Genomic DNA, 115,343 nt, shown 5'->3' with positions numbered 1-115,343 from the left:
CAGGTAATCGCGAATTTTTTCAGCTTGCTCTGCACTGTAACCAAGGCAAAGAGCCACTTCATGAAGCATCATTTTTTTACGCGTTGTATTAGAATTCGTCATAACCCAATATTCACTATCAGTTATGTTTTTAGGATTCATGCTACTGCCGCTATTAACTAAGTCTTCTTTGCTGGTAGCAAAGTAAACACGGTCGCGGCCTTTTATATCTAATACAGCCGAAAAGTCAGTTTTATGTGTACGGTAAAATGCACTTAAAATAAACAAAAAACGTCCAACAACGCCCTTTTGCATTGCCAGCTCTTCTTTATTTAGTACATTAAAAATATTATCACTTTTTTGCTGCACAGGTGCGTGAGCTACAGGTGTTTGTTTTTTTGTAGTCTCAGCAGCCGTTGGGTCTGAGCTTTTTAATGTAGCAGTGGACGTAGTCGCAGTTTGATTGTTTTGAGTTAGTTCTACGTTTGCGGTTAGAATTTTTTCGCCGCTCAGATTTAATAAACGACGTAAAATAGTGGATGCACTTTCACCAATACTTTGCGTATTGCTTGCAATATATTGATATAATTCGTCGTCTATGTCGATTTGTTTCATGTTATTCCTGTCATTACGGGTCACATTTCTTTCTCCCGTGTGATTATACCCAAACCAATCAGAAATGCGAGTTACAACAAGCACTCCCGTAAACATATTAATATTTACTTGATTGTTGTTGATTTAACAAACAAAAGCCCAATTGAATAAATAGTCGCTGTATTTTTTGCTTTTTAGAGCAATGCTCGGCAAACTATGGCCAAATTTTCAGGAGGCTAGTATGCAGTTAAATTACAAGCAACAAGGGCAAGGTCCTAACGTTATTTTGATCCACGGGCTTTTTGGATCATTAGAAAACTTAAATGTTATTGCAAAGCCATTAAGTGAACACTTTAATGTTATAAACGTTGATTTGCGTAACCATGGTCTGTCACCTCATAGCGATGAAATGAATTACCCAGCAATGGCACAAGATATTGTTGAGTTATTAGCCCGTTTAAACATAGACAAGGCCCATTTAGTTGGCCACTCTATGGGTGGTAAAGTGGCAATGGAATTAGCACTTACCCATCCTGAGCTGGTAAATAAATTGGTTGTACTTGATATTGCACCTGTTAGTTACCCCGCTCGCCACACAAAAATACTGCAAGCATTAAAAGCAGTTTCAGCACAATCAATCGACGATCGAAAACAAGCTGATGCAATTATGCAGCCTTTTATCGAAGAGCTTGGAGTTCGACAATTTTTACTTAAAAGCCTCGCTAAAAATGAAGAAGGTCGTTTTGCGTGGCGATTTAACTTAAATGTGCTCAATGAAAAATATTCGACAATCACATCCAATGTTAATGAAAACAATTCTTGTTTATGCGATACTATTTTCATTAAAGGCAACGATTCTGACTATATTTTGCCCGAACATCGTACTGCAATTACAACACGCTTTAAAAACACCAAGGCTAAAATTATTCATGGAGCAGGTCATTGGCTTCATGCTCAAAAGCCCCTTGCTGTTAATAAAGCGATAAATGACTTTTTAACTGCGATTTAAAGTAATTTTAATCGCGTGTTTTTGATTCTGCGCACTAAATATATCAATATTTATATGCTATAGTACGCGCCGTTTAATTTAAAGGTTATACGTTGATGGTCAGTCAGTTAATTAACGAATTTGATACCCTAGGGTTGTATTTTGGCTTAGCCGGTATTTTCATATTCATCGGCATGGCAATTAAAGACGTACTAAAAAGTGGTAATGTACCAAAGTTCGGACAATACATTGTCTGGGGCGTGCTCTTTTTAGGTTGTTCAGGCTTTATTGCTAAAGGGCTTATTCAAGTATTTTGGCAAGGCGCAGGTGTAGGTTAAGCATGGCGAAGTCAGAAACAGATAGAACTACACTCGATTTATTTGAATACGAAAAACGCCCAGGCAGGCCTAAAACCAATCCCCTTTCACGGGATATGCAGTTAAAGGTAAATAAACGTAATCAAATAAAAAGAGATAAAGCACGTGGTTTAAAACGTGTTGAATTTAAAGTTTCATCACAGTTATATCAAGCATTAAGTGATATGGCAGATGCACAAAATATTAGCCGCAGTGCGCTGATTGAAACGATTTTACAAGAAAGATTGGCTATTGATACATAAAAGGTTTTAAATCCATGGCAAGTGTAGGCATTTTTTTCGGAAGTGACACAGGTAACACAGAACACGTAGCAAAAATGATCCAAAAAGAATTGGGTAAAAAGCTAGTGGCTGTTCATGATATTGCAAAAAGCTCTAAAGAAGAGATAGCTGAATTTGATTTAATCTTATTCGGTATTCCGACTTGGTACTACGGCGAAGCGCAATGTGACTGGGACGACTTTTTCCCTGAGCTTGAGGAAGTGGACTTCGAAGGTAAGCTTGTGGCTATTTTTGGTTGTGGAGACCAAGAAGATTACGCAGAGTACTTTTTAGATGCAATGGGCATGATCAACGATATCGTTACTGAGCGTGGCGCTATTGTTGTGGGCCATTGGCCAAGCGAAAGCTATGACTTTGAAGCGTCTAAAGGCATGGCTGATGAGAAGCACTTTGTAGGCCTGGGTATCGACGAAGACCGTCAACCAGAGCTAACTGAGCAACGTGTTAAAGCATGGTCGGCTCAAGTGTATGAAGAAATGTGTTTAAGTGAATTAGCTGACTAATTTTCTACATATATCGCGAGCTGTTTAAATAACTATCAAACAGTTAGCGATTTAAGCTTTAATAGCAATATAAATCAATTGTTCTTTGCACTTAACGCTTAGGCACGTTATCCTGTTTATTGCTAATGTGTCGTGTACATCTTTGCAAGATGTCTAGTATAACCAAATAAAATTGAGACAGATTTAATGACTGATCATAACTTGGAACTTAAAAAAGCCGGTTTAAAAGTAACTTTACCGCGTATTAAAATATTAGAGATTTTACAATCTCCAGATAACCAACACATCAGTGCTGAAGATGTTTACAAAATTCTTTTGGATCTAGGTGAAGAAATTGGTCTTGCGACTGTATACCGCGTACTTAACCAATTTGATGATGCAGGTATTGTAAGCCGTCATCACTTTGAAGGTGGAAAATCAGTATTTGAACTCTCAGGAAGCACGCACCACGATCATTTAGTATGTCTGAAATGTGGTAAAGTTGTAGAGTTTGAAGATGATATGATTGAACGTCGTCAACTTGAGATTGCTGAAGAAAATGGGATTACCCTTACAAATCATTCTTTGTATTTATACGGTGAGTGTAATGATAAAGCAGCGTGTAAAGAGTTTAGCGACGCAAACAGCTAATAGCGCTTTTTAAAGCAATAAAAAACCTGCTAATTGCAGGTTTTTTTGTGTCTAAAATAAATACTTAGTAAATATACCCAGTAAATACTGGGGATACTAAACCTGAACTCTGGTTAAGAGATTTACCAACGTATTGAATCATGGTGATATTCAAATTTATTTTCTCTAGCCAGAGATTTTAAGTGAAAACAAGGCGAATTCACGCGTCAATAGCTGGCCTATTGCAAGTAAATTCAACGCAGTTAGCGCTGAAAATAGCTGCTCGAGATAGATTTATTATCCAGAGTTCAGGTTTTTTAGATATTACTTATTGAGTTTTAGACCATGAATCACGAAGACCGACTGTTTGGTTAAATACAACGTTCTCTGATTTCGAATCACGAGAGAAATAACCCGTACGCTCAAACTGAAAGCCCTGCTCTGCTTGAGAATCAGCAAGCGATGGCTCTAATTTAGCGTTTGGCAAAACAACCAATGACTCTGGGTTTAGTGTTGTTTCGAACTCATCAGCAGCTGCTGGGTTTGGTACGCTAAACAAACGGTCGTATAAACGCACTTCTGCAGTGATAGACTCTGGTGCTGAAACCCAGTGAATAACGCCTTTTACTTTACGTCCATCACTTGGGTTTTTACCAAGTGTTTCGCTGTCGTAAGTACAGAAGATAGTTGTGATTTCGCCATTTTCGTCTTTTTCAACACGCTGCGCTTTAATAACATAAGCACCACGTAAGCGTACTTCTTTATCAAGTACTAAACGTTTGAATTTGTTATTTGCTTCTTCTTTGAAGTCTTCACGTTCGATATAAATTTCACGCGTAAACGGTACATCACGACGACCCATTTCTTCTTTATTTGGGTGATTAGCCACAGATAAAATTTCAACCTTGTCTGCATCGTAGTTTTCAATAACTATTTTAACAGGATCGAGTACACCCATTGCACGTGGTGCATTTTCGTTTAAGTCTTCACGGATACAGGCTTCAAGCATGCCCATTTCAACCATATTCTCTTGTTTTGTTACACCAATACGCAAACAAAATTCACGAATTGAACCTGGTGTATAGCCACGACGACGTAAACCTGCAATTGTAGGCATACGTGGGTCGTCCCACCCTTCTACATGCTTATTAACCACTAAATCACTAAGCTTACGCTTAGACATAATTGTATATTCAAGATTTAAACGTGAGAACTCAATTTGCTGCGGGTGACATTCTAAACTGATGTTATCAAGTACCCAGTCGTATAAACGGCGGTTATCTTGAAACTCTAATGTACATAATGAATGTGTAATACCTTCAAGCGCATCAGAAATACAGTGCGTGAAGTCATACATAGGGTAAATGCACCACTTATCAGCTGTTTGATGATGGTGAGCAAAACGCACACGGTAAATAATTGGATCGCGAAGCACCATAAATGAGCTTGCCATATCAATTTTAGCACGCAGAACACATTCACCCTCTTTGAATTCACCAGCACGCATTTTTTCAAATAACGCTAGGTTTTCTTCAACTGACGTGTCTCTATATGGACTGTTTTTACCTGGCTCTTTTAATGTACCACGGTACTGTCGCGCTTCGTCTGCAGTTAAAAAACAAACGTACGCTAAGCCTTTATTTATTAGCTCAACTGCGTAACCATATAAAGTATCAAAATAGTTAGAAGAATACTTTATGTCGCCATCCCAATTAAAGCCTAACCACTGTACATCCTCTTTAATAGAGTTAACGTAGTTAATGTCTTCTTTTTCAGGGTTTGTATCGTCAAAACGTAGGTTACATAAACCGTTGTAGTCTTTTGCGATACCAAAATTTAAGCAAATTGATTTTGCATGACCAATATGTAAAAAACCATTTGGTTCAGGTGGAAAACGTGTATGCGTTGTAGCATGTTTCCCGCTTGCTAAGTCTTCATCAATTCGGGTTCTAATAAAGTTACTTGGGCGATTCTCAATTTCCGCCATAGGAGTGTGATCCTCTAATATTACGTAATAACAAAACTAATGCATTATTACAAAAACATACACTAACATACAGCAATAGATTAAGGTTTATTTTAGATATTGATTAACTTTAATCCACAGGTTCCATTGTTTATGAATAAAATTTGTTTTAACGCAATATTTAAGTCATCAAAACCGATTATAGTAATCGAATAACCTACTTTATAAGGATCCGAAGATGGCTACACTTAATCAACACCGCGTATATATTCCAACAAACGCACGCGCTAATCACTATTTATTGGCTGAAATAACACCTAGTGAAGCGTTTTACAGTAGTTTTACCACTATAGATTGTTGCTATGAGCGCATTGCGCGTCAATTATTTGCATGTTGTGATGAATATGAGCTTCATAATGTACATTTACTTGCCAACGATAAGCTACCGGTTGTACGATTTCATGATGAGTCATACCAGTTAGAAACGGATAAGCAGATGCTGTTTTTTTATAATCCTCGCTATCACGAAGCGCATAAACTTTATTACACACCAAACACGAAAAGTAAAAAAATACGTTTACTTTTTTTAGCCACCGGTGAGGACTTACGTGCGAATTCAGCTTTGTTTCACAATAAAGTACAAAAAGTATTGACCCTTTTACAAGAGCAATTATTTCTAAATCAACCTCAATTTAAACTTCGCGATCACCAGCATCTTACTTACGATTTGTTTGCTAAAGACAAAGGCAATAAAGAAAGTTATGGTTATAAGCTAAGAAGCCTCTACCCTCGTTATCAGTCGAGGCAATGCAATATACCGGGTGACTATGCTGAAATGACTTACACGACTTTTACTATTCCAATTTCTCGTGCAATCAAAACACAGTTTCAAACAATGGTATACGATCAGGATTTTAAAAAGTTTTATGACTACTTTGCTGATAGCTTTAAACGAGCATGTGAAATTAATAAACTAACGCATGGCGCAATGGTTGCCAATGGTGCAATACCAATTATCCGTAACAGTAAAATAGATAAAAATGAAGGCAATGTAGAATTGCAGAAATTAAGTTTTGATGTTGAATCAAATGAAAGTCAGATTAAATATTTTTATGATGAAACTAAACTAGTAGAAACCATCCATTTCGTTGTCGTTGCGACAAACCAAGATAAGCATGAGATTGGGTATGGGCGCTTCATGAACCAAGTAGAAAAAACGGTTCACGCTTTATGTGAAGAGCTTGCTATAAATAAACAACGACAAGATTTGTCTGTGCGCTTCTTTCAGCACATTAGTTATCCATTCTAAATTTAACCCAATAACAAAAAGGCCCGCATAAGCGGGCCTTTTCAGAGGGAACAAGCAATTACCAGCCTGTTTTCTCTTTAAGTGCTTTACCGATTTCAGCAAGTGAACGTACAGTTTTTACGCCCGCAGCTTCTAATGCAGCAAATTTCTCATCAGCAGTACCTTTACCGCCTGCGATGATTGCGCCAGCGTGACCCATACGCTTACCTTCTGGTGCAGTAACACCAGCAATGTAAGATACTACAGGTTTAGTTACGTTAGCTTTGATGTACTCTGCAGCTTCTTCTTCTGCAGTACCACCAATTTCACCAATCATTACGATTGCTTCAGTTTGTGGATCTTTTTCGAACATTTCTAAAACGTCGATAAAGTTAGTACCTGGAATTGGATCACCACCAATACCAACACACGTAGACTGACCAAAACCAGCATCAGTAGTTTGCTTAACCGCTTCGTACGTTAAAGTACCAGAGCGAGAAACAATACCTACTTTACCAGGTTTGTGGATGTGACCAGGCATGATACCAATCTTAGTTTCACCAGGAGTAATAACACCTGGACAGTTAGGACCGATCATGCGAGTACCTGTTTGATCTAGTTTAACTTTAACGTCAACCATATCAAGTGTAGGGATACCTTCAGTGATACAAACAATCAGCTCGATGCCAGCATCGATAGCTTCTAAAATTGCATCTTTACAAAAAGGAGCTGGTACATAGATAACTGAAGCAGTTGCGCCAGTTTCTTGAACAGCATCACGAACTGTGTTGAATACAGGAAGACCAAGGTGCGTTTGACCGCCTTTACCAGGGCTTACACCACCAACCATTTGTGTACCGTACTCAAGCGCTTGCTCAGAGTGGAAAGTACCTTGGCCACCAGTGAAACCTTGACAGATAACTTTTGTATCTTTATTGATTAATACAGACATTATTTGCCCTCCGCAGCAGCAACAACTTTCTCAGCAGCGTCTGTTAGTGATTCAGCAGCGATGATGTTAAGGTCAGACTTAGCTAGAACTTCACGACCTAGTTCAGCATTAGTACCTTCTAAACGTACAACTACAGGTACGTTTACGCCAACTTCTTTAACTGCGCCAATGATGCCTTCAGCAATCATGTCACAACGAACGATACCGCCAAAGATGTTAACTAAAACAGCTTTAACATTGTCGTCAGAAAGAATGATTTTGAATGCTTCAGAAACACGTTCTTTAGTCGCGCCGCCGCCAACATCTAGGAAGTTAGCCGGTTTGCCGCCGTGTAGGTTTACGATGTCCATAGTACCCATTGCTAGGCCTGCACCGTTAACCATACAACCAACATTGCCATCTAGAGCAACGTAGTTAAGCTCGAAGCTTGCTGCGTGTGCTTCACGTGCATCTTCTTGAGATGGATCGTGGAACTCACGGATTTTAGGTTGACGGTAAAGTGCATTACCATCAATACCGATTTTTCCGTCAAGACAGTGAAGGTTACCTTCGTCTGTAATTACTAACGGGTTGATTTCAAGTAGTGCGAAATCAAAATCAGTAAACATTTTACCAAGACCCATAAAGATCTTAACAAACTGCTTCATTTGTACTGGGTTAAGACCCAATTTGAAGCCTAGTTCACGTGCTTGGTAAGCTTGAGGACCTACTAACGGGTCGATTTCAGCTTTGTGGATAAGCTCTGGTGTTTCTTCTGCAACAGTTTCAATTTCAACGCCGCCTTCAGTAGACGCCATGAAAACTACTTTGCGAGATGCACGGTCAACTACTGCACCTAGGTACAATTCGTTAGCAATGTCAGTACAGCTTTCAACTAAAATTTTAGCTACTGGCTGGCCTTTCTCGTCTGTTTGGTAAGTAACTAGGTTTTTACCCAACCAGTTAGCTGCAAACGCTTTTACTTCGTCGATAGTTTTTACTAGCTTTACACCGCCAGCTTTACCACGTCCACCTGCGTGAACCTGAGTTTTAACAACCCACATATCACCGCCGATTTTTTCAGCAGCTGCTGCAGCTTCTTCAGGTGTATCGCAAGCGAAACCTTGAGAAACTGGTAAACCATATTCGGCAAAAAGTTGTTTTGCCTGATACTCATGCAAATTCATGATGCTTTATCCAATTTTTTATACTAAAAGAGCTGAATATTTTTGAAAATAAACAACTATCCCAAATTGCGCACCTAGTATAGATCCCAAGGCTTAACATGAAAACCCCAGTACGACCAAAGGCGCAAAAAAAAAGCTGTGAATGTTCATTCACAGCTTACATTTCATACAACTAGATTAAACATCTAGCAATAAGCGTGTTGGATCTTCAAGTAACTCTTTAATAGTTACTAAGAAACCAACAGATTCTTTACCATCAATGATGCGATGATCATAAGAAAGTGCTAAATACATCATAGGTAGTATTTCAACTTTACCATTTACAGCCATTGGACGGTCTTGAATTTTATGCATACCCAAGATTGAAGACTGTGGCAAGTTAATGATAGGTGTAGATAGTAATGAACCAAATACGCCACCATTAGTGATAGTGAAATTACCGCCAGTCATATCTGCAAGCGTTAGCTTACCATCACGACCTTTAAGTGCTAATTCACGAATACCCTTTTCGATTTCAGCAACAGATAGTTTGTCACAATCTTTAAGTACCGGAGTAACTAGTCCACGTGGAGTAGATACTGCAATGCTGATATCAAAATAGTTATGGTAAACAATATCGTCACCATCAATTGATGCATTAACATCAGGGAAGCGTTTAAGTGCTTCAGTTACCGCTTTCACGTAGAAAGACATGAAACCTAAACGAATACCATGGCGCTTTTCAAATACTTCTTGGTACTGCTTACGAAGGCTCATGATTGGTTCCATGTTCACTTCGTTGAATGTTGTTAACATTGCAGTTGAATTTTTAGCTTCAAGAAGGCGTGTAGCAATCGTTTTACGTAAACGAGTCATAGGAACACGTTTTTGAGTGCGGTCGCCCATCGGTGCTGCAGGAGCTGAAGCTTCTGCTTTTTTAGCCGCTGGTGCTGGTGCTTTTAAGAATGTATCAACGTCTTCTTTAGTTACACGGCCATTTTTACCCGTGCCGTTAATTTTAGAAGCGTCTAGGCCTTTCTCAGCAATTAAACGACGAACTGATGGTGTTAACACATCAGAGCTTTCGCTTGAATCTGCTGCTGGCGCTGCGTCTGCTTTTGCAGCTGGAGCCGCTGGTGCACCGCCTGCTTTAACCGAACCAATTACTTGCTCGCCTAGTACAGTATCGCCTTCGTTGTGAATGATATCACCCATGATGCCATCTTCTTGAGCTACTACTTCAAGAACAACTTTATCTGTTTCAATATCTACCAAGTTTTGGTCGCGTGTTACTGCGTCACCTGGTTGTACATGCCATGTAGCAATTGTTGCGTCTGCAACTGATTCTGGAAGTACAGGTACTTTAATGTCCACTTCTTTACCTTCTGGTGCTGGTGCTGATTGCGCCGCTGGCGCGTCTTCTGATTTAGCGGGTGCTGATTCTTCTTTAGATGAACCTTCACTTGCTGGCGCTGCATCAGCATCACCAAGTAAACCCATAACTTGATCGCCAAGTACGGTTGCACCTTCTTCTTGTGATATTTCTGTAATTACACCGTCATGCTGTGCAACAACTTCTAAAACCACTTTATCTGTTTCAATGTCTACTAAGTTTTGATCGCGAGTTACTTTGTCGCCAACACTTACATGCCATGTAGCAACGGTAGCATCTGCAACCGACTCAGGAAGAACAGGAACTTTAATTTCTGTGCTCATTGCTTATCCTTTATTTTCTATAGTAAGCGCGTCGGCAACGAGCGCTTGTTGTTCTTTAGTATGTACTGACATGTAACCACACGCTGGTGATGCAGACGCTTTACGCCCTGCATATTTTAATTTAGCACCTTGTGGGATTGCATCAATAAAGTGATGTTGTGAACAGTACCATGCACCTTGGTTTTGTGGCTCTTCTTGACACCATACAAAATCAGTTACGTGTTGGTAACGCTCCATAATTGTTTGCATTTCGTCGTGTGGGAACGGATATAACTGCTCAACACGAACAATAGCAACATTATCTTGTTCAAGTTTGCGACGCTCTTGTAATAGCTCGTAGTAAACTTTACCACTACAAAATACAACACGTTCTACTTTCTCAGGGTTAATATCATCAACTTCGTCGATCATATTATGGAAAACACCGTGCGAAAGCTCTTCAAGCGATGAAGTAGCAAGAGGGTGACGCAGTAACGACTTAGGCGTCATAACAATCAGTGGACGACGAAGTGGTCGAACTGATTGACGACGAAGCATAGCGTAAACTTGTGCCGGAGTAGACGGAACACAGACTTGCATGTTGTGATCAGCACATAGTTGCAGAAAACGCTCTAAGCGTGCTGAACTATGCTCTGGACCTTGACCTTCGTAGCCATGTGGTAACAAAATTGTCAGACCACATAAACGGCCCCACTTTTGCTCACCAGAACTTAAAAATTGGTCAAATACAACTTGTGCACCGTTGGCAAAGTCACCAAATTGCGCTTCCCAAAGTACTAATGACGTAGGCTCAGCTGTTGCATAACCATATTCAAAAGCAACGACAGCTTCTTCAGATAAAACAGAGTCGAATACTTGGAAAGTACCTTGATCTTCACTTAAGTGCTGTAGAGGTATATAAGTAGCACCATCTGATTGACTGTGAACAACAGCATGACGATGAAAGAATGTTCCACGACCTGAATCTTGACCCGTCAAACGGATGTCAGTACCTTCAGTTGCAATTGTTGCATAAGCAAGTGTTTCTGCCATACCCCAATCAAGAGGCTTCTCACCAGAAGCCATTAACTTACGATCATCGTAAATCTTTTTAACGCGTGACTGTGCTTTATATTGCTCAGGATAAGAAGCAATTTTCTCACCAAGTGCCTTAAGCTCTTCAACAGGTACGCTGGCATCGTAATCAACATCCCATTCATGGCCAACATACTTTGCCCAATCTGAAGAATGTGATGTCTCTGGCTGAATTTCTGAAACAACACAATTTCCTTCATCTAATGCGTTACGATACTCATCGGCTAAGGCTTTTATTTCTTGTTCAGAAAAAGAACCTTCAGCAATAAGTTGATCGGCATAGATTAAACGTGGAACTGGATGCTTTTTAATTTTTTGGTACATTAAAGGCTGCGTAGCATTAGGCTCATCAGCTTCGTTGTGACCATGGCGACGGTAACACACTAAATCGATTACTACGTCACGCTTAAACTGGTTTCTAAAATCAAGTGCAAGTTGAGTAACAAATGCAACTGCTTCAGGGTCATCAGAATTAACGTGGAAGATAGGTGACTGAACCATTTTAGCAATATCAGTACAGTAATCAGTAGAGCGAACGTCGTCTTGTTTTGATGTAGTAAAACCAACTTGGTTATTTACAACAATACGAATACTACCACCACAACTAAACGCGTTAGTTTGTGATAAATTAAATGTTTCTTGTACAACACCTTGACCTGTAACCGCAGAATCACCATGAATTGTGATTGGTAGCGCTTTAATACCAGAGCTATCACCTAAGCGATCTAAACGAGCACGAACTGAGCCCATAACTACTGGATTTACAATTTCAAGATGAGACGGGTTAAACGCAAGCGCCATATGAACATTGCCACCTTTAGTAGCAAAGTCAGATGAATAACCCATGTGGTATTTAACATCACCAGAACTTAATGTTTCTTTGTGTTTACCAGCAAACTCATCAAACAACTCTGATGGATTTTTACCTAGTACGTTCACAAGCACATTTAAACGACCACGGTGAGCCATACCAATAACAGCTTCTTGTTGGCCGCTTTCACCAGCGCGGTGAATAAGCTCTTTTAACATTGGAACTAATGCATCGCCACCTTCAAGTGAGAAACGCTTAGCACCTGGGAACTTAGCCCCTAAATATTTTTCAAGACCATCAGCTGCCGTTAATCCTTTTAGGATACGCAGCTTTTCTTCTTTTTCGAATTTAGGCCTAGACTGAACAGATTCTAAACGCTGTTGTAACCAACGTTTTTCTTCTGTCGATGTGATGTGCATATACTCGGCGCCAATCGAACCACAATATGTAGTTTTTAGTGCTTGGTATAGTTCACCTAAAGGCATAGTATCGCGGCCAACGGCAAACGATCCTACATTAAATTCGCGGTCAAAATCAGCTGCTGATAAGTCGTGGTAATCTAGCTCTAAATCTCGTACACGTTCTCGTTCCCAAATACCTAATGGATCTAGGTTTGCATTTTGGTGTCCACGAAAACGGAAAGCATTAATAAGTTGTAGAACTTTGACCTGTTTAAGGTCACCGCCACTACCCTCTGCTACCACTACTTCTCTATGCTTGTTTTTGGCAAGCTGTGCAAACTGCGCTCGAACTTCTGAATGTTTTACTTCAACATCCACACCATCAACTTTAGGTAATTGTTCGAACACTTCTCGCCATTCTTCTGGCACAGAAGTCGCATCGTCTAAATACGCTTCATAAAGCTCTTCTACATAAGCAACGTTACCGCCGTTTAAATGTGAAGATTCTAGCCATGCCTTCATCACACCTTCGTGCATTTATAAGCCCTTTTCTTTAGCGCAGAAATTAATAGTTATCATAACAAGATGGCTAATAATCTGTATTAGCCATCTTACGTTTACTAAGTAATCAAACCGCTCGGTTTAATAACATAGATTTGATTTGCCCAATTGCTTTAGTCGGGTTAAGACCCTTAGGACAAACGCTAACACAGTTCATGATACTGTGGCAACGGAACACACTGAACGCATCGTCTAAATCCGCTAAACGTTCTTCAGTTGCTGTATCTCGGCTATCAGCCAAGAAACGGTAAGCGTGAAGAAGCCCTGCTGGACCAATGAACTTGTCTGGATTCCACCAGAACGAAGGACACGATGTCGAACAACATGCACACAAAATACACTCATAAAGCCCATCTAATTTATCACGCTCTTCGATGGTTTGAAGACGTTCGCCTGCAGCAGGCTGATCATTAATTAAATAAGGTTTTACTTTTTCGTATTGAGTGTAGAACTGACTCATGTCAATAACAAGGTCACGAACCACAGGTAAACCTGGTAATGGGCGTACTACGATTTTACCTTTGCCATTTTTTTGTAGCGTAGATAAAGGAGTAATACATGCTAAACCATTTTTACCATTCATGTTAACACCATCAGATCCACACACACCTTCACGGCATGAACGACGGAAAGATAATGTAGGATCTTGTTCTTTTAAAAGAATAAGTGCATCCAACACCATCATGTCGTGACCTTCCTCAGTTTGCAAGGTGTATTCTTGCATACGAGGAGCGTTGTCAACATCTGGATTATAACGATAAACTGAAAATTGTACTTGTGCCATCGTCTATCTCCTAGTAAACACGTGCTTTAGGTGGGAAAGCTTCACGCGTTTTAGGCGCATAGTTTACATCACGCTTGCTCATTTCATCCGTTACAGGATTAAATACTGAGTGACATAACCAGTTTTCGTCATCACGATCTGGGTAGTCAAAGCGAGAATGTGCGCCACGGCTTTCTGTACGGAAGTTTGCAGCTACTGCAGTTGAGTAAGCTGTTTCCATTAAGTTATCTAGTTCAAGACATTCGATACGCTGCGTATTGAAGTCTGATGATTTATCATCAAGACGAGCATGTTGCAGGCGTTCACGAATTTCTTTAAGTTCTTGAAGACCTGCAGCCATTGAGTCACCTTCACGGAATACCGAGAAGTTAAGCTGCATACATTGTTGTAGGTCTTTTTTGATTTGAACTGGATCTTCACCTTGGCCAGCCGTTGAATTTTCCCAACGATTGTAACGTGCAAGAGACGCTTCTAAGTCTGATTCTGAAGCAGCTTTAGATATTTCAACGTCATTTAGGTACTTACCTAAGAAGTTACCCGCAGCACGACCAAACACAACTAAATCAAGTAATGAGTTACCACCTAAGCGGTTTGCACCGTGTACAGATACACATGCAATCTCACCTACTGCAAATAAACCTTGAACTACTGTTTCGTTGCCTTGAGCATCGATTTGTAGCGCTTGTCCATTTACATTAGTAGGAACACCACCCATCATATAATGACACGTTGGAATTACTGGAATTGGCTCTTTTGCAGGGTCAACGTGAGCAAATGTTTTAGCAAGGTCACATACGCCAGGAAGACGTAAGTTAAGTGTTTCTTCACCTAAGTGGTCAAGTTTTAACTTAAGATGTGGACCCCAAGGACCATCACAACCACGACCTTCACGGATTTCAGTCATCATTGAACGTGCAACAACGTCGCGAGACGCTAAGTCTTTTGCGTTTGGTGCGTAACGTTCCATGAAGCGTTCGCCATCTTTATTTAAAAGATAACCGCCTTCACCACGACAACCTTCAGTTACTAGCGTACCAGCACCTGCGATACCCGTTGGGTGGAACTGCCACATTTCCATGTCTTGCATAGAAATACCAGCACGTGTTGCCATACCAACACCGTCACCAGTGTTAATGTGAGCATTAGTGGTTGATGCGAATATACGACCTGCACCACCAGTAGCTAATACAACAGCTTTAGATTTGAAGAAGGTAACTTCACCTGTCTCAATCTCAATTGCAGTACACCCTACCACATCACCATTATCGTTTTTAACTAAATCAAGTGCATACCATTCAGAGAATACATTTGTTTTGTTTTTAACGTTTTGTTGATATAGAAGGTGTAATAGCGCGTGACCAGTACGGTCAGCAGCTGCTGCAGTACGTGCGGCTTGTTCACCACCAAAGTTTTTCGATTGACCACCGAAAGGACGTTGGTAAACACGGCCATTTTCAAAACGAGAAAATGGTAAACCCATGTTTTCTAATTCGGTAATCGCTTCTGGGCCAGTTTGACACATGTATTCAATAGCGTCTTGGTCACCGATAAAATCGGAACCTTTAACGGTATCGTACATATGCCATTCCCAGTTGTCTTCGTGTGAATTACCAAGCGCTACTGTAATACCACCTTGTGCAGATACAGTGTGTGAGCGAGTTGGAAATACTTTAGAAATTAATGCACACGTTTTGCCAGATTCAGTAATTGCTAAAGCAGCGCGCATACCTGCACCACCTGCACCAATTACTACGGCGTCAAATTCACGAACAGAATATTTCACTTAAACACCCCATAATACAATTAGACCAATAGCTACGTACGCAACGGCCATTAGGTTTAATATAAAACCTAAAACAGCACGTAACTTCGCACACTTAACATAGTCTGTAAGAACTTGCCAAAGGCCAATGCGGGTATGAACCATAACGCACACAAGGGTAATTAATGTAAACCCTTTCATTGCTAGGTTAGAGAAGAGGCCTGTCCAGGCTTCGAAAGTGACTTCTGGCGTCGCTAAAAAATAGCCGATAATAAAAATCGCATACGCGCTGATTATTAATGCCGTGGTACGTAAAGATACGAAATCTTGTACACCATCACGTTTAAGAGTTGCTTGATTTAAAACCATATCCACACCCCTGCCAATACGGCAAACACAACACCAAGAGCCATTGAAACTTTAGCGCTGAGGTTACCTGATTCAAGTTCTTCCCAATGTCCCATATCCATAATCATATGACGGATACCACCAATAAGGTGATAACCTAATACAGAAACAGTGCCCCAAGCTATAAATTTGGCAATGAATCCGTTAAACAGACCCTTGACGAATTCAAAACTTTCAGCTGAAGAGAGAGACTCAGACCAAGCCCAAATGACAAACGTTAAAGCAAAAAACAATGCAACACCGGTGACGCGGTGGAATATTGACGCTTTAGCCGTTGCCGGCATAGATATAGTTGTTAGATCTAGATTTACAGGTCTTTGCTTTTTCACAGTTACTTGCCCATCTTGCTCGCAGTGGAGCTCATCTACTTGCTTTTCTAAAAACCCACCAAATATTACTGGTGGAACTATCAAAGTAAACGTATTAAAACAGTTAAAGTTCACATTTAAGCAAAAGTTAAGCTGTAAAAAAATGTTTACCCAAATACAATGCGGTTTAAAACCACTGTTAGTATATATACCCACAGGGCTTTTTACAATTCTTGTTTATTTATAGATGTTTGCGAATTAGCCAATGGTATTATATTTAATTAATACAGAATATTTATTATACATATATGCATAATGTTTATAAAAATTGACTTTACACCCCTCTTTCACGTTAAAATGCGAAGATGTGCTTAAAACAGATTTCAGAACTTTAAAAATCTAAAAATCAGAATAGATATCTTAATAGGAGATACATAACGATGGCAGATAAAAAAGCCACAGTCCAAATTGATGGGCTAGATCCAATCGAACTTCCAATTTATCAAGGCACTGCTGGCCAAGATGTAATCGACGTACGTACGTTAGGTTCACATGGTCACTTTACTTATGACCCAGGTTTCATGTCGACTGGTTCTTGTGAATCTGCAATCACCTACATTGATGGTGGTAAAGGCATTTTACTTCACCGCGGTTACCCAATCGAACAATTAGCTGACGACTCAAACTACATTGAGTTATGTTATTTACTGTTAAATGGTGAATTACCTTCTAAAGAGCAATACGAAGTTTTTAAGAATGAAATCACTACAAGCACTATGCTTGACGAGAAGATTGCTAACTTTTTCCAAGGTTTCCGCTTTGACGCTCACCCAATGGCAATGCTTTGTGGTGTAGTGGGTGCGTTATCATCTTTTTATCATGAAGACCTTGATATTACTGATGCAGAACAACGTAAAACAAGCGCAGTTAAGCTAGTTGCTAAGTTACCAACTATTGCTGCAATGGCTTATAAAACAAACATCGGCCAACCGTTTGTATACCCACGTAATGATTTAAGTTATGCAGAAAATTTCTTACATATGATGTTCTCTGTACCTGCTGAAGAATACAAAGTTAACCCTATAACAGCTAAAGCAATGGATAAAATATTCATGCTTCATGCTGACCATGAACAAAATGCATCAACGTCTACAGTACGTCTTGCAGGTTCGTCTGGTGCTAACCCATACGCTTGTATTGCTGCTGGTATTGCTTCTCTTTGGGGCCCTGCTCACGGCGGCGCTAATGAAGCATGTTTAAACATGTTAGAAGAAATCGGTTCTGTTGACCGTATCGATGAATATGTAGCAAAAGCTAAAGATAAAGCTGACCCGTTCCGCCTTATGGGCTTTGGCCACCGTGTTTACAAAAACTTTGACCCACGCGCTACAGTAATGCGTCAAACGTGTCATGAAGTTTTAGCTGAGCTTAATATCCAAGATCCATTGCTTGATATTGCAATGAAACTTGAGAAAATCGCGCTAGAAGACCCGTACTTCGTAGAGAAGAAATTGTACCCTAACGTTGATTTCTACTCAGGTATTATCTTAAAAGCGATTGGTATTCCAACAAGCATGTTCACTGTTATTTTTGCAATGGCACGTACTGTTGGTTGGATCACTCACTGGGACGAGATGTTATCTCAACCTGGTCATAAGATAAGCCGCCCTCGTCAGCTTTATACTGGTTACACTGCACGTGACTACGTATCAACTGATAAGCGCTAATCCGCTTTAGTATTGTTTGAATTTTTTAAAAGGCCGCTTTGCGGCCTTTTTTATTATTTGTTACTTGAGAATAATAAAAAAGTGTCTACAATTCTCGCCTTAAAATGACTACATTGATGAAGCTAATGACTGTTTTAGAGTTTGACATAAATAAAATTCGAAGTGACTTCCCTACCTTAAATCAAACTATAAACGGCTGCCCGCTTGTTTATTTAGACTCAGCTGCAACCTCGCAAAAGCCTCAATCAGTTATTAATGCAATTACTGAGTTTTATACTTCTCAAAACGCAAATGTACACCGTGGCCGTCACTCGCTCAGCGAACAAGCTACTAATTTATACGAGCAAGCACGAGATAAAATGGCTCAGTATTTTAATGTGTTCAGCAACGAGATTGTTTGGACAAAAGGCGCTACAGAGGCAATAAACTTGGTCGCTAACGGCTTAAAAAAGCGTTTAGATAAAAGTCATACCATAATGATATCTCCACTTGAGCATCACGCAAACATAGTGCCTTGGCAAATAGTGAGTCAACAAACAGGAGCTAAGTTAGTATCGCTGCCGCTTAATAAAAATGGCACATTAAACACGCAAGAATGCTGTGAATTTATAAAACAAATAAGGCCTACCCTATTAGCTATTACACAAGTATCTAACACACTTGGTAATATCACTGACTTATCGCCATTGATTAGAGTAGCAAAAGAGGTAAATTCACTTGTTTTAGTCGATGGTGCGCAAGGTGCACTGCATTTAAAGCCTGATTTACGGAAATTAAACTGTGATTTTTATGTCTGCTCAAGCCATAAAATGCTTGGTCCAACAGGCTTAGGTGTACTTTATGGTCGATATGAGGAATTAAACGCCTTAGATATATATCAATCAGGCGGTGAAATGATCGATAAAGTATATTTAACCCACAGTACTTATCGCCCAGCACCTGCAAAATTTGAAACCGGCACACCGAATATTTCCGGCGTTTTAGGCTTTAGTGCTGCATTAGACTATTTAAATGAATTAGACCACGGTAAAATTCAGCGCTACGAGCAAAAATTATTTAATTATGCAGCAAAAAAATTGGTAATGATTGAGGGTATTACAATATATAGCAACCTATCTGACAATATTGGTACGCTCTGCTTTAACTTTAATAATGAACATCCTTACGATTTGGCAACTTTACTTGACGGATATGGGGTTGCGGTAAGGAGCGGACACCATTGTACACAACCTTTAATGGCACATTTAGGCGTTAATGGAACAGTTAGAGCTAGTTTAACCTTTTACAATACCTTTGAAGATGTAGATATATTTATCCATTCGCTTAAAAAATGTATCGCTTTATTGGATTAAACGTCACTTTAATAGAATTAATTAGGATAACTCATGACAAATACGTTTAAAAAAGTCACTGAATCTATAAAAAATGCACCCGCTTGGCAGCAAAAATATCGTGAAATAATGCTGTTGGGTAAAACATTACCTATATTACCAGAATCGCTGAAAATTGATGATGCCCTTGTACCAGGCTGCGAAAGTAAAGTGTGGATGTTTGTAGAGTTTGATTTAACAGAGAGCTCTTTAGTCGTTATAGGTGACTCAGATACACGTATTGTAAAAGGCTTACTAGCCTTAATATTAGCGCTGTATAACGGTTTAACACCAGAGCAGGTAATTAAAATTGATGCGTATGAAGAGTTTGAAAAATTAGGCTTAATTAGTCACTTAAGCCCTTCTCGTGGCAATGGAATTAAAGCCATGATTGAAAAAATAAAAACCATGGCACAACAAAAAGTGCTCTAAGCTCTATCACAATCAAGCGTTGTAAGTAGACGCTGCTTTTTATCCAAATATTTTCGAACAGCTTTTGCCGCAACAAAAAAGCCGAAGCTTCCTGTGATCATAGTCACAGATCCAAAACCGTTATTACAGTCCATATTCATCGAGCCATCAGCACTTTGCTTAGCATGACATACACTGCCATCGCTTCCTGGGTAAACCAATTGCTCTGTTGAGTAAACACAATCAATATTGAACTTACGCTTAGGGTTATTACTAAAATTATACTGCTTGCGCAAAATATAGCGCACTTTTGCAAGTAATGGGTCTTGCGTAGTTTTAGCTACATCACCAAAAGTTATTTGGCTAGGATCAGTTTGCCCGCCAGCACCACCGGTTGTAATTATAGGGAGTTTATTACGTTTACAATGCGCTATTAATGCCGCCTTTTCTTTAACTGCATCAATACAATCAATCACATAATCAAAACCTTGAATATGTTCTTGAATATTATCAAGTGTAATAAAATCATCTATTACATTAATTTGGCATTCTGGGTTAATAAGCTCGCAGCGCGCTTTCATTGCATCGACTTTAGCTTGACCAATAGTGCCCGTTAACGCATGAATTTGCCTATTTACGTTAGTGGCGCAAATATCATCCAAATCAATCAATGTTATTTTACCAACACCAGTACGCGCGAGCGCTTCAGCCGCCCAGCTTCCTACACCACCAATACCTACTACACAAAAGTGTGCTTCTTGAAGCCAATCAAACTGTTGATGACCATATAAACGTTTAATACCACCAAAACGTATATCTGTAACTTTTTCGCTCATTTACCAATCCAGTTGCCATGGCGATTGCCATGCTTGAAAATCTTGATGTTTAATTAACGCCAAATACTCATCACCACTATCGGGTAATAAAGTTAGCTGTATTTGTTCACCTTGCCATAGAAAGCTTAACGCATATGCATGTAAATAGGTACGATTAGAAGGTGTGCCTGAATACATTGCATCGCCAAAAATAGCTGCGCCCACACTTTTTAGTGCCACTCTTAATTGATGCGTCTTTCCTGAATAAGGTTTTAAAATATACCCTCTAAATCCTGGCTTATAACTCAGAGAATAGAATCGGGTGATTGCAGGGTTAAGTGTACTCGTTAGTAACTTAAATGAGCCACGGCGAGATTTAGCCATATCGCCTTTTATCCACCCTTGCTTCTTTTTAGGTTTAGCATCACTAATCGCTAAATAAAATTTATTAATCGCATGCTCAGTAAACATAACAGTAAAGGCGGCTGCAGAGGCTTTGTTTCTTGCTAAAATAATAAGCCCTGATGTCACTTTATCTAAACGATGAACACCATAAAGTTTTTGCGATAATTGTTGTTCGGCTAACACAACAAAACCAGGCCCCTCCTCTGAATGAAAATTAAGACCTGCTGGCTTTTCTAAAATATAAAAATCGTTATGTGTATAAACAACGTTTAATATCTTACTTACTTGCTCACTCACACGTTTTTACTTTTAATATGCGCTATCACTTTAGCTAAGTCATCGGGCGTATCGACACCTGCATGGGGAGCTATTTGAGCTTGTTCTATTTTGATTTTATAACCATGATACAAAACACGTAACTGCTCAAGCGATTCAAGCAATTCAAGTGGTGATACACTCAGTTCTATATATTGTTTAATAAAACCCGCTCTGTACGCATAAATACCTACATGGCGTTGGAACGGTGATAAATTAAGAGCCGTGCTACCATCCATCATTGTATTTCTATCAAACGGTATACTTGCACGAGAGAAATACAGGGCATTTTTATTTATATCACTCACCACTTTAACGGCATTAGGATTAAATACTTCATCACGCTCTTCAATAGCAACACTTAACGTTGCCATTGGTGCTGTTGAATCACTTAATAGCGCAGCAACTTGAGATACGTTTTCTGGTGCAAGTAATGGCTCATCGCCTTGTACGTTAACCACAATTGTATCGTTATCAAGTTTAAGTAAATCAACTACTTCTGCTAACCGTTCAGTACCAGACTGGTGATCTTCGCGAGTCATTACTACGTCGCTAGTAAATAAACTTACTGCATCAAATACTTTTTGATGATCGGTTGCTACAATAACTTTGCTAGCACCTGATAAACATGCTTTTTCGTAAACATGTTGAACCATTGGCTTACCGCATATATCGGCAAGTGGTTTTCCTGGTAGTCGGGTTGATGCAAAACGCGCAGGTATAACAACTACGAATTCCACTTTTCAACCTCTTCTAAAGATAACTCACGCGCTTCATTTTCAAGCAATACTGGAATATCATCTTTTACAGGATAAGCAAGTTTAGCTGCCGTGCTAATTAGTTCGTTATTTTCTCTATCAAAACGTAATTTACCCTTGCCTACTGGGCAAGCAATTATCTCGAGTAGTTTTGTATCAAAGGCCATTGAGTATTCCTTTTTCTTTTAATAATGAATTTAGTTTATTTATAACGCTATCGGTAGGTTGTGCATCTACTGGTAAATAATACCAATTAAGTTTGGCAAAGGGCTGACATTTAACGGCGTCTTTTTCGGTCATTATAATGTAATCATCGCCAAACTGGGCAAAATCATCGGCTGTATAAGCATAGTGATCTTTAAAATGATGAGTCGATAATAACGTAATGCCTTGTGCTTCAAGTGAGTTTTCAAACCGTTTAGGATTACCAATTGCACTTATTGCATGTGCATGAGTCACTGTGTGTTTTACATCATCACTTGAATTAACTAATCGTAAGTTACTTACTTTTAGCGTGTAGCTATTATTAGCCTCACCACCATTTTCAATTACTATATCCACATTTTGTAAGCGTTTAGTTGTTTCGCGAAGTGGCCCTGCTGGCATAACAAAGCCATTACCAAAACGGCGTTCACTATCAACAATACAACACTCAATGCTACGTGGCATTTTATAATGCTGCATTCCGTCATCAGAAATAATGACATCTAGCGTATAGTTATTTTCTAATAAATCGATATTGTGTTGTCTATTAGGACCAACCGCTATTGGGCATTTTAAACGGTGATATAAAAGTACAGGCTCATCTCCAGCCTGTTGGGCGTTAACAACTGAAGTGACTAACAGCGGGTAATTATCTGATTGCCCACCGTAGCCTCTACTAATAATACCCACTGATAGACCTTGCTCGGTCAAATACTCATACAACCACAAAACAAAAGGTGTTTTACCATTGCCGCCTACACTTATATTGCCGACTACAATAACAGGCGTTTTACACTCAAACGCTTTAATTATTTTAGCGCTGTACAAGCATTTTCGAAATGTCGATACAATCCAAAACAGAGCACTCAATGGTAATAACAATAAAGTAATTAGACCAAATGGTTTATACCAACTTTGTTCTATTTTGCTCACGCCTGATCACCAAACTGCATTTTGCAAAGGGCTGAATACGTACCATCATTTGCTAATAAGCTATTGTGATCGCCACTTTCTATTACACGACCGTTATCAATAACATAAATTCGGTCACTGTTTTCAATAGTAGATAAGCGATGCGCAATAACAATTGAGGTTTTGTCTTTCATTAGCGTTTCTAACGCTTGCTGAATAAGCTTTTCAGACTCTGTATCAAGTGCTGATGTTGCTTCATCTAAAATCAAAATAGGTGCATCTTTTAATATTGCACGCGCTATAGCTATTCGCTGGCGTTGACCACCAGAAAGCATTACGCCATTTTCACCTACCATGGTGTTTAATTGTTCTGGAAGATCTTTAACAAACTCCCAAACATGCGCTTGTTTTGCTACTTGTACTAATTCGTCATTAGTTACATCATGCTTTATGCCATAACAAATATTGTTGGCAATCGTATCGTTAAATAACACGACTTGCTGAGAAACCAAAGCAAATTGGCGACGCAAATCTGTTAATTTATAATCCTGCAGGGCTATGCCATCAAGTAATATTTCACTCGGCAGATCTAAATCATAGTAACGTGGCAATAAATTAGAAATAGTTGATTTACCCGAGCCTGAGCGCCCTACTAAGGCAATACTTTCACCCGCTTTAATCGTTAGCGACAAATCGTTTAATACGGCTTCATCTTTAGTTGGGTACTTAAAGGTTACATTTTTTACTTCAATTAACCCTTTAACTTTATCAACAGCGACTGTGCCAGTATCTTTCTCTACATTTTCATCAAGTATTAAAAATATACTTTGAGATGCAGAAATGCCACGTTGCATATCGCTATTAACATTAGCCAATTGTTTAAGTGGGCGCAGCAACATCATCATTGATGATATCAAAACAACAAAATCCCCAGAGCTTATAGTATCAATCATAGAAGGCATCGATACCACCCATAAAATAACAGCCATAGCACTTGCGGCGAGTATTTGAATAATGGATACACTTAAGGCTTTTGTCGCATCCATTTTAATGCGCTGCTGACGGTTATGATTATTAATTTTAGAAAATTTATTTATTTCTTGCTCTTGTCCACCAAACCCGTGAATTACTTTATGTCCGCTAAGCATTTGTTCAGAGCTACGTGTAACCTGCCCCATAGCTGATTGGATACTTTTAGAAATATGACGAAAACGTTTCGATACAACCGCTACAATAATAGCGACGAGAGGGATGATGACTAGAAATATAAGTGAGAGCTTCCAACTGGTATAAAACATTACACCAAGTAAAAAGACGACAAAGGCCCCTTCACGTACAACAATAAGTAGCGCTTTAGTTATTGCTTGTTGAACTTGCTCTGTGTCAAAAGTGATTTTTGAAATTAAATCGCCCGTGGAGTTTTTGTCATGAAAAGAAACGGGTAAATGCAATATGTGCTCAAATAACTCTTGGCGTAAAGATCGTACAACTTGTGAACCTACATAGCTCAAACAATACGATGACATAAAATTAAAAATACCACGCCCAATCACCAGTGCAATAACAACAAATGGAGCATACTTTAATACATCGCTATTTCGTTGGTTCAAACCTTCATCAATAAATGGTTTCATTAATTGAATAAATAGCGCGTCCATTCCTGAATAGCCAATCATTCCTATAATAGCGACGAAGGCTACACTCTTATATGCACCGACGTAAGAAATTAACCGTTTATAAATTTGTGTAGTACTTTGATCCATAACACTCTCTTCATACAATTACAGACTCTATTGTATCCTTAGGCACACTAAAACAAAACGTCAATTTTTGATAAACCAGTAACTTTCATCCTCGCGAGCCGCTTTTACTCGAACATTATCATTGTAAAATTCAATACTTATTTGTCCTTGTTGACCTGTCACATATTGAGTTGCCTTTATTTTGTCGTAACGATCAACAACCTCCTCCTTCGGGAAGTGCCATTGTCCTTTGTAAGCACTAGAATGAATAACAATTTTAGGATTTACATCACTTATAAACTCATTACTAGACGATGTATCACTCCCATGATGTGGGCTTAGCATAACGGTACTTTTTAAAAAATAGTTCTCTTGCAATAATTGCAACTCTCGTTGTTTAGATATATCACCCGTTAATAAGACACTGTGGGTTTTATCAGCAACACGAATAACGCATGAATCATCATTCTCATTTTTGAAGTTTAACGTTTTAAAGCTTTCAATTTGAAGGCCAAAAATATCTATTTTGGTTACTTTGCAAATGTCTTGTAAGTTATTGGGATGAAATGTGGTAAAACGAGTTTCGTAGCCTGCTTTTATAAAATGATCTACACCGCCCGCATGATCGTTATCTTCATGACTTAAAATAGCTGTTGATACAGTAAGATTGTTTGACTCAATAAAGGGCAGTAAAATACTACGGGTACGACTAAAACGATTAAAATAACTAGGCCCAAAATCATAAATTAGTGCATGTTTATCTTTTTCTATTAGCACCATTAATCCATGTCCTACATCAAAAACATGTAATTGCCATTTTGGCTTATCCACTATTAAGTAGTTAAACAATATGACACTTAATGGGATACCTGCTAGCCATTTATATGGGACTAAATAAAAAATCGAAATAGTAATGTATGAAAAAACAACAACAATAGCGTCAATATTACCTATATTTAACCAACGAATATAACTAGGTATTTTCAATAGCCATTCGAATAAATAACTTAATCTTTCATCAAAAACACTAATAATTATGCCTATATCAAGTAAGCTGCTAATAAATGTGATAATAATTAGACAAGGCATAACGACTAAAGAAAGTAATGGGATAGCAATTAAGTTCAGTACTAAACCAACTAAGCTCACGCCATTAAAGAAGTATAATGAAAGTGGTAATAAACCAATAAATAAAGCAATTTGAACGACAGTTAATGCAACGACCTTATTTAGAAATGATGTATTAAAAATCGGTATTTGCTTAACAACTAGAAATATAATAACCACAGCAATAAACGAGAAATACAGCCCAGCGTTTAATACATTAAAAGGATTAATTATAAGCAGAATAACAAGTGCATATAAAATACTTCGCCAACGTAATGGTTGTTTTGCCAAAAAGTAGAGTGCTAAATAACACCCAAGCATGATTAAGGCGCGTGTAGCTGAAACTAAAAAATCACTCAAATATACATAGATAAACGATCCAATAAAGCCAACTAGACTATAAATAACAGACAGGTTTTTAGTCTGCTTACCAGCGTATTTTATTTGTTTAAATAAAAATCGCGTAATTATATAGCAAAAACCAAATATTAACCCGATGTGTAATCCGGATATTGCCAGTAAATGGCTCAACCCCAATGATTGCATTAATTGCTTATCTGTAAAGCTCATTAACGACTTATCACCCGTTAATAGTGCATAATATAGCCATTTAAGTTTTGTATTACTGTAAGTCCTTTTTATATATTCCCTATAATTTATAAGGTGGCTGTGTTTTTTATTACGCGCAACAATAAGTTCTTTATTGAGTATTTTTCCTTTAAAAAATATTCGTTGTGTAAAAGCATATCTCTCGTTATCAAATACATTAAAATTTTTAGTACTTCGAAAGTTTTTTATAGCTATTGTTGCTTTAAAAGTATCACCAACAAAAAGTATTTGTTCAGAATTCACACTCAGCATTGCACTCGGTGCCCTAAAATATGCGTATTGAGCAGTATCAAATTCTATTATTTTTACTCTTATGTATTGAGGTTGCTTATTTGAAATTATATCTTCGACAATTAGCTCAGCTGCATATGCATACTTTTCATCCTGTTTTGGGCTTTCAAAATTATAAAAAGTATAATAATGCAGTGATACACAGCAAATAGCGCAAATAAAGCCTAACAATACATTTAAAAACGGCTTAAAATACAAACTCACAATAAGGACTGATATTGTGAATATTATAAATTCGAGAGTTTGATAATAAAATACGGTTGCGATACAGCCAATTACAAACCCAAGACTTATCCACACTGATGTAAATGGTTGCTTTAAATGGCTAAAAAAACGATCCAAAGATTTTTACCTGATCCAAATAAAATTAGACATCATAAATATCTAAGAATTTTTGGGCACCTTTTGCAAGATGCAAATCTTTGGCACTTAAATAGACGGTCCGCTCGAGGAGCATTTGCTGTTGGGCTATTTTTTGCTTTCATCCCTGTTCCCTTTCAAATGGTCTTAGCCGCAGCTGGAGCTATTGTATTTAGAGTTAACTTACCTATTTCGGTTGCTTTAGTTTGGCTTACAAATCCATTAACTATGCCCCCTATATTCTACGGGTCGTATTTAGTTGGTACATTAATTTTAAACCAGCCAGAGCAACACTTTGCCTTCGAACCTAGCTGGGCTTGGTTTCTAGAAAGTATAGAAACCATTGGACCCGCTTTTTTAATTGGCTCATTGGTATGCGCCTCTATCGCGAGCATAATTGCTTACTTTAGTATAGATATTATTTGGCGACGTTCAGTAGTCAAAGCGTGGGCAACACGCAACAAATAACCAAATATTTATAAGCTCTAATTACTATAGACGAAAAAAATCCCAACTTAATGAAGTTGGGATTTTTTATGCAAATCACTTTAGTTAATTAAAAACGGAATATACGTCTTATGCCAACTAAGGGTAGTAATAATAATGTGAACCAAGGAAAGCTCGCAGAGTTACGTTCATAAACTTCTGCTTCAGGTGGTGCACAGTTTTCAACTTCACCATTAGCAATAGGAGTTAACTTTACTGCAACTGCGACACTTTCAAATTCAATATTGCCTTCAATATCAGTAACAATTCCACCTAACGAATCACGTTTTTCAACTGTTTTGGTTGCTACACCAAAAATCTCATTATTTTCGTTAATTACTTTAGCTTCAGCCATTGTATAAGCATAATTTGTCTCACCATCAGTTTCATAGCATGGTAATAAGTCATTTAGGTTGGTTATTTTATCTTCGCCAATCTTGTATACAAATGCCTCTTTACGACGTGAGCTATCTGAAACACCTACCTCACCTTCCCCAACAATATAACCTTGGCTATTTATATCATTACCATAAGAACTTGAACTAGAAAAATAGTCATTAGGAAATACCGTATTGCCTGTTGCTATATCATGATAAAAAAACTTATTTCGAAGTGTTCCTTCAATTCGTTTAATAGCATAACCCGTAACAACATCATTATTACTTATTGCTAATGCTTTACCGCCTTGCCAATCATCTTCTTGATTTATAAAATCAACTACCGCACCATCTTTATAATAAACGGGCATGGTTAATATAATGTCATCATCTTTGTAGTATCGCGTATGCGATGAACCTACAGCAACACCATTACTATTAACCGCAAGTGCAGTACTTATAAATGCATCATCTTCAGTTTCACCTTCATCAGGTGTCAGTGCTAAACCAAGTTCTTCGACAGAAGTAATATTTAACGATTCATCAAGTTCCCATTTAACAGCACGCTTATTAAATAAGCCTCGTGAAATATTAGAATTTAATAAATTAACACATACAGATATAGGTTCATCTTCATTATCACAACTATCTTCAATATTTTCTAACCTATCTGCTGGAATATCTATTGATATATTTCCAACAACCGTGTATCCGCTGTTTGTCTTTATAATATCGTTAGCACGACTTGTACCGCCATGTTCATTAAACTCAGGGACTAACGGAACTTGTAAACCATCTGCGCCAATTACGATGCCTCGTTCAATAAATTCATGAGTGAACCATGTTTCAGCTTCGTCATCTCCATCAGGAGTGAATAAAACTTTATCGTAGGGAGCACTGCCCCAACCAACTGAAACACCATCTTCGCTAACAGCATTGTACAAATTCGTAGTAGAGCGCGTTAATCCATCGTAATCAACTGAAGCTATATCAAATAAAGGCTGCTCTGTTAAAGTAGAATCATTAAAATTAACGCCTATTAATGAACTTATTTTCTGATACTCAAAATTTGTAGAAATCGATGATAAAAAGCTAATCATAAAACTATGAGCGTCAGAGTTAGTCGCTACAGCATCATTGTTTTCGATATCATCAAGCGTAAAGGTAATTACTTTATCGCTTAACTCAAATGCATCTTCTGTATTACTGTAACTATTCTTGATAATACTTTCTGAAAAATCTATATAGCTTGTATCAATTGGTAAATTATATAAACCATTAGCGACACCAATAATATGGCCGCTTTCACTAACATCGGTAACGTAAGAGTGTTTAGCGTTTTCAGAAGACCCTAACTCAGTTAATTGATATGTCGCACTTATTGCTGAAGTGCTTAATGTCGCTAAAATACTGGCAGCGAGTAATTTATATTTCATTTTAGTCCTTACTACTGATTCTGTAATTCTTCAAGTTCTTCCCAGCGCTCAAGGGCAGCTTCAAGGTCAGACTCAAGTTGTGCTAAATGGTTCAATGCTTTAGTTGTTACATCACTCTCTTGTTTAAAAAAGTCTGCGTCACTCACTACAGCTTGTTGAGCTTCAATTTCAGCTTCTAGTTTTTCCATTTTATTCGGTAGTTGCTCTAATTCAAGTTTTAATTTGTAAGAGAGTTTATTTGTCTTAGCTGCAGGTTTGGCAGCTGGAGTTACTACTTTTTCAACTTTTTTTACTGGTTGTTGCTGAATTTTTTTTTCTTGTTCAGCTAAGTAACTAACATAAGCTTCATAGTCGCTATAACCACCAACGATATCTGTTACTTTACCATTGCCTTCAAATGCCCATACACTAGAACATGTATTATCAATAAATTCTCGGTCATGGCTTACAATCAGCACTGTACCTTGATATTGATTAATAATGTCCTCTAGTAACTCTAACGTTTCAATATCCAAGTCATTCGTTGGCTCATCGAGAACAAGTATATTAGATGGTTTTAAAAACAGTTTAGCTAATAGCAGTCTATTTTTTTCACCACCAGAGAGTGCTTTAACCGGTGTACGAGCGCGTGCTGGCGGGAATAAAAAGTCTTGCAGATAACCTAAAACATGACGTGAACGACCGCCCATCATCACTTCTTGTTTACCTTCGGCAACGTTATCTTGAACTGTTGCTTCTTCGTCAAGTTTTTCACGGTACTGATCAAAGTAAGCAAATTCTAAATTAACACCTTGCTTAGTTATGCCGCTATCTGGTTCTAAATCACCAAACATTAGTTTTAATAGTGTTGTTTTACCAATACCATTTGGACCTACTAAGCCGATTCTGTCACCACGCATAACAAGTGTCGAAAAATCATCAGCAATAACTTTGTCTTTAAATGCATGGCAAAGGTGCTGAGCTTCAAATACTAATTTACCAGAGCGATCTGCTGTTTCAATATTAAAGTCAGTTTTACCAACTTGATCAACACGTTGTTTGCGCTCATTACGTAGCTGCTTTAACTCTCTAACACGCCCTTCGTTACGTGTTCTACGCGCTTTAACACCTTGGCGAATCCACGTTTCTTCTTCTGCTAAGCGCTTATCAAATAATGCATTTTGCGCTTCTTCTACTTTTAAATCATGCGCTTTTTGCTCTAGATAAGTCGAGTAATCACCTGGGTACGAAATAAGTTTACCGCGATCTAAATCTAAAATACGCGTAGCAACAGCACGAATAAACGCACGGTCATGTGATATAAATACAATGCCGCCTTTAAATTCTTTTAAAAACTGTTCAAGCCACATGACACTTGCCATGTCTAAATGGTTTGTCGGCTCATCCAGTAGCAATAAATCAGGCTCACTTACAAGTGCACGCGCAAGTGCCACTTTGCGTAACCAACCACCAGAAAGGGACTCAAGTTTAGCCTCTGGCGTTAGCTCTAATTGTGTTAAGACTAATTGAATTCGGCTATCAAAGCGCCAGCCATCAGCGGCTTCAAGTTGGTTTGATAAACGTTCAAGCTTGTTTAATAACTTATCAGTACACTGTGTTTGCAATTCGTTACTAACATGATGAAAATCAATGAGTAAGTTAGCAATTTCTGGCATACCTTGCGCAACGTAATCAAATACAGTGCCACTTGCACCTTTTGGTGGATCTTGCTCTAAGCGAGAAATTCGAATGCCACCGAGTTGATTTATTTCGCCATCATCTAAAACAACTTGTCCATCAAGTACTTTTAGCAGCGTTGACTTGCCCGCGCCATTTCGACCAACAACACACACTCTTTCGCCACTTTCTATAACCGCATCTGCTTTGTTAAGCAAAGCATGTGTACCAAAAGCAAGTTGTGCTTTTAAAATTCTTATTAAATCCATAGTTCTTATTTGCTCTTATTCTGCTTGTGCTAAAAATTCGCGCACAGAGTGTAAGGTAAAAGGCCAATATAATTTCTCGCCTTTTTCACTTTTTAATACAGGAATAGTAATTTGATACTCAGCAATAAGCTGCTCATCAGTCATAATATCGATTAGTAATAACTCACTGTTGTCATTTAGTACATCAGTGATAAGTTGCTCAGCTTGCTCGCACAAGTGGCAACCATCAGTATGATATAAAATCCATTTAGCCATGCGTAATTAGCCAGCTATTATGGATTTTTTTATTACGTTTGAAGTCTGGTGATAGTGTTTTATCTGAGATATTAACGGCTTTTAAACCTAAACCAATCAGGCCAACTTCATCCATTACAAAACCACGTTTGTTATTAGAGAAAATCAAAGTACCTGATGGACTTAAAATCTTTTTAACCCACGTTAATAATTTAATGTGATCGCTTTGCACATCAAACGCGTCTTTCATACGTTTTGAGTTTGAGAACGTTGGAGGGTCTAAAAATATCAAATCATATTGTGCTGTCGCATGCTCTAACCACTTTAAACAATCTGCTTGTTCAAAACGGTAACGTGTATTACTGATATTGTTTAAATCGAAGTTATCTTGGCCCCATTTTAAATAGGTTTTAGATAAATCAACTGTTGTAATTGCTTTAGCGCCACCAAGTGCAGCATGCACAGAGGCAGTACCTGTGTATGCAAACAAGTTTAAAAAGCGTTTATCTTTTGCATTTTCTTGAATATAACGACGCATTAAACGGTGATCTAAAAATAAACCTGTGTCTAAGTAGTCAAATAAATTAACTTTAAACTTAGCACCAAACTCTTCAACTACCATAGTTCGGTTTTGTTTAGACATGGCCGTATACTGGTCTTCACCCTTTTGCTTTTTACGCACTTTTACAGCAATATTTTCAGGCGAGATATCAAGTTGTTGCGAAGTCAATGTTATTACGTCTTGCAGGCGTTTTTCTGATGTTTTTTCATCAATTTCTTTAGGCGCTGCATATTCAAAAATAACCGCTGAATCACCGTAAATATCTACAGCAACATTGTACTCAGGGATATCCGCTTCATAAACACGATAAGCGTCTACTTTATTTTGTTTAAGCCAGTTTTTTAAGCCTTGCTTATTCTTTTTCAATCTATTTGCGAATGACGTAGAGCCTTCAAAATTAAGCGCTTTTTTATCATCGGTGGTCAAACTTACTTGCTTATCATCTAATTGATATAAGTTGAGTTCAACATCAAGTGGGCCATTTTTAAACTTATAACGCTTAAGACGCACAAGTTTTAAAAGTTTAAATAAGCTCTCGTCCATACCCAATAAGGCAAGTTTCCAATGATTAAAGTGCTTTTTAAAGCCAACACCTAAATTACGGTGTAAATCAACAAGCTCAGCCATAGAACCAATACGCTCACCATAAGGTAAGTTTGAAATTACCACACCAGGTAACTTAGCAACGGCTGTAAGCTTAGTGGCATCACTTTGCTTAAACTTAATAACATCATCAAGCTCAGCCCGTTTGGCATTATCAATCGCTTTACTTAAAACTTGTTCATCGTAATCGTGGCCAATTAACCACAATTTAGGGTCGGTAATGTTAGCAAGTAACTCTTCTTTAAGTTCTTTAAACTTAGCGGCTCTAAAACTGGGTAAACGTTCAAAAGCAAAGCCTTCACGGAATAATCCCGGCGCTTCGTTTCGTGCCATGCCGGCCGCTTCGATTAAAATAGTACCCGCACCACAACATGGATCGAATAAAGGCTGTTTTACATTATCAAGCCAACCACTTCGCTTAATTAGTGCAGCCGCTAAATGCTCTTTAATTGGCGCTTTACCTTGGCCTTGACGGTAACCACGTTCAGACAAACGAGGGCCAGAATAGTCAATATACATAGAAACGCCGTAACGATTTAGTCGTGCAACAACACGTACGTTAGCGTCTTGCTTATCAACGTTGGGACGCTGCTCGTATAAATCATTAAAATAATCAACAATCGCATCTTTTATTACAAGACCAGAAAATTGTGTGTTTTTTAATGAGTCATTGGTACCGTTGAAGTCGACAGCGAATGTTTGAGTAGGTCCAAACCACTCTTGCCAAGGTTGCGATCGCGCAAAATTATACAGGCTATTTTTGTCATCTACGCCTTCTTTTTCTTCAATAAGCATAAGCACACGCGTTGCAAAACGACTTGATAAACAAACCTTTTGCGCCAGTAATGAGTCAGCCTCAAAACGAACAGAACCAACAGTTTGCTTAGACACAGTTGCGCCAAGTTCTGTTAATTCATCAACCAATAAATTTTCGATTCCGATAGAAGTAAGTGCGATAAATTGCAAAGTAATAACCCTTAATAGCTAATTGCGCAGGATTATAACATAGGTTGAGTGACATACACGCCATAAAGACACGCTTAAAAACTTAAATTTGATGAGGGTCTGTTGAACTTTCAAGGTTAAATTTGCAGCAGTCTGTTTGGTATTTAGGCAAGGCAGAGCCTATGCAGTGTGGTCATTCCCCATAAATGGGCGATAACGTAGCATTAATGCCAAACAGGCGCTGCCCAAACGGTTCTTCCTAGGGGCTATTTACTCTTTGTTGCCTAAGTGGATGTAGGTAAGGGGCGTGAGCAGGACGCGGAAGCTTTGCTCGGTTTTACTTATTCTTACATGGATGTAAGCCAGTATGGTAACGAAGGAGCAGTTACCGAGCCCACTAGGTTACAAATCTCGCGCCGCGATTAAATAGCCCCTAGTTTGAACAAATTTCAATCCGCAAAGATCAGCAGACCTTAGGCGGTTTGACTTTGGTATTGCTGATTTAGGATGGGGTGGACTCGATTATTCAAAATACGGATTACTTCAAATTGTGCTAAAGATAAGTTTTCGTCCAATTTAAATGTTTCACTTAGATTCAAACAAATAGATGCATCAGAGCAGTGCTCTACAATTAAGAAATCACCCGATTGCGCTTTAGATGTTAATTTTACTATTGCCTCTACGCTTGGCTCTGTCCCGGTGTATTCTTCAAAAAACCAACTTTTTGCTAAAACGGGCTTTAAGTGATACTTAACAGCGGTCGCATTTAGCGATATTTGACAAACTTGAGCCGCAGTCCACAATTCAAATCCATCAAGGTAATTATAAACTTGCTCGTAAAATGCCGCATCTTCGAGGCTAAAGCGTGGATTCTTAAAAACAGAATCCGTTAACTGTCTTAACTTATAAGGCGTACATAATTGCATATCGTCATTTAAATCAAGTAATAAACGGTTTTTATCAGGACAAGCAATCCACTGCCATTGCTTTGATGCTTGTAACATTTACTCCTCCTTGGGTTTATTAAAATAATTAGACGTTGCTTAGAGTATAACGGCTTCTGACCATTTTTTAAATATTTGTTTAGAACATTTATCGAACGATCAAAAGCTTAGATAACTGATCCTTATAAGCCGTTAACGATCGTCTTTACCAATTGTGGACCTTTGTAGATGAACCCAGTATAAACTTGAACTAAATTTGCGCCTGCATCTAACTTTTCTTTTGCAGATGTAGCATCGTCAATACCGCCTACTCCGATGATTGGCAACTTACCTTGTGTTAAACGCTTTAATTCGCTTACGACCTCTGTAGAGCGCATTCTAACAGGGTGACCTGACAAACCGCCGGCCTCTTCTGCATATTGCTGCCCCATAACTGCAGCTCGTTCAAGTGTAGTGTTAGTTGCAATCACACCATCAATTTTATTATTTAAAAGTGACTCACTTACTTGCTTTATTTGTATTTGATCCAGATCCGGCGCAATTTTTATCAGCATCGGAACTTGCTTATTGTGTTTAGCTGCTAGATCAAGTTGCTCGCTTTTAAGGCTTTGCAGTAAATCATCAAGCGCTGCACCATATTGTAAATCACGAAGTCCAGGGGTATTTGGTGATGAAATATTTACCGTAATGTATGAGGCATGCTCAAATACTTTACGCATACAATAAATGTAGTCATCTTTACCTTGCTCATTAGGTGTATCTTTATTTTTACCAATATTGATACCGAGTATCCCACTGTACTTTGCCGCTTTTACGTTAGCGATTAAGTTATCAACGCCTTTATTATTAAACCCCATGCGATTAATAATTGCATTTGACTCTGGCAACCTAAAAATACGAGGTTTATCATTACCCACTTGAGGGCGCGGTGTAACCGTACCGACTTCGATAAAACCAAAGCCCATTTGGCTAAATGCATCTATACATTCAGCATTTTTATCAAGCCCTGCAGCAAGCCCAACTGGGTTTTTGAATTCAAGGCCTAAAAAATTAACTGGTTTGTCTGCAATACTTTGCGACCAAGCGGCACTTAACGGTGTGTTAGCGAAGCGACGTAGGTTACTTAGAGCAAACTCATGCGCCCACTCCGCATCACGGGTAAACATAAAACGGCGAGCTAAATCGTAAAACATGAATATAATCCTCTATTAAAATACAGACAAAAAAATACCTCAGACAAGGCTGAGGTATTGTATAACAAAATAATCAATTCATTTATTTTTTGTGGAATAAAAACAAATGAAAGGCTAAATTATTTTCCTGAAGTATTACAATTATGGCTCAATAACATTAATTCACGAAGTGCTACAGAGAACTTAGCAAAATCATGACTTTGTGAAGTTTTAAATTCAGCCAACATCTGTTTCCAACGAAGTAATAATAACTCTTGGTTATCCATCCATTCATCTATTTGACTATCAACATCTTTTTCATCAGCTTCAAAGCTATTTAATACTACTTCAGCTAACGTACGTTGTTGCCAATCTAGCTCTTCACGGTAAGAAGAACGAGCAAGCGCTTGCCAATGGTTTGCAACCGGTTGATGGGTAATTTGATCTAAGAACCAATGCAGACCCATTCGCGCACCAAGTTTAAAGTACGTATTAGATACCATTGAGATACCTCGGCCCGAACTATTCGCAATTTCCGCTAAGTCCATTACCGAGAACAAACTTGATAATGCCACAATTCGCTTAGCAATAGCTTCCGGTACACCACTTTCAATTAGCTTATTAGCTTCTTGTACTATGCGATCATTTTCTTTCTCAACGATATAAGTATTTAAGTTTTCACTTAAATCTTTGAATGTTGGTGCAAAATACTCAATTCCTTGCTCAATCGTTTGCGCCTTATTACGATGACGTAAGAACCAACGTGTAGTTCGACGCACAGTACGACGAAGTTGGTAAAGCATCTCAGTTTGTACAGCTGCTGGAATCTTATTATCTAATGCGCTTATAGAAGACCATGTATCGCGCATTTCAAAAATTTCACTGGCAATTGAATAACACATAGCTATTTCAGCTTCGCTTGCGCCAGTTTCTTCATGCATACGTACCATGAAGTTTAAACCCATATCATTAACGATATTGTTAGCAAGTTTAGTTGCAATAATTTCTTTACGTAGTGGATGGTTGTTCATCGCATCGTTAAACTTCTCACGTAATGGCCGTGGAAACGATTTAACAAGCAGCTGACGGTAATATGGGTTTTCAGTAATTTCATCACTTACTAAAGACTCTTTTAATACCATTTTAGCGTAAGACACGAGCACTGAAAGCTCAGGGCGAGTTAAGTCTTTACCTGCGGCTGCACGTTCTGCCAATTCTTCATCACTAGGAATGAACTCGATAGCACGGTTTAGCTTGCCGTCTTTTTCAAGCGCATGAATAAAACGTATTTTTTCTTTAAGAGTAGACGTGCCCTTCGATTGCGTAATTGAAATCGTATGCGTTTGGCGATAACAATCTTTAAGCACTAATTCAGAGACTTCATCAGTCATTGAATAAAGTAGCTCATCACGTTGTTTACGGGTTAAATCACCTTCCGCAACTAAGCCATTAAGTAAAATTTTAATGTTAACTTCGTTATCAGAACACGCAACACCCCCTACGTTATCGATAAAGTCAGTGTTGACACGCCCGCCTTTTGCTGCAAACTCTATACGGCCAAGTTGAGTTGCGCCTAAGTTACCGCCCTCACCTATAATTTTTGCACCCAACTCATTACCATTAATGCGAAGTGCATCGTTTGCACGATCTCCAACATCTGCATCAGTTTCTTTAGAGTTTTTAATGTACGTTCCGATACCGCCATTCCACAGTAAATCGAAGTTCATCATTAATGATGCTTTCATTAATTCGTTTGGTGTCATACTTGCTTTTTTAGTGCCAAGCATTTTTTTCATTTCAGGGCTTAATGTTATTGATTTAGCCGCGCGAGAAAAAATACCTCCACCTGCAGAAATAAGGTCTTTGTTATAATCTTCCCAAGATGAGCGTGGCATATTAAATAGACGTTCGCGCTCTGGGTAAGATGTCGCTGCATCTGGGTTAGGATCAATAAAAATGTGCATATGATTAAATGCAACTTGTAAACGAATATGTTTAGACAACAACATACCATTACCAAACACATCCCCTGCCATATCGCCTATGGCGACCACTGTAAAGTCGGTAGTTTGACAATCGATATCCATTTCACGGAAATGACGCTTAACTGATTCCCATGCACCTTTAGCAGTGATACCCATTTTCTTGTGGTCATAACCAACTGAACCACCTGAAGCAAACGCATCACCTAGCCAGAAGTTATATTCATTCGCAATACCATTTGCAATGTCTGAGAAGGTGGCTGTCCCTTTATCAGCCGCAACTACTAAGTAAGCATCATCTTCGTCATGACGAACAACATCTCGAGCTGGCACTATTTCACCACGTTCAATGTTATCTGTAATATCTAATAAGCCGCGAATAAATATTTTATAACATTCTTGGCCTTCTTTTATAAACGCTTCGCGTTCAGTCGGTAGCTGTTTACATACAAAACCACCTTTAGAGCCAACAGGTACAATTACTGTATTTTTAACTTGTTGCGCTTTTACCAGACCAAGGACTTCTGTACGGAAATCTTCACGACGATCAGACCAACGAAGTCCACCACGAGCCACCTTACCATAACGTAAATGCACGCCTTCAACACGTGGGGAGTAAACAAAAATCTCAAATGCAGGAAGTGGCAATGGTACATCAGGAATTAGACTAGGTTGAATCTTAAATGAGACATAAGATTTAAACTGACCTTGTGCATCTTTTTGATAATAATTAGTACGAAGCGTTGCAACAATCATATCAACGTATAAACGTATAATTCGGTCATCATCAAGGTTGGCAACATTTTCAAGTTCTAGGTAAATTTGTGCTATTAATTTCTCAAGTGTTTTAGCACTAGCCGGGGCTTTAATTGAGAACTTTTTAGCGAACAAATTAACTATTTGCGCAGCAATATTTGGGTAATTAGCAAAAGTACTTTCAATATACGTTTGCGAGAACGTAACACCAATTTGACGCATATATTTAGCATAAGCACGTAAAATAGAAGCTTCACGACCTGCTAGGCCACCCATTAAAACTAAACGGTTAAAACCATCGTTTTCTAGACGGTTGCCCCAAACATTTGTTAATGCAGCGCGAAAACGTGCTGAAATTTTATCAAAGTCAGCCATTCCTTTGCTGTCTATTAGCATAGAAAAATCCATGATCCAATTAATACGACCATCACTGGTTTTAACTGAATATGGCGTTTCGCCAACAACACGTAGACCAAAGTTTTCAAGCATTGGCATAACATCAGATAAATGAATTGGCTCATCTTTATGGAATAAGCTTAATCGTACAATATTGCTATTAGCTTCTTCTTGTGGACGATAAAACAACATTTCTAGTTTATTTTCGTCGGTCAATAATTCTAGTTTTTCAATATCTACAACTGCGGCACTGGGAAGCACTTCATCCTTATATGAACGTGCAAACGCATTACAGTATTTACGGTTTAAATCGTTACCGCGTGCTTCACCAGCTGATTCTAAAAGCGCAGACTGCAACTTGTCTTCCCAAGTACGCGCAGCTTCTATTAAATTATTTTCGATGTCTTTCACGTTATATTCAATATTGTTATCGGTCACACGAACAGTGTAATGGGTACGCGCCAGTGTTGACTCAGAAAAGTAAGTAGTAAATTCGACTTTGTTGTCAGAATTAAATGCGTTGCCTAAAATATCTTGCGTTTCACGACGAAGCGCTGTGTTGTAACGTTCTCGAGGAACATAAACCATACATGAGAAAAATCGGCCGTAAGCATCTTTACGAACGAATAAGCGACACATGTCACGCTCTTGTACTTGTAAAACCCCCATGGCAACTTCAAGTAGTTCGTTTTCACGCGCTTGAACTAGCTCATCGCGGGGATAGGTTTCTAAAATATTTAAAACCGCTTTGTAAGCATGCGTACCTTTAGCAAAGTCACATATCTCCATGATGCGGTTAATCTTACTCTTTAATACAGGGACATCCGCAGCGCTATTATTATAAAAGCTTGAAGAAAACAACCCAATAAAACGGTCTTCGCCAATTACATTCCCTTCATCGTCAAAACGTTTTATACCAACATAGTCAATATAAGCGGGGCGATGTACACGAGAAAGTGAATTGGTTTTTGTTAAAATTAATAAATTACTGCTACGCGCTTCTTGGCGTGCTACTTCTGGTAATTCTGATAATAATCGTGTGTGTTCTTCAGTTGAATTTTTCATCAAGCCAAGGCTAGTGTCCATTTTGCCTTTTAATTGGTAGTCACCTTGCACAGGGCTCAATTCATATTCGCGATAACCCATTAGTGTGAAATTATCTTTAACTAACCAATCTAAAAACTCTACCGTTTCGGCAACTTCGTTTTCATTTTTATTGTGGCGACGCTTAGGTAGCCCTTTGGTGACCGCAATTAATTTTTTACGAATAGGCTGCCAATCTTCAACTGCAACAGATACATCAACGAGTACTGATTCTAATTCTTTTTTGAAAGACTCAATTACAGAAGAGTCTGTTTGACGATCAATTTCAATAAAGAAAACCGTTTTAGTCGACGTCGATTCTTGCTCTGCTTTTAAATTAGATAAACCCGATATTTTTGTGTTTTTGTCACGTTGAATTTTAAGTGGGCTATGAAGTAATAAGTGAGAGGCGATATTTTCACGAGTCATGGCCATACGCACTGAATCTACTAGAAAAGGCATATCTTTAGCAATAATTTCAACAATTGTATGCGATGACTGCCAGCCATCTTTAGCCACTTCGGGATTGAAAACGCGGATAACCGCATTATCAGTTGTATTCTTTTCTAGCGAATTCCAAAGGCTTAGTGCAGCGCCATATAAGTCACTATCGTTACGATTAGCCAAATCCTCTTTAGACATGTTGCTGTACAAGGCTTTGGCAAATTTTTCAACGAGTAACACATTATCAGCGTGAACTTTTTTTTGGATCAGCTTACAAACATTATCTAGGATAACCGAGGCTTGGCCTTCATTTCGTGTCATTGTATGTTCCTTAATCTATTACTGCCTAGTGGCAGAATATTTGTACAGCCATTTATTAGCGTGGAGTCAGTTAAATTCTAACCCTTTTACAGCTAATAAACAGCCTTTTCGATGAAAACATTTTAAGCTTTTCAGCTATTTGGTCATCTATTCACAAATTATAGATATAAATGGCCATTACTGGCCATTAAGGAGCAAAATTATTCACTTTATTTCTTCTGGTCAGTCCAGAGTAAGCTTCCAATCGCAGGTAATAACAGTACTGCACCTAACATATTTACTAAAAACATGAAGGTAAGCAGTATTCCCATGTCTACTTGAAATTTCAAATCAGAGAAAATCCATGTGCTAACACCAATTGCAAGCGTAATACCCGTAAATAACACGGCACTACCACGTTCAACCAATGCATTGCGATAAGCAACACTCAGTGGCACGTTTTGTTTAAGCTGCCCCATCATTGATGACAGGATATAAATGCCATAATCAACACCAATACCGACTCCTAAAGCAATCACCGGCAATGTAGAAACCGTTAAGCCTATTTCTAGTTGAACCATAAGTGCTTGTGCAAGTGTTGATACAATATAAAGTGGTAATACCACGGCTATTGTTGCTTTTAGGCTTCTGAAACTTAGTAAACATAAAATAATTACTGCACCATAAACGTATATCATCATTGGTATTTGTGCTTCAGATACTGACTCATTTGTTGCAGCCATTACCCCAACTGGCCCAGATGCTAATTTAAAGGCTAATTTATCAGTGCCCTCTTCTATTGAAAATTGTTTAACGTTTTCAATTACGCGGTCAATCGTTTGTGCTTTGTGGTCATCTAAAAAGATAATAACAGGCATAACAGAGCAATCACCATTGAGTAAACCCGTACTCGTTTCTACTCTTGAAGTGGATTGCACTAAACTAGCAGAATTTCGTGGAAGACTTTGCCACTTAAGGTTACCTTCGTTATAGCCTGCATTCACTGACTGCGCAACGGAACTCAAACTAACAACTGATTGCACGCCGGCTACATTTTCAACTTTATATTGAAAGCGACTAATACGCTCCATAACATCATGTTCAGTACACGCTGCAGGATAGGCCTCAACAATGACCTTTAAAATGTCAGATGAAATTGTATATTTATCTGATATTAAGAAAGTATCTTGATTATAGCGAGCATCTTGATGAAGGGAAGGCGCTCCGGCATGTAAATCACCTATGCGCATTTTATCTGCTTGCCAATAGCCCAAAGCAAATAACACCAAAGTAAAGCCTATAATCATTTTAGCAATTTTAGGATCGGTTGCTTTAACGAGTATGTCACGAATCGCATCAAGCAGATTTGGTTTATCCGCATCACCTGATTGAATATGCACACTGCCTTCAAATTTCATGTAAGAAGCCCAAACAGGCAATAAAATTAAATTAGTAAATATAATAACCGCAACACCTAAACTGGCTGTTATTGCCAGCTCACGGATAATACCAATATCAATGGTCAATAATGTTAAAAAGCCAACAGTGTCTGATAAAAGTGCAATACCACCTGGAATAAGTAACGTTCTAAAACTTGATTGACAGCAAATCCTAGTACTTTTCCCTTCACCTACTTTTTTGCCTATTGCATTGATCATCTGCACACCATGACTTACGCCAATAGCGAAGACTAAAAATGGCACCAAAATAGACATAGGATCAAGGCCAAAGCCTAAACTCGAAAGTAAACCTAGCTGCCAAATAACAGCAATGATGGAACACGCAATAGGCAAAATAGTTAGCTTTAAACTACCACAAAACAGCCAAACCATAATAAAAGTAAAGGCGATAGCAATGGCAAAAAATACAACCACTCCCTTTGCGCCTTCAGCTATATCCCCGGCCATTTTTGCAAAGCCAATAATATGAATACTTACTTTGTCTGTACTTAAAGGCTCTCTTAAATCACTTTCTAGCTTTTGTGCAAAAGCTAATGTGTCTAATTTTTGTTGTGTTTGAGGATCTGTTTCTAAAAGTTGAGCCGTGACCATCGCGCACGAATAATCGCTGGCAATCATACGCCCTACAACTTTTGCTTTTTCAATGTTTTCCTTTACTACACCTAAACCACGCGTATCTGCTTTAAAGTTTGCCGGAATAATTGGACCACCTGCAAAGCCATCTTCGACTACTTCAACAAAACGAGCGCTGGGGGAGAATATAGAATTTACTAATGGACGGTTTACTCCAGGTATAAAATAAAGCTGATCATGAACCGCTTTTAGCTGAGTAAAAAATTCTGGATTAAATATATTACCACTGTCGTCACAGACTGAAATAAGAATACTGTTTGCACCACCAAACTGCTTTTCATGCTTGGTATACACTTTCATATAATCGTGGTTTAACGGGATATTTTTATTAAACGATGCATCAAGTTGAATTTGCGTTGCTTTAAATACAAGTAAGCACGTTATAAGTGCAAAGCTTATAAGCATGATTAAGCGATGTCTAAAAATCGCTTTTTCTATTAAATCTAAAATCTTATGCATTAAGGGGTCAACTCCTTCACTTTAATGCCATCTTCTGTAGCCATGATTAGGTTATTATTTATAATCACACCATCAAGTATTGCTTTACCATCAGCGAGTTGCTCGTGAGTAAGTAACCCATCTTGTAAATGAAAAATAACTCCACTGTTGGCCAGCATTAACCATTGTTCATTGTTATAATTAATGATGCTGTTAACGGTTGCAGCTTTTACATTTTCTAAATGCTGCCACTCTTGCTCCTCTCGTTGTTTCGTAAATACGTTACCGCGTAGACCTGCAACAACTTCTTGTTGTTCATCTGAATTAAACGCAAAAAAGGAACCAGGGTAAATTTCTTCTAAACGTTCCCAAGTAACACCATTGTCAGAACTTCTGGCCATTAACCCCATTTCACCAACGATTATTAATCCGTTAGTCGTTTTTTCTATACGATTAAAATGCGGTAAAATTGAAGCTGTTTCAGCCTCATAACCTTCAGGATCATTTTCTTTTAAATCATTTAAATAATCGCGATCATCACTAAATAACAAAGAGTCTAAAAAACGCTTTTGCCAATGCTTTCCACCATCTGTGGTGTGGTAAAACATACCATATGCGCCAACGGCAAAGCCTTGTAAATCGTTTTCAAATAAAATATCTAAACACGGTTTATCTAATTCAGGTTTTACTTGTTGTAATTGCCAATTAAGACCACCATCAGTGGTATTAATAATTGTTGCATCGTGGCCACACGCCCATCCATTATTTTCGTTACTAAAATCAACGGCAGTTAAGAGCACTTGAGTTGGAACTAGTTCAGCTTGTTGCCATGAATCACCCGATGTACTTTTAATAACAGTACCGTGTTTACCAACAGCAATTAAGCCATTACCCGTGTTAGTTATATCGGTGAGTAAGGTTTTAGCTGCATTTGTTGCACTGATTGCATAGTTAGGGGCTTCTTGTGCAACACTCGCACCGCTTATTATCAGGCTGGCATATACCAAATACTTCATAAATTTTAATCGCCTTGTACGAGAGAGTTGTTTGTCTTTTTACTAGGGAGTGCGTTGCGCGCTGTAAGACAAACGCGATGAGAAAGGAAAAAGCACTTAACATATTGTTAAGTGCTTAGTTTAATACTATCTACCTGCGCGACGTAAAGCACTTGAAGTAAATTCGTTATCGTTAAATGACTGTGAAAAATCGTACATTTTTTCTTGGTTATCTAAACCAATTGCTAAATAACGACGAGAGTTCAAATCATGGTAAACCTCAAGCGTACTCCACTGTGTAGGTACTTCGTAATAGTTAAGGCCATAAGCCATTGCTACACGATAAAGTTGGTCGCGGTTATCATAAATATCAGTGACCTGTACCTGCCAGCTATCTTCATCAATGTAAAATACACGTTTTTTATAAATATGGCGTGTATCATCTTTCAAGTTAGCTTCAACAACCCATACACGGTGCTTTTCGTAACGCGTATGTTCTGGATTAATATGACCTGGTTTTAAAATGTCATCATATTCAAGTTTGTCACTATGTAGCTTATAGCTATTATACGGCACATATAATTCTTGCTTACCTTTTAACGTCCAATTGTAACGATTAGGCGAGCCATTAAACATATCAAAGTCATCGGTAGTACGTAAGCTATCCGCTGCAGTACCTGGTGCATCATATGCCACGTTAGGTGCGCGACGAACACGTCGTTGACCTGAGTTATAGGTCCAAGCTTGGCGTGGTGTTAATATTTGGTCCATCGTTTCATGAACTAATAACGCTGTACCCGCTAAACGAGCAGGCTCTGTTACTTTTTGTTTAAACTTAAACAAAATGTTTGAGTCTTGTAGCTCAGCTGGTGTTGCGCTTGGGTCTGAATATTTAACTAATAATTGCTCATCAAAGCCAACATAATTGTAAGAACCTGATGCGGTTGGTGCAGCTTGTCCACCAAAACGCTCAATAGATTGGCCACGATAGCGCAATAAGTGATTCCAAATTGCCTCTAAACCAGTTTTAGGGATAGGGAAAGGGATACCAATTGCAGTATTTTTAATCCCGTTACCACCTTCAACTAGCTCTGCCGTTGCTGCAAACTTTTTCGTTGCATCATAAACAAATTGAGGATACGAAGCAGAACGACGTGTTTCGTATACTGGCATTTTGAACGTGTCTGGATACGCTTCAAATAAAGCAATTTGCCCGGGGCTTAAATTTGCTTTGTATTTTTCAATATTACTTTTATCAATAGTGAAAAGCACTTTATCTGTTGAAAACGGGTCAAGATGATGCATACCAGGTTCATAACCTGCTGGCGCAGATGTAATCCCGTTATTCCATGCAGGAATAGAACCATCAGCATTGGCTGATTTTTCTGCACCCATTGGCGTTAAATCTTGGCCTAAGTGAGCAACTTCATCAGCACTTAATTTGGCTAATGCCGCGCTGCTTGCAAACAAGCTACAAAAAGCAGTAGCAATGAGGGTAGGTTTTTTAATCATAGTAATGTTACCCCTAAATAGAATATTTTAAATTGAAAGAAACGTAATCGCGGTCTGAGAATGTATTAACACCACCGCCGCCCCAAAATGAGTTATAGCTCACATCAAGTGACCATGCATTTTGGTAATTAAAGTTCATGGTAGCACCTAAAGATTTACGGTCTTCAATAAACAAGAACATAGGATCTGGTGTATTACCATTTACGTCATGAGAGAAAACAAAACGTGGTGAAAAGTTAATACCATTGTAGAGATTAAAATAATCACCTTTAGCAATTAAGCGGTAACCCCAAGAAGAAGCGGTTGCAAAAGACTTTTCTTCAGCACCATTTGATAAACCAAGCTGTAGCGTTGAATAATCGGTAGTACCTGGACCCGTAATTGTTCCACTTCGGCCAGTACCAGATACATTTAAGCGCATTTCATCGTATTCAGGCATATTGTGAATTTTTACAGCGCCCACTTCACCAACAACAGCCCAGCTATCAGCACCTAACGAAGGGCCAAATAAATGGGTCGCAGTGAACTGAATCTGTGATGTATCACGTTCAATATAACCTTGGGCAACTTCACCTGAGCCAACTGAGCTTATAGCATCACCAAAACTCATTTGCGAAATACCCGCAAAATCAGGACGAATACCCGCAACAGCTAACTGTTCAGGCATTGCTGTGTAGAGTAATTCTACGTCATCAATTTGCAGTGGTTCATCTTGACGAAAAGCAAATTCACCGGCAAAGGCTGTTTCGCCTATCGTGGTATTAAAACTTAAACCGTATAATTTGATATCTTCAGGGTAATCGTTTTCCGCTTTAGAGAAAGCAGTTAAATCAGCAACATTATCAGACGTAATTTCTGTTGTCATAATCATTGCTAAATCTTGTGCAATAGCTGCTTGAGTAAAGTTTGATACACGACCAGATATAAGCGGACGACGACTATGATAATTCACATGATACAGTGCAATTTCAGTATCATTAAATTCAGGCAAAAATACACCTAAACGTAAACCGTATTGGCCGCCATCTTCAGGTTCTGTTTTACCGTTACCGCCTTTACCTTTAAGTGCAACTTTAGTGGGGTAAGCAAGGTACATTTGAGCAAGTAAAGCACTGCCTTCAGCACTAGATGGATCAATCCCCTGTGCAGCTGCCGCTAAAGCAAAGTCAGATGTTAGGTTGTTTAGACTATCAGTTAAAAATGCAACATCAATATCAGGGTTAGATGTAAAACCTAACTGAACATTTTGCTGATAACCATTTTCTGCCGCAAAGTCATTAGTAGAAAAGTACGTACCTGCTGCAGGCAAACGCGTTTCTTGCCATTGATACTGATAAAAACCTTCAAGCGTAATATTGTCTGTTATACCCAATGAAGCCCATAACATGCCCACCGGAATAAATGCCTCTTTAAGCTCAGCACCAGGTGCTTTTAAACGATCTATATCTACAGGGTTTACATTAATACCATGAGATATAAGCGTACTTTCGCCCCAGTTAACAACTTGCTGACCTAAACGCACTGACAATGGGTTGTTACCGTCATTTAAATCAAAATCAGCCCAAACAAACGCATCTAATAAACGAATGTCGGCGCAGCTTTGTGCTTTAGTATCTTTATCGTCACATGGGTCAACACCTTGACCTGATGTAGGATTAGCATATGCATGATTGCCATCCATTAAGGCAAAATCATAAAAATACATAAAACGTGTAAACAAACCGTAGTTGTCTTTATTTATTGAAAGGTCGTGTGTACCTTTTAATAATTTAGAAAATGAATCACCACTATCGAAATTCAAATTACCCGCGTCACCATTATTTGAGTAAGAGCCTGGTTGAGCCCACACATCTTGAGATGAATAAACGGTATTACTTAACGCAGGATTGTAACCTGCCCAGTTAAACGCCGGGTTATTACTTTTACCAATTAAGCTAAAGTCTCGGTCTTCTACACGGACACTTTGCCCATATGAAAAGGTTGAATCGAAGGTAATATCAAACCCTCCGGCTTCAAATGTTGCAGCTTGTACATTAGCTGTTGATAAACCAAGGCTAGCGACTGCTAAACCTATAGCGATTTTATTTTTAACAAAAAGCGATCTTCTTATCATTTTTGGTTCCCCCCTGTCGCGGGTCATTTTGTGTGATCAAGTTATTGTTTTTAGTGTAATCGTAACGATAGAAGCGAAATGGATAAATTACAAATAGTCGCATTCAATCTGTTATATATTTTCATTCTGGTTGACGTTTACGTATTGGTAAGACGTCGTACCAGATAATTTATACACGTAATTTAACAATAGAACAAATTGAAATTAACAAAAAGACAATATTTTATGATTTTATAACATAAAAACAGCGTACTAAGCCACTCGTTCAATACGAATAAATTTATTTTCAAGGGTTAGTAACATTCTGAAACGCCCTCTTATACCTAAGCTAGTAATAAATGGCCTTAAGTGATTAGCAGAAAAACGCACTGTTTTCCCGCCATCTTCGACAACCTGCAATGAGCTAAAACGACCATGGTAGTAATCCATGCATTCGCTGTAGCTCAATCTTAAATTAAAATAATATTCGATCATTTACTTAAGTGCTTTTTCAACCTTTTCAAATAAATCGGCGCTTAACCCATCTAAATTAGCTAAACGTTCTAGTTGCAGTCTCATTGCTGTTGAACGTGTATTATCGTATCGCTTCCACGACATAAACGGCGTTAGCATACGAGATGCATTTTGAGGGTTTATAGCATTTAATTTAATGAGTAAATCACCTAAGAGCGCGTAACCTTTACCATCAAGGCGATGAAACTGAGACGTATTGAAATGGCTAAAGCTACCTACAAGTGCTCGTACACGATTGGGGTTTGAAAAATCAAAACACGGATGTTCGTAAAGCGCCTTAATATTATCAATTGCATTGTCACCAGTTTGCATCGCTTGCAAAGCAAACCATTTATCCATTACTAATACATCGTGACGCCATTGACTATCAAAGTAGTTTAACAATTCTTCACATAGCTCATGTGACGCTTTAACAGCGGCACTTAGTGCACCTAAAACATTCGTCATATTTTTTGAGCTTGCAGCATGTTTAATAAAATCAGCAGCGTGCGGGTCATTAGTTTTAGCAAGGTAATGAAGGCATAGCTGCTTTAAAGACCGAATTGCAACGGCGCTTGCATTTACACTGCCATCATCGATTAACGATTCAAAACACGTTATAAACTCGTTAGTTAACTCATCCGCTATTTGCCTTTCAAATTGCTCAGCAATATTGACTATTTCATCTACTGGAATTACTTCAAATTCAGCAGCCAACGTATCAAAACTTGGTAATTTTAATAGCTCTGCAATAAGCGCTAGATCGCCCTGTTTTTCATTAACTAATCCACGAAGCGCATTAATTATCTCATCACTAAGCCCAACACTTTCAACACTATTTAGATTCGCTTTCATTGCTTTAATAAATAGCTGCTGCTGTGCATCCCAACGAGAAAAGTCACTGCGTGCGAAACGCATAATATGAAGTAGCTCATGTTCATCTGTCTCTTGGTTTAAAATACATGGAGCAGAAAAGTCTTCAAGTAATACTGCAACAGGTTTAGCAGTCATATTATCAAAGTGAAATGTCTGTGATGGTTGAGTTACATTTAGAACGTGGTTAACTTTTTCGCCTTGGTACTCAAGCTCAATACTTTGTCCATTTACATCTAACAGTTCAATTGCAAATGGAATGTGCAAAGGTGCATTACTTTGCTGGTTCAGCGGTGCAAATTGTTCAATTGTTAAACTGTATGTATTTGAATCCAGATCAAAGTTTTGAATAGCATTTAAACGAGATGTACCTGCTTGACTATACCAACGTTTAAACTGATCTAAGTTAACGCCTGATGCGTCGCTCATTGCACTTACAAAATCATCACAAGTAACAGCTTGTCCGTCATGGCGCTCAAAATAGAGTGCCATACCTTTTTGAAAGTTTGGCTCGCCTAATAATGTATGCATCATTCGGATTACTTCGGCGCCTTTATCGTACACAGTAACCGTGTAAAAGTTATTCATTTCAATAACTTTTTCTGGACGAATAGGATGAGCCATAGGGCCAGCATCTTCGCTAAACTGGTGTGTGCGCATTACTTTTACAGCGTCAATTCGATTAAGCGCACGAGAGCCTAAGTCACTACTAAACTCTTGATCCCTAAATACAGTTAAACCTTCTTTAAGCGATAACTGAAACCAATCTCTGCACGTTACTCGATTACCTGTCCAGTTATGGAAATACTCATGCCCTACTATAGATTCAATCGTATGATAGTCTTTATCTGTCGCTGTTTCTTGGTTGGCTAAAACACATTTACTATTAAATATGTTTAAACCTTTATTTTCCATTGCACCCATGTTGAAAAAATCAACGGCTACAATCATATAAATATCTAGGTCATATTCTAAATTAAAACGCGCTTCATCCCACTGCATTGCTTTTTTAAGTGAGGCAATAGCATGTGGTGTTTTAGATAAATTACCTTTATCTACAAATAGAGCAAGTTCAACATTTTTACCGCTTTGAGTAATATAGTTGTCTTTTAATACATCAAAATCACCAGCAACCAAAGCAAACAAATAACTTGGCTTTTTAAACGGGTCTTGCCATTTAGCAAAATGACGCCCATCTTGAGTTTCACCACTGTCTACTTGATTACCATTAGATAGGAGCTGAGAAAATTTTGTATCTGCAATTACGGTCACATCAAATGTAGATAAAACATCGGGGCGATCCATGTAATAGGTTATTTTTCTAAACCCCTGCGCCTCACATTGCGTGCAATACGCACCACCTGATAAATATAAACCTTCTAGTGAAGTATTAGTCTCAGGTGATATCTCGGTGACAATACTTAATTGGCAACTATCCGGTAGATTATTAATTATTAGTTGCTCGCCAATAATTTCATAATCCGTTATATCAACAGTATCAATTGATAAAGAGAGCAGGCGTAAATCAATACCATCAAGCACTAAGGGTGCTTTGTTATCACCTACTCGTGTAAGTGTTAATAAGGAACTTACCTTCGTTGTTAATGGCTGTAAGTCAAATGTTAGCTCAGTGTGGTCAATTAAAAAGTCTGGGGCTTTGTAGTCTTTAAGATATTGTGCTTGAGGTTTACTTGATTCAGTCATAGATGCTCCAAAACAGCTCCTTTAAATTTAAAAGAGCTGTTTAAAATTAGGCCGATTGTTTTGGTTTGATACGTAAAATTTTAATACCTAAATAGGCATAAACAACCGCTAATACAGGGTTAATTAAATTAAAGAAAGCGTACAGTGCATAGTCAAACGGATTTATGAGTAAAACGCTTTGCATGTAAGCGCCACAAGTGTTCCACGGAATTAATGGGCTGGTAATTGTACCGCCATCTTCCAATGTACGAGATAAGTTAACAGGCTTCAAACCACGTTTTTTATATTCATCTTTAAACATACGACCGGGTACAACAATAGCAATATATTGATCAGCAGCTATCACGTTAGTACCAATACACGTTGCTATTGTTGCCGCAATTAACGATCCCGTACTTTTAGCTATTTTAAGAATACTTTTAACAAAAATATCAAGAAGACCTGTTTTTTCCATGATAGCGCCAAACATAAGTGCGGTCATAATAAGCCAGGTCGTTGTAAGCATTCCAGCCATACCACCACCACTAAGTAGCGAGTCCATTTTATCATCGCCGGTGTTTATGCTAAAACCGTCAAAAAAAGTGGTCCAAACAAGCTTAAAGTAGCCTACTAACTGTCCTTGAGAGACATCAATTTGGCTAGCAATTAAATCAGATTGAAACAACATGGCCCAAACAGCGCCCACAACAGCACCAATAGAGATAGCAGGAAAGGCTGGCATTTTTTTAATTGCTAAAACTAACAATACAATTAGTGGTATTAGCATTTCAAAACCAATATTAAAATTTTGTTGTAAAATAGCTGTAATTTCGTCAATACGCCCTGCTTCACTTGAAGCCGTTGCATTAAAACCCATAACTATAAATATAATCAGTGCAATAACAAAGCTAGGTACTGTCGTCCATAACATATGTTGGATATGCTCAAATAAATCAGCCCCAACAACTGCAGGTGCAAGATTTGTAGTTTCTGACAGTGGGCTTAACTTATCACCAAAGTACGCGCCCGATATAACCGCGCCGGCTGTTACTGTTTGTTCAAGCCCAAGACCGGTTGCTACGCCAAGTAAAGCAACACCTATTGTTGCAGCCGTAGTCCACGAACTACCAATACTCATTGCAACAATGCCACAAATTAAGCAGCTAGCTGCATAAAACCAGCTCGGATTGATAACCTGTAAGCCATAATAAATTAAGGTCGGTACAGTTCCTGATAGTAACCAAGTACCAATTAATGCACCTACCATGAGTAAAATTAGAATAGCACCAAGTGAAAGCGTTATGCCTTCAATCATTGCTTGCTCTAACTTTTTCCAAGTATAACCATTTTTAAGACCAATTAAAGCAGCTGCAAAAGTTGCGAACAAAAGTGCAATCTGGTTAGGACCTGATGAAGAATTATCACCAAATAAGTATACGGCAGCGCCGAGTAGGCAAATTAATACAGAGATAGGAACTAATGCATCAAAAAACGAGGCAGGCTTGATTGGTTTATCTTCCAATGGCTTCAAAGTAGAGACTCCTACACACTCAATGTGTGTTTAATTATTATTTTTAGCACGTAAAGTGCATTAATTGAACTTTAATAATCTAGCTCAACTTTATGTAATGGGAGATTATAACAATTTAGTAAATTATAGGTAGCAAAAAAGGCGCAAAAGCGCCTTTTTTATAGAGGTAAAACCAGCGGTTACTTCTTAGCTATGCGACCATAGTTAATATAATCTTGGGTAATTAAAGCGGCTTCTTCTAAAAATGGATCAAGCTCTTCAATAACCTCAGGTAAATCATCTAAGTTTTCTACCGGATCTTTACCTAAACGCTTAAGACGTTCATTAGTACGTACAAGTGCACGTGCCTCACCTTCGTCTTTTTCTTTAATGCGGTCTGCTTCAACTAAAGAGATCGTTTTACGATCTTTCTCTTCGTTGTATAAGGCAATATCATTAAATACATAACCAAACTCAGGTTCTGATTTAATTCGTACCTCATGTTGCTTCTCAAGATAGGTAATAACTGGCGTTAAATTACCAAGTTTTTTATATTTCGCTTTAACAATGCTATCCCAAGGCAGTGCATTGTCTTGTTTACTTTCGCCCCATTCTGCAGGATCGATTGCTGATGGAAACGAGATGTCTGGAATCACACCTTTGTGTTGCGTACTACCACCATTGATGCGGTAAAATTTAGCAATTGTATATTGCACGCTACCCAATGCATTATCATACAAGTCATAAGCACGGCCTAAGCCTTTGTGCTGTTGAACCGTGCCTTTACCAAAGGTTTGCTCACCAATAATAACTGCGCGGCCATAATCTTGCATTGCCGCTGCAAATATTTCTGATGCTGACGCACTGTATCTATCAACTAATACCGTAAGTGGACCATCATAATAGGTAATGCCATCGCGGTCTCTTTGTTCTTCAATACGGTTATTTAAAGTGTGTATTTGAACTACAGGTCCTTGGTCAAAAAACAATCCCGAAAGCTGGGTAGCTTCATATAATGAACCACCACCGTTTTGGCGTAGGTCAATAATAATCCCATCAACCTTTTGCTCTTTAAGCTTAGCAAGTTCAACTTTTACATCTTTCGAAAGATTATTGTAAAAGCCAGGGATTTCAATCACACCCACTTTGCTTGTTAAATCTGAATATTTAGCTTCAAAAACTTCTGATTTAGCGGCTCTGTCTTCCAATCTGATTTTATCACGGGTAATTTCAACAACTTTTGGTGTGCCGTGAGCATCAGCGCCTTTTAAATACTGAAGACGTACTTTAGTACCTTTAGGGCCTTTAATTAAATCAACAACGTCATCTAAGCGCCAGCCAATAACATCAACAAATTCTTCACCATCTTGAGCAACACCTATGATTCTGTCATCGGCTTTAATTTGCTCTGTTTTATCCGCAGGACCACCAGGTACTAAACTGCGAATAACTGTGTAATCTTCGTCTGGACTCAATACTGCACCTATGCCCTCGAGCTCTAGGTCCATATCCATTTTAAATTGTTCAGCACGACGCGGCGATAAATAAGACGTATGCGCCTCAATACTGCGTGCTAAAGAATTTAATACTAATTGAAATGCATCTTCTGGATTTGATTGCACTAAACGCTTTTCTGCATTTTTATAGCGTTTGGTCAGCACTTCTTTAATGCCTTCCCAATCTTTACCTGTCATTTTTAAACGCAGTGCATCGTACTTAACACGTTCGCGCCAAATTTCATCAAGCTCGGCTTGAGATACAGGCCACGCAGCATCTTCACGATCAAAAAAGTATTCATCTTCTTTATCAAAGGTCATTTCTTTTTCAAGTAATGCTAGGGAATACTCGTAACGTTCAAAACGGCGTTTAAGGCTTAAATTAAAGATATCAAATGTGAAACCCAATTTGCCGGTAGTTATAGCGTTATCAAAGTCATCGCGGTATTGGTCAAAAGAAGCAATATCGCTTGCTAAAAATACGCTTTTATTAAAATCAAGGGATTCGATATAACGATCGTACACTTTACTAGAAAGCTCATCGTTAAATCGAACCGGGATATAGTGTGAACGAGTAAATAAGCTAGCCACGCGTTTGCTGGCAGTACCATGTTGACTTTCTTGCTTGAGCAGTGGTAAATCGTCAATAGTGACGGCTTCTACAGCAGCAAATAATGAACCTGAAAACAGGGCAGCAACTAACGGAATGAGCGTAAACTTTTTACTCATACAAACTCCTTAATTTATTTACAGTTTAAACGATGTATAAACTGTCAGCTTTGGTTTTGACTTGCATGCCTGTCACTAATTCAACATGAACGTCATCTTTGTTCACTTCAGTGATTACTGCATTTACAAGTGCTTGGCCAAGTTTAACCTTAACCTTATTATTAACCTTGACCTCAGTAGCTGGTAAAGGTTCAATTTTTCCTGAACGTTTAGCAGGAGCTGCTTTGGCAGGTTTATTAGCTGCAGAAGCGTTTTTATCACCTGTTTTACTAGCATGCGCTGGTTTTTTCTTAAAAGATTTAGAATCTGAGTCTTGGCGTGGACGTTGTTGTTTTTTACGTTTTGCCATTTTAGCGCGGCTTTCTTCCAATGCTTTTTGTGCATGGTCGATATGCTCTTGCTCAACTTTTTCACCTTGATTACCATCAAGATCAATACGAAACTCTGACTTAGTTACCGCTTCTAAATAACGCCAGTTAGACGTGTATTTTCTGAGCGCTTGACGAACTTGAGTCTTGCTTACTTTGTCAGAGCCTTCAATACGCTCAGCGATATCTTTGAAAATACCTACTTTAAGCGGCTTGATGCCATCTTTTTGTTTAAAACATTGTGGGAATTCTTGATACAAAAATTCCAATACTTCGTTAATATCTTTTAGCTTGTTTGTGGTTTCCATTTTAGAACCTATTTTTCACATCTTTTCATCAAGGGACGAATCGACGTAGTGTGTTACCCAGTCGACCAGCTCTTCAAAGTCGGCTTCTATTACAGCCATATCGCCTCGAAGGTGTTCCCAAATACCATTAATCGTTTCATCAATAAATTCACATTCAGAATCGTCCGGAAGACGATCCCAGGCAATATGAATCAAATCATTGAGCGTTTCCGCTACATGTTCTTCTTCGCCTTCCCAGTCGCCAACATCTTGCACAGCAAACAGGTAGTCTTGAACATTTAGCAAATCTTTCATTACAGGCTCGCCTCTAAGCATTTCACTAGCGCTTCAAGTCCGGCTTTATCGTCAGTATCAAATCGACCAACACTTGGACTATCGATATCAAGAACAGCAAATACTTTACCATTTTTCAAGATAGGTACAACAATCTCAGAATTTGACGCCGCATCACAGGCAATATGACCGTCAAAAGCGTGAACATCTTCAACTAATTGTGTTTCTGCGGTTGCCGCAGCAGTTCCACATACTCCTTTTCCTACTGGAATACGAATGCATGCAGGATTACCTTGAAACGGGCCTAGTACTAATTCAGTAGGAGAATCCATAAAGTAAAAACCCGCCCAATTCACATCTTCTAAAGAGGTAAATAATAACGCGCTTATATTTGCCAAATTGGCAATTACATTAGATTCACCAGCTATTAGTGATTCAGTTTGCTTAACTAATGACTGGTAAAAATCGTACTTTTGCATACCAAACTACTTCTTATTAAACAGACAGTAGCTAAAGGTACTCTTTGTCGTTAAAAATTGGAACCTTTAAAGGGTAAAAAAAAGGAAATTGCGCTGTTTATCAGCGCGCTTGGTCAATAATTCTGCGATTATTTTTTTGCACAATTACGAAGGCCAAATAAAAATAGTCCTGCGGCGAATCCAGACATCACACTATTAATTAAAAATATCTCGCCTGTTGAAGCACTTAATAGATAACTAAAAATAGCCCCACCTAATAACCCAAGTGTTAAAACACCTGAATAATTAACTTTTGAATACTTAAACATGAGTAAATAACCCGGCACAACAAAAGCCGCCATTGTTAAACCTACAATATGTGCATTTGATATGGCTGTCATCAATAGTTGAAAGAACACTGATAGAAAATCACCCTGCAACGCTAGTGCATAATACAAACCTAATAAACTGCCAACAATCACCGGGGACAATAATGAAAGCGCGACGCTTTTTGCAAGTTGATGTTTCATCTAATAATCCTTAATACAGCGTATAAAATTTAATGTATTAAGCATGCACCAAGATCTAAAGCTTAGAAATAGAGACTATGGTCGTAACTTATGATGATAAAACATACAACATAAAAGCTAGGTAATTTAATAAAGTAATAAAAGCCCAGTTTTTAAAAGAAATAACAAATAGCTCAGTAGTTACAACTGAGCTATTTTTTGTGATAAATCGATATTTTTATTTATCGCCAACTCTTCAAGCACTATGACTCTTTCAACTAAAACGTCTAACTTTCTTTGCAGCATAATAATCGTATTTTTCTGATTTTTATCTTGTAATAAAAGTGACTTTTCTTTAGCGGTCGTTTTATAGGTAAAGTAATTTTTAATTAGCACTAAAAGTAAAAAAGGCGACAAAAAAATCATTATAATTAAAAATAATTCAAACATTATTATCTCCTTTAAGTGTTTTGTGTTGCTAATTTATAATGCTGAGACGAAAAACCTGGACGTTTTTTAAATAGTGTAGAGAGTGTTATTTGGCGCGGTTTACCACGACGGATAAGTAAGTTTACGTAGAGTATGCTTAAAATTATTGCAGTTGCCTTGAACAAATTGCCTTTTAAATCCCCTGCTGCACCACCTGACATGCTAAATATGCCATAAGCCGCATTCATAAATATATGCATCCATAATGGAAACCAAATACGGTATCCACATTCGCAAAATAACCACGCAAACCAAGTTCCTGCGATTGTTGTAATTGCAACAGCCATCACAGCTGAAATAGCATCATGTCCTTGATAAATATGACCCAAACCAAATATCGTTGAGCTAATTAATGCGGCGGGAATAAACCCCCAACGACAAAAACGAAATAACACGCCGAACAAAGCAGCTCTAAAAATTATTTCTTCAAAAACTCCCGCGTATATTGAACCTGTAATTATCCCCGTAATTGAAAAGTTTAGCGCGTTACTCAAATAAGCGTAACCTATCACCATAGGTGTGCAACAGACTACCGCTGCGAGTAAATAACGTTGAAAACCTTCAATGTCGACACCTAAAACGTTGTACCAACTCTCATGTTTAAATAATAATGTTGCCACAACTAACAATGGCCCATAAATAAACAAGTATTTAGCAGGAAATAACAAAAGGGCTGATTGTTGATCAAGGTCAGATAGGACACTTACCCAGTTATCCCCCCAGAACTCTTTCATCATGTAATGACAAAATATAAATGTGGTGATTAGTAGCAGTGCTTTAATTGTATGTTTCATACGTACCTTCTTAAGTTACAATTTTAAATTCAACTTAATCATGGCAATCACTAATTATGAAATCGATCAATTAGGGCTAAATTTCATTTTTAGGTGCTAACTACATGTTTTTGGGGTCATCAACAAACATCAGGGGTTAACAACAAGGCTTGTTTAATGACATCAACATAAGTTCGCGAAACTGGAATTGTGAAATCAAATGAGTTCATCGATAACTGTAATCCTCCGGCATTCCCTTTACTTACTGCGACTAATTGTAAATTAACTGCATAAGACCGATGACAGCGATATAAAAATGTATTTTGGGGTAATTGTTTTAATAAACCAGTTAACGTTATACGCAGCAATTTATGAGAAACAACATCGTTTTCTATCGTTGCGAGCTCACAGTAATTATCGGCTGACTTAATAAACAATATATCCGATAGCGCAATTGTTAGCTTGTCACCTTTATTATCGCCAATAAGTGTTATTAGACGGTGTGGGGGGACGTTATTTTTTTCTACCTCTTCACAAGCACGCTGTTTAGTCTTAACAACCGGTATTTTTTCAGTTGTTAAGACCATATGCTTTGCATGACGATTGACAACAAATATGAAACTAATCGGGAATAACCCAACTGCTAATGTATATACAATGAAGAGTATTTGGTTTTGCCAATGCCAAGCCCCTAACATAGCAACAACAAAATATCCGTGGTTAAACAAAGCAGTAATTAAAATATAAAGGCTGGGGGTCACTATTATTCGAAATTTATTGCTAAGATTTAACCGAATTAAAAAGATCTCAATAAAACCCGAAAGCAATAAAGCGCAAAACGTGACTAAGCCGTAACCTGAAAGGCGGAGTAATTTATAAGGTTCAGTATCGTTGGTTGTACCAAAAGGTTGGAATACGAATAGAATAAATAGAGTTACTATCGAAAATAAAATTGCCCTGTATACAACCAACTTTCTTGACGCTAAATCATCTTTAAGCCACAACGTCATATTTTACATACCTTTAAAAACTCGCTTGCTAATAAAATACCACAAATTCATCGCTAATTACTGGTTTCATTTTCTCAGTAAATATAAAATGATAAGTAATACCAATTAGCTTATATACGAAGTCTATTTAACGATAAAGAAATTGCGCTATAACTAGGCGAATTTTTATACCTAGTCGGCTTGGTAACTGCTCCTGCGTTATCCTACAGGCTTACATTCATGTAAAAATAAGTAAAAATTGAGTAAAACATCCGCGTCCTGCTCACGCCCCTTACCTACATCCTATATGTAGGCAAACCCAAGAGCAGCGCACGCTTGGCATTTGAGCTGCGTTATCGCCTATTTATGGGGAAATAACCACATAACATAGGTTCTGCCTTGAACAAAAACCAAACAGTCTACTGTAAATTCAAGCTCGAAAGATAAAAAGGCCCTAATCTGCCCATATAGACTCTATTTAACAATAATGAATTTTATACCAACCTGCATAAATCTTTGATCAATTTAACGAATTAAATTGCACTATAACGTCGTTAAAAATTTTTTATTTAGAACAACTAGATATAAAAATTTTTGCCTAGTTCTAGCGTAATTTTCTTAACGTTAAATAGACCCCATATATAAGCAGATTGGTATTAGTTTTCTATAGATACAAAAAAGCCCGCTAAATTAGCGGGCTATTTTGTTATATGGTGGAGAGATAGGGATTTGAACCCTAGATGGGCTATAAACCCATGCCGGTTTTCAAGACCGGTGCATTCGACCACTCTGCCATCTCTCCGATACTGCTAAGTTAAAAGTAAGAGTGTACTAATAACTATTTAAATGAATGATACTTTAATTACCACACACTTATTAAATAAGTGGTGGAGAGATAGGGATTTGAACCCTAGATGGGCTATAAACCCATGCCGGTTTTCAAGACCGGTGCATTCGACCACTCTGCCATCTCTCCGCACGGCCTGCATAATAGGGAAACCCATCCCTTTTGTGAAGCTTTTTTTTAAATTAATTGTTTAAGTGCTTAAAAAACAATTAATTTGTTTAAAGTTAAGACAAAGTGTTTTTAATTTAATCGCTAATGAACTTTTATTTAAATATTTGACTCTATTGATCTACAAAGGTTTGCCCAAACATATAAGAGTTGGTAATCTAATTTTAGTTAAATTATCGAAACACACACGTTTCACTTAAAGGAGCTCTACAATGGCGTTTAATCAATCGTACAATACCGCGAAACCGGTAATGTCTACCATTGAAACAAACAAGGTACTTAAAAACACCTACTTTTTACTAGCTATGACACTTGCATTTAGCGCAGTTACAGCCGGTATTTCAATGGCACTACAATTACCTTACTTTATGGGAATTGTGTTTACACTCGTTTCGTTCGGTTTATTATTTGTTGTAAATAAAAAAGCAGATACAGCATCTGGTGTATTTTGGGTGTTTGCTTTCACAGGTTTAATGGGGGCTGGCTTAGGTCCATTGCTTAACCATTATGCCGCATTACCTAATGGCCCAATGCTTATTATGCAAGCCTTAGGTTCTACAGCGCTTATCTTTTTTGGTTTGTCTGCTTATGCACTAAATACTAAAAAAGATTTCTCATTTATGGGTGGCTTTTTAACTGTTGGCTTAATCGTTGTAATTGTAGCAAGCATCGTTAATATCTTTATTGGCAGTTCATTGATGTTTATGGTAATTAATGCAGCAGTTGTACTGATTATGTCTGGTTTGATTTTATTTGATACAAGCCGAATCATAAACGGTGGCGAAACTAACTACATTCGTGCAACAGTATCTTTATACCTAAGCGTATATAACTTATTTACCTCTTTGCTTGCTCTACTTGGCGCAAGTGATGACTAATTAAATAGTTCTGTTAAAATAGCCCCTTTATTGGGGCTTTTTTATTGGAATTGTTTTGGCACGCTTTGTTCTTTCATTACATACACCACCATCCGATCACGATACCACGCAACGCATAGTTAAATTTGCGAATGCATGTTTAGCCCAAGGGCATACCATTGATGCTATTTTTTTATACCAGCAAGGTATTTATCATGCATCTACACACTTTGATTTATCCTCAGACGAACTTCGAATTTCAGCACTTTGGCAGCAACTCGCTGATCAAAAACTAAATTTAATGCTGTGTGTTACCGCCGCGCAAAAGCGCGGGTTGGATATTAAAAACACAGGTGTATTTAAAGTCGCAGGGTTAGCTGAATTTGCAATGCTTGCAAGCGACGCAGATAAATGGGTGCAATTTAAATGATAAACGTATTAGTAATGAGTCAGTGCAGCCCATTTGACGATTTAAATATTCGTGATGCACTTGATATGACATTGATATTTGCTGCTGTTGACCAAAATATAAGTTGGTTGTTTAGCGGCCCCGCCGTTTTAGCTTTAAAAAAGCATCAGCAACCAAATGATATTGGCTTAAAAGACTTTTTTAAAAATATTAAAACACTCGAAATTTACGATATTGAAAACATTTACGTGTGTGAAAAATCATTGCTTGATTATAGTTTAAATAAACATGATTTACTCATAGAGGCAAAAGCACTCAACTTTAGCCAACAACAAACATTAATTAAAGCCCAGCAGCATGTGGTGAATCTATGAGCACGTTACATATTTTTTCAAAGCCGCTTAACTACTACTGTGCAAATCAATTAGAAAATTTAATTTTACCAACCGATAGCATTTTGCTGGTTGGTGATGCCTGCTTTGCAAAAAAACAATTTAGGCAGTTTGCAGATACACTGTTAATACTTGAACAAGACGCGCAAGTACGTGCAATAAAATTAGCAGATAACGATAAAGCAATTAGCTATGAAGACTTTGTGGCACTCACTTTATCAACTAACCAATCAATTACGTGGTAACTCATGCTTGAATTTAACAACCAACAGATTGAAACCGACAAACAAGGCTACTTGCTCGACCATACTTTATGGTCAAAGGAGCTGGCGCCTGTAATTGCTACTCAAGAAAACATCACACTTAGTGAGCAACACTGGGAAGTCATCAATTTTGTTCGTGATTTTTACATTGAATATAACACCAGCCCAGCAATTAGAATGCTTGTAAAAGCAATGGCTAAAGCACTCGGTGAGGACAAAGGTAATAGCCTTTATTTATATAAATTATTTCCTAAAGGCCCAGCTAAACAAGCAACAAAAATTGCTGGATTACCAAAACCAGCTAGGTGCATATAATGAGAGCTAAATCAGGCAATAATCAAACAACACAAGCCAAGCCTAAAAGAAGTACTGGGCGTACTTATTCTCGCAGTGCACTTAATAAAACGCCATCTGGTAAAAGAGAAATAAAGCCGCAAATAGCATCTAAAGACAGAAAAATTGTGTTATTCAATAAACCATTTGATGTGCTATGCCAATTTACAGATGACGCAGACAGAAAAACGCTTGCAGAATTTATCCCGATTAAAGAAGTATACGCCGCAGGAAGGTTAGACAGAGACAGTGAAGGTTTATTGCTTTTAACAAACTGTGGAAAATTACAAAACACCTTGACTGCTCCTGATAAAAAAACGAATAAAACCTACTGGGCACAAGTTGAGGGTGAACCAACGAGTGAATCAATTAATGATTTATGTAATGGCGTAGAACTTAAAGACGGACTTACACTCCCCGCTAACGTTAAAATAATTGATGAACCAACAATTTGGGCGCGAAATCCGCCTGTACGTGAACGAAAAGCAATCCCCACTACTTGGCTAAGCATTACCATTAACGAAGGTAAAAACAGACAAGTCCGCCGCATGACGGCGCATATTGGCCACCCTACTCTTCGCCTCATTCGCTATAGCATTGGTAACTATACGTTGGATGATATTAATTGTGGTGAATATAAAGTAATTAAGGGCATAGTTGATGCATAAACCGCATGTTACGGTTGCAGCAATAGTAAAAAAGCAAAATGAGTTTTTACTTGTAAAAGAGCGCGATAAATTTACAAAGCAAATTTGTTACAACCAACCTGCGGGTCATTTAGAGAAAAATGAGACACTTGCACAAGCTGCAAGCAGAGAGTTACTTGAAGAAACAGGCTTAGCGCTTGAGCCTATTGGCTTTTTAGGTGTGTATAATTTGCATGCCGATAACGCAGTGCACTATTTACGGTTCTGCTTCTTATTTGAAGCACCTCCGAATATACCAGTCCTAAAACCGCTAGATAGCAACATTATTAGCGCAAATTGGCACACCTACGAGCAAATAAAATCACTACCGCTCAGAAGTCCCCTAGTTTTAAAGTGTATTGATGATAGTCTAAATCGGCCAATATTAAGTCTCGAAACTATATACAATTAGGCTTAAACTATTTTAAGCCTAAGGCCTGTTTATCTCTCGAGGTTAAGTTTGCAGCCGTATGTTTAGTTTTTAGGTATCTCTGCGCCTGTAGTGCGTGGTTATCCCCGATAAATAGGCGCTAATGCAGCATAAATACCAAACAAAATAATATGCAGGTTATTTAATTAGCACTTAAAGCAATACAATTGCGGCCTTGTCTCTTTGCATAATAAAGTGCGCTGTCGGCTGCTTTTATAAAATTTAGCTCATCACTAGCTGTGCATTTATCTATTGTATTTATACCCATACTTACAGATAAAAAACCGGTAAAACTACCTTCATGCGCAATGGCTAAATTTTCTATCGCTTTTTGTATCTGCTCAGCTATAAACAAAGCACCTTGCTTGTCCGTTTGTGGTAATAAAACTATAAACTCTTCCCCACCATAGCGAGCAACAAAATCCTCAGGGCGACTCACTGTTGATGCTATTTTTTGAGCCACATCATATAAACAAGTATCACCCGCTACGTGTCCGTATAAATCATTAAATTCTTTAAAGTGATCTATATCAAGGATGATTAATGACAATGAACCTTCGTACGCCTTCGCACGCTCAAACTCATGTGTTAACTTTTCGTCAAATCGACGTCTATTCGCTATTTTCGTCAGCGCATCCAAAAAAGCCATATCTCTGAGTATATCTTCTGCTTGTAAACGCTCAGTAGCATCTTTAAAAACAGCCAAAAATTCTTCCCCAATATCAATTCCTGATACCTCCATCATTACTTGAGAACCATTTTTACATGACACTCGGTAGTTATTAGCTGGAATGTCGTTGTTATTTTTCAGGGCTAGTTGCAAAGAATTGTCCCAAAGTGTTTTAACGAACTCCCTATACTTGATATCTGGGTAAGCTTTTTGCCACCAAACATTTAGGTTGGGGACATCTTTGACCGTATAACCAAAAACGTCTACAAAGCGTTGATTTACTCTTAAAATATCGCCAGTTCTTGCACATACATTACACACTGGCATAGGTAATGCTGCGAATAATTTAGCGTAGTGGCTAAGTTCATGTTTACGCATTGGATGCTGTGTACTTTGCGATAAATAACTCATTGCCGTATTATTTTTTTCAGTATTTATCTTTTCATCCATTTCTAACGCGAAATACCATTCAAGCCACCAATATTCAACGTGAGCCAATGCTTTTTTTTCAATACGATCTTGAAAAGATGATTGCTTAATGAGGCCGAATAACTCAGTTATATGATTTGGTTCTTGATAAATACGAAGGCTTTTTAGTTTTATAAGTTCATAGAAAAGATGATAAGCGGCTTTCTTAAATTCAGTATTTGTATTTGCTGATAAATCATTTGGTGAAAAACTAGACTTTAGAGTGTAATGCTCTACGAGTGATTTTATCTCATTTATTTGATAAGCATAATTCATATATTCATTCCGTTGACTATATAGGTAACGTCCCTAAAACTGATACTATTTAAACAATATCAACTATTTACTATTTCCTAAGTGTATATTTACCCAAGTAGTTTTAAAAGAAAATACTATTAATAAAATTCAATATTTGCATGATAAAAACTAATAATCTTAGTGTCTGCTGACCTTTAGGATTAAAATTTGTTCTATATAAGTGAAATTAAATAGCGCGCGAAGTATTAGCCTAGTAGGCGTTATCTACTCCATCGTTACCGTACATACTACATCCGTCGTTAACAATGAGTAGATTGCCCACGGACAAACCAAAGGGCGCGAATGTTTAGTATTTATGCAACGTTATGGCTTATTTATAAGAAATAGCCACACACCATAAGCGTTACCTTGCCTAAAAATCAATTTACTGTTTCAAATTCAACCGCGAAAGGTAAACAGGCACTAATTAATGCGTGAAGTTATGTCCGCTCAAACGGCTCTTAAGGCTAGTTTGCTATTTGTTATACAAATAAAATAGTGACAAATTATGTCTTTGCTGCCCTACGCTCTTTAAGCACAAACAAAATACATGCTATAATCGCGGCCTTTCCAAGTTAACAGCAATCTGTATAAGCGAAATTATTCATGAGCGAAAATAGTCACATTAAAGTCATTGTTGGCATGTCCGGCGGTGTTGATTCTTCTGTATCTGCATATTTATTACAACAACAGGGCTACCAAGTTGAAGGCCTGTTTATGAAGAACTGGGAAGAAGACGACAATGATGAATATTGTGCCGCCGCTGATGATTTAAAAGATGCGCAAGCTGTGTGTGATAAATTAGGTATTGAGCTTCACACTGTTAACTTTGCAGCAGAGTATTGGGACAACGTATTTGAGTACTTTTTAGCAGAGTACAAAGCAGGTCGTACACCGAATCCAGACATAATGTGTAATAAAGAAATTAAATTTAAAGCCTTTTTAGAATTTGCGGCTCAAGCACTCGGTGCTGACTTTATTGCAACGGGTCACTATGTTCGCCGTGAGCTTCGCGATGACAAATACGTTATGTGTCGCGGACTTGATAACAATAAAGATCAAAGCTACTTCTTATATACCCTAAGCCATGAACATATTGGCCAAACGTTATTTCCGGTAGGCGATATCGAAAAACCAGAAGTACGCCGCATAGCAGAAGAGCAAGACCTAATCACGCACGATAAAAAAGACAGCACAGGTATCTGCTTTATTGGTGAGCGTAAATTTAAAGACTTTTTACAAAAGTTCTTACCAGCACAACCTGGCGTTATTGAAGACACTGACGGTAATAACGTAGGCGAGCACGAAGGCTTAATGTACCACACACTTGGACAACGCAAAGGCTTGTTAATTGGTGGTATGAAAGAAGGTTCTGGCGAACCATGGTACGTAGTTGATAAAGACTTAGAACGTAACGTACTTATTGTGGGCCAAGGTAAAGATCACCCTCGCCTATACAGTAATGGTCTTAATGCAAACCAATTGCATTGGGTTGATCGCATTGGTCCTAAAGGTACCACTCGCTGCACAGTAAAAACACGTTACCGCCAAGAAGACTTAAGCTGTACCCTACTTGTAGGTGAAGACGGCATGGCCCGCGTATTGTTCGACGAGCCACAAAAAGCAGTGACACCTGGTCAATCTGCCGTATTTTACGCAGAAGATGTGTGTTTAGGCGGTGGTATTATTGATTCGGTGATCAAGTAATGAATGAACACCAAGTCATGGCGCTTGCCGCCATGTGTCAAGTAGCTAAGCAAGTTCAAAAAATTGCCCAGTACGGCAGTAATAATGAGCACGACTTAGAAGTATTACTTTCAAGCATTATTCAAACATCACCGGCTTCGCCAGAAGATGTTTACCAAGGTACTGACAACTTACGTGATGGCTATAAAACATTAATGGCGCAGCTAACCGCAGGCGCTCAAAAAGATGTTGAAATAGTAAAATACGTAGGTGGTTTAATGCAGCTTGAGCGTGCGCTAAGTGCAAACGATAAAAGCTTAAACGAATTAGGTAAACGAATTGATGATATTCATCGTCGTTTAGATCACTTTGCTATTACCGACGAGAGCGTTGTTGCCGGTTTAGCAGATATATACTCGTCGGTGCTGAGCCCCCTTGGGCACCGAATACAGGTTTATGGTAAACCCGAGTTATTAAAACAGCAGCTCACTCAAAATAAAATCCGTGCGTTATTATTAGCCGGCATTAGAAGTGCAGTATTATGGCGACAAATGGGCGGTAAACGCCGTCACTTTTTCTTTGCAAAAAGAAAAATACTCGCCATTGCTAAAACAAAAATTTAACTATCGTTCAAACTAAAATTTAGGAGTTATTATGGAGCTTTCAGCGTTAACGGCTATCTCTCCAGTGGATGGTCGCTACGGCAGCAAAACCACTGAACTGCGCAGTATTTTCAGCGAATTTGGCTTAATCAAATACCGCGTAATTGTTGAAGTGCGTTGGTTGCAAGCGTTAGCTGCAGCAAGCGATATTAAAGAAGTGCCTGCATTTAGCGAAGAAGCTAATGCACTTCTAAACGCCATTGTAGATAACTTCAGTGAAGCTGATGCACAGCGCGTTAAAGACATTGAACGCACGACAAATCACGATGTTAAAGCGGTTGAATACCTACTAAAAGAAAAAGTCGCCGATAACAGTGAGCTTCACGCAATTAACGAATTTATTCACTTTGCTTGTACTTCAGAAGATATTAATAATCTATCTCATGGTTTAATGCTAAGCGAAGCGCGTAAAAACGTTTTACTTCCTTATTGCGATGAACTTTTAAGCGCAATTAAAGAAAAAGCGATTGAGTACAAAGCAATCCCAATGATGACTCGTACGCACGGACAACCTGCTACACCATCGACTATGGGTAAAGAGTTTGCTAACGTATACATGCGTTTAAAACGTCAACGTGACCAAATTGCACAAGTAGAAATGTTAGGTAAAGTTAATGGTGCTGTTGGTAACTACAACGCTCACCTTAGCGCATACCCAGATTACGACTGGCATACACACGCAGATAAGTTTGTATCAAGCTTAGGTTTAACACTAAATCCATTTACGACACAAATTGAACCGCATGACTATATTGCAGAGTTGTTTGACGCAATTGCACGTTTTAACACTATATTGCTCGATTTTGATCGTGACATGTGGGGCTACATTGCCCTTAATCACTTTAAGCAAAAAACAATTGCTGGCGAAATTGGCTCATCAACAATGCCGCATAAAGTTAACCCAATTGATTTTGAAAACTCAGAAGGTAACTTAGGCTTAGCAAACGCTATTTTTGCTCATCTTGCACAAAAATTACCAGTTTCTCGCTGGCAGCGTGACCTTACCGATTCAACGGTATTACGTAACTTAGGTGTAGGTATGGGTTATGCGATTATTGCATACCAATCAACACTTAAAGGTGTAAGCAAGCTTGAAGTAAACGAGCAACGTTTAGCTGACGAGCTTGATCAAAACTGGGAATTGCTAGCCGAGCCGATTCAAACCGTTATGCGTAAATATGGCATTGAAAAGCCATACGAAAGACTTAAAGATTTAACACGCGGTAAACGTGTAAATCAAGAAATAATGGCTGACTTTATCGATGGTCTTGACCTTCCAGAGCACGCTAAAGTAGAAATGAAAAAACTAACACCTGCTAATTACATTGGTCGTGCTGTTGAGTTTATTGATGATTTAGTTTAAAAACTAAATTGCTCTTTTAAAAAGCGAAAGGATCATCCTTTCGCTTTTTTTGTTTTACCCCATTGCACTAACTAGTAGGCATAATGTATGTATCAATTAAAAATAAATAATTTGTCTGAGCAAGAGTTTTTAAGCCATTATTGGCAAAAAAAACCGCTTTTAATCAAACAAGGTTTTACTGATTTTCAAGACCCACTTGATGCTAATGAGCTTGCCGGTCTCGCAATGGAAGAAAGCATAGAGTCACGCATTATCACCAATCATAAAAATGATTGGCAAACGCACCAAGGTCCATTTGAAGACTTTGAGCAGTTAACAGACGATCACTCTACTTTGCTCGTGCAAGCAGTTGATCACTGGCATAGCGATGCTGCACAACTACTAGAACCATTTAGGTTTATTCCAAACTGGCGCATAGATGATTTAATGATCAGCTATTCAACGCCTAATGGTGGTGTTGGCCCACACTTAGATCAGTACGATGTATTTATTATTCAAGGCGAAGGCAAACGTCATTGGCGTGTAGGTCTGCCTGATCCGACACTTAAGCAGTTTGCTCAAAACAAAAAATTACTGCAAGTAGAAGCATTTGAAGCCGTAATAGATTGCATATTAGAGCCCGGCGATATTTTATATATTCCACCAGGGTGTCCTCACGAAGGTTACGCTGTAGAAAATGCACTCAATTACTCAGTTGGTTTTAGAGCCCCTAATCAACAAGATTTATTGTCGAGCTTCGCCGATCATATTATTGATACCGAAAGCGGTCAAAAACGCTACACCGATGGTAATCTCACACTCAGAGAATCTAAAGGTGAGCTTAATAATATTGAAGTCACTAAAGTTAAAACATTAATGCAAGGACTGCTTGAAAACGACACGTTATTCAAACAATGGCTAGGAACAACCTTAAGCCAACCTAAACATGAAATGGACTTAGCGCCTGCTGAAGAGCCATTTTCAGCTGAGAAAATAACGAATGCATTAACTAATAACACCATTGTGTTTGAACGCTTAGGTGGCACACGCGCTATTTATCAATTGCTTGAAGAAAACATTTTGTTAAGTGTAAACGGCGAAAATTACACTGTGTTATTAACTGACTTAGCTGCTGTGAAACTACTAACTGACGATATCGAGTTTGAAGCCTCGCAGTTAAAATTTTTAAAACCTAGCCTAGTATTTATTCAAACCTTTACTACACTCGTTAATGAGGGAATTTGGTTTAACTAGGAGTTTGCCATGGGCTATCAAGTTGATAAAGTAGAATGGGCTATACGTAAGGATATGCTTCAACTAATTCGTGAGCGTGTTTTTGTTTATGAATTACACATACCTAAACGTATAGAATTTGATAGCCTAGATAAATTTGCGTTGCATGTACTTGTTACAGACGACACTCACTGCCCCGTTGCTACAGGCCGATTATGTACTGATGGCTTAATTGGTCGAATAGCTGTACTACCCGCACACCGAAACCGCAATGTATATAAATCGCTTCTTAATTTCATTATTGATTTAGCATCAAATCAGGGGATAGAAGCTGTCAGTATTAATTGTATTCTAGATGAAGTAGAACGTTTTAAGCGAAATGGCTTTATTCAGCAAGGAAATGTGTTTATGGAGGCGGGAATTCCTAGGCAACGTATGCAATGCTCTGTTTCGGCGTTTAATACAACGCCTTTCACACTTGTCCATTAGATTAAGAAAAGGGCAATAAATAAACCATCACCCTCTACTTTTTTACTTAACCCAAGCTGTAGTTACTTTTCCTCATTTGCCCACAGAGGTTCATTTTCATACATTTCGTACAAGCCATGTGCTCTATTTATAAGTAAGTTAGCAAAATCTACCTGCGTTTTGTCACGGGCGCCTGTACTCATAATTTGATCCGCTTTTAATTGCCACTGCAAAGAAAAGTAACGCATTGCATCGCGGGCATCTGTAGCCGCACTAACCTCAGCATGATCTGTAGGTAACCGCCCTGTTACCACCCAATATGTTTTACCATTTTGTGCTTTAAATTTCCACATTGCGCAAAGTGGCGCTAAAAATCGGCTATCTTTATCAACTACTGATTTTGGCATAATGCCCTTTTCAGCTAAGTGCTTTTGCGCTGCCTGAAAACATTCACGCTGCCATGCAACACGTTGTTGCTCAGCTAAAGCTTGCTCTTGTGCTGTTAACGGTTTTTTTTCTTGTTGCTGCATTTTTAATAACCTTTTACTTCTTTTTTTACACTCTAAGGGCTTAGTAAATAAGGTGCAAGTATAAAATGGCCGTTTACACCTTCAAGCGCTCTGTTTGCTGAATTTTCAGCCAAACTACTATTTTATATTGTGATCAAACGAACCTACATCACCCGGAAAAACTACTGGAGACTCAACACCGTCTTTACTAACAGAGGCTACACCAAAGTAATAATTATCAATCACTACATTTTTAAGTGTGAACTCTGAAACCCTGCCAACGTATTTACTAAACTGCCATTGCGGCTCGCTGGTATAGCGCCAATAAATTTTGTAACCCGCTATATTTTCATCACTACTTTGTTGCCATGAAAACGAGGTATTAGCTGTAACAGCGCCCTTTATTTCAACTTCTTTTGGCGGTGCGGGTGCCCACGCCATTGATGCCATTGTTACCGCATTAAGTGAGGTTAACTTAGCCGTATAATCAAAATCAACGCCTTCAATTGTATCGCCATACTCAACCCCATTTTCAGTGCGTAAATCTTGATGCTGACGATCGTAATGCTCGTTAGTTTCCATAATACGTACTGCGGCAAAACCGGCATCATAAAATGGACGATGATGCCCACCACGGCCAAACCTATCTAATCGATATACAAGCATTGTATCTAAATTAGGAATGTATCTATCCGCAATAGTATCTATGTAGCGCGCTAAATTACGACTCGCAGAATCAACTTCACCACCTCTAAAGCGGCGAGTATTAGCTTGCTCTTTTGTTTCTACAACACGGGTACCTTCTGAAAATATACGTGCAGTTGTATTATCGGTTACCCCATTAATACCGGTAATATTGCCAATCATATCGTTGTTTAAAACGCCATGAACTTGCCAGTCATGCTTTTGCGCGTAAGCCGTTAATATTTCCCACCAAACAAACCTTGCTCTTCGCCCGAAAGCGCCGCGTAAACTACCGATCCATTAAATTTGTATTTACTTAAAACACGAGCAGCTTCTATTACACCTGCCACGCCTGATGCGTTATCATTTGCTCCAGGTGAATCACTCGTAAAGTCCATAACATCACTTACACGAGAATCTATGTCACCCGACATCATCACCATGCGATTAGGCTCGCTCGACCCTCGCTGAATAGCCACTATATTAACCACTTCAACAGGATTAGGAATGCGTTTTTCGCCCGATATAGTGTCCTTTACTTCAATAATTTCTAGGCAACCGCCACACTGTGCGGATATTTTTTCAAATTCTTTTTTATCCAGCGCCTAGCCGCACCAATGCCTCGAGTATCCGATTTAGTTTCTGAAAGCGTATGGCGAGTACCGAAATCCACCAGCGTTTGAATATCACTACCAATACGTTCGGCTGATACTTTAGCTGCTATATCATGTAGTTTTTGCTGTTCGGTATATTGAAGTTGTGTTTTCCCATGTGCTGATAGTGCAAGTGTGCAGGCGCCTGCAATTGCAGTAAATTTAAGTAACGTTGTTGTGATTTTCAAAGATGTTTTAAGCATTTAGTAGCTCCTAATTATTATAGTGTAACCATTACTTAACTAAGATTTTATGGCAATACATTTGAGGTAGATGTAGAAAGGAGCACGCTAAAGCGCATTTACAAGAGGTTACGCGGATAGTAAAAGCTATTTAATTCCAATAGATACTGGGCCAAAACTGATTATGTATACTTTAATGAGTGGTTTTAATACCAAATTCTTTTAAAAACGCCTTATGTCCTCCTAAGCTTGCAAGCACACCAACAGAAAACATAAATATTAATACAAATGCTAAACAGCTCAAAAAATCAGAATTATTTGCAGGATTAATATAGTAGTTAAGTAAAAAACCACTTAATACACCTATAAAAGCAATTTTGTTAAATAAAAAGTAACTTGGGATCTCAAATGCCCAAACAGAGGTATTGTTTACAAACTGCCTATATCCATACGTAATAAAAGCCAGCATACCAATAATACTAATTAAAAAAGTAGATACTGTCGTTAATACACTCATATTTTTATAAATAAGCGCATATCCTAATTGTAAAGAATAAATAAATACTGCAAACCATACTAAAACAGCTGGCCCTAAAATTAATCCCATTTTCAATCCTTGAATAATACTTAAGCAGTTAATTGCCAATACACTATTATAGTAATAAGTAAAATTACATGTGTTCTGCAAAATAATCTATTTAAAAATTTATTTTTCGTGGCACACTATGAACGTGTTTATAAAAAAGTTTAAGTTATGCGTCAGCTAAAAAACGATACCATTGAAGCAAACCAAATCAAATCAGAACAAACTGATTTTGGCCCTATAACTGTATTTCAAAATCAACAGTATCGTTGGCTAACACTTGCACAAAAAAAAGATGAAGATATTACTATTCAAGGTGTTATGTGCCTTGTGCATCCAGAACAAGTAATCGTCCCTGTAAATCAATGCATGTTGCTCTTTTTACTTAAACCTGTAAATACACTAAACATATTAAATTTAGGCTTAGGAACCGCAGGGTTTGAGCGAATCATGTATCACCTGCAAAACCATACGCCTTACATAAATATCATTAATACATTTAGTACAATCGAAATAAATCCAAATATAGCCTCTATTGCAACGCAATTATTTAACCTACCAAGTAACCACAATATCCACTTACAATGCGCTGAGCAGTATATTTCAAAATGCACAGCTAACTTTAACGTAATTACTATTGATATTTTTAGTGGTGAACATCATCAGCCTTTTTTAACCAATGACAGCTTTTGGCAAAACATAAATCGCTGTAGTGAGCCAAATACTCAAGTAATCGTTAATTTAAACCCGCAAACAGGTCAAGAATTACAAGCCCTTTTGGTACTGATAAGGCAACATTTTAAATGCTTGGCGCTAATAGAGTTTAATGAATATAAAAATATAGTATTGATATTGTGCCAACATACGTTGATGCATATTAACGTTGATGAAATACAAAACTCACCTTTGTTTATAAATTTTGCGCCAGACCTTTATAAAAGTATTAACAGCATTTACCACATTGAATAAAACGTCCTACCGCCCAGGTTCATGTTTTTCATAGCACGGTAAGCTTGTTTCTAACAGCTCCCAGTTAGCCTTAGATGTAACAAAGTTATGCGACAATACTTGTTCAGTAATATCGCTATCAAATATACCTAGACGAATTCGTATTCTGCTTTTGTCATCTGCATTACTACTATAAACAGGAGAGCCACAACATTTACAAAAATAGCGCGTACGCCCTGCTTTAAAACTATATTCACTGAGTCGTTCTTGCCCTTTCGTTATTGTGAAGTCATCTGTATTTACAAAGCCATTAGTTGCAAATGCAGTCCCGCTATTTTTTCTACATAGTGAACAATGGCAATGAATAATGCTGGTTATACTACCCAATACTTCAACACTTACTTCACCGCACAAACACGAACCCGTATACATAAAACGTCCTAATAATTTAATTAATTTCAACTCAGCTAAAATTTGCTGAGCTGATTGAATACAATGACAATATTACATTTTTCAAGCTCAATCAAACCATAACTAATGTTTTAGTGATTGACATAAAAAAGTTAAATTGGTTATATGACTTTTAATAAAAACCATAGCCGAAATTAAAATTGGTTAACCAAATATCATTAATATTACGAGAGCCAATTATGTCTTCTAAACACATTTTATTTCTTTGCTTATTCAGCACCCTATCAGCATGTTCAACCATTCAAAAAAACACATCGAGCGATTGGCTGCTTATTGATAACTTTGAACATTCACTTAGCAAGTGGCAAAGTGTTGATACTCAAAATGAAACCAAACCACAAGTTAAAAATCCACAAATAACAATTATACAACCAGAACAAGCAATCGCATCTGTTAATCATTATTTACTAAAAAAGCCTGCGGCTGAAGGCATTTTAGGAAATCGTAAAGCGCTTTCTTATACAAAACTTCCACAAGCGGTTGAAGTTGGTGACACCTACACATTTTATATGCGTATAAACGTGGCTGCTTTTCCTAATAACCATGCTTTTGGATTAAGCAACCTTACGCCAGAGCTAATTAATAAACATGCGTACGATGCGTTTGAGCCTACACTTCGCGTAACCGATAAAACAGAATCAAACGGGCTTGTAAACGATGGCGCATTAATGGTTAAAACCGACAGCGGGTATAGCAACATTCAAAACTACACTACCAAACAATCGGCCAAGCCACTGCAAAAAAATACCTGGTACGACGTATGGTATGTTGTTAATAACGCAGCAGCCTCAGAGCAAGGTCAGCAATATGATGTTTACGTAAAAGGTGGTGAATTTAGCAAGCAAACACTGGTGTATAAAAATGCACAATTTAGAATGAAGCGCGAACAACCTCTTATATACTTTTTAGCAAACTGTAATACGGGCCCAATTAAAAAACCTTATGGTAATGGTGGGCTCAAATACGATGATTTATACATGAGCGAAGGAATAAATCTAAGTAACCCAACGCAATAAATAAGAATAATACTCATAATTAATGACCTACAAACCTGCATTTAAAAATACTTAAATGGTATGATACTCGCCATTATTTGCCATTTAAGTTTTTAAAATGTATCGATTATTTGAAAAAATGACAAAAGCATTTCCTGAGGACCAACCCACTCAGCCGCCTTCTACTTTATTTGCTTTTTGTCGCCACTACACCAAAGGAATGGAGCTGTCGCTACTACTTATGTCAATCAGTGCGGCCATGCTTGCTATTTTAGAGGTTTCTCTATTTAGCTACATGGGCCAACTTGTCGATTGGTTAACGGCTTACACTCCCGAAACCTTGTTTATAGAGCAAAAGTCTGAACTTATTAAAATGGCTGTTATGCTGTTATTAGTATTGCCCATCGTCGTATTTTTTCATTCTGCTATTTTACACCAAGCATTACTGGGCAATTACCCTATGTCTATCCGCTGGTTAGCGCATCGTTATTTGCTGCGCCAAAGTGTTAGCTTTTATCAAAATGAATTTGCAGGAAGAATAGCCACTAAAGTACTGCAAACTTCTTTAGCCGTTCGCGAAACAGTGACTAAACTACTCGATGTATTAATGTATATCGTGGTTTATTTTGGCTCTATGGTATTTTTAGTTGCCGAAGCCGATTGGCGCTTAATGATCCCTTTATTAGTTTGGTTAGCTTTATACATCTGCGTGCAGCTTTATTTTGTACCGCGCCTTAAAAAAATTGCCAGCTCACAAGCCGATGCGCGCTCAGAAATGACTGGTCGTATTGTTGATAGCTACACTAATATTTCTACCATTAAATTGTTTTCGTATACCCAACGTGAAGAGCAGTACGCAAAACAAAGCATGGATGTATTTTTACAGCCCGTGTACAAGCAAATGCGCTTAGTAACCAGCTTAAACTTTGTTATTCAAAGCTTAAATTATCTATTAGTATTTTCGGTTGCCGCTGTATCACTTTATTTATGGTCGCTTAGCGCAATTAGCGCCGGAGCCATTGCAGTTGCTGTTAGCTTAGCGCTTAGATTAAACGGTATGGCGCAGTGGATCATGTGGGAAATAAGTAGCTTATTTGAAAACATTGGCACCGTAGCCGATGGTATGAAAACACTGTCAAACCCTATCGAAGTTGCCGATAAACCAAACGCCGATACACTTAACGTAAGCCAAGGCGCCATTGAGTTTAACAACGTACACTTTAACTACGGTAAAGCGTCAAACGAAACTAATCGAAGCCCAGTAATGAACGGTTTAAACTTAAATATTAAACCTGGCGAAAAAATTGGTTTAGTCGGTCGCTCTGGCGCGGGTAAATCAACACTTGTTAACTTATTACTGCGCTTTTACGATACAGACTCAGGAACAATAAAAATTGATGGGCAAAATATCACAGACGTAAGCCAAGAAAGCCTACGCCGATATATAGCCATGGTAACGCAAGATACCTCCTTGCTTCATCGCTCAGTAAAAGACAACATTTTGTACGGTCGCCCCGATGCAACCCACCATGAAATGCTCAACGCCACCAAACAAGCTAAGGCACTTGAGTTTATAAACGACTTAGTCGACAGCAAAGGCAATAAAGGCTTTGATGCACAGGTGGGCGAACGCGGTGTTACGCTTTCGGGCGGTCAGCGCCAACGTATTGCTATTGCACGTGTGCTACTTAAAAATGCACCCATACTTATACTCGACGAAGCCACCAGCGCACTCGACTCTGAAGTAGAAGCTGCAATTCAGGCAAGTCTTGATGATTTAATGACAGGCAAAACAGTTATTGCCATAGCGCATAGGCTCTCAACCATTGCGCAAATGGATAGATTAATTGTACTCGATGATGGGGGCGTGGTTGAACAAGGCACTCACGAGGAACTAATCGCTAAAGCCGGAATTTACGCTGCACTTTGGACTCACCAAACTGGCGGATTTATAGGAGTAGATTGATCATATAAGACCCTAGATATTAGCCTTTATTTTGATGCAACTAAAAACATAAAAGCGAAGCTGCTAACAGGCTCTTCGCTTTAAATGTAAATTTTTTGTGTCATGAAAAATTTATCTAAATATTAGTGTCGTTCACTGCTTTGTAAAACGTTCATTCACTTCATATTTCTAATTATTAAAATATTAATAACTCAACGTCTCTAGCATAGCTCTTTACTATAGATTTAAATAAAAATTGTAAAAATAAAAACAAATTATTTTTCAATTTATACATCAAGTTATAAAAACAATCCAACCTTGCTTCATTAAAAATATTTCTCTAGTTCCAATATTAGGTATTTATTAGCAGTAGTAATATCTCTATTTTGATAAAAGTTAAACTGATTGATACAGAGAAAAAATATCTCGCCAAAGCAAAAACACAATGTTAACAGGTGCGATTAAATTATTAGCAGAATAAATATTTAATTATCTATTGTTAACAAAGTATAGTTGTGCAAATATTAAACAGTTGCTTTGGTGTTACTTTAAAATCTGTACAACAAAGTTACATTACACACTATTTCACTTTTATTAAAACGTATCCATGTCGGTGTGCTTATGCTGGTATTTTCATAAGCTTGAGTTTGAATATGGATACAAATAATAGAAGGTACACACAAAAGAGATTGTTTCATCTAGGGCCTGTTTATCTTTCGATGATTAAATTCACTAAAGTCACTCGCACTAGTTAAAGAAGCATATCTACATTAATTTGCATGGAGATTTTATATGAATATATTAAAACTACTATCCTGTTCTACTTGCGCAATACTCTGCACAGCAACACATGCTGCAGATTGGGACGCATATAGTATTCCGGCTTCTGCTGGATCAGGTAAAACATGGCAATTACAAACTGTTTCCGACCAATTTAACTACCAAGCCGGTACTTCAAATAAACCGGCAGCATTTACCAATCGTTGGAATGCTTCGTATATTAATGCTTGGCTTGGGCCTGGTGATACTGAATTCAGTTCAGGTCATTCCTACACTACTGGTGGTGCGTTAGGCCTTCAGGCAACTGAAAAAGCAGGAACAAATAAAGTGCTTGCAGGAATTGTTTCTTCAAAAGCAACTTTTACATACCCACTTTATCTTGAGGCAATGGTAAAACCGAGTAATAACACTATGGCTAATGCCGTATGGATGTTGAGCTCTGATTCAACTCAAGAAATTGATGCAATGGAGTCCTACGGCAGTGATCGTGTAGGGCAAGAGTGGTTTGACCAACGTATGCACGTAAGTCACCATGTTTTTATACGTGAACCATTTCAAGATTACCAACCAAAAGACGCAGGCGCATGGGTATACAATAACGGCGAAACATACCGAAATAAATTTCGTCGCTACGGTGTTCATTGGAAGGACGCGTGGAACCTAGATTACTATATTGATGGTGTATTAGTTCGCAGCGTTTCGGGTCCGAATATAATTGATCCTGAAGGCTATACAGGCGGCACAGGGCTAAATAAACCAATGCACATCATTTTAGATATGGAACATCAACCTTGGCGTGATGTAAAACCGAATTCAACCGAGCTAGCTGATTCAAACAAAAGTATATTTTGGATTGATTGGGTACGTGTTTACAAAGCAAACTAAGTCATTCTAAAATATCTGTAATATTAGGTTTTATTACTTCTCGTTATACGACACGGAGCAATAAACTTTAAGGTCCCCAAAACTACTTAATGCGGCTATTACAGCCGCATTAAGTATAATTAACCTGCACTCTGGATAGTAAATCTATCTCGAGCAGCTATTGACGCGTGAATTCGCCTTATTTTCACTGAAAACCTCTGGCTAGAAAAAATAAAATTAAATACTTTAGTAAATATCTTGACCAGAGTTCAGATTAATTAATCTCAAAAAATAAATACATCACCACCCCTCTATTTAATTAAAAATAAAAATCGGCATCTACTATTATCTTCATAAAAATAAATTTGTTCATAAATACTTTGTCGGCTTAATAATTAAGCTAACAAGCTTTATGGTGCTAGCAGCGCTTGCTGATCTTTGAGGATTAAATTTGTTCAACTCAGGGGGAATTTAATTGCAGCGCGAGATTTGTAATCTAGTGGGCTCGGTAACTGCTGCTGCGTCCTACTCACTCCTTACCTACAACAGGCAACGATGAAAGAAACCGTGGGCAGCGCGTGTGTTCTTTATGTATAGTTGTCACCTATTGGGGAATAGCCACACTACATAGGCTCTGCCTTGCCTAAATACCAAACGCACTGCTGTAAATTTAACCTCAAAAGATAAGCAGGCGCTAGTGTGTATCAGCGTTATAAAATTTTATTTTCGCTTGATCTATTTCACTCGATGACAATCTTAATGTTTCGTATAATAATTCAAAATCAAAATCATTTTGTCCGTAAACAAATTTTAATATTGATTCTATTAATAACATTCGCTCATCTTGATCCGATATATCATTAGCAAGCTCTGTAGCAAAAGGTAAATCACGTTCAATAGATTTTTCGCCAACAATACGTTTTGCGTAACTAGCTTCATTACTCGGCATTAATGACTTCAGCCAATCACGTGCCATATCAGGATCATTTTCAATTAAACGAGAGCCAATATTGCTCATTACCCATTTTTTAGCAGAAACTGGCAGTGTGGGCGCTAAATCAATCAACATACCTAATTTATTATAAGGTATATCAATACTAAGGTTATTTAATAGCTTATCACGGAAAAAAGGATCTTCTTGCGCTAATGCCACGTCAAACGAACGACCTATATATTCCTCGTTAGTCGCCATATATTTCAGTAGTTGCACTATTCCTACATGCCTACTTGCTTCATCTTCAATACTATTAACCCAGTTCAAAGACTGTTCTAAATTTTCTGAAGCGAGTTTTTTTGTGTAAAATTTAATGGTCTCAAATTTTAATTGAGAGTTAGGCAATTCTGAAATTATATTTTCAGCATCATTTGGTTGCTGCTGTATTAATTGCATCAAAACAAAACCCATTAAATGCGCATACATATCTGGGCGTGGCTGTTGGCTAAACCACTCCATCACTGCGCCAGCATTTTTTCTACTCCATTGATTTAACAGTTTATCAATCACACCAGATTTAACGGCAGGGCTCAAAGAAAATCTTACGTCTTCAATGGCTGTAATGGGGCTCTCATCCATAAGCGAAGAGTATGCAACAGTGATTAAATCAACTTGAGTGCTATTATCAAATCCTTTATTTTGAATCCACTCAGACAAATTTTGTAGATCATATTGAAAAATGACAGGAACAACACTATTTAGTAAGCGATTACGCATTATGGTATCCAGCCCAAGCATATGCTCTAAGGCTGATGGCCAATTTACCTTAATCCATGCCAAATAAAGAGGTTGCGTTGTTGCAAGTTTAATCTCTACCGTTTCATCACGTAATTCAATAAGAAGTAGTTCAATACAAATAGAAAACTCATCATTGACTTTCATATCGCTTAATTTCGTATCACAGCTATCAAACACAACTCCCAAGTGCTGTTCCGCCTTAGTTGAAACAAAGCGTGTTGTCTCTAAAGTAACTTCACTTTCGGGTGAGTCATCAGTATCAGAGGCATCTGGACTTAGCAAAAAAAACTCGGCTCGTAGATAAAAAACAAATAGTGCGGCAATCGACAAAGCTAAAACTATTTTAATTTTAATAAGTGCCTCCTTATACCAATTTTAATACCGTAAATAATACGTTTTATGCAGGCCCTGTTCACCTCTTTGGATTAAATTTGCTCTATCTGAGACGATTTAACCACGACGTAAGATTTGTAACCTCGCGGGCTAAGTAAAAACCAAACAGCAAAGAGTAAATTGTCTGGATAATACATAAAGGTAGTGTAAATAATTTACTAAGATAGTTAGATATTTCCTGCCTATTTATCACGCGTCAATTAATATAATAAATACATTAAATTAACACCAAAGACACATAAACAGAGGTAAATAAAATTTAATCAAAATGCTCACGGTTAAAAATAGCCCTATCATTTTAATGAGACCCACTCCCTTTACAAAAAAAGCGAAGTAATTATAAAATCACTTCGCTTTGATTATAGATATTGTGATGAACAATATTTATTACTTTAATAGATAAGCTATACAATTAACCTCAAACCAATCATCACTAGCATAACCACATTTGCAATCACACCAATTAAGAAGAAGTAACTACGCGGGCTTGGGTTTTTCTCTGTTGCTATAGCGTAGTACAGCACCATGTGAATTAAACGCGCAATTAAGTACACCCAAATACACATTGCAAATATTGGGCTTTGGTAATTAATTACAAATGCAAATAACACAGTACCTATAAATAATGCGCTGTTTTCAAGCGTATTATGAAATGTACGATGCGCCCTGAATATAAAGCTGTCGTGCGATAAATCTTCATCAATTTTACCTGGCACCGCATTAGGCTCTTTTGCTTTACTAAACGTAGCCACTGCCCATTGTACAACCAACATAATTAAATACAGGTAAAACGCTAAGTAAGCCGAAAGTGTAACTTCAGTCATTATTAAATCCCTTATTGTGTTTTTAATTGGTATTATCCAGCAAGTTTTAGGCCGCACTTAGTTTGTTGATAAATATAAGTTTAATTTAGTAAAACTATTTATGAATGTAAGTAATTCCACCTTTTTTATAAAAATTACCGACTAGATAAACCTTATTATCCAAACGCGACTGATTTACGAAACCGCGATAATGCAAATATAAAAAATACACTGCCGATTACGAATAAAGCCAAAAAGTAAGGCCAAACTACATCCCACCCCGCTCCTCTATATAAGATGGCTTGAGCAAACTTTACAAAATGAGTCGTAGGTGCAAATAACATAATATTTTGTACTATATCAGGCATGCTTTCGCGAGGGGTAACCCCGCCCGACAACATTTGCAATGGCAATAATATAAGGATCATCAGTAAGCCTAATTGCGGCATGGTACGCGCCTGCGTTCCTAATAATATTCCCAATGATGTTGTCGCAAATAAATGAATGGCGGCGCCCAATAAAAACAACGCTGCTGAGCCATGAATAGGCACTTGTAAAAAGCCTTCAATTACAATAAAAAGTGAAAAAGTGGTCAGTAATAAAATAACTAAACCATTGGCCCAAATTTTAGCAATTACAATTTCAAATGGCGTTAATGGCATTACTAATAAATGCTCCAGCGTACCGTGTTCACGCTCACGTATCACCGCAGCTCCGGTTAAAATAATCGAAATCATGGTAATAACGTTCATTAATTCCATCACACTGCCAAACCACACACTGGTCATATTGGGATTAAACATTATGTGCGCCGATTGCTTAATAGGCAGTGTGTATACCGTTCGATAGCCTTGAACAAATTCATTAATTTCAGCACTAATAATTGTTTGAATATAATTATCACCAATAAATGCTTGCGACATACGTGTGGCGTCTATATTCACTTGTAATGTAGGTTGCTTACCTGCAAGAACGTCACGCTCAAAGTGTGGCGGAATATTTAGCACAAAGGTATAACTTCCGTTATCAAGCGAAGGATCCACTGCACTTAACGCAATAACGTCAGGCGTTTTAAAGTAAGGGTCGTAAAATGCATTAATTATACGCTTAGATAGTTGTGATTGATCGCCGTCAACAACTGCAATAGGTGCATTATTTAACTCAATGGAAGTTGCCGAAGACACAACATAAATTAATCCTGTAAAAGCAAAAAACACAAATAATAACAGCACTTTATCGCGCCATAAGCTACGCAGTTCTTTGATACCTAAATTAAGAATATTACTAAGGCATTGCATGGCTATTTATCCTGCTTTGGAAGTAAAAATACACTGGCTAACGTCAGCACTGGTATAAAAGTAAGCAAAGGTAAAAACTGCGCCGATAAATCAGAAAAATTAAGTGCTTTATTAAACACACCACGGCATGCTTCTAAAAAGTATGTAGTTGGAAATAGTTTTCCGATTATTGCAGGAAAGTCTTCTAAGGATGAAACGGGGTCAATCAACCCGCAAAAATTAACAGCAATCATCAATACAACCACAGTTGATGCCGCTAATGCCGATATTTGTGTCTTAGTAAAAGCCGAAATTAACAGCCCTACACCAGTTGTTGCTGTTACATACAATAAAGCAGCCAAGCTCAACGCCCATAAACTTCCTTTTAGCGGAACACCAAATACAGTGACAGCTAGGGCAACTAAGCCAAAAAAACTTACCATACTAACTAAAATGTAAGGCAGTTGTTTACCAATAATAAATTCGAGTCGCGTAACCGGTGTAACATATAAATTAGTGATTGAACCTAATTCTTTTTCACGTACAACACCCAACGCCATTAATATTGCAGGAATAAACACTAACAAAAGTGGAATAACAGCAGGCACCATGGCCTCAATACTTTTAAAGTCTTGATTATAACGATAGCGTGATTCAATATTCGCCGGTACCAAATTGGGTATGACTCCATAAGTACGCAATGATAAGTCAGTTAGATAACTGTAATACGAACTCGTCATATAACCCGATATAGTTTCTGCCCTAAAAGGCATGGAACCATCAATCCAAACTACAATTTCTGGCGTGCGCTCGCGTTTCAATTGCTGGCCAAAATTAGGTGGGATCTCAACGGCCACACTTAACTCGCCGCTGCGCATTCGTTTATCTAACTCTGAAGGGCTTTTAATATCAGCTTTTTGTATGAAGTAGCGCGATCCGGCAATATTTTGAACGTAATCGCGACTCTCAGGGGTTTGATCTTGGTCCATCACCGCAAAGCTCAAATCTTCAACATCAAAGGTAATCCCATAACCTAAAATAAACATTAAAATAATTGAGCCTAGCAACGCAAAGGTTAAACGAATAGGATCGCGCCATAGCTCCAGCGTTTCGCGATGAGCATAGCCAAACAAGCGTAAAAAACTAAAAGCGGTATTCGCTTTCTTTTTACCAATTGGCGGTATTTTAGGTTCAATCTCAGGTAATGGTTCAGGCTCATCGACCGTCGTTGTTGACAAAGCAGAACTCGCTTGAGACTCAAGCACCGCCTCTTCTAAATAAGCAATAAAGGCATCTTCGAGCGTATCTGCACTGCGCGCTTTGCAAAGTGCAGCGGGTGTATCACTGGCAAGTATTTTTCCTGCGTGCATCAACGAAATTCTATCGCAGCGTGCGGCTTCATCCATAAAGTGAGTCGAAATAAAAATAGTAACGCCCTGCTCACGCGATAACTCAATAAGTAATTCCCAAAAGTCATCACGTGCAACAGGATCTACGCCCGAGGTAGGTTCATCAAGTATAAGCATTTCAGGGCTATGCACTACCGCAACCGCAAGCGATAAACGCTGGCGAATACCTAACGGTAAATCGACAGGAAAATCATCACGGTATTTTTTAAGGTTAAACCGTATAATTAATTCATTAACGCGCGGCGCAATTTGCTCTGTTGGTAAATGAAATAAGCGCGCATGCAACACCATATTTTGCTCAACGGTTAATTCATTATAAAGTGAAAATGCTTGCGACATAAAACCAACGCGCTTACGAGTTTCTATATTGTTAGCATCAACAACTTGACCAAATAACTTAGCTTCGCCACTGCTTGCCGGTTGAAGGCCTGTCAGCATTTTCATAGTTGTGGTTTTACCACAGCCATTTGATCCCAAAAAGCCGAAAATCTCGCCTTGTTCAATACGTAAACTAACGTTGTTAACCGCTGTAAAATCGCCATATATTTTACTAAGCGCTGTAGCCTGAATAGCGGCTTCATCAGTTTTTAGATTATTCTGACGAGGAGGAACCACAAGTACGTGATGATCATGACGCTTTTCTTCAGGTAGTAATGATATAAATGCTTCATCAAGGGATTTTTTCCCTGTTTGAGCCTTAATCTCCTCTGGGCTACCAGTACCTATAACTTTGCCATCGTCCATGGCGATTAGCCAATCAAAATCATCTGCCTCTTCCATATAAGCGGTCGCAACGAGCACACTCATACCATTATGCTGAGCGCGAATATGGTTAATCAATTGCCAAAATTGGCGACGAGAAAGCGGATCGACCCCCGTTGTTGGTTCATCCAAAATTAATAACTCAGGGTCATGAATTAACGCACAGCATAAACCGAGTTTTTGTTTCATCCCGCCTGAGAGTTTTTCTGCAGGGCGATCGGCAAACTCAGTGAGTCCAGTGCTTTTTAATAAGTTTTTGATTCGGTGCTGACGCTCTTTTTTTTCTTGCCCAAAAAGCCGACCAAAAAAATCAATATTTTCAAAAACAGAGAGTGTCGGGTATAAGTTTTTGCCTAATCCTTGTGGCATATAAGCAATACGTGGCGAAGTTGAAGTACGAAAGCGGCTACTACGCATATTGCCCCCTAACACTTCAACGTCACCATTTTGAACGGCACGTGCTCCTGCAATAAGTGCAAGCAAACTCGACTTACCTACGCCATCAGGGCCTATAAAACCCACCATACTGCCCGCAGGTAACTCCAGATTAATATTATCCAACGCTAAATTATTGCCATAGCGATGCGTAACCTGAGTAAGCTTAACCACACTAAAAGGCTTTTTAGCTTTGTTGCTCTGCTTTTTGCCATTGTTTTCATCAGCCATTATTCAGGCACTCTAACCTGCAACTGCATAGGCCAATTTTGCTCTGGTGCTAATAAAACATAAGCAAGTCCAGGCACGCCTGTTTTAACTTGTTCAATATGATCGTTTAATAATTTTGAATCTAGCTTCACTTTTACTCTAAACATCAGTTTGTCACGCTCGTTACGTGTTTCTACCGATTTAGGCGTAAATTGTGCTTGCGCTGATACAAAAGTAACTTTAGCGGGTAACGTGTATTGCGCAATTGCATCTATTACAATGCGTGCCTCAGAGCCTATTGTCACTTTGCCAGCTTGCGCTGTTGGCAAATAAATGCTCATGTACACATCGGTTAAATCAAGCAAAGAAAAAACCTTACCACCACTGCCAAGCACTTCACCTGGCTCTGCTAATCTATATAATATTCGGCCACTAATAGGCGCTTTAAGGGTGCTATCGGCAATATTACTTTGTAATCGCTCAATACGCGCTTGTGCTGCGTCTATTTCTGCATCCGACTGCACCACTTTTACATTTGCCGCTTTTAAAGCCGCTTGCGCTGTTGCAGCGCTTGTTCGTTGCTGATCAACTACTTCTTTTGAAATATGCCCTTGTTTGAGCAGTGCTACAGAGCGACGTAACTCGGTTTCTGCAAAAGTAAGTTCACTTTTATGTTGTTCTACAATTGCCAAAGCATATTTACGTGACTCAGTAGCAACACGTAACCCAGCATTAGCCTCACGTAATTGTGCATTTAAATCGTCAGTATCAATAACCGCCAATGTTTGACCGGCTTCGACCATGTCACCTTCTTGTGCTAAAACCTCAATCAAGCGCCCCGGCAATTTTGTTGCAATATCGTACTCGGTCGCTTCAATGCGGCCATTTCCATAGGCTACGCTCTCTGGCAATTGTTCAGATAGCAGTGCAGGTTGCTGAGTTTGCCAAACATACCAACCACCCCCACCCAATATGATCACAGCAGCGATTGTACTGAGAGATTTGAGTGTCGATTTAATCGTCATGCGGTAAAACTCCATGTATATAAAAGTAGGTAAATGTAGCCAGTCTTGGCCTATTTATAAGATTAGGCTAATACTGCACTATTTTTGGTATTAACTATCACTGTATGAGTTAATTGTAATATAGGTGTGACTCTACTTTGTTACTTCACGATAGTAGATGATTTTAATGAATTTTAAATGTCAGTATCCCTATTAATAATCTATCATTACCGCAGCTTATAAGCTTGATGTAGGTCAAAAAACATTCAACTCAATAATAAAGATTTCAAATAAGCTAACAACCAATCAAAACGGTTAATATTTTTAAACGACAAAAAATATAATTAAACAGCCCGATTATTTACGTATATTTTTTACCATTAATATCTATTTTCGAACGTATACATTCCTTTATAAACTTCAACATTTGGTGGCTTTTTATAGTTGTTAAAGTAATCGTAACCTTCTTTAAGGTTAAGCCAAAAAGGGTACCATTGGTTTGCTTTATGCTTTGATAAAACTTCATCCTCAAGCATAAACGGAAATGAATGAACCCTAAAAAAAGATTGCCCCGATTTTAACGCTGCAGCACCCAACGCGTAAATCTCATTTATATATTCATCAGTCATCGCATAACACCCAATAGAAACACAGTTGCCATGCACCATCAGTGCACTGCCAGTTCGGTTGTGTGTCCGGTCATATTTATTTGGAAAGCCCAAATTAAATGATAAGTGATAATTGCTCCAAGGATTAAGCCCACTAGCATCAACATAATAAAAGCCTTCAGGGCTTTGGTTGTCGCCTTCTTTTAATTTAGGGCCAAGATCACCTGAAAAAGTACAAATTTCATAATTTTTGAAGTGTATAAATGTGCCATCATCCGACTCCAGCCAGACTTCAAGAATACCTGGGTCTTTGAATATTCGAATAAATATAGGTGCACCATATTCAAGCCCTTTATCAGATAGTTGCTTTTTTAAAGTGGGTGCAACCATTGATATCGCTTTTTCAGAACGTGCACTGGTAGGAAATTCTGCAGCAAAAGAATTAAACATAAAAAAAACCAAGAATGTAATTAATTTCTTCATAATAAAAACACCCTTTAAGACCTTAATTTTAGTGTGATCAACACAACACCGTGGTCGGTGCTTAGATCGTCTCGATCATACTCGGGATTTATTAAGTGCCTGTCGTAAGTGTTATAACCACTGACTTCAAAAAAACTGTCATCGTAACTAGCATCAAACTCACACGACAATAAAATGTAATCAAGCACAGAGCTGCTCGCACCATAATAATGTGTTGCCGGCCTTAACGGTGCTGCCTTTGTTATGTTTATATTTTTTACTTGGCTTTTATCCGCTGAATCAACAATCTCGCTGTTACTGTTATCACAATCACTTTGTACATCGTTTGTTATTGCTTCATCATTACTTAGCTGCGACTTAACAAACAAATCCCATGAATCATTTAAACAATATTTAGCAAGGTAGGTTTTAGCGTCAAACGCAGGTGCAAAGCGTAGCGTACTCGTCAGTAAATGGCTTAATACCCCATCCGCAAGTTCATTATTAAAGTCCCCCATTAATAGCATGGGTTGCTGCGTAGCTTCACGGCGAGTAATCATTTGTATCATTAGCAATGTAGCTTCACTGCCACGCTGAATAGTTGAGCCCCACCCACCCGCTACGTTCGCTTTTAAAATCTCAATTATGTTTTGCTCGGGTGCAAGCTCTTTATTGTGCTCATCAACATTAATCATCGGGCGCTTAGATTTAAAATGCACCACGTAACAATCAGTATTGCCTATATGAGGCAAAGTAACGGTCGCTCTCAATACCTTACGACTAAAAGTAAACTCACTATTAAGGCCAAGCGTACTTGCAAGCTCGCTGTCATGCTCAACCGCTGCTACTTCAACTATGGGATATTTAGAGGCAATCGCTACTACTGGCCGTTTATAAATAAAATCATCAATCACCTCTGGCGTATCAACTACTGCAAAGTAATTATAGCCTTGCTCAGCAACTAGCTCTTTTAACGAATCAATACTAAACACTTCCTGAAAACCAATCACATCAGGGGCATGATCTGTTAAGTAATCAACAACCCAACGCTGCTTTTTAGCCCACTGCTGCGCGGTATAAATTTTCTCAAATTCATAGTATGCATTGGGCGGCTCAAGGTAGTTAAACAGGTTAAATGTGGCTATTTTTAGTTGGGTGTTCATGATTTCTGACTCAATGGCAGGAATAGAGTTTGCACTTTCTTGCGTACATAACGGGGGAAGATTACTGATAAAATTAGCCTGTATAAAATTAATAAAAATAAGAAGTAACCCACTGCGAAATTGATAAACACATAAAAAATTAACAGCTTCTTACAATTCATGACAATACCCGACAAGCCCTGAGAATTACATGTCTACTGATATGTTAGCCTTTGAGCTATAAATTTACGACTTAAATACCTCATTTCTAGAATCAGTTACTAAATGCAATAAAACTAAAAATTATGGAGATTATTATGAACACCAGTAATAAAGGACTACGTATTTCATTGTTGTTTGGCTTTGCAACTATTTTAAGTGGCTGTGGTGAAAGCTCAGATGAGCTAGATAATAAATTAACTCATGAGGCAAGAGTATCTTTTGTAAATTCACTAGACTACATGGCCGATCTTCATCTTAAAAAAAGGAACATTAGCACAGGTTATAGCGGCCTATTTGATAACGATACTATTATTTCAGCCGATGTAGCAAGTAACACAGTAAGCACAACTTATCGTTACAGCTATAAAGCAATTAACAATATGATCAATTTAGGTGTTAAAAACAGCATTACCACAAACCAAGAAGAGCGTATAACCAAAACTTTAAGCAATAACGATAACCTATGGGTTATTGCCTGGAAAGCATCGGGCGAACAAACTGTTTCGGTGATTAGTAAAAAGCAAAACAATAATGCAGACGTATTTAATGTACGTTTATTTGCTAACGGTAATTACACTGTTTTAATCGATAACACTAAAACAATAACCACTGAAAAAGGCAAAGTCACCGACTACTTAAGCGTTAACAGCTGCGCTAATGGTTTAAAAATTGATGATAAATTTATTGATTTATGCACTGGTGATTTTGGCGCTTCTTATTTACTTATTATTGATAAAAACGGTAAACGAGTAATGGCTGAGGAATAACATTTATAGCGCCTTAAATGCAGTAGCTTTAATATGCTACTGCTACAAACACTATTATTTACCATGCACTTACAACAAACAAATACCCTTTTGAGCGTACCGTTTTAATTTTTAAAGAATTACGCGCATCATCGCCCAATTTTTTGCGTAACTGACTAATATGGTTATCTATACCACGTTCAATACCGTCATAATAATAACCTTTTAACTGTCCAACAATACTATTACGAGACAAAACCGTGCCAGCATTTTTAGCCAGCAGTATTAAAAGGTCGTATTCACCATCGGTAAGTTGCACTGGCAAACCACCTAACGTAACCGTTCTATTGTGGGATGCAATAACGAGTTCTCCAAAGCTTATAAAACCTTTAGCTTGTGTGTTTATCCCAGCAGCTTGCATAGGTTGCTCACGCCTTAAAAACGCTTTAATTTTAGCAAGTAATAAACGAGGTTTTACCGGTTTGAGTAAGTAGTCATCTGCGCCAATTTCAAGCCCAACAATTTGATCAATTTCTTCTTCCCGTGCGGTAAACATCACAATATAACCATTGTACAAAGGCCTAACCTCACGACACACCGTTAAGCCATCTTTTTTGGGCAACATAACATCCAAAATAACTAATGCAGGTTGCCACTGTAGAATAGTTGTAACCGCATCCTCCCCATTAGCCGCTATTTTAACCTCATACCCTTCAAGCGTTAAATACTCATCAATAGACTCTGCCAACGGCAAATCGTCTTCTACAACTAAAATTTTTGGTTTCATAACGTATTCCATGTCATACCTATCGGCTTATATACAGGCTCTATTTAACGATTATAAGATTGATCTCTTACTAAGCAGAGTTATGTGTCTAATCATTTTAACTAATTGCAAACCTATCCGTGACTTACATGTTAGTAGGCCAGTGCAAAATAAAACGTGCGCCACCTAAAGAAGACTCATCAACACTCGCCTCACCACCATGCCAATCTAATATTTGCTTCACAATAGCAAGGCCTAAACCGGTTCCGCCTGTTTGTAAATTACGACTTTCATCTTCTCTGTAAAATGCCTCAAATATCTTTCTTCGAGCTGAGTTAGCAACGCCATCGCCGTCATCCTCTACATATAGTAACCAACCTTTCCCCACTTTTTGATAACTGATCTGAATAACATCTCGCCCATAAGCAATCGCATTTCGAATCAAATTACTTAAAGCTCGGCTCATATAAAACTTATCAAGCAGTGCTTCACACTCAGCATTTTCAAGTAACGTAATTGTTTTTCTTGGGTTTGCTTCTTGCCAAACAATTAGCTCTTGTTTTATCCATTGATTAAGCTCAACGGTTTCTAATGCTAATGTTGGGGCTTCTCTATCAAAGCGAGCGTGGGTAAGCATTTCAGACACAAGTAAATTCAATTCATTTAGCGAAATTTCAATACGATCTAACTGCCCTACCTGATAGTCGTTTGTTGTACTGCCACGAAGTAATTCTAAGTTAAATTCGATACGCGCAATAGGTGTGCGTAACTCATGCGACACCGCATTAACCAAATTTTTATGTGAAGAAATTAAACGCTGTATTTTTTCGGCCATTATATTAAATGTTTTAGATAAGTTATTTAAATGACTAAAACGAATAAGCTTAGCCCGCGTTTCAAACTTGCCTTGCCCAAGCAGCGCAGCAACCTTGTTAAGAGATCGCATAGAACGCCACCCAGGAATTAACCAAATAATAATAGGGATCAGTAAAAAAAAGCCGAATATAAAATAAAACACACTCAACATATACACAACTTTACTTTTTAGCTCAGGGCTAAATGGGCCTAGCACAATAACCTGATCGCTATTGCCAATACGTTGCATCACTATATCGGCGGGATACCCTATAAAATCAGAATCGTTTGATGATATAGAAACCATCACGCCCTGTTCTAATTCAGCCATTTGCTGCGATGTGTAATTTAATTCGCTCAAGGTTTTCATTATCACAGGATATGCAAATTCATGGCTTAGCGAATCAATAACCTGCGGCCACTCTTTTTTAGGGTACTGTATTAACCTATTATTAAGTAAATAAAAAGTGCCCATCATCCAACGCTGTGCTTCATTTACTAAATGCCTGGGCACAGAGTTTGGCTTAACAATAACTAAGAGCTGGCTGTCATCAATTTTTCGATAAACTAAATCAGCAAATGGGTCGCCTAAAATTTTATTTTCTGTAAGTAAGGTGTTTTGCTCGCTCGAAAAATCACGTTGATTATATGCTTGCAAAGAAAGCGCAAAGCCAAAATTAGCCTGTATATTGTTTAAATAAGCTAATCTGTCGTTTTTAGGTATACCTTTAAGTTGGTCGGCAAGTAAATCAGTAGAACCCGATGTTAAAAACTCTAACGCCCATTTTTCAGTGGGATGCCTCACCTTGTTTTCAAATTGCGGAATAATAAATAACTGAATACTCACCACTGAAGAGATAATAATAATTAGTAAAAAAAGTAGCGATTTTTTCATGTGTTATATGAGGTCAATAAGTAAACATAAACCTTATCATACATTTATATAAATACTATTGTTGATTAAGCAAACACTAAAATCTGACTCAACTTTCAAATAAAACATAATCGCCACTTACTTCAATTAAGTTAAGTAGTCGTTTAATATGTACAAATAACAACACCTTCTATAGCAAAGTTTAAAGCTGCTCGTTTAAAAGCTTGATTTTACATTTTAAAATCATTATATCTCTCAATAAATAGCATTCATGCTACTAACCAGATAAAATTCGCGGCAATTAAATATGAGCGAAGTGAAGTTGTCATGAGTAGAAAGATTGAACTATTAGCCCCAGGCGGTGATGTGAACGCGGTAAAAGCCGCCATTGTAGCCGGTGCTAATGCGGTTTATTGTGGGTTAGATACCTTTAATGCACGTAACCGAGCGTCTAATCTTTCGTTTGATGAGCTTAACGGCGCACTTCGCTTGGCCCATGAATACGGCTGTGAAATATTTTTAACGCTAAATGTAGTGATATTAGAGCACGAAATGGGTGCGCTATTTAAGCTATTAAATCAGCTGGTAAATACCACGCTCGACGGCATTATTGTACAAGATTTAGGGTTGTTCAATATAGTTAAAAAGCACTTTCCTACTTTGCATATTCACGCATCAACGCAGTTAACTACGCATAACGAATCACAGGTTGAGTTTTTAGCGCGCATTGGCGCTACACGCGTAAATTTATCGCGCGAGCTTAACTTAACTGAAATTAAAATATTGACTGACGTAGCGCACAAATGCGATGTATTAACCGAAGTGTTTGTACATGGCGCATTATGTATTGCGTTTTCAGGGCAATGTTATTCAAGCTCAGTGAGTGTAGGTAACTCGGGTAACCGTGGTCGCTGCTCGCAAGCGTGTCGTGATGAATACGAGCCAACGGCGATGGGTAACAAACACCCATTAAATTTAAAAGACAATTCAGCCTATTTTGACCTACCAGAGCTGGTAGCCGCAGGTGTTGATTCGCTAAAAGTAGAGGGCCGAATTAAAGGCGCTAACTACGTACATACGGTTATTGATAGCTGGCGCAAACAAATAGATACCTTTGTACAAACAGGTAATTTAATTGAAGACGATTCAAGCTTATATAAAGTATTTAACCGTAATTTTACTAATAAGTTTTTGCAAGGTGACATGACCAAAAACATGTTTACCGACAACCCGCGCGACCATAGCTTTGATCACGCAAATGAAAAAAACAACGCAATTTCGGTCGTGCAAATTTACGATGCACAGCAAGAGCTTTCTACCCAAAAAAGTGAAATTGATTCGTTAGTTAAAAAGAAAATTGAATTTTTAGATATTTCAAAACGCGAGCTTACATTAGAATTTACAGGGCGATTAAATCAGCCATTCACTGTAAACATAGTTATTGAAGATAAAAACGATATTACGCTTTCGAGTAAAAACGAAAAAGAGCCTCTACGCTTTGAAGTTCAATCGCAAATGCCTATGCAAACCGCCGATAAATCAGTTGTTGATATTGCTGCCATTGATAAGCGCTTTAAAACCTTTAGTAATGCCAATTTTGAAATTAAAAATATGGATTACTCAAACTTAGGCAACAACTTAAGCATTCCGTTTAAAGAGCTAGCGCGCATTAAAAAGCAAGTCGCGTTTTTATTAAACGAAGGCAAAGACGTACTCGCCCCTGTTGAACTGCCAAAACTAGTAAACCACCCTAAAGCCGATAACAAAACAACACTCTCTATTTTAATATCGGACATAAAAGACGTTCACCTATGTGATTTAACAGGTGGCGATGTTTACTTTAAATTACCAGAGAGCTTTAGAACCGATAACGATAAATACATTAATGTATTTTTAGAGCACCCACAGTTAATTCCGTGGTTTCCGGCGGTGTTAATTGGTAAAGATTTTGAAGAAGCGGTACGTTTGCTCGAGGTTGTAAAACCTAAGCTTATTATTAGTAACAACACAGGCGTTGCATTTAAAGCAGTACAAATGGGTATTGACTGGATTGCAGGCCCGTTGTTAAACACCACAAACTCTTATGCGTTACTAACACTACAAGAAGATTTAAACGCAAAAGGCGCGTTTATTTCAAACGAAATAAACAAACCACAAATGCGTAGTATTAAACGCCCTAACAACTTTAAAATGATGTACAGCATTTATCATCCAATACTAATGATGACCAGCCGACAGTGTTTTTTCCAGCAAACCGTAGGCTGTAAAAAACCACGTATTGACGCAAGCTGTATGCTGAGCTGTAAAAAAGAAACCACCGTTACCAATGTAAAAGGCATTAGCTTTGCCATTGATAAACAAAAAGGCGGCTACCCGAGCATTTATAACCATGAGCAATTTTTAAACATGGATATCGTAACCGATTACGCAGACAAGTTTGACGAGTTTATGATTGATTTAACCGACATTGGCTCAGGCGATAAAGAAAAGCTAGATAAAGCCGTGTTGCTTGCACATTTTCAAGATTTAATTAGCGGGCAAACACACGCAGCTGATCAGTTAAATCACATGGTAAAAGTAAAAACACGTCAGCAATATGTTGAAGGCTTAAACAGCTAAGGTAAGTATTAAAATGACACTGCCATTATTATATTCATTACAACACTGCCCATACGCAATGCGTGCACGAATGGGTATTTTAATGTCAGAGCAACACGTTTTACTACGCGCTATTAAAACTAAAAACAAGCCACCGCATCTTTTGCAAATATCGCCAAAAGGCACGGTGCCTGTTTTATTACTGCCGAATAACCAAGTAATAGATGAAAGCCTCGATATTATGCTCTGGGCTTTAAAACAAAATGACCCGCATAATTTACTGCATACTCAAGACCCATTAGCACTTGAGCGCATGCTTGAGTTAATTAAGCTAAACGACACGCAATTTAAACCCGTGCTTGAAAAGTATAAATTTTATGCCCGCACAAAAGACATGGCGCACCTTTATTACCAAAAAGCCTGCGAAGAGTTTATTAAGCAATTTGAAGCAAAACTAACCACGCATAAATACTTAATAGGCGATGAAAAAAGTCTAGCCGACTACGCATTACTGCCATTTATTAGGCAGTTTGCCCGTGTAGATAAACATTGGTACTTACAAAGTGAATACACGCATGTTCGCGCATGGTTAAACGAGTTTTTACACGCCCCCATGTTTACCAAAGTTATGGCCAAATTTGATTTGTATATGGACTGCGGCGAAGAGTTTTTATACGGCGTTAAAAAACCTTAACTTAGCCTTTGTTTTATATAAGTTTTATTGTCATAGCTAGCTACAAAGCTAAGCATTGAATTATTCTCATCATCGAATTTAAGCCCTTTATTTACGCTATACTGCCCTACCCATTACTAACAAACGCTATGCATTATGAACTACTCAAACTTTGGCACTAAATTTACACAACCCAACGGCATCACTCAGTTAATGGAAGATTTAGGCGGTGCTAAAAACAGCAATAATCCTAATATTGTTATGCTGGGTGGCGGTAACCCCGCATTAGTGCCACAAGTAAATGAGGTTTTTTTAAGTGAATTACAAAAACTCGTTGCCAGTAATAAGGTATCGCAAGTATTTGGCCTTTACGATGGCCCAACCGGTAACGACGAGTTTAGAGCTGCATTAGCAGGCCAACTAAGTAAAGAGTACGCATGGGATATTAGCGCCGATAACGTAGCACTTGGTAATGGCAGTCAAGCTAACTTTTTTGTGTTGTTTAATATGTTGGCAGGCGAAATGCCGGATGGCAGCCACAAAAAGATTTTATTCCCCCTTGCGCCAGAGTACATAGGTTATGCCGACCAAGGTTTATCGGCTGATATGTTTGTTGCCATAAAGCCTGATATCGAAATTTTAAATACAGGTAGTGCATCAAAACAGTTTAAATACGTAATTGATTTTAAAGCGGTTGAGCAAATATTAGCTAACGACAGCAGCATAAGCGCGCTGTGCGTATCACGCCCTACCAACCCAACAGGTAATGTAATTACTGACGATGAAGTAAAACACCTTGATTTGCTTGCTAAGCAATATGGTATTCCACTCATTATTGATAACGCATACGGCGATCCGTTCCCAGGTTGTATTTACACCGACGCAAACCTAACGTGGAACTCAAATATAATTTTATGTATGTCACTTTCAAAACTGGGCCTACCGGGTTTACGCAGCGGTATTGTGGTTGCCAATAATGAGATTATTAAAGCAATTGGCCGCGTAAATGGCAGCATGGTGTTATCGCCAAATAGTATTGGCCCAAGCTTAGTGACACGCTTAATTAACGACAACGAACTACTCCCACTGTGCCGCAACGTTGTACTGCCTTTTTATCGCAATAAAGCACACATAGCGATTGAGTTGTTTGATGAAGTGTTTGCCGAACTGCCTGTTTATTTGCACAAAGTTGAAGGTGCATTTTTTATGTGGCTGTGGTTTAAAGATGCAAAAATAACAAGCGAGGTACTGTATCAACAACTTAAAGAGCAAGACGTGTATGTGATCCCAGGTCACAATTTTTTTATTGGTATTGACGACAGCTGGGCGCACAAGCACGAGTGTATTCGTATTAACTACGCTACCGATGCAGATACCCTAAAAAAAGGCTTAGAAGCAATTAAAGCAGTTATGGCGTGAATTTATAAAAGCTGTGGTGAGAGTCTACTATCGTAGGCTTTAATCACATTTTATAAGCCCCACTTACTATAAGGCCACTTAGCTTTATTAAGTAGAAGGTTGAGGCTCTTTTATTGCCTTAGTTTTTAGGGCCTTAGTAAGCATCGCAAAAACAAAGCCCCCTACTGCGCCTGCAAGCAGTTGAGCATAAAAACCCCAGCCCCTTGCGCCCGCTATAATATGAATATTCATAATTGATTCAATGGCAATTAACACAACAGTAAATGCCACAATGCCAGCGATAATAAATAACTGAGTACTGTATTTTTGAACCTTTTTGTTAAGCTTTACGGTAACAAAAAAAGCGATGGCAAGTGCTACGGCAATAATAGCGCCGTAGGTAGGTAATAAGCCTAACCAATCATCAAGGGTTAAACTAGCACGATCACTAAAGCCCACCACCACACCTACATTAACTAATTGATTGACAACGTATTGACTATGAAACAAGCTAGCAAGTGTGAATGTAAGTAACCAAGAAACTAAAAATGAAGGCAATATACGTGTTAAAAACGACATGGTTATCTCAACTTAAAATAAAGCTTTTTTCCTATACTGGCCATGCTAGCAAAGGCTTGCCCCGTAAACAATGTATCTCTTTTTTTACTTTGCTTTCGCTTTTTTCGTTTTCTGTTAATGCCGATGTTGCGTTACCAAAGGAGCAATACAGTACAAAAACACTGGCTACGCAATTACAGTCTCCGTGGAGCATGGTTGAACTACCAAACGGCACGTGGTTAATTACAGAGCGTGATGGTCACGTCGTTATAGTTAAAAACAATGCGCAATCAAGAGTAAAATTAAACCTAACAGGTTTATACGTTGCAGGCCAAGGTGGTTTACTCGACATTGTATTATCACCAGATTATAACGACTCAAAAGAAGTTATTTTTACTTATGCCCAAGGTGATGCAAGCGCAAACAGGCTTGTTGTTGCCAAAGCCACGTTTAATGGTACTGACTTTTCAAAGCCTAACGTTATTTATAAAGTAGCGACTGATAAAAACACACCGCAACATTACGCAGGACGCGCCCTTGTCCTACCTGACAATACGTTATTAGTTTCAACAGGCGATGGGTTTGATTTTAGAGAGCAAGCACAGGTTATCATCAGCCAACTTGGTAAAATATTACGTATAAACCTAGATGGCACCATTCCAACAGATAACCCATTTATTAATCACAAAAACCTAAATGCACATGCTGTTTACTCACTTGGTCATCGTAACCCTCAAGGCTTAGTTTATGATTACGATACGCAGCAAATTGTAAGCCACGAACACGGCCCTGCAGGCGGTGACGAGCTAAACTACTTAAACGCTGGCACTAATTACGGCTGGCCGGTAATCACCTATGGCAAAGATTACTCGCAAGCGCGTATTTCACCATTTACCGAATATAAAGGCATGCAAAAACCAAGCGTTAATTGGACGCCATCAATAGCGCCTTCCGGCATGGCGTATTACGGCTCTAAACATACCGCCTTCCCTTCATTACAACAACATTTGCTAATCACTACTCTCGTCGATAAAAAGCTCTACAGCGTTAATCTGGTAAGTGGTAAGTTTACGCAGTCTCACGTCTTCCCTGAGGCCGCTGGAAGATTAAGAGATGTATTAATAACTGATAAAGGTAACGTCGCGGTATTAACAGACGGCAAAGAGGCAAAGCTAATGTTGATAACATCAAATTAATTCACAAAGGAGATAAGAGCCGCTAGGCTTTTAGAGTAAGGTAGCGGCTTTATTACGTACTTAATAACGTTTTTAAGTTTTCAACTGCGTACCATATACTTACTGTGCTTGTTATTTACCCGATTCTAATTGCTGTTTCAATAACTCAATAAGTTGAGTGCTAAGCCCTGTAATTTCGGCCTCCAGCACCTTCACTTTAACTTGTGACTTTTCATCATCTTTACTGCGTAATAATGCAGTTTCCTGTAGTAATTTTTCAATTTTTTCTCGTATTTCAGCAATCTGTTCATCAAGAGGATCTCCTTCAGATTGCGATGCTTGATTTACATCTTCATTGCCTGATAACTTACGTAACGCCTCTCGATTTTGATCTTCCAGACTTTTTTCTTTTCCTTCTTCGGATATATCCACTTGGTCACTTTGAACAGCTACTTTGTGCACAGTCGCTTTTTCGGTTACTTCATCAGCTACCACCTTTAAAGTTTGTTTTTGCGGGTAAATTTCTAAAGGTCTAGAGTTTATGTGAACTGACATTTTATCCATTTTAATATTCCTTGTTCAGTCAATTATTGGTGAGAAGTAGTTAACTATAAATATAATGCTTTACCAAAAGCCAATTGTAATAGCCCTTGTTTGATTCTTTATTAGATTACACTCTACTCACAAGCTTGCCCATTGTTGTTTTAAACCAACAAGGTGAACAATACCAAAAGATAAACAAATAATAGAACTCCAAACCCAAAACTCAGGCGAACGCCCCATAGGGTTATTTATTAAAAAGAACCCTGCAACACCGCGGGCTAAATAAATAAAAGTTATTAATACAAGAGCTAGGCGGATGAATGGAAGTTTAAAAATAACACCTGCGGCTGAAAATGCATACAATGACCAAGTTGATAGAATCAGAACAATTACACTAGTAATAAGAGTTGGTTTAATACTTCCTTGCTCAGAAAGTAATGCCATTTGCTCTCCTGCACCGAAGAACCGATACCAAGAACCTCCAAAATAGATACAACCCAAATGCAAAGTTGCTACAACAGCACTTAATGTACCTGCAATTATTAGAAAAACATTCATAGAGCGATAAAACCTTCGTGAGACTTAGCGAACCTGTAAATTAGCTTGTTTATTTATCTCGATAAACAAACCATAGCCGGATTTCTATCTGGGTACAATCGATTGTTGAATGTTTACGCGTGATATCAAAGCTCGCATTAAACTACATTAAACTAGACAGCCACTCTAATTATATAAACTAAACAGTCCCTAGATTCTAATTGGAAGTGCAAAATTTAGGATGGGTGTCACTATTATTTTGCTTCATCTAATAATGCTTGAGACGTAAATCGTCCTTCCCAAAAACGGCCAGTGCAGTTATCTTCTTTATTTGCTCTGCGCGCAATGTTTTCATTTAACAACCGCATAAACCAACTAATACTTGATAGGCGCTCGCGGTATTGATTTACTGTTTGATTAAAAAAGATAAGTTCTATTTTGCTTAGCTTTTCGCCCTGTATGTATTTTTGTGTAAGAGCGGTACCTTTACAGAGCTTATGCCAGCGAATAACAATCGCTTTATCATTCAGCCGATTCGCTTTTTTGTCATCAACATACAACACTAAGTGCGTATGATTGATCATGACAGCATAAGCACAGACGTCAATACAAAATACCTTGGCTAACTCAAGCAGTTTGTCTTCAACCCAGCCTCTACGATGCTCGTAGGATTGACCTGTAAAGTGGTCTTCCCCACATAAAAATGCACGGCGAACGCAACGTGATATGCAATGGTAGTACTTTGTATCAACCAAACTTACTTGGCGCTTTCTTGCGATTGCCATAAGACACCCTACTTGTTTTTGCACTAAAAAAAGCCTAGTACTTCGTTTCAAAAAGTGCAAAAATTAAAGTGAGTGTCTAGTTTATAATGTCTATGGTACTCGCTTAACAACTTGTTGGATGACAGCCATCGCACCTGTAACGAGTAAACTACGTAATGTTGTATTTCGACGTCGGCTTATTTTTCCTAAACTTACTTTACCACCTGAGCTATGTTGAGTCGGTGTCAAACCTATACAATCAGCGGCATCTTTGCCGGCTTTAAACCTGGCTAATTCACCTGACGACAAATTAATAAAAAGATGAATGGCATTTAAAATCCCAACCCCTTCTAGTCGCATTAGTTTTTTACAGCTTGGTGTGTCGTCAATCCATTTAGCCAATGCTAAATCATAGGCAGCGATTGCTTCAGTTAACGTTAAATATAAATCCAGTGAAACTTTAAGCATTTTTCTAAATGCATCACAAAAACCATTTTCGGCATCTTCCAATGTATCTTGGATAGTACCTACAAACTGACTTATCGAGCGCTCACTGCTTATATTAAATTCACGCAGTAAACCAGTGAGTTGATTTTTAAGCGCTACTTTTTGTTTAACACTGTGCTCTCTCAATTTGAGCATTGATTGCGCTTGCTGTTCATTAATTGATTTTGCAGTAATAAAGTGAACATCTGGTAACAGCGATGCTTGTAAAACAGCCAAAGCATCATTTTTATCTGTTTTTGACTTTGACGAACAGACATAACTAATCGCGCAGATATTAGTAGAGAATTATGACCAAGTGAAGTTGCAAATTGATGCCAATAATTAGCACTCGCACAGGCCTCAAAAATAATCGTTGAAGGACTAAGCGATATCAAGTACTCACTAAATTGTTGCAGTGTCATCTCATTATTTGAATGCACTTTATTATTTGCAGAACTACAAACTTGTATTAATTTATGAGCTAAATTGACACCAATTCTTAACTTATTCATAATTGAACTCCGAAAAATAATTTCTACTTCAGTATAGAAGTTGGGAGTCCAATTATCTTGTTATGCGTAAACAGTATTAAAAACATACATAAGCCCAGAACCAACCATTAGAATAATAAAAGAGGTGAAAGCAAGAACTTTAGTTTCAATATTTCGTTCAATCTCACCCGTTCCTATTCTTGTATTTGATTTTTTATCAATTTCTTTAAAAAATCTACGAGTACCTATATTTTCATTAAAAATGCTATGAAACACATGATTTCCAACTAAAACATATATAACTAGCCCTAACACTAATAGTCCAACAGGGAGGTAATTGCCGTTATAAAGCCCCGCAACGGCTATAAAACCAGCCGATCCCATAGCAGTATCAGAAAATATTTTAGATACTGCATGAGCACTTTTGTAATACTTATCCGTAACTTTTTGCCATGGTAACAAAATACAACTTACTAACATTATGGATGTACATATGACTGTTCCATATATAACATTTAGATATGTTGCATTCGCGAATATGAACTCAAAAGAAAATCCGAGTTTTGAAAAGGCCCACACACACAGACTAATAGAAAACCACAACATGAATGGAAATGGACTTACACGGTCATAATTGGTGTTTATATACCCTAGATATTTTACAAACTTCTTAATCAATTGAACTCCTTTACGCATAACGAACCTGTAGATTAACTCGTTTTTCTATTTGTTTTATTGATAAACAAACCATAGCTGAGTTCCTATTTTGGTTCAATCGATCACTGTATTTTATGCAGAATATAAAGTGGGAATTTGGTGTTGTCTTAATTGGCGTTTTGGACAGGATTACGGGTACTTGAGTGGCTTTTATTTAGGGTAAAAGCACTTAACCTTCTTAATATATAGTATTATTTTGCAGCTTTTTATTTAGAGGAAAGCAGGCGGTATACAGCCGAGTCGTTTACCATTCGTTAATAAATAGCTGTCGTCGACCTATGGGGCTGTCTATTTTCACTTTCATTTTATCTACATAGTTCAGCTTCTTACGTGATCCATTATTTATAATAATGCACTCTTCATGCTGTTTTTGTTGGCTTATTTCGTAATAATTAGGATGGGTGTCATCCTAATTTTTAAAGCTTTGGAAGAAGAACTAGATTTTATTATTTACTTTGCTGATCCTTATTGTTCGTGGCAACGAGGAACAAATGAACATACAAACGGTCTGATCAGGCGTTATTTCCCAAAGAAAACTGATTTTTCAACTATAACTAATGAACAACTCCAAGAGGTTGTAATGAAAATTAATACTCGCCCAAGGAAAATACTAAATTATCAGACAGCTGAAGAAGTCTTTATTAATTAGTGATTTAAGGTTTGGTGCACTTGGAACCTGAATTCGGGCTGTAAAGGGCCTTGTCGAAGCTCAAAAAAAAAAGGAATTAACATTGCGCTAGGCAATGACTATTTAGCATCACAAGGTTTAGTGTCATTGAGAGATATTTGGATCGGTATTCATTACGGGAGATGAACCGCCCATTGCGGACCCGCATGATGGGTGGTGTGGGGCTGGAGATTAGAGACCTCCGGCTACCCGATTAGCTTTCTGGTGCCACTTGAACGAGTTTCTGTTTAACATTATAGAAATAATAGATAGCCAGACCGAAACCAATAACAAAACTTAGAGAGTGCCCTGCTTTTGGATAACCTACGGATTTAAAATCTAAATATAACGCTGGTATAAGTGCAAAAACGATAGCACATAAGAATATATACCCTCGTTGAATTTTACTAAAAATCAAAAATAAGCCAAAACCTGCCAAGCCAAAAGCAGCTTGTGATGCACCTGTACCTACATTCCATGGTGGAGGTGTAAATTGAGTACTAAATAGTGTTCCAATAGAACCTGCAAAAAGCCAAATAATTAACATGTACTTAGAACCAACGGTTCGCTCAATAATAATACCCAAGAATAAAATAGATAATACATTGTAAATCATATGCTTTTGATGGACATGGATTAATTGAGAAGATACTAGCCTCCATATTTCAAGGTGCTTTATACCCTCTACAGTTAATCCACCAAAATTAGCAAGTTCCGTTATTCTTGATTTACCGAGGACCGAGCCACTAATTTGATAAGCGACATAAAACGATACGCAAACAGTAACTATGCATATTAAAAAGGTAACGACAGGTTTGTGATTAATCTGCATACTATTTCCGAAAGCTAACGTCATATAGAACACCACTTCGGGGGTTTATAACACCCCAAAACGGCGTATATTACATGGCTCAATAATTCCACTAAATAACTCTAATGTAAACAAGTAATTACGTATGTTATAAAATGCTCGTTGTTAAAATACACCAAAACGACTTTTAATAATGTCATTGGACAAACACTGTCCATGCACACAGCGCATTTAAAGGTTGGTTATTATTTTATGAAATCTCTCTTTCTAACCACAATTAAAGGCCATGTGTATAGCAATCACTATTGTTACAAACTGCACAAAGAGCACTATTGAAGCTTATCTGTTTTGGATAACTGCCTATATCCGCTTTAATTATATTCAACACGCCCTAGATCTATGGGAGATACTCAAGTGAAGTTATGTTTAAACCATTTAGTAAATTCGCAAAATGTAGCGCAAGAAACTGATAAAAGGGACAGGCGTATATTTTTGTCAAATAAATGCAACGCGCTAAAGCACGTCCTACATATTAACTGAACCTTATTACCTTTAACTTAAAACAAAAAAGCCGCTGTTTATTACAAACAGCGGCTTTCGTATTAAGATTTACAAGCTTAAAACTTGCATAACTTAAACTTGATTTTTATTGTTTACCAATTACTTCAAGTCCACCCATGTATGGCCGTAATACTTCTGGTACTACTACTGTGCCATCGGCTTGTTGGTAGTTTTCTAGTATGGCTACGAGTGTACGGCCAACGGCTAAGCCTGAACCATTTAGTGTATGTAGTAACTCTGGCTTTTTAACACCTTCACGGCGAAAACGTGCTTGCATTCTACGCGCCTGAAAGTCAGCCATGTTTGAACATGATGAAATTTCGCGGTATGTGTCTTGCGCAGGTAACCATACTTCTAAATCGTATGTTTTAGCTGAGCCAAAGCCCATGTCGCCCATACATAAAATTACTTTACGGTACGGAAGTTCAAGCGCTTGTAGTATTTGCTCTGCGTGACCTGTTAACTCTTCAAGCGTTGCCATTGAGTCTTCTGGTTTTACAAGTTGTACAAGTTCAACTTTATCAAACTGGTGTTGACGAATTAGACCACGTGTATCGCGACCATAACTGCCTGCTTCGCTTCTAAAACACGGCGTGTGGGCAACTAAGCGAATTGGTAAATCGCTTTCATCGTAAATTTCGTCGCGGGCGCTGTTTGTAAGCGGTACTTCAGCTGTAGGAATTAAGCTAAAGCCGGCTTGTTGTTCGCCGTCGTCGTTTACAAGGCCTAATGTGTGGAACAAATCGCCCGCAAATTTAGGTAATTGGCTTGTGCCGTAAAGGCTTGCGCTATTTACTAAGTACGGTACATACATTTCTGTGTAGCCGTTTTTATCAGCGTGTGTATCTAGCATAAATTGCGTTAGTGCACGGTGCATACGCGCAACTTGGCCGCGCATTACGGTAAAGCGTGCACCACTAATTTTAACGCCCATTTCAAAGTCTAAACCGTTTAGGTCTTGGCCTACATCTACGTGGTCTTTAACTTCAAAATCAAACTTTTTAGGTGTGCCCCACGTTAAAATTTCAACGTTGTCGTCTTCGTCTTTACCTGCAGGTACTGACTCGTCTGGCAAGTTTGGAATTGCTAACGCAATGTCGTTAATAGCGGCTAATACTTCATCTTGCTCTGTTTTAGCGGCGTCTAGCTCACTGCCTAAGTTAGCCACTGCATCAAGTAATGGCTGTGCGTCTTCGCCTTTTGCTTTGGCTTGACCAATTGCTTTTGCGCTTGCATTACGTTGACTTTGAAGTTCTTGCGTTTTTACTTGTAATGTTTTGCGTTTTTCTTCAAGTGCCGTTACCGTCGCTACATCGAGTTCGTAACCGCGCGCCGCTAAACGTGCTGCAGTTTGTTCGATGTCTTGACGTAAAAATTTAGAATCTAACATGTTAGTTTTTTAACCTTTTTGCATTACTAGCTGAAGGCCCAGCCAAGCCATAAAAATACACACCATCACGTTTAAGATGATATTGAGGGCCATTTTAATAAAGTGACCTTGTTGTAATAACAACAACGAGTCCATTGAGAATGTTGAAAAGGTGGTTAATGCACCTAAAAAGCCAATACCGATAAGGGTTTTAGCGGGGCTTGCGGTGATAATTTCTTTATCTATCAAACCGTACAAAATGCCCATTAACAATGAACCCAGAATATTAACCGTCAACGTGCCAAAAGGGAATCCCCTACCGAGGAGTTTTAGCATGCTTTCGCTAATAAAAAACCGTAAACACGCACCTGAGGCTCCGCCAAGGGCGATCATCATATAAAGTTTAATCATTTTCGTATCGTCTAAGTGGGCTTTGCGCATCGCGCTCTTTTAGGTAATCGAGTTTTTGTTTAATTTTTTGCTCAAGTCCGCGCTCGCTCGGTAAGTAATATTCTTTGCCGTCCATTTCTGGCGGTAAATATTTTTCACCTGCGGCAAATGCGCCTTCTTCGTTATGCGCATAACGGTACTCAGCGCCATACCCTAAGTCTTTCATTAAGTTAGTTGGCGCATTGCGTAAATGCTCTGGTACTGGGTAACTTGGCTCGTTTTGAGCGTCTGCTTTGGCTTGATTAAACGCCATATACACCGCATTACTTTTAGGTGCGCTGGCTAAATACAGTGTGGCTTGTGCAATTGCACGCTCGCCCTCGCTTGGGCCAACACGTTGAAATATATCCCACGCATTTAAGGCCACTTCCATTGCGCGCGGATCGGCGTTGCCAATGTCTTCTGTTGCAATGGCAAGTAATCGCCTTGCTACATATAAAGGGTCGCCGCCACCGGCTAGAATTCGGCAATACCAATACAGTGCGGCGTCGGGGGAGCTACCTCGTACTGATTTGTGAAAGGCTGATATTAAATCGTAAAACTCATCGCCGCCTTTATCGTATTTAGCTAAATGCGTTGGTAACACTTGGCTAAGTACGTGCTCGTCTACGTTGTATTGACCATTTTGCTCGGTTGTTAAGTCAACTGCTTGTTCAAGCAAATTAAGTACTTTACGCGCATCACCGCCACTTGCTTGGCACAGTGCCTTTTTAGCGTTGTCAGCAATAGTGATGTGCTTTTGGCTTAGCTGCTCGTCTTGTTTAAGTGCACGTTCTATTACGGTATATAAGTCGGTATCGGCAAGCGATTTTAAAACATACACGCGTGCTCGCGACAATATAGCGTTGTTAAGGGCAAACGATGGGTTTTCTGTGGTTGCACCTACAAATATAAAGGTGCCGTCTTCTATGTGCGGTAAAAAGGCATCTTGTTGGGATTTATTAAAGCGGTGAACTTCGTCAACAAACATAAGGGTTCGTTGGCCACGGCTTTCTAGGTTGTCCCGCGCTTGCGTTACGCTATCGCGTATATCTTTTACGCCTGCGGTTACCGCTGACATTTGAATAAGTGAGGCATCAGCGTGATTGGCAATTATTTGCGCGAGTGTTGTTTTGCCAACACCCGGCGGGCCCCATAAAATTAAACTATGGCATCGCCCTGCGACAATGGCTTGATGCAGTGGTTTATCAGCGCTTAATAAGTGCTGCTGACCAATGTATTCATCAAGCGTTGTAGGGCGCATACGCGCGGCAAGTGGGCGTACATCAGGCCCAAAGTTAAAACCTAAATTACTCACCGTTACTCTGATCGTCTATTTCAACACCTTCGGGAGGCGTAAATTCAAACGTGCTTTTATCAAGCGGCGCATTAACTTGTGCATCATTAAACGTAAATGACGATAGCTGCCCTGAGTTATCGGTAACGACTAGTTTAGCAAGGCCTTGCTCATTACCTGCAAAGGTTATATCAAGTTGCTCAACTTGGCTTTCTACGCCTTTATTTGGTGTTACGCTAAAACCTGTATTTGTTGCAAGTACGCTGTACTTTTCCCATTGTGCTGGATCTTTTGAGGTAAGTAACACAAACGGTGTTGAATCGATTAAACCGCTGGTTTTCATAATCGTTACTTGCTCAGCAAAGCTGTCGAAGTAATAGGTTTTATCACCGTTTGATACAAATAACGTATCGTCTGGGTTTGTTTGCTGCCAGCGAATCATCATAGGCTGTTGAAGCGCTATTGTGCCCTCGCCTTGCATAACAGCCTGGCCTTCTTTGTCTGTTACTTTTTGTGCAAACTGCGCTTTGAAACTTTTTAAAGTGGCAAGTTGGTCTTGTAATGCTTGGCTGTCGTCAGCAAAGCTTGGTGCGGCAAGTACGCTGCCTAATACTAATAATAAGGCGTTAACTTTTTTCATGAATTTGCTCCATTAGGCACTAATACATCGCGAGCACCGTTATGACCTGGTGAACTCACGATACCCGATGTTTCCATTTGTTCTACTAAACGTGCTGCGCGGTTATAGCCAACACGTAATTTACGTTGCACTGACGATACCGATACTTTGCCGGTTTCAATTACAAACGACACAGCTTCGTCGTATAACGGGTCTGATTCTTCATCTGCGTTTTCGCTAGCTTCACCTGGTAATAAAATATCTTCACTGGCATCACCATTGAGTATTTCATCAATATAATTTGGTTTAGCACGCGCTTTCCAATCGTTTACTACGGCGTGTACTTCGTGGTCGTCTACAAATGCGCCGTGCACACGCTCTGGTACGCTAGTGCCTGGCGGTAAATAAAGCATGTCACCCATACCTAGTAAGTTTTCGGCGCCTTGTTGGTCAAGTATTGTCCGTGAATCTATTTTGCTCGATACCTGAAACGCCATACGTGTTGGAATATTAGCTTTAATTAAGCCGGTAATTACATCAACCGACGGGCGCTGCGTAGCAAGCACTAAGTGAATGCCTGCCGCACGTGCCTTTTGGGCTATACGTGCAATAAGTTCTTCTACTTTTTTACCTACAATCATCATCATGTCGGCAAATTCGTCTATTACTACAACAATACTTGGTAATTTACCTAGCTCGTCGGGGCCTTCTTTCATGCCATCAGTGTCTTTAAATAATGGATCAAGAATTGGGTAACCCGCTTCATTGGCTTCAAGCACTTTTTGGTTGTAACCTTTTAAGTTACGCACACCCAATGCTGACATTAATTTATAACGACGTTCCATTTCGCCAACACACCAACGCAGTGCGTTAGCGGCTTCTTTCATGTCGGTCACTACTTCACACAATAAATGCGGAATGCCTTCATATACTGAAAGCTCAAGCATTTTAGGGTCAATCATGATCATACGTACATCGTCAGGACCCGATTTGTACAGCAAGCTTACTATCATGACATTAACGCCCACTGATTTACCCGAACCGGTTGTACCGGCCACCAATAAGTGTGGCATTTTACCTAAATCAGCACATACCGGCTGACCGGCAATGTCTTTACCAAGCACCATGGTAAGTGGCGACGGATTTTGCTCAAATTTAGGGGCGTTTATAACTTCTGATAAACGAACTATTTCACGGTGTTTATTTGGAAGTTCAATACCAACATAGGTTTTACCTGGAATAACTTCTACAACACGTACACTAATTGCCGAAAGCGAACGGGCTAAATCTTTAGCCAAGCCCGTAATTTTAGACACTTTAATACCTGGCGCTAAATCAAGTTCAAAACGTGTAACAACGGGGCCTGGGTATACCGCTACAACTGTTGCTTGTACGTTAAAGTCGAGCAGCTTTGTCTCTACTAGGCGCGATACTGTATCGAGTTCTTCTTGCGAAATTGGGTTTTTAGCTTTGTCCGGTCTATCGAGTAAATCGAGTGACGGTAATGGCCCCGGTGGTGGCTCTTGCGTTAATAATTGCTCAAATTTTTCTTTTGCTGTTGGTGGTGGCTGATAGGCTGCTTTTGGCTTAGGCATTGGCCTTGCTGGTGATACAACCGTTGTAACTGGCTTTTCAGGTTCTACAACTTGGCTTTGATCAAGTGCATTTAATGCAGCAGCCGTGTCCATTGGCTCGTCGTCTATGGCGCTAAAGCCAATTTCTTGATCGAGTATATCGTCGAGTTCATCAAACGGCATAAAGTCGTCACTAATTTGTGGCTCGCTAAATGGCGTTTGCGGTTTGTTAATTGCATTTTGTTTATCTGCTTTTTTAGCCGATGTAGGCAGCTCTATTTGCTCTTTTATATCGTCTTCAAAATGGGCGTCTACTTCATCGTTATTATTTACTTTACCTGCAGCGTGTTCTCGGTGCATCCAGCCTTTTGCATACGACACGATAAAACGATAAAACCTAACCATTAAATCGCCAAGATAATCAACAAAATCAACCCACGATACACCCGTTAATAGAGTTAGTCCGGCAAAAAAGAAACACAGCAATAATATAGATGTACCGGTAAAGTTAAATGCAGGCATCATGGCTGATGCAATAACATCGCCCACTACCCCACCAGAAGAGAAGTTATAAATATCGTCAAAGTTGATACTGCTAATAGCGGTAGCTGAGGTAATAAATAAAGCAAAACCAATAACTCGCAGCGCTAAAGTAGTGTAATCAAGCTGTAAAATGCGGTGAGGTTGTTTAAATAACAAGTAGCCAAATAATTGAATGGCAGCAGGTACTAAATAAGCCAACCAACCAAAAGTAAGTAATAAAATGTCAGCTATCCATGCACCAGCTGTGCCCGTAATATTTTTTACGTTTCTAAATTCACCAGTTTGCGACCACGAAGGATCAACTGGATCAAAGCTGATTAAGGCACATAAAATAAATATTGCTGTAAAGGTACTGATAATCAGCCCTGTTTCTAATAGTCTTTGCACACCGTTTAGGCGCATAGTTCCCTATTCCTCTTTATTATTCTATTTTATTCACACTTACTTAGCAGTGAAATACCTTAGCAGGAAATGCAATTTGTTGCACTTTATCTTAACCTTGATGGCCTGATTATGAACACGTTTTTATAATTTAGGCAGATAAAAGCAAATGTCAGCCTATTATAAATACTGTTAAGCAATATACGGGCGAATAATTACACCTTCTTCACCTTTTACTTCTTCCATTACTACATAAGTACGGCTTTCACTTACATTTGGAAGTTTCAATAGTATGTCGCCTAATACGCCACGGTATTCTGACATATCATTTACGCGTGTTTTAAGTAAAAAGTCGAAATTACCCGACACCAAATGGCATTCTATAATTTCTTCATGCTTTTTTACAGCAGCACTAAACTCATCAAATACATCGGGTGATGTTTTGGTAATTGTTACCTCTACATACACCGATAAACCTTGCCCAAGCTTAGCAGGGTCGACCACTGCTTTGTAACCTAATATGTAACCTTCTCGTTCTAGTTTTTTTACCCGCTCGAGACAGGGCGTGGCGCTTAGGCCAACTCGTCTGGCCAGTTCAACATTGGAAAGGCGTCCATCATGTTGTAATTCCATCAAAATTTTCCGGTCAATTCTATCTAATAACTGATGCATAGTACCAACTAGTTTTTTATGCTGTTTATTTTTATTATTTAGATAATAACACTAGAACCCACTTTAAAAAAGGTGAGACACACTGGCTTATGATGAATATAATAGTGAAAAATGTTAATCCGTTCTTAATAAGGCAAATGTTATGATTATTGGTGTACCTAAAGAAATTAAAAACCATGAATACCGTGTAGGTATGGTTCCTGCGAGTGTTCGTGAATTAGTAAACCACGGTCACCAAGTGATTGTAGAAACTGATGCAGGCATGGGGATTGGTTTTACTAACGAAGACTACACACAAGCAGGTGCTGAAATTTTAGCAACTGCTGCTGATGTTTTCGCTAAAGCCGACATGATTGTAAAAGTAAAAGAGCCACAAGCTGTTGAACGTGCAATGCTACGTGAAGACCAAATCCTTTTCACTTACTTACACCTTGCACCTGATCTTCCACAAACTGAAGACCTTGTAAAAAGCAAAGCTATTTGTATTGCATACGAAACTGTAACTGACTCACGCGGTGGTTTACCGCTTCTTGCGCCTATGAGCGAAGTGGCTGGTCGTATGTCTATTCAAGCTGGTGCACAAGCGCTAGAAAAGTCTAACCACGGTCGTGGCATGCTACTAGGTGGCGTACCAGGCGTTGAAGCTGCTAAAGTTGTTGTAATTGGCGGCGGCATGGTTGGTCGTAGCGCAGCTCAAATGGCTGTTGGCCTTGGTGCTGAAGTTGTGGTTCTTGATCGTAACATCGACGTATTACGTGCACTAGACGCGCAATTTGGTAATAAAGTAAAAGCTATTTACTCAACTGCTGATGCACTAGAAAAACACGTACTAGAAGCTGATTTAGTAATTGGTGGCGTACTAATCCCAGGTGCAGCTGCACCTAAACTAGTCACTGCAGAGCACATTAAAGCAATGAAACCTGGCTCTGCAATTGTTGACGTTGCAATCGACCAAGGTGGCTGTATTGCTACCTCTAAAGCAACGACGCATGCTGATCCTACTTTCATCGTTGATGAAGTTGTTCACTACTGTGTTGCTAACATGCCAGGTGCTGTTCCACGCACATCTACGTTTGCACTTAACAATGCAACATTGCCTTTCATCATTAACCTTGCAAATAAAGGTTATAAAAAGGCGCTACTAGATGACGCTCACTTCTTAAAAGGCTTAAACGTAATTAAAGGCCAAGTAACTTACAAAGAAGTAGCACAAGCGTTCAACATGGAATATGTTGACCCACGCACAGCGGTAGAAAACGCATAATTTAGCGTTTTCTAGTTAGGTTGGTATTAAATAACATAGTAACTTAACTACAACTCATAAAAAAAGCAGCTAATTAGCTGCTTTTTTTGTGTCTGATTTAAAATGAATTTATATAAAACGCTTGATTATAAAATCTACTTTTACACGCTTAGCTTGGCCAAGTAGTTTTTTAACTGGCTGCGGGTAATCATCCATCGTTTCTAAATCATCTGGGCCTGTTAAACGGCGACAGTGTTGTAAAATTTCATGCTTTTCGTTATCAATGGCATCCATAATTGTTTGCTCTGGATCTTCTATTAAAATACCATTTTCGATATCAAGGCCCCATGCACGCGGATTTAAGTTATGCCCGCTCAGTAAATGTTTTGTTCTATCTGAACAAATACCTTTTAAATGAAACGAATTACTTCCATCTTTCCACAAATACACATTTAAATTGCCGTTATCGATATGGCGTTTTTGCGTTTTTACAAACTTATGCAAAATAGTTTCGTATAAATAAGGTAGTGCCCCTATTTTACTAAACGGCTCACTTGGCGGTAAATAAAAGTCATTTGCTGTTTTATCGCCTACCACAATAGTCACTTGTTTGCCTTGCTTTAATAAACGGCGCAGTGATCGCATAAGCGGCGCCGGAAAATTAAAGTATGGCGTATACAACACAAGCTCTTGCTCTGTGGTATCAAATAACGCTTTTATTAAACGATTTAATTCGTTATTACGACGGCCAAGCCCCAAAAATAAACGAATACCTAATGCTTGCGTATTTAGTTGCTCTGCTGCGTTATAACTGGCGGCCTTTAAATCACGCATTAATTGCTTTTGGTCAAGTTTGAAGTCGTGTAAACGTTTAAGCGGTCGTGTGTCTATGCGTGGCACAGCAACGGAGCTAATTAGCTTTGTCTCAATAAAATCAACCACTGATTCACACAGTTCGCTCTGCGTTATTAAAAAGTAACGATCGAGTCTGTAGCGTTCGTTATACTGCAAATACACGTTGTTTAAGCTTGCGCCGCTGTAAAGTAAGGTATCGTCAATGACAAACCCCTTTAAATGCAATACGCCAAATAATTCTTTAGCTTTTACAGGTACGCCATAAACTTGTACGTTCGATTTAAACTTTTCTAAATCGTCACAGTATAAACTTGCATTGCCGTCAGACTTCTCTGCACCAATAAGACCACGTTGCGCACGATGAAAATCCACCAGCACTTTTATTTCAAGTGCTGGGTTTGTTAATGACACACGGTGCAAAGCTTCTAAAATTTCGCGACCTGCTTCGTCATCTTGTAAATAAAGCGCTGTGATATAAATTCGTTTTTTTGCGCTACTGATCAAACGTAGCAATTGCGTTCGGTAATCTTGCGCATTGGTTAAGACGTTAACGTCTTTTGAAGTCAACCCGAATGCGGGTTTTTCCTGCCAAAATAACATAGTTGCCTATTCACTTGGGTCACATGATTTATCAGTGACAAATAAAATTAGGTAAAACATAACAAAAAAAATCAAAGTGGTCATGAATTAACGTTGTTTTGTTGCCTGTTAGTCTATTTATTGAGCTACTTTACTTTATTAAACGTAAAAGCCACAATCTCTAGTACACAATACTGCACAGCTTTTCGATTTGCTAAAAAAAATAATCTCGGATTTTGTTTACTTCTGCCTTGTTTTTCTTAGAATCGAGCGCATTAAAGACCGTATTAAACGTTTAGGAAAAAATAATGACTGAAGCAAAACATTGTAAGCTACTAATTTTAGGCTCTGGCCCAGCTGGTTATACTGCCGCAGTATATGCAGCACGTGCAAATTTAAACCCTGTTTTAATTACAGGCATTCAACAAGGTGGCCAATTAACAACCACGACTGAAGTTGAAAACTGGCCTGGTGATGCACACGGCTTAACAGGTCCTGCATTAATGGATCGTATGAAAGAGCACGCTGAACGCTTTGAAACTGAAATTGTGTTTGATCACATTAATAAAGTAGATGTATCTAAGCGCCCTTTCACACTAACTGGCGACCAAGGTACTTACACATGTGATGCGTTAATCATTGCAACGGGTGCGTCTGCTAAATACTTAGGCTTAGAGTCTGAAACTAATTTCCAAGGCCGTGGTGTTTCGGCATGTGCTACATGTGACGGCTTTTTCTATAAAGGTCAGAAAGTAGCGGTTGTTGGTGGTGGTAATACGGCGGTTGAAGAAGCGCTTTACTTATCTAACATTGCTGACGAAGTACATGTTATTCATCGTCGTGATAGTTTCCGCAGTGAAAAAATACTTGCAGACCGCCTTGCTGAAAAAGCAGCAAACGGTAACGTTGTAATGCATTACAACCGCACGCTTGACGAAGTATTAGGCGACCAAATGGGTGTAACAGGCGTTCGTATTAAAGATGCACACTCTGATGCAA

The 115,343-nt window shown here is 38.4% G+C and carries 98 protein-coding genes, 2 tRNA genes and 3 pseudogenes (2 of these 103 cut by a window edge); 34 read left to right on the top strand and 69 right to left on the bottom strand.

Annotation, left to right across the window (positions count from 1 at the left end; translation table 11 throughout):
- Positions 1 to 594, bottom strand: partial view of a replication initiation negative regulator SeqA gene (seqA, locus tag D172_RS08405; protein WP_007375759.1) — the 5' portion only. The gene continues 3 nt to the left of window position 1, outside the view; 594 of the gene's 597 nt are visible here — the first part of the coding sequence; its start codon is at positions 592 to 594; the stop codon falls past the left edge of the window.
- Between the two features lie 220 nt (positions 595 to 814).
- On the opposite strand from seqA, the gene D172_RS08400 reads away from it, so the two are divergent.
- From D172_RS08400 to fur, 5 genes are all read left to right on the top strand, one after another.
- The gene (locus D172_RS08400) at positions 815 to 1,582 is read left to right on the top strand and encodes an alpha/beta fold hydrolase (protein ID WP_007375758.1); all 768 of its coding nucleotides are present in this window, start codon (positions 815 to 817) and stop codon (positions 1,580 to 1,582) included.
- Positions 1,583 to 1,677: 95 nt separating this feature from the next.
- A complete protein-coding gene (locus D172_RS08395) occupies positions 1,678 to 1,899 on the top strand; it encodes a DUF2788 domain-containing protein (RefSeq protein WP_002962930.1) in 222 nt (73 codons plus the stop codon).
- Between the two features lie 2 nt (positions 1,900 to 1,901).
- On the top strand, positions 1,902 to 2,180 hold the full coding sequence (gene ybfE, locus D172_RS08390) for a LexA regulated protein (protein ID WP_002962928.1): 279 nt from the start codon (positions 1,902 to 1,904) through the stop codon (positions 2,178 to 2,180).
- Positions 2,181 to 2,194: 14 nt separating this feature from the next.
- The gene (gene fldA / locus D172_RS08385; RefSeq protein ID WP_007375757.1) at positions 2,195 to 2,722 is read left to right on the top strand and encodes a flavodoxin FldA; all 528 of its coding nucleotides are present in this window, start codon (positions 2,195 to 2,197) and stop codon (positions 2,720 to 2,722) included.
- 186 nt (positions 2,723 to 2,908) lie between these two features.
- Positions 2,909 to 3,352, top strand: a complete 444-nt coding sequence (fur, locus tag D172_RS08380; RefSeq protein ID WP_002962922.1) for a ferric iron uptake transcriptional regulator — start codon at positions 2,909 to 2,911, stop codon at positions 3,350 to 3,352.
- A 307-nt stretch (positions 3,353 to 3,659) separates the two neighbouring features.
- On the opposite strand, the gene glnS is transcribed toward fur, so the two are convergent.
- Positions 3,660 to 5,318, bottom strand: coding sequence for a glutamine--tRNA ligase (gene glnS, locus D172_RS08375; RefSeq protein ID WP_007375756.1), 1,659 nt, complete (start codon positions 5,316 to 5,318; stop codon positions 3,660 to 3,662).
- Positions 5,319 to 5,535: 217 nt separating this feature from the next.
- Here glnS and D172_RS08370 point away from each other — a divergent pair, with 217 nt between their 5' ends.
- Positions 5,536 to 6,606 carry a DUF3083 family protein gene (locus D172_RS08370; protein ID WP_007375755.1) on the top strand — a complete coding sequence of 357 codons (1,071 nt, stop codon included), beginning with the start codon at positions 5,536 to 5,538 and terminating at the stop codon, positions 6,604 to 6,606.
- Positions 6,607 to 6,664: 58 nt separating this feature from the next.
- Here the strand turns inward: D172_RS08370 and sucD are convergent, their stop codons facing one another.
- The 8 genes from sucD to sdhC all read right to left on the bottom strand — a co-directional run bounded on the left by sucD (position 6,665) and on the right by sdhC (position 16,528).
- On the bottom strand, positions 6,665 to 7,537 hold the full coding sequence (sucD, locus tag D172_RS08365; RefSeq protein WP_002961811.1) for a succinate--CoA ligase subunit alpha: 873 nt from the start codon (positions 7,535 to 7,537) through the stop codon (positions 6,665 to 6,667).
- Positions 7,537 to 8,703 (bottom strand): ADP-forming succinate--CoA ligase subunit beta, encoded by a 1,167-nt coding sequence (gene sucC, locus D172_RS08360; RefSeq protein ID WP_007375754.1) that lies wholly within the window; start codon positions 8,701 to 8,703, stop codon positions 7,537 to 7,539. The genes sucD and sucC overlap by 1 nt, the downstream gene beginning before the upstream one ends.
- A gap of 177 nt (positions 8,704 to 8,880) precedes the next feature.
- Positions 8,881 to 10,398: a 2-oxoglutarate dehydrogenase complex dihydrolipoyllysine-residue succinyltransferase gene (odhB, locus tag D172_RS08355; protein WP_007375753.1), complete on the bottom strand. Its 1,518-nt coding sequence runs from the start codon at positions 10,396 to 10,398 to the stop codon at positions 8,881 to 8,883.
- Between the two features lie 3 nt (positions 10,399 to 10,401).
- Positions 10,402 to 13,221: a 2-oxoglutarate dehydrogenase E1 component gene (gene sucA, locus D172_RS08350; RefSeq protein ID WP_007375752.1), complete on the bottom strand. Its 2,820-nt coding sequence runs from the start codon at positions 13,219 to 13,221 to the stop codon at positions 10,402 to 10,404.
- A gap of 91 nt (positions 13,222 to 13,312) precedes the next feature.
- Positions 13,313 to 14,029: a succinate dehydrogenase iron-sulfur subunit gene (locus D172_RS08345; RefSeq protein WP_007375751.1), complete on the bottom strand. Its 717-nt coding sequence runs from the start codon at positions 14,027 to 14,029 to the stop codon at positions 13,313 to 13,315.
- Positions 14,030 to 14,039: 10 nt separating this feature from the next.
- The gene (gene sdhA / locus D172_RS08340; protein ID WP_007375750.1) at positions 14,040 to 15,812 is read right to left on the bottom strand and encodes a succinate dehydrogenase flavoprotein subunit; all 1,773 of its coding nucleotides are present in this window, start codon (positions 15,810 to 15,812) and stop codon (positions 14,040 to 14,042) included.
- Positions 15,813 to 16,160, bottom strand: a complete 348-nt coding sequence (sdhD, locus tag D172_RS08335; RefSeq protein WP_007375749.1) for a succinate dehydrogenase, hydrophobic membrane anchor protein — start codon at positions 16,158 to 16,160, stop codon at positions 15,813 to 15,815.
- The gene (gene sdhC / locus D172_RS08330; RefSeq protein ID WP_076914908.1) at positions 16,151 to 16,528 is read right to left on the bottom strand and encodes a succinate dehydrogenase, cytochrome b556 subunit; all 378 of its coding nucleotides are present in this window, start codon (positions 16,526 to 16,528) and stop codon (positions 16,151 to 16,153) included. Before sdhC ends, sdhD begins: the two co-directional genes overlap by 10 nt.
- A 419-nt stretch (positions 16,529 to 16,947) precedes the next feature.
- Between sdhC and D172_RS08325 the strand changes: the two genes are divergently transcribed.
- The 3 genes from D172_RS08325 to D172_RS08315 all read left to right on the top strand — a co-directional run bounded on the left by D172_RS08325 (position 16,948) and on the right by D172_RS08315 (position 20,036).
- The gene (locus D172_RS08325; RefSeq protein WP_007375747.1) at positions 16,948 to 18,234 is read left to right on the top strand and encodes a citrate synthase; all 1,287 of its coding nucleotides are present in this window, start codon (positions 16,948 to 16,950) and stop codon (positions 18,232 to 18,234) included.
- Positions 18,235 to 18,359: 125 nt separating this feature from the next.
- Complete coding sequence (locus tag D172_RS08320; protein ID WP_033023176.1) at positions 18,360 to 19,586, top strand: aminotransferase class V-fold PLP-dependent enzyme; 1,227 nt, start codon at positions 18,360 to 18,362, stop codon at positions 19,584 to 19,586.
- A gap of 33 nt (positions 19,587 to 19,619) precedes the next feature.
- A complete protein-coding gene (locus D172_RS08315) occupies positions 19,620 to 20,036 on the top strand; it encodes a SufE family protein (protein WP_007375745.1) in 417 nt (138 codons plus the stop codon).
- On the opposite strand, the gene tcdA is transcribed toward D172_RS08315, so the two are convergent.
- The 7 genes from tcdA to D172_RS08280 are packed head-to-tail and all read right to left on the bottom strand — an operon-like array spanning position 20,033 to position 27,515.
- The gene (tcdA, locus tag D172_RS08310) at positions 20,033 to 20,851 is read right to left on the bottom strand and encodes a tRNA cyclic N6-threonylcarbamoyladenosine(37) synthase TcdA (RefSeq protein ID WP_007375744.1); all 819 of its coding nucleotides are present in this window, start codon (positions 20,849 to 20,851) and stop codon (positions 20,033 to 20,035) included. The two genes, D172_RS08315 and tcdA, sit on opposite strands and share 4 nt — an antisense overlap.
- Positions 20,852 to 21,532: a TIGR01621 family pseudouridine synthase gene (locus tag D172_RS08305; RefSeq protein WP_007375743.1), complete on the bottom strand. Its 681-nt coding sequence runs from the start codon at positions 21,530 to 21,532 to the stop codon at positions 20,852 to 20,854.
- Positions 21,529 to 22,290, bottom strand: a complete 762-nt coding sequence (gene kdsB / locus D172_RS08300; protein WP_007375742.1) for a 3-deoxy-manno-octulosonate cytidylyltransferase — start codon at positions 22,288 to 22,290, stop codon at positions 21,529 to 21,531. The genes D172_RS08305 and kdsB overlap by 4 nt, the downstream gene beginning before the upstream one ends.
- The gene (locus D172_RS08295; RefSeq protein ID WP_007375741.1) at positions 22,278 to 22,475 is read right to left on the bottom strand and encodes a Trm112 family protein; all 198 of its coding nucleotides are present in this window, start codon (positions 22,473 to 22,475) and stop codon (positions 22,278 to 22,280) included. Before D172_RS08295 ends, kdsB begins: the two co-directional genes overlap by 13 nt.
- Positions 22,465 to 23,445: a tetraacyldisaccharide 4'-kinase gene (gene lpxK, locus D172_RS08290; protein ID WP_007375740.1), complete on the bottom strand. Its 981-nt coding sequence runs from the start codon at positions 23,443 to 23,445 to the stop codon at positions 22,465 to 22,467. The genes D172_RS08295 and lpxK overlap by 11 nt, the downstream gene beginning before the upstream one ends.
- Positions 23,442 to 25,187 carry a lipid A export permease/ATP-binding protein MsbA gene (gene msbA, locus D172_RS08285; RefSeq protein ID WP_033014902.1) on the bottom strand — a complete coding sequence of 582 codons (1,746 nt, stop codon included), beginning with the start codon at positions 25,185 to 25,187 and terminating at the stop codon, positions 23,442 to 23,444. The genes lpxK and msbA overlap by 4 nt, the downstream gene beginning before the upstream one ends.
- Before the next feature lie 60 nt (positions 25,188 to 25,247).
- Positions 25,248 to 27,515 carry a DNA internalization-related competence protein ComEC/Rec2 gene (locus D172_RS08280; protein WP_007375738.1) on the bottom strand — a complete coding sequence of 756 codons (2,268 nt, stop codon included), beginning with the start codon at positions 27,513 to 27,515 and terminating at the stop codon, positions 25,248 to 25,250.
- Here D172_RS08280 and D172_RS08275 point away from each other — a divergent pair.
- Positions 27,495 to 28,001 (top strand): DUF2062 domain-containing protein, encoded by a 507-nt coding sequence (locus tag D172_RS08275; protein WP_033014898.1) that lies wholly within the window; start codon positions 27,495 to 27,497, stop codon positions 27,999 to 28,001. The genes D172_RS08280 and D172_RS08275 overlap by 21 nt on opposite strands.
- Before the next feature lie 88 nt (positions 28,002 to 28,089).
- Here D172_RS08275 and D172_RS08270 read toward each other — a convergent pair whose 3' ends face one another.
- The 24 genes from D172_RS08270 to D172_RS08155 form a co-directional block, all read right to left on the bottom strand.
- On the bottom strand, positions 28,090 to 29,832 hold the full coding sequence (locus D172_RS08270) for a DUF3466 family protein (RefSeq protein WP_007375736.1): 1,743 nt from the start codon (positions 29,830 to 29,832) through the stop codon (positions 28,090 to 28,092).
- A gap of 11 nt (positions 29,833 to 29,843) precedes the next feature.
- A complete protein-coding gene (locus D172_RS08265; RefSeq protein WP_007375735.1) occupies positions 29,844 to 31,757 on the bottom strand; it encodes an ABC transporter ATP-binding protein in 1,914 nt (637 codons plus the stop codon).
- A 15-nt stretch (positions 31,758 to 31,772) separates the two neighbouring features.
- The gene (locus D172_RS08260; protein WP_002961779.1) at positions 31,773 to 32,012 is read right to left on the bottom strand and encodes a glutaredoxin family protein; all 240 of its coding nucleotides are present in this window, start codon (positions 32,010 to 32,012) and stop codon (positions 31,773 to 31,775) included.
- Complete coding sequence (gene rlmKL, locus D172_RS08255; RefSeq protein ID WP_007375734.1) at positions 32,005 to 34,122, bottom strand: bifunctional 23S rRNA (guanine(2069)-N(7))-methyltransferase RlmK/23S rRNA (guanine(2445)-N(2))-methyltransferase RlmL; 2,118 nt, start codon at positions 34,120 to 34,122, stop codon at positions 32,005 to 32,007. The genes D172_RS08260 and rlmKL overlap by 8 nt, the downstream gene beginning before the upstream one ends.
- A 452-nt stretch (positions 34,123 to 34,574) precedes the next feature.
- Positions 34,575 to 35,105 carry a cell division protein ZapC gene (locus tag D172_RS08250; RefSeq protein ID WP_007375733.1) on the bottom strand — a complete coding sequence of 177 codons (531 nt, stop codon included), beginning with the start codon at positions 35,103 to 35,105 and terminating at the stop codon, positions 34,575 to 34,577.
- Between the two features lie 122 nt (positions 35,106 to 35,227).
- Positions 35,228 to 36,238, bottom strand: coding sequence for a quinone-dependent dihydroorotate dehydrogenase (gene pyrD, locus D172_RS08245; protein WP_007375732.1), 1,011 nt, complete (start codon positions 36,236 to 36,238; stop codon positions 35,228 to 35,230).
- Between the two features lie 119 nt (positions 36,239 to 36,357).
- Positions 36,358 to 41,199 carry an NAD-glutamate dehydrogenase gene (locus tag D172_RS08240; RefSeq protein ID WP_007375731.1) on the bottom strand — a complete coding sequence of 1,614 codons (4,842 nt, stop codon included), beginning with the start codon at positions 41,197 to 41,199 and terminating at the stop codon, positions 36,358 to 36,360.
- A 209-nt stretch (positions 41,200 to 41,408) separates the two neighbouring features.
- The gene (locus tag D172_RS08235; RefSeq protein ID WP_007375730.1) at positions 41,409 to 43,730 is read right to left on the bottom strand and encodes an efflux RND transporter permease subunit; all 2,322 of its coding nucleotides are present in this window, start codon (positions 43,728 to 43,730) and stop codon (positions 41,409 to 41,411) included.
- Complete coding sequence (locus D172_RS08230) at positions 43,730 to 44,725, bottom strand: WD40/YVTN/BNR-like repeat-containing protein (protein WP_007375729.1); 996 nt, start codon at positions 44,723 to 44,725, stop codon at positions 43,730 to 43,732. The genes D172_RS08235 and D172_RS08230 overlap by 1 nt, the downstream gene beginning before the upstream one ends.
- Before the next feature lie 126 nt (positions 44,726 to 44,851).
- The gene (locus tag D172_RS08225) at positions 44,852 to 46,216 is read right to left on the bottom strand and encodes a DUF1329 domain-containing protein (RefSeq protein ID WP_007375728.1); all 1,365 of its coding nucleotides are present in this window, start codon (positions 46,214 to 46,216) and stop codon (positions 44,852 to 44,854) included.
- 13 nt (positions 46,217 to 46,229) lie between these two features.
- On the bottom strand, positions 46,230 to 48,329 hold the full coding sequence (locus D172_RS08220) for a DUF1302 domain-containing protein (RefSeq protein WP_007375727.1): 2,100 nt from the start codon (positions 48,327 to 48,329) through the stop codon (positions 46,230 to 46,232).
- Between the two features lie 252 nt (positions 48,330 to 48,581).
- Positions 48,582 to 48,803 (bottom strand): DUF2835 family protein, encoded by a 222-nt coding sequence (locus D172_RS08215; protein ID WP_033014893.1) that lies wholly within the window; start codon positions 48,801 to 48,803, stop codon positions 48,582 to 48,584.
- A complete protein-coding gene (gene pepN, locus D172_RS08210; protein ID WP_007375725.1) occupies positions 48,804 to 51,398 on the bottom strand; it encodes an aminopeptidase N in 2,595 nt (864 codons plus the stop codon).
- Between the two features lie 46 nt (positions 51,399 to 51,444).
- Positions 51,445 to 52,908: a Na+/H+ antiporter NhaC gene (nhaC, locus tag D172_RS08205; protein ID WP_007375724.1), complete on the bottom strand. Its 1,464-nt coding sequence runs from the start codon at positions 52,906 to 52,908 to the stop codon at positions 51,445 to 51,447.
- 179 nt (positions 52,909 to 53,087) lie between these two features.
- Positions 53,088 to 55,112, bottom strand: a complete 2,025-nt coding sequence (gene prc, locus D172_RS08200) for a carboxy terminal-processing peptidase (protein ID WP_007375723.1) — start codon at positions 55,110 to 55,112, stop codon at positions 53,088 to 53,090.
- A gap of 25 nt (positions 55,113 to 55,137) precedes the next feature.
- On the bottom strand, positions 55,138 to 55,788 hold the full coding sequence (gene proQ / locus D172_RS08195; RefSeq protein WP_007375722.1) for an RNA chaperone ProQ: 651 nt from the start codon (positions 55,786 to 55,788) through the stop codon (positions 55,138 to 55,140).
- A 15-nt stretch (positions 55,789 to 55,803) separates the two neighbouring features.
- Positions 55,804 to 56,082: a hypothetical protein gene (locus tag D172_RS08190; RefSeq protein ID WP_002961910.1), complete on the bottom strand. Its 279-nt coding sequence runs from the start codon at positions 56,080 to 56,082 to the stop codon at positions 55,804 to 55,806.
- A complete protein-coding gene (locus D172_RS08185) occupies positions 56,082 to 56,540 on the bottom strand; it encodes a GAF domain-containing protein (RefSeq protein WP_007375721.1) in 459 nt (152 codons plus the stop codon). The genes D172_RS08190 and D172_RS08185 overlap by 1 nt, the downstream gene beginning before the upstream one ends.
- A gap of 128 nt (positions 56,541 to 56,668) precedes the next feature.
- Complete coding sequence (locus tag D172_RS08180; protein WP_007375720.1) at positions 56,669 to 57,049, bottom strand: hypothetical protein; 381 nt, start codon at positions 57,047 to 57,049, stop codon at positions 56,669 to 56,671.
- A 180-nt stretch (positions 57,050 to 57,229) separates the two neighbouring features.
- Positions 57,230 to 57,478, bottom strand: coding sequence for a hypothetical protein (locus D172_RS08175; protein ID WP_007375719.1), 249 nt, complete (start codon positions 57,476 to 57,478; stop codon positions 57,230 to 57,232).
- Between the two features lie 11 nt (positions 57,479 to 57,489).
- Positions 57,490 to 58,311: a CPBP family intramembrane glutamic endopeptidase gene (locus tag D172_RS08170; RefSeq protein WP_007375718.1), complete on the bottom strand. Its 822-nt coding sequence runs from the start codon at positions 58,309 to 58,311 to the stop codon at positions 57,490 to 57,492.
- Between the two features lie 119 nt (positions 58,312 to 58,430).
- The gene (locus D172_RS08165; protein ID WP_007375717.1) at positions 58,431 to 59,300 is read right to left on the bottom strand and encodes a LytTR family DNA-binding domain-containing protein; all 870 of its coding nucleotides are present in this window, start codon (positions 59,298 to 59,300) and stop codon (positions 58,431 to 58,433) included.
- A gap of 690 nt (positions 59,301 to 59,990) precedes the next feature.
- A tRNA-Ser gene (locus tag D172_RS08160) sits at positions 59,991 to 60,081 on the bottom strand.
- An 83-nt stretch (positions 60,082 to 60,164) separates the two neighbouring features.
- A tRNA-Ser gene (locus D172_RS08155) sits at positions 60,165 to 60,255 on the bottom strand.
- Between the two features lie 251 nt (positions 60,256 to 60,506).
- Here D172_RS08155 and D172_RS08150 point away from each other — a divergent pair.
- The 7 genes from D172_RS08150 to D172_RS08120 are packed head-to-tail and all read left to right on the top strand — an operon-like array spanning position 60,507 to position 63,646.
- A complete protein-coding gene (locus D172_RS08150) occupies positions 60,507 to 61,172 on the top strand; it encodes a Bax inhibitor-1/YccA family protein (protein ID WP_007375716.1) in 666 nt (221 codons plus the stop codon).
- 55 nt (positions 61,173 to 61,227) lie between these two features.
- A complete protein-coding gene (gene tusD / locus D172_RS08145) occupies positions 61,228 to 61,581 on the top strand; it encodes a sulfurtransferase complex subunit TusD (RefSeq protein ID WP_007375715.1) in 354 nt (117 codons plus the stop codon).
- Positions 61,578 to 61,934 carry a DsrE family protein gene (locus D172_RS08140; RefSeq protein ID WP_007375714.1) on the top strand — a complete coding sequence of 119 codons (357 nt, stop codon included), beginning with the start codon at positions 61,578 to 61,580 and terminating at the stop codon, positions 61,932 to 61,934. The genes tusD and D172_RS08140 overlap by 4 nt, the downstream gene beginning before the upstream one ends.
- Positions 61,931 to 62,197: a DsrH/TusB family sulfur metabolism protein gene (locus D172_RS08135; protein ID WP_007375713.1), complete on the top strand. Its 267-nt coding sequence runs from the start codon at positions 61,931 to 61,933 to the stop codon at positions 62,195 to 62,197. Before D172_RS08140 ends, D172_RS08135 begins: the two co-directional genes overlap by 4 nt.
- Before the next feature lie 3 nt (positions 62,198 to 62,200).
- Positions 62,201 to 62,530: a TusE/DsrC/DsvC family sulfur relay protein gene (locus D172_RS08130; protein WP_007375712.1), complete on the top strand. Its 330-nt coding sequence runs from the start codon at positions 62,201 to 62,203 to the stop codon at positions 62,528 to 62,530.
- Complete coding sequence (locus tag D172_RS08125; RefSeq protein WP_007375711.1) at positions 62,530 to 63,216, top strand: pseudouridine synthase; 687 nt, start codon at positions 62,530 to 62,532, stop codon at positions 63,214 to 63,216. The genes D172_RS08130 and D172_RS08125 overlap by 1 nt, the downstream gene beginning before the upstream one ends.
- Complete coding sequence (locus D172_RS08120) at positions 63,209 to 63,646, top strand: NUDIX hydrolase (protein ID WP_007375710.1); 438 nt, start codon at positions 63,209 to 63,211, stop codon at positions 63,644 to 63,646. Before D172_RS08125 ends, D172_RS08120 begins: the two co-directional genes overlap by 8 nt.
- A gap of 160 nt (positions 63,647 to 63,806) precedes the next feature.
- On the opposite strand, the gene D172_RS08115 is transcribed toward D172_RS08120, so the two are convergent.
- Positions 63,807 to 65,078 carry a sensor domain-containing diguanylate cyclase gene (locus tag D172_RS08115; RefSeq protein ID WP_007375709.1) on the bottom strand — a complete coding sequence of 424 codons (1,272 nt, stop codon included), beginning with the start codon at positions 65,076 to 65,078 and terminating at the stop codon, positions 63,807 to 63,809.
- Between the two features lie 627 nt (positions 65,079 to 65,705).
- On the opposite strand from D172_RS08115, the gene mnmA reads away from it, so the two are divergent.
- The 5 genes from mnmA to D172_RS08090 all read left to right on the top strand — a co-directional run bounded on the left by mnmA (position 65,706) and on the right by D172_RS08090 (position 70,511).
- Positions 65,706 to 66,806, top strand: a complete 1,101-nt coding sequence (gene mnmA, locus D172_RS08110) for a tRNA 2-thiouridine(34) synthase MnmA (protein ID WP_007375708.1) — start codon at positions 65,706 to 65,708, stop codon at positions 66,804 to 66,806.
- Entirely contained in the window at positions 66,806 to 67,408 is a 603-nt protein-coding gene (gene hflD, locus D172_RS08105; protein WP_007375707.1) for a high frequency lysogenization protein HflD, read from the top strand. The genes mnmA and hflD overlap by 1 nt, the downstream gene beginning before the upstream one ends.
- A gap of 31 nt (positions 67,409 to 67,439) precedes the next feature.
- Positions 67,440 to 68,810: an adenylosuccinate lyase gene (gene purB / locus D172_RS08100; protein WP_007375706.1), complete on the top strand. Its 1,371-nt coding sequence runs from the start codon at positions 67,440 to 67,442 to the stop codon at positions 68,808 to 68,810.
- An 87-nt stretch (positions 68,811 to 68,897) separates the two neighbouring features.
- Positions 68,898 to 70,043 carry a cupin domain-containing protein gene (locus D172_RS08095; RefSeq protein WP_007375705.1) on the top strand — a complete coding sequence of 382 codons (1,146 nt, stop codon included), beginning with the start codon at positions 68,898 to 68,900 and terminating at the stop codon, positions 70,041 to 70,043.
- Between the two features lie 9 nt (positions 70,044 to 70,052).
- Complete coding sequence (locus D172_RS08090; RefSeq protein ID WP_007375704.1) at positions 70,053 to 70,511, top strand: GNAT family N-acetyltransferase; 459 nt, start codon at positions 70,053 to 70,055, stop codon at positions 70,509 to 70,511.
- Between the two features lie 62 nt (positions 70,512 to 70,573).
- Here D172_RS08090 and D172_RS08085 read toward each other — a convergent pair whose 3' ends face one another.
- From D172_RS08085 to D172_RS08075, 3 genes and pseudogenes are all read right to left on the bottom strand, one after another.
- Positions 70,574 to 71,020: a DUF4826 family protein gene (locus D172_RS08085; protein WP_007375703.1), complete on the bottom strand. Its 447-nt coding sequence runs from the start codon at positions 71,018 to 71,020 to the stop codon at positions 70,574 to 70,576.
- 117 nt (positions 71,021 to 71,137) lie between these two features.
- Positions 71,138 to 72,539: pseudogene (locus D172_RS08080) on the bottom strand (M28 family peptidase).
- 172 nt (positions 72,540 to 72,711) lie between these two features.
- Positions 72,712 to 73,125, bottom strand: a complete 414-nt coding sequence (locus D172_RS08075) for a hypothetical protein (protein WP_007375701.1) — start codon at positions 73,123 to 73,125, stop codon at positions 72,712 to 72,714.
- A gap of 147 nt (positions 73,126 to 73,272) precedes the next feature.
- Between D172_RS08075 and D172_RS08070 the strand changes: the two genes are divergently transcribed.
- Positions 73,273 to 74,070 carry a hypothetical protein gene (locus tag D172_RS08070; protein WP_007375700.1) on the top strand — a complete coding sequence of 266 codons (798 nt, stop codon included), beginning with the start codon at positions 73,273 to 73,275 and terminating at the stop codon, positions 74,068 to 74,070.
- Between the two features lie 6 nt (positions 74,071 to 74,076).
- Here the strand turns inward: D172_RS08070 and D172_RS08065 are convergent, their stop codons facing one another.
- Positions 74,077 to 74,481 carry a GFA family protein gene (locus D172_RS08065; protein WP_007375699.1) on the bottom strand — a complete coding sequence of 135 codons (405 nt, stop codon included), beginning with the start codon at positions 74,479 to 74,481 and terminating at the stop codon, positions 74,077 to 74,079.
- Between the two features lie 218 nt (positions 74,482 to 74,699).
- On the opposite strand from D172_RS08065, the gene D172_RS08060 reads away from it, so the two are divergent.
- The 3 genes from D172_RS08060 (at position 74,700) to D172_RS08050 (ending at position 79,125) form a co-directional block, all read left to right on the top strand.
- Positions 74,700 to 75,536: a hypothetical protein gene (locus tag D172_RS08060; RefSeq protein WP_007375698.1), complete on the top strand. Its 837-nt coding sequence runs from the start codon at positions 74,700 to 74,702 to the stop codon at positions 75,534 to 75,536.
- A gap of 97 nt (positions 75,537 to 75,633) precedes the next feature.
- Positions 75,634 to 77,481, top strand: coding sequence for an ABC transporter ATP-binding protein (locus D172_RS08055; RefSeq protein WP_007375697.1), 1,848 nt, complete (start codon positions 75,634 to 75,636; stop codon positions 77,479 to 77,481).
- Positions 77,482 to 78,252: 771 nt separating this feature from the next.
- A complete protein-coding gene (locus D172_RS08050) occupies positions 78,253 to 79,125 on the top strand; it encodes a hypothetical protein (protein WP_007375696.1) in 873 nt (290 codons plus the stop codon).
- A 673-nt stretch (positions 79,126 to 79,798) separates the two neighbouring features.
- Here the strand turns inward: D172_RS08050 and D172_RS08045 are convergent.
- The 7 genes from D172_RS08045 to D172_RS08015 all read right to left on the bottom strand — a co-directional run bounded on the left by D172_RS08045 (position 79,799) and on the right by D172_RS08015 (position 89,362).
- Positions 79,799 to 81,118 (bottom strand): hypothetical protein, encoded by a 1,320-nt coding sequence (locus D172_RS08045; RefSeq protein ID WP_083503351.1) that lies wholly within the window; start codon positions 81,116 to 81,118, stop codon positions 79,799 to 79,801.
- A gap of 515 nt (positions 81,119 to 81,633) precedes the next feature.
- Entirely contained in the window at positions 81,634 to 82,053 is a 420-nt protein-coding gene (locus tag D172_RS08040) for an MAPEG family protein (RefSeq protein ID WP_007375694.1), read from the bottom strand.
- A 155-nt stretch (positions 82,054 to 82,208) separates the two neighbouring features.
- Positions 82,209 to 83,330 (bottom strand): ABC transporter permease, encoded by a 1,122-nt coding sequence (locus D172_RS08035; protein WP_007375693.1) that lies wholly within the window; start codon positions 83,328 to 83,330, stop codon positions 82,209 to 82,211.
- 2 nt (positions 83,331 to 83,332) lie between these two features.
- Entirely contained in the window at positions 83,333 to 86,146 is a 2,814-nt protein-coding gene (rbbA, locus tag D172_RS08030) for a ribosome-associated ATPase/putative transporter RbbA (RefSeq protein WP_007375692.1), read from the bottom strand.
- Positions 86,146 to 87,150 carry an HlyD family secretion protein gene (locus tag D172_RS08025; protein WP_007375691.1) on the bottom strand — a complete coding sequence of 335 codons (1,005 nt, stop codon included), beginning with the start codon at positions 87,148 to 87,150 and terminating at the stop codon, positions 86,146 to 86,148. The genes rbbA and D172_RS08025 overlap by 1 nt, the downstream gene beginning before the upstream one ends.
- A gap of 359 nt (positions 87,151 to 87,509) precedes the next feature.
- A complete protein-coding gene (locus D172_RS08020; RefSeq protein ID WP_007375690.1) occupies positions 87,510 to 88,187 on the bottom strand; it encodes a L,D-transpeptidase family protein in 678 nt (225 codons plus the stop codon).
- A gap of 47 nt (positions 88,188 to 88,234) precedes the next feature.
- Complete coding sequence (locus D172_RS08015; protein WP_007375689.1) at positions 88,235 to 89,362, bottom strand: endonuclease/exonuclease/phosphatase family protein; 1,128 nt, start codon at positions 89,360 to 89,362, stop codon at positions 88,235 to 88,237.
- A gap of 296 nt (positions 89,363 to 89,658) precedes the next feature.
- On the opposite strand from D172_RS08015, the gene D172_RS08010 reads away from it, so the two are divergent.
- Positions 89,659 to 90,330 (top strand): hypothetical protein, encoded by a 672-nt coding sequence (locus D172_RS08010; protein ID WP_007375688.1) that lies wholly within the window; start codon positions 89,659 to 89,661, stop codon positions 90,328 to 90,330.
- Between the two features lie 58 nt (positions 90,331 to 90,388).
- On the opposite strand, the gene D172_RS08005 is transcribed toward D172_RS08010, so the two are convergent.
- Positions 90,389 to 91,096 carry a response regulator transcription factor gene (locus D172_RS08005; protein WP_033023171.1) on the bottom strand — a complete coding sequence of 236 codons (708 nt, stop codon included), beginning with the start codon at positions 91,094 to 91,096 and terminating at the stop codon, positions 90,389 to 90,391.
- A gap of 124 nt (positions 91,097 to 91,220) precedes the next feature.
- Positions 91,221 to 92,825: an ATP-binding protein gene (locus D172_RS08000; protein ID WP_007375686.1), complete on the bottom strand. Its 1,605-nt coding sequence runs from the start codon at positions 92,823 to 92,825 to the stop codon at positions 91,221 to 91,223.
- Positions 92,826 to 93,131: 306 nt separating this feature from the next.
- Here D172_RS08000 and D172_RS07995 point away from each other — a divergent pair, with 306 nt between their 5' ends.
- From D172_RS07995 to D172_RS07985, 3 genes are all read left to right on the top strand, one after another.
- Complete coding sequence (locus D172_RS07995; protein WP_007375685.1) at positions 93,132 to 95,423, top strand: peptidase U32 family protein; 2,292 nt, start codon at positions 93,132 to 93,134, stop codon at positions 95,421 to 95,423.
- A 13-nt stretch (positions 95,424 to 95,436) separates the two neighbouring features.
- Positions 95,437 to 96,096, top strand: coding sequence for a glutathione S-transferase (locus D172_RS07990; RefSeq protein WP_007375684.1), 660 nt, complete (start codon positions 95,437 to 95,439; stop codon positions 96,094 to 96,096).
- 135 nt (positions 96,097 to 96,231) lie between these two features.
- Complete coding sequence (locus D172_RS07985; protein ID WP_007375683.1) at positions 96,232 to 97,494, top strand: valine--pyruvate transaminase; 1,263 nt, start codon at positions 96,232 to 96,234, stop codon at positions 97,492 to 97,494.
- A gap of 87 nt (positions 97,495 to 97,581) precedes the next feature.
- Here D172_RS07985 and D172_RS07980 read toward each other — a convergent pair whose 3' ends face one another.
- The gene (locus D172_RS07980) at positions 97,582 to 98,052 is read right to left on the bottom strand and encodes a hypothetical protein (RefSeq protein ID WP_007375682.1); all 471 of its coding nucleotides are present in this window, start codon (positions 98,050 to 98,052) and stop codon (positions 97,582 to 97,584) included.
- Between D172_RS07980 and D172_RS07975 the strand changes: the two genes are divergently transcribed.
- Entirely contained in the window at positions 98,037 to 99,227 is a 1,191-nt protein-coding gene (locus D172_RS07975) for a PQQ-dependent sugar dehydrogenase (protein WP_007375681.1), read from the top strand. The two genes, D172_RS07980 and D172_RS07975, sit on opposite strands and share 16 nt — an antisense overlap.
- A 111-nt stretch (positions 99,228 to 99,338) precedes the next feature.
- On the opposite strand, the gene D172_RS07970 is transcribed toward D172_RS07975, so the two are convergent.
- The 5 genes and pseudogenes from D172_RS07970 to D172_RS21705 form a co-directional block, all read right to left on the bottom strand.
- Positions 99,339 to 99,770: a hypothetical protein gene (locus D172_RS07970; RefSeq protein WP_007375680.1), complete on the bottom strand. Its 432-nt coding sequence runs from the start codon at positions 99,768 to 99,770 to the stop codon at positions 99,339 to 99,341.
- Between the two features lie 117 nt (positions 99,771 to 99,887).
- Complete coding sequence (locus D172_RS07965; protein WP_007375679.1) at positions 99,888 to 100,307, bottom strand: hypothetical protein; 420 nt, start codon at positions 100,305 to 100,307, stop codon at positions 99,888 to 99,890.
- A 239-nt stretch (positions 100,308 to 100,546) separates the two neighbouring features.
- Positions 100,547 to 101,071: pseudogene (locus D172_RS07960) on the bottom strand (transposase); the annotation flags it as partial.
- A gap of 90 nt (positions 101,072 to 101,161) precedes the next feature.
- Positions 101,162 to 101,821 carry an IS110 family transposase gene (locus D172_RS07955; RefSeq protein ID WP_257721350.1) on the bottom strand — a complete coding sequence of 220 codons (660 nt, stop codon included), beginning with the start codon at positions 101,819 to 101,821 and terminating at the stop codon, positions 101,162 to 101,164.
- Positions 101,822 to 102,108: 287 nt separating this feature from the next.
- Complete coding sequence (locus tag D172_RS21705; protein WP_237113697.1) at positions 102,109 to 102,489, bottom strand: hypothetical protein; 381 nt, start codon at positions 102,487 to 102,489, stop codon at positions 102,109 to 102,111.
- A gap of 670 nt (positions 102,490 to 103,159) precedes the next feature.
- Here D172_RS21705 and D172_RS07940 point away from each other — a divergent pair.
- Positions 103,160 to 103,393, top strand: a pseudogene (locus D172_RS07940) (IS30 family transposase); the annotation flags it as partial.
- A gap of 232 nt (positions 103,394 to 103,625) precedes the next feature.
- Here the strand turns inward: D172_RS07940 and D172_RS07935 are convergent.
- From D172_RS07935 to lrp, 7 genes are all read right to left on the bottom strand, one after another.
- Positions 103,626 to 104,267 carry a rhomboid family intramembrane serine protease gene (locus tag D172_RS07935; RefSeq protein WP_007375675.1) on the bottom strand — a complete coding sequence of 214 codons (642 nt, stop codon included), beginning with the start codon at positions 104,265 to 104,267 and terminating at the stop codon, positions 103,626 to 103,628.
- A gap of 601 nt (positions 104,268 to 104,868) precedes the next feature.
- Positions 104,869 to 106,173, bottom strand: coding sequence for a serine--tRNA ligase (gene serS / locus D172_RS07930; protein WP_002962971.1), 1,305 nt, complete (start codon positions 106,171 to 106,173; stop codon positions 104,869 to 104,871).
- A 9-nt stretch (positions 106,174 to 106,182) separates the two neighbouring features.
- Positions 106,183 to 106,563, bottom strand: coding sequence for a fluoride efflux transporter CrcB (gene crcB / locus D172_RS07925; RefSeq protein WP_021032117.1), 381 nt, complete (start codon positions 106,561 to 106,563; stop codon positions 106,183 to 106,185).
- Positions 106,556 to 107,899, bottom strand: coding sequence for a replication-associated recombination protein A (locus tag D172_RS07920; RefSeq protein ID WP_007375674.1), 1,344 nt, complete (start codon positions 107,897 to 107,899; stop codon positions 106,556 to 106,558). Before D172_RS07920 ends, crcB begins: the two co-directional genes overlap by 8 nt.
- The gene (lolA, locus tag D172_RS07915; protein ID WP_007375673.1) at positions 107,892 to 108,518 is read right to left on the bottom strand and encodes an outer membrane lipoprotein chaperone LolA; all 627 of its coding nucleotides are present in this window, start codon (positions 108,516 to 108,518) and stop codon (positions 107,892 to 107,894) included. The genes D172_RS07920 and lolA overlap by 8 nt, the downstream gene beginning before the upstream one ends.
- Positions 108,515 to 111,016: a DNA translocase FtsK gene (locus D172_RS07910; protein ID WP_007375672.1), complete on the bottom strand. Its 2,502-nt coding sequence runs from the start codon at positions 111,014 to 111,016 to the stop codon at positions 108,515 to 108,517. Before D172_RS07910 ends, lolA begins: the two co-directional genes overlap by 4 nt.
- Before the next feature lie 171 nt (positions 111,017 to 111,187).
- Complete coding sequence (gene lrp / locus D172_RS07905; RefSeq protein WP_033014887.1) at positions 111,188 to 111,667, bottom strand: leucine-responsive transcriptional regulator Lrp; 480 nt, start codon at positions 111,665 to 111,667, stop codon at positions 111,188 to 111,190.
- A 142-nt stretch (positions 111,668 to 111,809) separates the two neighbouring features.
- Between lrp and ald the strand changes: the two genes are divergently transcribed.
- The gene (gene ald / locus D172_RS07900; RefSeq protein WP_007375670.1) at positions 111,810 to 112,931 is read left to right on the top strand and encodes an alanine dehydrogenase; all 1,122 of its coding nucleotides are present in this window, start codon (positions 111,810 to 111,812) and stop codon (positions 112,929 to 112,931) included.
- Positions 112,932 to 113,039: 108 nt separating this feature from the next.
- Here the strand turns inward: ald and pssA are convergent, their stop codons facing one another.
- On the bottom strand, positions 113,040 to 114,365 hold the full coding sequence (gene pssA, locus D172_RS07895; protein ID WP_007375669.1) for a CDP-diacylglycerol--serine O-phosphatidyltransferase: 1,326 nt from the start codon (positions 114,363 to 114,365) through the stop codon (positions 113,040 to 113,042).
- A gap of 287 nt (positions 114,366 to 114,652) precedes the next feature.
- Between pssA and trxB the strand changes: the two genes are divergently transcribed.
- Positions 114,653 to 115,343, top strand: the 5' portion of a protein-coding gene (gene trxB / locus D172_RS07890; protein WP_007375668.1) for a thioredoxin-disulfide reductase. The gene runs 260 nt beyond the window's last position; only the first 691 of its 951 coding nucleotides appear in the window; it begins with the start codon at positions 114,653 to 114,655; the stop codon falls past the right edge of the window.

Source organism: Pseudoalteromonas sp. Bsw20308, assembly GCF_000310105.2.
In the GTDB taxonomy this organism is placed as follows: Bacteria; Pseudomonadota; Gammaproteobacteria; order Enterobacterales; family Alteromonadaceae; genus Pseudoalteromonas; species Pseudoalteromonas fuliginea.
This window is presented reverse-complemented; position numbering and strand designations above follow the sequence as displayed.

Bases quoted from the DNA above. Each gene is read 5' to 3' on its own strand.
- D172_RS08400 (WP_007375758.1), top strand. From the start codon at position 815: ATGCAGTTAAATTACAAGCAACAAGGGCAAGGTCCTAACGTTATTTTG.
- D172_RS08395 (WP_002962930.1), top strand. From the start codon at position 1,678: ATGGTCAGTCAGTTAATTAACGAATTTGATACCCTAGGGTTGTATTTT.
- ybfE (WP_002962928.1), top strand. From the start codon at position 1,902: ATGGCGAAGTCAGAAACAGATAGAACTACACTCGATTTATTTGAATAC.
- fldA (WP_007375757.1), top strand. From the start codon at position 2,195: ATGGCAAGTGTAGGCATTTTTTTCGGAAGTGACACAGGTAACACAGAA.
- fur (WP_002962922.1), top strand. From the start codon at position 2,909: ATGACTGATCATAACTTGGAACTTAAAAAAGCCGGTTTAAAAGTAACT.
- glnS (WP_007375756.1), bottom strand. From the start codon at position 5,318: ATGGCGGAAATTGAGAATCGCCCAAGTAACTTTATTAGAACCCGAATT.
- D172_RS08370 (WP_007375755.1), top strand. From the start codon at position 5,536: ATGGCTACACTTAATCAACACCGCGTATATATTCCAACAAACGCACGC.
- sucD (WP_002961811.1), bottom strand. From the start codon at position 7,537: ATGTCTGTATTAATCAATAAAGATACAAAAGTTATCTGTCAAGGTTTC.
- sucC (WP_007375754.1), bottom strand. From the start codon at position 8,703: ATGAATTTGCATGAGTATCAGGCAAAACAACTTTTTGCCGAATATGGT.
- odhB (WP_007375753.1), bottom strand. From the start codon at position 10,398: ATGAGCACAGAAATTAAAGTTCCTGTTCTTCCTGAGTCGGTTGCAGAT.
- sucA (WP_007375752.1), bottom strand. From the start codon at position 13,221: ATGCACGAAGGTGTGATGAAGGCATGGCTAGAATCTTCACATTTAAAC.
- D172_RS08345 (WP_007375751.1), bottom strand. From the start codon at position 14,029: ATGGCACAAGTACAATTTTCAGTTTATCGTTATAATCCAGATGTTGAC.
- sdhD (WP_007375749.1), bottom strand. From the start codon at position 16,160: ATGGTTTTAAATCAAGCAACTCTTAAACGTGATGGTGTACAAGATTTC.
- D172_RS08325 (WP_007375747.1), top strand. From the start codon at position 16,948: ATGGCAGATAAAAAAGCCACAGTCCAAATTGATGGGCTAGATCCAATC.
- D172_RS08320 (WP_033023176.1), top strand. From the start codon at position 18,360: ATGACTGTTTTAGAGTTTGACATAAATAAAATTCGAAGTGACTTCCCT.
- D172_RS08315 (WP_007375745.1), top strand. From the start codon at position 19,620: ATGACAAATACGTTTAAAAAAGTCACTGAATCTATAAAAAATGCACCC.
- tcdA (WP_007375744.1), bottom strand. From the start codon at position 20,851: ATGAGCGAAAAAGTTACAGATATACGTTTTGGTGGTATTAAACGTTTA.
- D172_RS08295 (WP_007375741.1), bottom strand. From the start codon at position 22,475: ATGGCCTTTGATACAAAACTACTCGAGATAATTGCTTGCCCAGTAGGC.
- msbA (WP_033014902.1), bottom strand. From the start codon at position 25,187: ATGGATCAAAGTACTACACAAATTTATAAACGGTTAATTTCTTACGTC.
- D172_RS08275 (WP_033014898.1), top strand. From the start codon at position 27,495: ATGGCTAAAAAAACGATCCAAAGATTTTTACCTGATCCAAATAAAATT.
- D172_RS08270 (WP_007375736.1), bottom strand. From the start codon at position 29,832: ATGAAATATAAATTACTCGCTGCCAGTATTTTAGCGACATTAAGCACT.
- D172_RS08265 (WP_007375735.1), bottom strand. From the start codon at position 31,757: ATGGATTTAATAAGAATTTTAAAAGCACAACTTGCTTTTGGTACACAT.
- D172_RS08260 (WP_002961779.1), bottom strand. From the start codon at position 32,012: ATGGCTAAATGGATTTTATATCATACTGATGGTTGCCACTTGTGCGAG.
- D172_RS08250 (WP_007375733.1), bottom strand. From the start codon at position 35,105: ATGTTACAAGCATCAAAGCAATGGCAGTGGATTGCTTGTCCTGATAAA.
- pyrD (WP_007375732.1), bottom strand. From the start codon at position 36,238: ATGTTTTACGATTTAGCTCGCCGTTTTATGTTTACCCGTGATGCGGAG.
- D172_RS08240 (WP_007375731.1), bottom strand. From the start codon at position 41,199: ATGACACGAAATGAAGGCCAAGCCTCGGTTATCCTAGATAATGTTTGT.
- D172_RS08235 (WP_007375730.1), bottom strand. From the start codon at position 43,730: ATGCATAAGATTTTAGATTTAATAGAAAAAGCGATTTTTAGACATCGC.
- D172_RS08230 (WP_007375729.1), bottom strand. From the start codon at position 44,725: ATGAAGTATTTGGTATATGCCAGCCTGATAATAAGCGGTGCGAGTGTT.
- D172_RS08225 (WP_007375728.1), bottom strand. From the start codon at position 46,216: ATGATTAAAAAACCTACCCTCATTGCTACTGCTTTTTGTAGCTTGTTT.
- D172_RS08220 (WP_007375727.1), bottom strand. From the start codon at position 48,329: ATGATAAGAAGATCGCTTTTTGTTAAAAATAAAATCGCTATAGGTTTA.
- D172_RS08215 (WP_033014893.1), bottom strand. From the start codon at position 48,803: ATGATCGAATATTATTTTAATTTAAGATTGAGCTACAGCGAATGCATG.
- pepN (WP_007375725.1), bottom strand. From the start codon at position 51,398: ATGACTGAATCAAGTAAACCTCAAGCACAATATCTTAAAGACTACAAA.
- prc (WP_007375723.1), bottom strand. From the start codon at position 55,112: ATGAGTAAAAAGTTTACGCTCATTCCGTTAGTTGCTGCCCTGTTTTCA.
- proQ (WP_007375722.1), bottom strand. From the start codon at position 55,788: ATGGAAACCACAAACAAGCTAAAAGATATTAACGAAGTATTGGAATTT.
- D172_RS08190 (WP_002961910.1), bottom strand. From the start codon at position 56,082: ATGAAAGATTTGCTAAATGTTCAAGACTACCTGTTTGCTGTGCAAGAT.
- D172_RS08185 (WP_007375721.1), bottom strand. From the start codon at position 56,540: ATGCAAAAGTACGATTTTTACCAGTCATTAGTTAAGCAAACTGAATCA.
- D172_RS08180 (WP_007375720.1), bottom strand. From the start codon at position 57,049: ATGAAACATCAACTTGCAAAAAGCGTCGCGCTTTCATTATTGTCCCCG.
- D172_RS08175 (WP_007375719.1), bottom strand. From the start codon at position 57,478: ATGTTTGAATTATTTTTAATTATAATGATTTTTTTGTCGCCTTTTTTA.
- D172_RS08170 (WP_007375718.1), bottom strand. From the start codon at position 58,311: ATGAAACATACAATTAAAGCACTGCTACTAATCACCACATTTATATTT.
- D172_RS08165 (WP_007375717.1), bottom strand. From the start codon at position 59,300: ATGACGTTGTGGCTTAAAGATGATTTAGCGTCAAGAAAGTTGGTTGTA.
- D172_RS08150 (WP_007375716.1), top strand. From the start codon at position 60,507: ATGGCGTTTAATCAATCGTACAATACCGCGAAACCGGTAATGTCTACC.
- D172_RS08140 (WP_007375714.1), top strand. From the start codon at position 61,578: ATGATAAACGTATTAGTAATGAGTCAGTGCAGCCCATTTGACGATTTA.
- D172_RS08135 (WP_007375713.1), top strand. From the start codon at position 61,931: ATGAGCACGTTACATATTTTTTCAAAGCCGCTTAACTACTACTGTGCA.
- D172_RS08130 (WP_007375712.1), top strand. From the start codon at position 62,201: ATGCTTGAATTTAACAACCAACAGATTGAAACCGACAAACAAGGCTAC.
- D172_RS08125 (WP_007375711.1), top strand. From the start codon at position 62,530: ATGAGAGCTAAATCAGGCAATAATCAAACAACACAAGCCAAGCCTAAA.
- D172_RS08120 (WP_007375710.1), top strand. From the start codon at position 63,209: ATGCATAAACCGCATGTTACGGTTGCAGCAATAGTAAAAAAGCAAAAT.
- D172_RS08115 (WP_007375709.1), bottom strand. From the start codon at position 65,078: ATGAATTATGCTTATCAAATAAATGAGATAAAATCACTCGTAGAGCAT.
- mnmA (WP_007375708.1), top strand. From the start codon at position 65,706: ATGAGCGAAAATAGTCACATTAAAGTCATTGTTGGCATGTCCGGCGGT.
- hflD (WP_007375707.1), top strand. From the start codon at position 66,806: ATGAATGAACACCAAGTCATGGCGCTTGCCGCCATGTGTCAAGTAGCT.
- purB (WP_007375706.1), top strand. From the start codon at position 67,440: ATGGAGCTTTCAGCGTTAACGGCTATCTCTCCAGTGGATGGTCGCTAC.
- D172_RS08095 (WP_007375705.1), top strand. From the start codon at position 68,898: ATGTATCAATTAAAAATAAATAATTTGTCTGAGCAAGAGTTTTTAAGC.
- D172_RS08090 (WP_007375704.1), top strand. From the start codon at position 70,053: ATGGGCTATCAAGTTGATAAAGTAGAATGGGCTATACGTAAGGATATG.
- D172_RS08085 (WP_007375703.1), bottom strand. From the start codon at position 71,020: ATGCAGCAACAAGAAAAAAAACCGTTAACAGCACAAGAGCAAGCTTTA.
- D172_RS08075 (WP_007375701.1), bottom strand. From the start codon at position 73,125: ATGGGATTAATTTTAGGGCCAGCTGTTTTAGTATGGTTTGCAGTATTT.
- D172_RS08070 (WP_007375700.1), top strand. From the start codon at position 73,273: ATGCGTCAGCTAAAAAACGATACCATTGAAGCAAACCAAATCAAATCA.
- D172_RS08065 (WP_007375699.1), bottom strand. From the start codon at position 74,481: ATGTATACGGGTTCGTGTTTGTGCGGTGAAGTAAGTGTTGAAGTATTG.
- D172_RS08060 (WP_007375698.1), top strand. From the start codon at position 74,700: ATGTCTTCTAAACACATTTTATTTCTTTGCTTATTCAGCACCCTATCA.
- D172_RS08055 (WP_007375697.1), top strand. From the start codon at position 75,634: ATGTATCGATTATTTGAAAAAATGACAAAAGCATTTCCTGAGGACCAA.
- D172_RS08050 (WP_007375696.1), top strand. From the start codon at position 78,253: ATGAATATATTAAAACTACTATCCTGTTCTACTTGCGCAATACTCTGC.
- D172_RS08040 (WP_007375694.1), bottom strand. From the start codon at position 82,053: ATGACTGAAGTTACACTTTCGGCTTACTTAGCGTTTTACCTGTATTTA.
- D172_RS08035 (WP_007375693.1), bottom strand. From the start codon at position 83,330: ATGCAATGCCTTAGTAATATTCTTAATTTAGGTATCAAAGAACTGCGT.
- rbbA (WP_007375692.1), bottom strand. From the start codon at position 86,146: ATGGCTGATGAAAACAATGGCAAAAAGCAGAGCAACAAAGCTAAAAAG.
- D172_RS08025 (WP_007375691.1), bottom strand. From the start codon at position 87,150: ATGACGATTAAATCGACACTCAAATCTCTCAGTACAATCGCTGCTGTG.
- D172_RS08020 (WP_007375690.1), bottom strand. From the start codon at position 88,187: ATGTTTAATTCTTTTGCTGCAGAATTTCCTACCAGTGCACGTTCTGAA.
- D172_RS08015 (WP_007375689.1), bottom strand. From the start codon at position 89,362: ATGAACACCCAACTAAAAATAGCCACATTTAACCTGTTTAACTACCTT.
- D172_RS08010 (WP_007375688.1), top strand. From the start codon at position 89,659: ATGAACACCAGTAATAAAGGACTACGTATTTCATTGTTGTTTGGCTTT.
- D172_RS08005 (WP_033023171.1), bottom strand. From the start codon at position 91,096: ATGAAACCAAAAATTTTAGTTGTAGAAGACGATTTGCCGTTGGCAGAG.
- D172_RS08000 (WP_007375686.1), bottom strand. From the start codon at position 92,825: ATGAAAAAATCGCTACTTTTTTTACTAATTATTATTATCTCTTCAGTG.
- D172_RS07995 (WP_007375685.1), top strand. From the start codon at position 93,132: ATGAGTAGAAAGATTGAACTATTAGCCCCAGGCGGTGATGTGAACGCG.
- D172_RS07990 (WP_007375684.1), top strand. From the start codon at position 95,437: ATGACACTGCCATTATTATATTCATTACAACACTGCCCATACGCAATG.
- D172_RS07985 (WP_007375683.1), top strand. From the start codon at position 96,232: ATGAACTACTCAAACTTTGGCACTAAATTTACACAACCCAACGGCATC.
- D172_RS07980 (WP_007375682.1), bottom strand. From the start codon at position 98,052: ATGTCGTTTTTAACACGTATATTGCCTTCATTTTTAGTTTCTTGGTTA.
- D172_RS07970 (WP_007375680.1), bottom strand. From the start codon at position 99,770: ATGGATAAAATGTCAGTTCACATAAACTCTAGACCTTTAGAAATTTAC.
- D172_RS07965 (WP_007375679.1), bottom strand. From the start codon at position 100,307: ATGAATGTTTTTCTAATAATTGCAGGTACATTAAGTGCTGTTGTAGCA.
- D172_RS07935 (WP_007375675.1), bottom strand. From the start codon at position 104,267: ATGACGTTAGCTTTCGGAAATAGTATGCAGATTAATCACAAACCTGTC.
- serS (WP_002962971.1), bottom strand. From the start codon at position 106,173: ATGTTAGATTCTAAATTTTTACGTCAAGACATCGAACAAACTGCAGCA.
- crcB (WP_021032117.1), bottom strand. From the start codon at position 106,563: ATGATTAAACTTTATATGATGATCGCCCTTGGCGGAGCCTCAGGTGCG.
- lolA (WP_007375673.1), bottom strand. From the start codon at position 108,518: ATGAAAAAAGTTAACGCCTTATTATTAGTATTAGGCAGCGTACTTGCC.
- D172_RS07910 (WP_007375672.1), bottom strand. From the start codon at position 111,016: ATGCGCCTAAACGGTGTGCAAAGACTATTAGAAACAGGGCTGATTATC.
- lrp (WP_033014887.1), bottom strand. From the start codon at position 111,667: ATGCATCAGTTATTAGATAGAATTGACCGGAAAATTTTGATGGAATTA.
- ald (WP_007375670.1), top strand. From the start codon at position 111,810: ATGATTATTGGTGTACCTAAAGAAATTAAAAACCATGAATACCGTGTA.
- pssA (WP_007375669.1), bottom strand. From the start codon at position 114,365: ATGTTATTTTGGCAGGAAAAACCCGCATTCGGGTTGACTTCAAAAGAC.